This window comes from Nocardioides acrostichi (assembly GCF_015319165.1).
In the GTDB taxonomy this organism is placed as follows: domain Bacteria; phylum Actinomycetota; class Actinomycetes; order Propionibacteriales; family Nocardioidaceae; genus Nocardioides; species Nocardioides acrostichi.
On sequence record NZ_JADIVZ010000014.1, the window covers coordinates 1 to 93,322 of the forward strand.

The window sequence follows — 93,322 nt, forward strand, 5'->3', positions numbered from 1 at the left end:
TATCTATCCGAGGAGTCCATGGCCCTGCTCGCCGACACCATGGATACTGAACACCGTGCCGCCATCAACAGCGGCGAGTAGGGCACCGAGGACCACCTCAAAGCCCACCACCCAACGGGGCTCTGTCTCGATGGGTGAACCTTGGAAGGACTTTCGTCAATCGAGGCAAAGCACTGGGCATCAAGATGCGGACCCAGGTATGCCCAATCAACGAACTCTCCGCGCTCGTCTATCGCGACACGATTGAGTTGTATCTCCCGAGTTTGGATCGCTGAACCCACGGCTTCGCGCTCACCGGCACGAACCGCGCAAGCGGCCAGTGCCTACAGGCCGCGGCCCAACTCGTCGCCGATCGACCTCGCCTGCTCCTCGGGCGACACACCCGGCCCCCCGTTGCGGGTGGCAGGTCGGTTGGCCGCCTCGACTTGTCGGACTTGAGCCTGGCGGGCTTCGATCAGAGCCACGGCTCGTCCTATCGGAAGGGATTCGACATTGGCGAGGTTGGCGCGAACGGCGTCAACGTGCGATCGCCAGCGTTGTGCGCGGCCAGCGGCGCTGCGGGTGCCTGCGGTCGTACGGCGGGAGGCGGCATCCCGCCTGCCGTACACCTGAAGTCGGAGGCCCTCGGACTCTCGCTGGTGCCGCCTTCGGACCTGTCGCAGTTCCTCACCGGCAGCCTTGACCTCCTGGAGAGCCTTTGAGGCGTGCGGCTGGGAGTCAGCTCGTTCGTCTGCGACCCGCTGGGCCCAAGCGCCGAGCCCGTCGCGGGTGTTGGCGTCCCACTTGCTGGGGGACGGCAGGCTGCCCCAGCGGGCGAGGGCTCTGTCCTAGGCTTCGTGGGCCTCGGTGCTCACCGCCTCGAGCCTCCGATTGGCGGCGCGCCTGCCCAGCCGGCCGACTGAGTTCGACTCGTCCCACGCGTCGGCTTGGCGTTCGTAAGCGTCGATGTAGGCCTGACCGTCGGCGACTGCGTGAGGGAGCAGGGATTCCATGGCTTCGCATTGGACGGAGGTCAGGTGAGCCTCGGCCACGGTGAGCGCGTCTCGGGTCGCGGCCTCCTCGCGGGCGTGAGTCTCCGCCTGCGCGGACAACAAGCCGGCGGCACGCTCCCACCTTGCCGCCTCCCGTTCCGCCTGGGCGATGACTGCGACGAGGCGAGCCCGTTCGTCATTGACAAACTTGACCGGCCCCTCGGCTGCGAGTCCGGCAACAGCAGCTTGGGCGTCGGCGGTCGCCATCCGGAGACCGCGGTCGGCCCGGTCGAGCTGGAGAGCACCGATGAACTTTTCGCGCGCCTCGTCGAGGTCGTCCTCGGCGACGATGTGCAGCACGTTCGAGTCGCGGCCGCGGGTCATGCCGACGTACACGCCGGCTGCGTCCAATGCCTCGGACAGCTGGGTGTGCGCGGTCGTGGTCGTGACGCCCTGGACTCCGTAGGCGGTGGCCGCGTAACCGAGGTGAACGTGCTCGCCCACGTACGAGCTGGGCAGGGCGACGGACCGTCGATGCTTCAGCGGGCCGGCGTTCTCGATGGCCCAGACGGTGCCGTCGTTGCCGACGCCTTGGACGGTCCAGGCCTGCCGGTTCGCGACCTCCAGCGCGTTGTCGTTCTTCCGTGTGGTGATCACGTCGCCTCGGCCGATGGGTAGTCCGTCGCTGCCGGCCACGGTCGTGGTGTCGTCGACCTCGGCGCGCGCGACGCGCTGCGCGCGGATCAGCTGGTTGAGGGCTCTGGCCTCGTCGTTGGTGGCCACGGTCACGGCAACCGAACGCTTGCCCTCGATCGCACCGGCGGCCGAGGCCGCGATGTCCTCGCGCCTGTCCTCGACCCTGCGGTGCAGTCGGACGAGCCCAAGGGCGTGCAGTCGGTCGAAGAGCCGTTCCGGCTCCTGGCCGGCCCGGAGGCGGAGGGTGAGGTCGGCGTACGCCGGGTCCGCGAACCTGTAGACCGAGTCCATGTCGTAGACCGTGCCGCCGCTGCCGGTGGTCAGGGCCGCGGCCATGTCGAGAACCCCGCCCCGCCCCACGGCCGGAAGCTGTGCACGGTCCCCGACCAGAGCCACCGTGGCCTCGGCCTCCGCCGTGACGGTGAGCAACGCGATGGCGCTGTCCTGGTCGAGCATGCCGGCCTCGTCCACCGAGACGCTCGCCGCGCGCCAGTCGCGCCCACGACGGCACCCCGCCGTACGTGCCACCGGTGTCGGGATCGGGCTCTCCCACATTGAGCCGGGACCACACGCCGTCACCCTTCCAGCGCCAGCCGTGGGCGTGGAGCAGCCTGGCCACGGATTCCGCTGGGACGCCGAGCTCGCTGGCGGCCACGTCGGCGGCCTTCTTCGTCGGCGTCAGGATCCTCGTCGCCCTGCCCTCAGCGGCGGCAGCTTCGATGGACACGGCGAGCATGGTCGTCTTCCCCGCCCCAGCGGCTCCCTCCACTAGCACGAGCGGGTTGGTGGAGGCGACCGCTGCTGCTGCACGAGCCTGCGCGTCGTCCAAGCCCTTCCGAGAAGCCCACCTCGTCACATCAGGGTGGGCACTCTCCCGGCCGGTGGTCAGACGCTCGGCAAGCAGGTCGCGCAACCGGGTCTCGGCCGCGACCACGTCGAGGCTCGTCAGATGTGCGACGTGCTCGGGTCGTGCCGCACCGGGCGGCAGCACCGACAGGCAGTCCCCGACGGCAAGGTCGGTGGCGAGCTCGACCAGGTCGCGCAGCTCGGCGGGCGTGCCGCGTACGCCGTGCTCGGTGACGATCCGGGTCGCATGCTCGGCAACGCTGTGCCGGGTCCAGGTGGACGCATGCGAGGCGCACCTGTCCAGCGCGCGTGAGGCGATGGTGAGCACTTGGAGGTCGTCCGGGGACGGTGGGTTGGCGCGACGACCAGGTCTGCCCGCCTGCTGGATCAGCACAGCGTCGTACCCGGCCTCCGCCAGCTCCTGACGCCAACCGTCCTCGTGGGCCAGAGCGGCGGGCCGCTTCTGCGGCCGGTCCTTCGCCCAGGCAGCGGCGACCATCCGCGAGCTGACGGTCGGGCCGGGCTCCTGGCCGGGATGCGCCTCGGCCCACCTGGCCTCCAGGTCGGCGAGGTTCTTCTCCACCTGGCCGGCGCGCTTCGACATCAGCAGGTTGAACGGCTCCAGTTCCACCACCTCGCCCGACACCGGATCGAGGGTGAGGCCGTGGCGGTCGAGCACCTGGGCGAGCCCCGGGTGTGCGGCGATGACAGCGGTGCCGAGTGCCCGGATCGCCCCCTGCTGCTTGAACAGGGCCGCAGTGTCCAGGCCCCGCCACCTTCCCGCGGCCCAGACGCGGGCGCCGATCTGGAAGTGGACATGCCGGTAGGGGTCGCCGGCTCGGCTGGTCTTGTGGACAACGGCCACCGTCTGCAGCCGCTCGACCGACACCACCTCGTGCCGCCCGCGGGGGCCGACCCGGGTGACCGAATGCAGCGACAGGAAACGTCGGATCTCCGCGACCGCATCGGCCTGCGCGGCGTCCAGCGCGTCCGAGACCTCCGGATGCAGCGCGGCCGCGATCGACAGCGACTTCGGGGCGTTGACCACCATCTCGGCGAACCGAGGGGAGCCCTTCTTCTTCGACCCCTCTTCAGCGGGTACCCGTGGCATACCCATCGAGCTTCCGTGTACCGGGTCGGTCCAGTCGACCCAGTGGGCGTAGGTGTCGGCGTCGAGCTCGGAGGTGCTGAGCACCTCGCCCCTGCCATTGGTCTCGGTGAACGAGGCGAGCGAGGTGCCGCCTTCCAGGTAGTAGTCGTCAGCCCGCGAGCAATCCGACTCCAGGTATCGGCACGCCGCCGACCCAGTGGCTCGGAAGAGGATCACCCCACCCTGCAAGCCCGCTCCTTGACATGTTTACAATAAAGCGCATGACGTATCTACCACGGGAGCATACGTCCATTCGAAGGGAAGCCTGGTGATCGGGTCGGGCTTAGTCACCAACTGGGTCTACGACGATGCCCGCGGATAGGGCCCCGCTGGATGGCAGCGGCGTGCGAGCGCTGGATGGGCCATCCGGGGCTACCCCGCGAATGCCTTCCAACGAGCGGCAAAGTCTCTCGATTCGAAATGGGATCGGTCTGAGCTGGCCGCTGCGTGGGTGGCGGGCGGCCCGTCCCTGTTCGGTTCTTGTTCCTGTTCCGGGGATGCAATCGCCAGTGTGATGAGCCCAAGCACGACGTTCGTGACGATGATGCCGACGCTCAGAGGCGTCGCGCCGAAGAAGCGCCTGGTGCTCAACCTGTAGGACGTGGGATCCGCCCACTTGTATAGCGCGAAAGCGAGTCCCACGAACGCCAACACGGATCCCATGACCGTGAACGTGACGGCGGTCTCTGAGAGTCGACCTCGGTTGAGGAGGGCGGCGCTGAGGAGCGTGAAGAACGCTGGCATGAAGACGGCAACATCGAGCCGGTACGCGAACTCGTCTCGACTGATCTTCGTGTCGATCTTGTGGTCGTCAACTGGCGCTGCAACGTCGGCACCGATCATCGCGCTGACCTGTATCACAATGCCGAGGATGAAAGGGGTCAGCATGTGCACGTGAAGCGGAAGACGTAGTCCTGTTCCGTCTTGAGGATGCACCCGGTCTCCCCCTCGAGCGCGGTTTCCACATTGACGGCGATGTCTACGTGATGCCCGTTGCCCTCAGGGCAGGTCGCCGGGTGCGACATCGACGTCTTCGCCGGCTCCCACTGCGGGCTCTCCCGACCCGACCGGAGCCCACCGACCTTGATGGTCGGCGTCCACTTTCGCGGCGTCGAATGCTCACCATCGGGATACCTGACCTCGCCGTCCGGCAAACGGGAGTCGATCCGAAAGAAGAGGGTCCGATGCGAAGCGTTCTTCGCTTGGACCGTGTGTGTGGTGTCGTGGTGCTTGGCGATGTGGTGGTCGCGTTGTGAACTGTGGATGCCCGTGCGAACATCGATCCTGTTGAGCTCGACGCCTGGAGGGAAGCCAGCAGGCCCCCCCACCAGGTCGATGACCTCGTACTCCACGGATCCTCCCTGAACTTGCGCCGGGAGGTTAGTCTTAGCGCTTCGCGCGTTCCCTAGCGGGACCCGGACCGACCAAGGATTGGATCAAATCCCAGCCACCCTTGGCAAGTGCGCTTCTCACATTTTCGCTTCCGGTGCCCCGCATCAGTTCCAACAGGATCTTGGTGTTGACATCGCGCGCGCTGTAACTGAGCTCGATGTGGGGCACCTTGTGCGTGGCCATCTTCTTCTGAGCCCGACGCCACGTAACAATGCAGTCGTCGAATCCGATGCTGAGCATCCGAAACTTGCCAGGATCCTTCTTGACCTGGTCGATGACGCGCGGACTGGCCTCGTCGACGCCAACACCGCTCGTGGACACGAGGAACCCATGACAGTCGACGGTGGGGTGGCCGAGGAACTTCTCGACAATCGACACCGCTGCATCAGCTGTGAGGTCGGAGGACCAAAGAACAACTGCCCCGTCGTCGTCGACCTCGATGTGGAAGTACTCCTCGTTGGCGAACTCGTAATAGCCGCCGTCCATCCCGAACTCGGGACGCAGCTTCTGGCTGTTCACGAGGCCACCACCGACGGTTCGTGCGCCGGGCGGCAGCGAATCTCCCGCGATGGCGGCTCGCTGTTCACCCTTTGTCGCAGGGCGAACGACTCCTGCCTGCTCTCGAGGCAGGTACCAGTCAGTGCCAGGCACCTTCCGGCCATGTGCCGGCCGCGCTCGTGTTGGTGAGAACGAGTACTCCACCGGCAGGTAGGTGATGGCGAGTAGGTGACTGATCGAGTAGGCGGCGCTGATGGAAGCGGGATGAGTGCCACGGATGAGCGCCTGATCGCCGATGCGCGATAGACCGAAACTGCGTGCCGTATGGATGTGGTCCTCTTGCTTGCCGCTGAGCCCTCGAGTGAGTGTGAGGAGGACATCACCAAATGAGGAGTGGACACCCAGCCTGTCAGGCAAAGGCGTGGTGAATCGGAGCTGATCACGCCCCGGTCCGATCGCGAGCGGGACGGGCGCCATTGCGGCACTCTAGCAAGGGGTGCTGACGGGCGGGCCAGGGTGGGACGGATTGGTGTCGCCTGCACCAGAACTCCCTTCGTTGGCTCGGCGCGTCGTTGCCGAGGTTCCACCGTTGTCGGCAGATCGGACGGCCCGCAGGCCGGTTCCGATGCATTGATCGTGAACATCGGGGATCGTCCATCATGCGTCGCGAACCTGAAAGGGCGCCACAGGGAAAAATGTCTGACTGAGCGCGGAGCGACTAGACATCTGGCTTGGATGAGTGGCACGGGAATCTGACTCACCGCCCTAGCTGACGCGACTTCTGTCCTGATCGTGTCTGTAGTGAATCACGCGGATGTCATTCGGGGTGGTAGGCGCGACACTTGTCCCATCGCAGGGTCGAAAGCATGGCTAGATGTCCGTTGTCAGGGCGTGATTCGACCCGGGAGGAGGTGAGCCGGTGCCAGCGGAAGGCAGGCCTCGAACCGGAACGGGCTCGTCAAGCCCAGACTCGGCTGACGCACCCCTCAGCCAGGCCGCCGCGGCGAAGTATCTTGGGTGCGCGGTAAAGACGGTCGCCCGCCGGCTCAAGCAAGGCGAGCTCGCCCCTTACGAGGGCGTGGGCAACACGCGACGCGTATCAGCAACTGCCGTCCGACTCAGCGTTCTCGCTGAGCTCAATCAGCGTGACCTCGCTGAACTGCTTCCTGAAGTGTTTCGCCCGGAGGTGGGAGAAGACGCGTCCGAGGACCTCGGCGGAGGTGGTCCTGACTTGGATCCGGCCCCTGCAGAGGGTGATGACCTCGATTCGACGGGCGCCGGACGAATGTCGGATGCGCGCACTGTCAGGGCCCTCGAAGGCGAGATTCGCCAACTTAAGAGCGCTCTCGGCGCGCTGCAGCAGGCCCACTTGAGTTTGACCGAGCAGCTGTCCGTTCACCTCGAATGACGACCAAGGCACGTTGAAGTGCCCCTCCGAGCCAAGAGCGCTGTGCGGCGATCTGCCAAGTAGTCGGGGGCTGTCCTCCTCACCCGACTGAGGGCCCGACGAGAACACCAACAGTTTGCGTCGCCGGTACTAGGAGCACTTCGGCGTCGACCCGCCCGACGTGGTCGAGGATCTCCATCGCCGGTGCCCGTTCCCGGCTGGCGCTCATGTGCTACTTCATGTGCTACCGCCTGCGTAGACCGACGTATCCCAAAGATGTCGTTTGTTGTTTCGCCGCGCAGTTCACGCTCAGTCTGAGCGGGAACGGGGGTCTCGGGGGTTCCCGGCGTCGAGTCAACCTCGGCAGTTCAACTCCCCCCTCGCGCACGACAGCCCCAGGTCTTCGACCTGGGGCTTTGTGTTTGGGTCTGGCTTCGTGCCTGGCTCATGTGCCGGTATTAGTGCTGATCGCGGCCCTTCTGCAGCCTCGTTGGGGGCGGATCACTCCGTATGTCGTCGCTCAAGACGTGGGCGTCTGTCCGGACCATGATGAAGCGTCGCCTGACGCGGCGCCGTCTCGTTCCCTACGCGCACATCGAACGCACGTGCGCTCCCGACCTCGTGGGGCATGAGCGAGCAATTCCGCTTGCGCAACACTGCCCGTAGGTACGTTGGTCGCGTGGCTCGAAGTGACAGGTTCGATCTGTTGCGCGCGGCGTACTCGGTCGCCTGGGACACGCGGACTCACGGGGGAGACAAGTCCTTCGACATCCTCAGTTCCGAGCTTCGCAAGCGAGGACTTGGGGACACCTTCGTGTCCGATGGTCCGGGGCGAGACACGATGGTCCGTATCTGGGAGCGTGGCGTGCCGCCGGCGAAACTCAAGTCGGCCCTCCTGCTCGAGGTCTCGCGGGTCGGCTTTCAGGCCGTCAGGGCCATTGGGAGTGCCTACAGGTCAATCGCCCGGCTCTTCGCCGGCACCACGTGGGAACGCGTCGACATGTCGCACCTGGACATGCCGACTGGACACAAGAAGCTGAGCGAAGACCGGAAACCGTTCGATCTCGTGCTGCGCCACTTCCACAAGCCGTGAATCGCCTGTAAGGCTTCGTGACGGTCGGCCTGGGGCTGACTGGCAGGGTCAGCACCGACGGCTTGCTAGTCGTCGTTGACGGGCAGTTGTCGGAGATGTCTTCTGCGGCCACAAGCGAACGCAAGGTCGGGCGCTGCTCAGGCGTAGGGACTGGCTGGCGGCCTGGACCCTGATGGTGAGGTCCGAGGGTTCCCTGCTGCCCCGCCTGGTGCGGGATCTGGACGTGACCTAGGCCGGGGCGATGGCGCGTTCGAGCCGCCACGTCGGCGGGCTTCGCGGTACAAGTGCGCCACCCTGGGCTTCGATGCGGGTGTGCCCCAGTGCGAGTGGCGGCTGGGAGGCAGGAAAGGTCAGCTCTCGGCAGTGCCCCGCGGGGTCTGGGGCGTCGAGCCGACCTCGCCAGTTCAACTCCCCCTCGTACACAAGAGCCCCGGGCCTTCTGGCCTGGGGCCTTGTGTGTGGAGGCCGCGCGCATCGCGCCCGCGCGCCGTGGCGCAGCACCGGAGTACAGCCCCTTTCAGGGGCCGCAAGGGAGCCTGCGCACCGACACGGTGGCGGCCCGGCGGGCGACGCCGACAGCGCGCCGGGTCGTGCCTCGTCGGGACTGACCCGTAGTGTCGGGGCGGATCCGAGGACCGGAACCCTCCCGGTCGGTCGCCGCACGGAGCGCGACCGCACCCGACCCAGGACAACGCACGAAGGAGAAACATGAACAAGCGCGAGCTCGTCGAGGCCATCGCGAAGGGCGCCGACATCGACCTCACCACCGCCGACAAGGCGCTGTCGGCCCTGACCGACGCGATCACCGGCGCCCTCAAGAGCGGCGACAAGGTGGCCCTCGCCGGCTTCGGCACCTTCGAGACCCGCCACCGCGAGGCGCGCACCGGCCGCAACCCGCAGACCGGCGAGTCCATGGAGATCGCCGCCAGCACGTCGGCCGCCTTCAAGCCGGCCGCTGCGCTCAAGCGCGAGCTGGGCTGACCCACTCCACACCACGGCCCGCCGGCCGGCGCATCACGCGCCGACCGGCGGGCCGTCGGCGTTCGTGGCCGCTGGTCGCCGGTCTCGCCACGGTGGCAAGATGCCCGGGTGAGCGCGCAGAGCACTGACTTCATGCCGGACGTGATCGTCGTCGGCGCCGGCTTGGCCGGACTCGTCGCCACCTACGAGCTGTCGCAAGCGGGCCGGCGGGTGCTCGTGGTGGAGCAGGAGAACCGGGCCAACCTCGGTGGCCAGGCGTTCTGGTCGCTGGGCGGGCTGTTCTTCGTCGACTCACCCGAGCAGCGCCGCATGGGCATCAAGGACTCCCGCGAGCTGGCCCTCCAGGACTGGCTGGGCTCGGCCGGATTCGACCGACTCGACGACGAGGACGTCTGGGGACGGCGCTGGGCCGAGGCCTACGTCGACTTCGCGGCGTCCGAGAAGCGCGACTACCTGCGCGCCCTGGGACTCAAGGTGCTGCCCATCGTCGGATGGGCCGAGCGGGGTGGTGGCTCGGCCAGCGGGCACGGCAACTCCGTGCCGCGCTTCCACCTCACCTGGGGCACCGGCCCCGAGGTCGTGCGGGTCTTCGCCGAGCCGGTGCTCGAGGCCGAGCAGCGGGGGCTGGTGCGGTTCGCGTTCCGGCACCAGGTCGACGAGCTCGTGAGGGACGGCGACGCCGTGGTCGGCGTCCGCGGCACCGTGCTGGCCGCATCGAGCGAGGAGCGCGGGGTGAAGTCCAGCCGGGATCCGGTGGGCGAGTTCGAGCACCGGGGCGCCGCGGTCGTCGTCACCTCGGGCGGCATCGGACACAACCACGACCTGGTGCGCGCGAACTGGCCCACCGAGCGGATGGGCCCGGCGCCGGAGCACCTCATCAGCGGCGTGCCCGCGCACGTCGACGGCCGGATGCTCGCCATCACCGAGGACGCGGGCGGGCGGATCGTCAACCGCGACCGGTTGTGGGCCTACACCGAGGGCATCCACAACTGGGATCCGATCTGGCCCGACCATGCGATCCGGATCATCCCCGGGCCCTCGTCGCTGTGGTTCGACGCCACCGGGCGGCGTCTGCCCGCCCCGAACTTCCCGGGTTTCGACACGCTCGGCACGATGAAGGAGATCCTGGCCGGCGGCCACGACTACTCGTGGTTCGTGCTCACGCAGTCGATCATCGAGAAGGAGTTCGCCCTCTCCGGCTCCGAGCAGAACCCCGACATCACCGGCAAGGACGTCGGGTTCCTGCTGAAGTCGCGCCTGTCCAAGGGCGCGCCCGGGCCGGTGGAGAAGTTCAAGGAGCACGGTGAGGACTTCGTGGTCGCCGACACCCTGGCCGAACTGGTCGAGGGCATGAACAAGCTCTCCCGGGGGCCGGTGATCGACGCGGCCGACCTGGAGCGCCAGATCGTCGAGCGCGATCGCGAGCTCGACAACGGGTTCTCCAAGGACCTGCAACTGATGGCGGTCGCCAACGCCCGCCGCTCCCGCACCGACAAGCTCGTGCGGGTGGCCAAGCCGCACCGCATCCTCGACCCCGAGCACGGCCCGCTCATCGCCGTCCGGCTCAACATCCTCACTCGCAAGACCCTCGGCGGCCTCGAGACCAACCTCGACAGTCAGGTGATGGGCGCCGACGGCGAGCCGGTGCCGGGGCTGTACGCCGCCGGCGAGGTCGCCGGCTTCGGCGGCGGGGGTGTGCACGGCTACAACGCCCTCGAGGGCAGCTTCCTCGGCGGCTGCATCTTCTCCGGGCGGGCTGCAGGCAGGGCGCTGGCTCGGTCGCGCTGAGGGTCGGTCGGCCCGACGTCGGCGGCTACGAGCGCGGCTCCACCCTTTCGCGAAGGTTAGGCTTGCCTTATCATCGCTGCATGATCGTCTGTCACTGCGAGGTCGTCACCTCGAGCCAGGTCGCCACGACACTGGCCGCCGGTGCTCGGACGGTCGCCCAGGTCTGCCGCGCTACCGGTGCCGGCAAGAACTGCGGGTCGTGTGTCTTTTCGGTGCGTCGCCTGGTCATCGACCACAATGAGGCTGAAGCCCACGAGTGCACCCGCACCTTGCCCCAGGAGATCGCCAATGCAGCCAGTTGACCCGCGGATCGTCGAGTTGTTCAACGATGCGTTGACCTTTGAGCTCACCGTCACCAACACCTACTTCCTGCACGCACGCATGCTCGACAACTGGGGTCTCTCGCGCCTCGGCAAGGTCTTCTACGACCTCTCCATCGACGAGATGAAGGATGCCGACGGGCTGATCAACCGGATCCTCATGTTCGACGGGCACCCCAACGTGCAGAAGCTGAACGCGATCGCCATCGGTGAGACGCCGCAGGAGATGCTCGAGCTCGCGCTGGCCAGCGAGTTGGCGGCCGTGGCCCAGTTCAACGCCGCGGCGAAGGAGTGTCACGACCTCGGCGACCACGCCAGCGCCGACGTGTTCGAGGACATGGCGCGCGACGAGGAGACCCACGCCGACTGGTTCGAGAGCCAGCTCGACGCCATCCGCCACGTGGGCGTCGAGCGCTACCTCGCCCAACAGATCGCCGCCGGGGAAGCGCCCGCCTGACCCGGGCCGCCCGTCCGGGGGGCCGGGGCGCGCTGGCTACGCTCGCCGCATGCGCCCCCTCGGCCTCCTCGCGCCCGTCGGACAGTTCTCCCAACGGGCCCTCGACGTCGCCCTCGACCGGTCCGTCGTGCTCGGTTACACCTCCATCGGGCCCCGGGTGCGCCGCACCCTGTGGCCGGCCGACCCGACGCCGGGCTGCCTGCAGGGCAAGCGAGTGGTCGTCACCGGAGCGACGTCCGGCATCGGTGAGGCCATCGCCCGCCAACTGCTCGAGCTGGGCGCGACGGTGCACCTGCTCGGGCGCAACGCCCAGAAGGTGGCCGACTACGCGCGCGACCTGCGCGAGCAGGTGGCCAACAGCGAGGTCGTCGAGGAGGTCTGCGACGTCTCCGATCTCGACGCCGTGCGGGCCTGGGCCGGCGACCTCTCCGGGCGCATCGAGGTGCTGCACGGTCTCGTGCACAACGCCGGCACCATGACCACCCGGCGCGAGGAGAGCGCCCAGGGCCACGAGCTGGGGCTAGCGGCGCACGTGCTCGGGCCGCATCTGATGACCCGGATCCTGCGCGACCGGCTGCTGGCCGCCCCCGGCACGGTGGTGTGGATGAGCAGCGGAGGCATGTACGGCGCCCGGCTGCACGCCGACGACGCCGACGACATCGAGTACCGGCGGGGCCAGTACGACGGGGTGCAGGCCTACGCACGCACCAAGCGCATGCAGGTCGTGATGGCGCAGGTGTGGGCCGACGCGCTGCTGGGCACCGGTGTGCAGAGTGTGTCGATGCACCCGGGCTGGGTGCGCACTCCCGGTGTCTCCGAGCACCTGCCGACCTTCGACAAGGTGGTCGGGCCCTTGCTGCGCGAGCCCGACGACGGCGCCGACACGGCCGTGTGGCTGGTGGCCAAGCGCCCGCCCTCGCACCCGCCCTACTTCTGGCACGACCGGGCTCAGCGGCCCACCACCTTCGGGTGGCAGCGTGCCGAAGACGTCACCGGGCGCGACCGGCTGCGCGACTACGTGGCCGCCGCCACCGACGCCCCGTGACCACAGCCGACGACGATCTCGTCACCCAGCACTCCCGGCGCCGGTTGCCGGTGCTCGCACTGGTGCTCCTCGCCGCGCTGGTCAACCTGCCGCTCGTCACGACCGTCCGCGAGGACCGGCGCCTCGACGACGACGCCACGAGCGTGTCGGCACCCGCACGCATCGTCGGCGAGCCGGCCGCGCGTCACGTCGTGGTCAGTCTCCCGGACGCGGTCGACGGGCCCGGACCCGAACAGGCGGTCACGCTGACCGCCGACGCTGCGCGCGCCGTCCAGCGCACGGGCGAGGTACGGGTGAGCTACCTCGCCGACGACCCGTCGGTCTACCGGGTCGAGGGCACCAGCAGCCCGCTGCTGGTCATCGGACTGGTGGGTGACGGCGTGCTCGTGCTGCTGGTCGCGCTCTTCTGGGTCGCCGTGCGGCGTCGGCGCCCGGTGGACGCCTGAGTACCTGCACGGTGATCGAGACCACCGAGGGGTGCTGCCCTGAAAGGACACGATGGGTCCGCGACCGCGGATCCTGGCCCGAGGACGGGTGAGGCCGGGGTTCCCGATCGCCTGGCAGCATGGCCCCATGACGACCCTCCAGGACTTCTCCGCCACCAGCATCGACGGGCAGGAGATCGACCTCGCCGACTACCGCGGTCAGGTCGTGCTCGTGGTCAACACCGCCTCCCAGTGCGGCTTCACCCCGCAGTTCGAGGGCCTCCAGGCACTCCACGACAGCTACGGCGACCGCGGCTTCACGGTGCTCGGCTTCCCGTGTGACCAGTTCGGTCACCAAGATCCCGGCAGCGACGCGGAGATCTCCGGCTTCTGCCAGAAGAACTACGGAGTCTCCTTCCCGATGTTCTCCAAGATCGAGGTCAACGGCGACGGCGCTCACCCCCTCTACCAGTGGCTGCGCAAGGAGAAGGGCGGGGTGCTCGGCAACAACATCAAGTGGAACTTCACCAAGTTCCTCATCGGCAAGGACGGCACCGTGCTCGGCCGCTACGGCTCGACCACCAAGCCCGAGAAGATCCGCTCCGACATCGAGAAGGCGCTGGCCTAGGTGACTCGCTTCTCCGCCAAGACCGACGCCACCGCCATCATCACGGCCTCCCGCGAGGAGGTCTGGGCGCTGCTGGAGGATCCCGACGCCATCGCGTCGATGACACCCTTCGTCAAGGGGATCACCAGCGAGGGTGAGCACTGGACCTGGCAGCTCGGCGGTCTCGAGGTGCTCGGCAAGTCCGTCTCGCCGTCGTTCACCGAGAAGATGACCTTCACCGAGCCCGAGCGCATCGAGTTCACCCACGACCCGCCGCCGGGCCAGACCGAGCGGTCCTCGGTCGAGGGGTGGTACCACCTCGAGGAGCACGAGCGCGGGTGCACGCTCTCCACGAGCCTCGAGATCACCCTCGACCTGCCGCTTCCGAAACTGTCCTCGAAGGCCGTCACGGCGACGATGCGTGGCGTCGTCGACAAGATGGGCGACCGGTTCTCCGCCAACCTCCTCGACCGGTTGGGGGCCGAGGAGGTCGACGGCTGAGCCGCTCCGCTACGCGGTCAGGCGCCGGCGGGCTCGGCGTCCAGCGGTCCCGTCGGGCCTGACGCCGCCGGGCGCTGGAGCTTCTCGCCCTCGACGTCGACGCTGGGCAACAGCCGGTCGAGCCAGCGCGGCATCCACCAGGCCTTCTCACCGAGCAGGTGCAGCACGGCCGGGATGAGCGCCATGCGCACGATGAAGGCGTCGAACACGATCGCGATCGCCAGCGCGAAGCCGATCGACTTGGTGATCGGGTCGCTTTGGAGCATGAACGCGGCGAACACCGCGATCATGATCGTCGCGGCCGCGGTGACCACCCGGGCGCTGTTGCGGAACCCGTCGACCACGGCGTCGTCGGTGCTCATGCCGTGCACGTGTGCCTCGCGCATGCGGGTCACGAGGAACACCTGGTAGTCCATGGCGAGCCCGAACACGACCCCGACCAGGAAGATCGGCATGAAGCTGACGATGGGCGCGGGGTCGAAGAGGCCGAAGGCTCCCTCCTGGAACACCGCCACCGTGGCGCCGAGCGTGGCCAGCACCGAGAGCAGGAAGCCCACGGTGGCGGTCAGCGGCACCAGGATCGAGCGGAAGACGATCATGAGCAGCACGAAGGCGAGACCGATCACGATCGCCAGGTAGACCGGCAACGCCGAGGCGAGCCGGTCCGAGACGTCGGTCTGGATGGCCGTGAGGCCGGTGACGCCGCTGACGGTGCCGGTCTCGTCGTCGATCTCCGGCTCGTTGGCGCGAAGCCGGCTCAGCAGATCCTCTGCCTCGGGAGACGACGGTCCGAAGGTCGGGGTGACGAGCACCTGTGCCCCGGTCGGGGCGACCTCGGGCTGCTTCGGGTTCGCATTGGTGAGCACCACCTGGGCGTTCTCGACGCCGTCGAAGCGCCCGGCCCAGGTGGCGACGCGCTGGAAGGAGGCCAGCCGCTTCTGGGCCGGCACGTCGCGTCCGTCGACGATCACGAGCAGCGGGCCCTCGCGGCCGGGTCCGAACGCCTCGGTCATCAGGTCACTGGCGATGCGCTGGGTGCTGCCGACGGGCTTCGTGGAGTCGCTCGGGAAGGCGAGCTCGAGGTTGCGCAACGGCAACGCGATCGCGCCGAGTCCGACGACGACGAGCACCGCGATGGCCACGGAGCGCTTCTCGACGACCCGGGCCCACCGCACGCCGTTGTTGAGCACCGCGCCGGTCTCGTCGTGCTTCGGGCCACGACGGCGCACCCGGCCGGCGAAGGCCTTCGACTTCAGCAGGCCGAGCACGGCGGGCAGCAACGTGAGCGCGACGAGGACGGCGACCAGCACGGTCGCGGCCGCGGCCAGGCCCATGGCGGTCAGGAACGGGATGCCCACGACGGAGAGCGCCGCCAGGGCGATGAGCACGGTGAGCCCGGCGAAGACGACGGCCGATCCGGCCGTGCCCACGGCGATGCCGATGGCGGCGGCGCGGTCGTCGGTGCCGTGCAGCTCGGTTCGGTAGCGGGCCAGGATGAACAGCGTGTAGTCGACGCCGACGGCCAGGCCCAGCATCGAGGCGAGGATCGGGGCCGACTGGTCGATGTCGATGACGGCGGTCATGGCCGTGACACCGCCGAGGCCCACCATGACCCCGAAGACCGCGTTGAACAGCGGCATGCCGGCGCTGACCAGTGAGCCGAAGGTGAGCACGAGCACGAGCAGCGCGACACCGAGACCGATGGTCTCGGAGAGGTAGCCCAGCTCTGCCGACGTGGCGCCTTGACCGTTCGCGGCGACGGTGAGGCCGGAACTCTGGGACACCTCGTCCATCAGCGCCTGGAGGTCGTCGAGGGTCGACTGCTTGACGTCGGCGGGCGTCGTGACGTCCCAGGAGAAGGTGATCACGCCGGTGCGCTGGTCCTGGCTCAGGGGGGACACGGCCTGGGCGTCGGCGCGGGCCGCCTTGACACTGCCTCCGGTCTGCTGCGCCTGGCCGACGAGCTGCTTGGTGTAGGCCGCCGCCGTCTCGATCGGCGTCTTGACGGCCTCCTGGGTCGAGGGGTCCGACGGGTACTGCGGCAATGCGGTGATGCCGGCGGCGAGCTGCTTGATCGCCTTGCGGTACTTCGCCTGGGTCAGCTTCTGGCCCTCCGGCGCCTGCACGACGACGTTCACGTTCGCCTGGTCGAAGGCGGACTCCGAGCCCGGGAACAGCTCGGTCTGGAGGTCGGCGGCCTTCTGTGAGGGGATCCCGGGGATCGAGACCTCGCTCGAGAGCGGCTTGGAGAAGCCGGCGGCGATGCCGCCGATCAGCACCAGTAGCACGACCCAGGCGAGCATGAAGTAGTACCAGCGCCGGTAGGCGGTGGTGCCGAGGCGGGCGAGCAGGGTGGCCATGGGGTTCTCCTGGGCGTTGGGGGGTTCGGAGGTCTGGGCTGGGGAGGTCTGGGCTGGGGAGGTGCTGGGCCGGGGTGTGGTGCCGGCCGGGGTGGGGCGGATCAGGGGTGGAGCAGGTGGACGGCGTCCTCGAGGTGGGTCTCGAACACGTCGGCGAGGGTGCGGGGGTCGTCGTCGGGCTGCTCGACCCAGGTCTCGACGGCGTTGTCGAACACCGCCACGAGCAGTCGCACGAAGAGGCGCCCGCGGCCCTCGTCGAGCTCCGGCTCGCGCTCGCGCACGAGGGCGACCAGCGTGCCGGCGGCAGCAAGGAACCGTTCGTGCACCTCGCCGAGAAGTCGGGGGGTGGCGAAGAGGATGGCGCGCTGGCTGCGCGCGAGCGAACGGTCGGGGTGGGCGCCGTCGACCAGCACCCGGGACAGGGCGGTGAGATCCTCGAGCAGTCGACCGTGCGGGCCGCCTCGCCGGAAGAGCTCGGTCGCCTCGACGAGATGGGGCTGACGCGGGTCGGGGTGCAGCAGATCGGGGGTCTCGCCCCCTCCGAGCACGGCGTCGACCTTGCTCGGGAAGTAGTTGAACAGCGTGCGGCGGGAGACGTCCGAAGCCTCGGCGAGTTCGTCGAGGGTGAATCCGTCGAAGCCGCGGTCGAGGCACAGCGCTTGGGCCGCCCGCACGATGCGCAGCCAGGTCTGCTCACGCTTGGTGAGCGGACCTCCGGGCGAGAACGGGCACGGCAGCACGCTGCGATTCTGCACTATTTCTACAAGAGTGCAAAACTGTGAGGTCGGTCACCGCGAGGGGACTTGGCAGTAACCCGGCCCCGGGTGGAGCGTGGGTGCATGTCCCGCGCTGCCGCCACCACGTCGTCCTACTCGATCACCATGCGCCTGCACACGGCGCCCGACCACGGGGTGGTGGGGGCGGTGGCGACGGCGATCGCCGAGGCAGGTGGCATCGTGACGGCCATCGACGTGGCGGAGTCCAGTCACGAGCGCCTCGTCGTCGACGTCACCTGCTCAGCGGTCGACGCCGACCACGCCGAGGAGCTCCAGACGGCCGCCGGGGCGGTGCCGGGCGTCACGGTGCACAAGACGAGTGACCGGGTGTTCCTGCTACACATCGGCGGCAAGATCGAGGTCTCCTCGAAGGTCGCGCTGCGCAACCGCGACGATCTCTCCATGGCCTACACCCCAGGCGTGGGCCGGGTCAGCAAGGCGCTGGCCGAGCACCCCGAGGACGTGCGCCGGCTGACGGTGAAGGGAAACTCCGTCGCGGTGGTGACCGACGGCTCGGCTGTGCTCGGTCTCGGCAACATCGGCCCGGGCGCCGCCCTGCCGGTGATGGAGGGCAAGGCGGCGCTGTTCAAGCGGTTCGCCGACATCGACGCCTGGCCGATCTGCCTCGACACCCAAGACGCCGACGAGATCGTGCGCGCGGTCGAGCTCATCGCCCCCGGCTTCGGCGGCATCAACCTCGAGGACATCGCCGCCCCGCGCTGTTTCGAGATCGAGCAGCGGCTGCGCGCGAGCCTCGACATCCCCGTCTTCCACGACGACCAGCACGGCACGGCGATCGTCGTGCTGGCCGCGCTCACCAACGCGCTACGCGTGGTCGGCAAGGAGCTCGACTCCAGCAGGGTGGTCGTGGCCGGAGCGGGGGCCGCCGGCACCGCGATCGTCACCCTGCTGCTGGCGGCCGGAGCCGCCGATGTTGTGGTCTGCGACAAGGACGGCGCCCTGAGCCGCGACGACGCCTCGCTGCCGCCGGCCCAGGCCCGGCTCGCCGAGGTGACCAACCCGCGCAACGTGACCGGTGACCTGCACGCGGCGCTGACCGGTGCCGACGTGTTCGTGGGCGTCTCCGCACCCAACATCCTCGACCCGGAGTGGATCGCCGACATGGCCGAGGGAGCGGTGGTCTTCGCCCTCGCCAACCCCGACCCCGAGGTCGATCCCGGCGAGGCCGCCAAGCACGCGGCGGTCGTCGCCTCCGGGCGTTCGGACTATCCCAACCAGATCAACAACGTGCTCGCCTTCCCCGGGGTCTTCCGTGGGTTGCTCGACGCGCGGGCCCGCGACGTCACCGTCGAGATGATGCTGCGCGCTGCGCACGCGCTGGCCCACGTCGTCGCCGACCACGAGCTCAACCCGAGCTTCATCATCCCCTCGGTGTTCCACCCCGACGTGCCGGGCGCCGTCGCCGCCGCGATCCGCGAGGGGTGAGGCCCGTCGTCACTCGCTCGGCTGCACCAGCAGCTCGGACGCCGGGCGTACCCGCACGCGACGCTTCAGTACGTCGGCGGCGTCTTGGGCCGTCGACGCCGTGACCTCGACGAGGTAGGGCTGGGAGCCCACGAGCAGGGCGGAGCGCCACCGGCCGTCGGCGATCCGCGCCGGCTGCCAGCGGAACCGGGGGCCGGCGCCCCGCGGTGTGGAGCGGCTGCGCTGGTCGGCACCGAGCTGGCGGTCCAGGGTGCGGCGCGTCTGCGACACGCTGGCCACCTGGCTGTAGGTGATCGACACCGCGCGGCCCTGCACGGTCTGTCGGCAGCTCCACATGGTCGCCCGGGTGAACGCGGGGTGGCTGGCCAACTCGTCGGTGCAGTCCTGCTTGGCCGGCTTGAACGTCGGGAACACCCAGGCGAGACCCTTGACCCCGGAGGGCAGCGCGCAGTCGACCGCGGCGTCGGCCCCGCTGCCGTCCCAGCAGGTGACCTCGCCCGACGACGCCGCGGGTGCCACCTGGTGCCAGAGCAGCCGGCTGCCGTAGCCCGCGGCGATCGCGAGTCCGAGCACGATCGGGACGACGACCGCGGCCGTGCGGGCCCGTGTCGGCCTGCGGTGCATGGCCTCCAGCATCGAGCCACGTGTCTGGGCGCGCTGACTCATGACGTCTTCCTCCCCTGACCGGCCTCCCGCCGGACGGCTCCCGCCACGATGATGACGCATCGACCCCCGCCACGTCAGCCGTCCGAGGAGGACAGGCGAGGCAGGAGTCAGGCCCGGCTGGCCTGCAGGGCCGCCCCGACCACGCCGGCCCTGTTGAGCAACCTGGCCGGTAGAACCTCGGTCTCGAGGTCGAGGAGCGGCACGAACTCGTCGGCGCGCTTGCTGATGCCGCCGCCGATGACGAAGAGGTCGGGGGAGAAGAGGCGCTCGAGGGTGCGGTAGTAGGTGCGCAGCCGCTTGGCCCACTGCTTCATGGAGAGATCCTCGCGCTCGCGGGCACTGTTGGCCGCCCACTGCTCGGCGTTGCGGCCGTCGATCTCGAGGTGACCGAGCTCGGCATTGGGCACGAGCACGCCGTCGTGCACCAGCGCCGAGCCGATGCCCGTACCGAGCGTGGTGACCAGCACCAGGCCGCTGCGTCCGCGGGCCGCGCCGTAGCGCACCTCGGCCAGCCCGGCGGCGTCCGCGTCGTTGACGACGTGCACGTCGCGCCCGGTGGCCCGCGTGAACAGGGCGTCGGCGTCGGTGCCGATCCACGCCTGGTCGATGTTGGCGGCCGAGTGCACGACGCCGTGGCGCACGATGCCGGGCACGGTCACCCCGACCGGGCCCGTGGACGCCGGGAACCGGCCGAGCAGATCGACGAACACCTCGGCGACCGCCTCGGGTGTCGCGGGGTGGGGGGTGGGGATGCGCACGCGCTCGGCTGCGAAGTCGCCTGCGTCGAGGTCGACGGGCGCGCCCTTGATGCCGGTGCCGCCGAAGTCGATGCCGAACGGGTGCTGGCTGATCGGGCTCACGGCGTCCATCTCAGTCCACTCGCCCCGCACGAACAAGTTGACAACGATGGCGCTCTTGTCAAGCAACTTGACATTCACTATGGTTCTGTCAACCGACGCCGCCGTCGAAGAGGAGTCGCACATGAGCGAGCAGATCGCCCACAGCACCGTGCCGCACGGGTCGACCGAGCACTGGCAGGACAAGAAGCGCTACCTCTGGCTGATCGGCCTGGTCGTGCCCTCGCTGGCGTTCATGGCCGTGGCCCTCTACGGCCTCACCGGCTGGAGCGTGTGGCTCTGGCTCGGTCCGATCGTGATCCTCGGCATCGTGCCGGCCATCGACCTGTTCGTCGGGCTCGACCGCACCAACCCGCCCGACGATGTGATCGAGGCCCTCGAGAACGACAGGTACTACCGCTGGATCACCTATCTGTTCCTGCCGATCCAGTACGTCGGCTTCATCGGCGCCTTCTGGATCATCGCGGGCGGTGGCGTGCCCGGCGTGCCCGAACTCTCGCTGCTCGGCAGGATCGGTCTCGCTGTCTCCGTCGGCTGCATCGGCGGCATCGGCATCAACACCGCCCACGAACTCGGCCACAAGCGCGAGGCCAACGAGCGCTGGCTGGCCAAGATCGCCCTCGCACCGGTGTGCTACGGCCACTTCTACATCGAGCACAACCGCGGCCACCACGTGCGCGTCGCGACGCCCGAGGATCCTGCCTCCAGCCGGTTCGGCGAGACCTTCTACGAGTTCTGGCCGCGCACGGTCGCCGGCTCGCTGAAGAGTGCGTGGAGCCTGGAGAAGAAGCGCTACTCCCGCAAGCGGACCCACCCCTTCCATCTCGGCAACGACGTGCTCAACGCCTGGCTGATGACGGTCGTGCTCTGGGGCGCCCTCGTGGCCTGGCTGGGCATCGGGATCCTGCCGTTCCTCGTGGTGCAGGCGATCGTCGGCTTCTCGCTGCTCGAGGTCGTCAACTACATGGAGCACTACGGGATGCTGCGGCAGAAGGTGGGCCGCGGAGACCGGATGCGCTACGAGCGGGTCGACCCCTCGCACTCCTGGAACTCCAACAACATCGCCACGAACGTGCTGCTCTACCACCTCCAGCGGCACAGCGACCACCACGCCAACCCGACTCGTCGCTACCAGACCCTGCGCGACTTCGAGGAGAGCCCGGTGCTGCCCACCGGCTACGCCGGCATGATCGTGCTCGCGCTCTTCCCGCCGCTCTGGCGCCGCGTGATGGACCCCCGCGTGCTCGCCCACGTGGACGGCGACCTCACTCGCGCCAACCTGCATCCGCGCAAGCGCGAGCGGATCCTCGCGGCCTACCCGCCGCCGTTTGCACCCCCGCCCGGACCTGCCGACGACGCCGGCACCGGAACCGGCCCGACCGACGACATCGCCGCCGCTCGGTGCCCCGGTTGCGGCTACACCTACGAGGTGGCCGCCGGCAACGAGCTCGAGGGCTTCGCGGCGGGCACGGCCTGGTCGCAGATCCCCGACGACTGGTGCTGCCCCGACTGCGGCGTGCGCGAGAAGGTCGACTTCGTCGCGCTGACTCCCGACGAGGCGGCCTGATGGCGCGCATCGTCGCCGACCACGACACCTGCGAGGGCCTCGGGATGTGTGAGGCCATGGCGCCGGACTACTTCGAGGTGAGCGACGACGACCTCGTCGAGGTGCTCGACGACTCGCCTCGAGACGCCGACCGCGGCGCCGTATTCGCGGCCGTCCAGGCCTGCCCCGTGCTGGCGCTCAAGCTCGTGGAGTGATCCGGCTCGGACCCGCCCTCTACGCTGGGGCGATGAGCTCGGGCCTCCTCCCCACCACACGGCAGCGGGTGGTGCAGGCGGCCGTCGAGCTGACCGGCGAGGTCGGCTGGGCCAAGGTCACGATGGCGCGCCTGGCCGACCGGGTCGGTGTCTCGCGGCAGACGGTCTACAACGAGGTGGGCGGCAAGCCCGGGCTGGCCGAGGCGATGATCCTCACCGAGCTCGACCGCTTCCTCGGCGTGGTCATGGCTGCCTTCGACGAGCACCCCGACGACCTGGTGGTCGCCATCCGCGACGCTGCGACCCGGGTGCTGCGCCTGGCCCAGGGCAACACCCTGCTGCGAGCGGTCGTGTCGGCCACCCACGGCGCCGACACCGAGCTGCTGCCGCTGCTCACGGTGCACTCGGAGTCGCTGCTGGCGGTCGCGCAGCAGGTGCTGGGCGACCGCATCCGCGCCTACCCGATCCGACTGCCCGACGAGCGCATCGATGCCGCCATCGACGCCGTCGTGCGCGTCGTGCTGAGTCACGTCATGCAGCCCTCCGCCGACCCCGCTGTCACCGGCGAGTCCATCGCCTGGATCGCCGGGCGGGTGCTGGGCGAGGGATAGTCGCAGGCGGCGCGTCGGGCGACCGTGGGGCGAGATCACCGGACGCACGCCGGGCATCGCCCCCGCTTCAGGCGGCTCGGGCGCGCGAGGCCTCGAGTGCGTCGTGAAAGGCGCGGGCCACGTACGGCGGCACCCGCAGGCCGCGATCGCGGGCCCACAGCAGCTGCATCTCGACCCGGGTCACCTGGGCCGCGAAGTCGGACTCCTCGTCGATGCCCAAGGTGGCCATGACGTCGCCGAAGTCGGCGCGCTGCTCGTCGTTGTTGACCCCGACGGGTGCATAGGAGAGCCGGCGCATGACCCGCACGAGGAACCGTTGCCAGCCGGCCAGCTCGCTCCACAGTTGACGGGCGGAGAGCTGGTAGAAGGCGTAGTGGCCCGGTTCCTGGCGCCGGATGGGGGCCACCACGGTCGAGGCGATCGCCTGCTCGCCGGTGTCGGCCAGCCCGTCGTGCAGCAGGTTGTAGGCCAACACCGCCGAACGCTCGGTCGACATCCCGGTCAGGTAGTACAGCATCCGACAGACGTCCTGGAAGGCGGGCAGGTGACTCAGCGCGCCGAGCACCCTCAGCTTCGGGCCGACCCGGTCGAGGTCGGTGGTGGCGGGCGGGCGGCCCAAGCGCTGCTGGAGGGTGTCGAGGATGAGGCCGTGCTGGGTCTCCTGCGGCTGCCACACGTCGCGGTAGAAGATCACGTCGACCTCGGGCGGGTCGGGGAGCATCGTGGTCAGCTCGAGCACGTTGCGGTCGACCTCGAGCTCGACGCGCGCCATGTAGTCGAGCACGTGTCCGAACCGGCGCTCGAGCCCGGCCGCGTCGACGACGCTGAAGTCGACGGTCTCCACAGAGATCGGGGGGTGCTCCTCACCCAGCCGCTGCACGTGGGCGAGAAGACGATCACCGGCGGTTCCTCTCAGCACCGTCTCAGCCTACGGTCAGCCGCCAGCACGGGTTCGCCCGAACGGCTGTGTGTGGTTGGCGTCACGTCCTACCATTCCTCCCGGAGGGACGCACATGGGCCGACCGCGCGCGCGGTGGACCGTCCGGCTGGTGGGAGCAGCGGCCGTGACGGCGCTGTGCGCTGCCCTGCTGGTGGGGTGCGGCAGCAAGAAGGCCGGTTCCGACGACGCCCCCGCCGCGGATCCGTCGCCGTCGAGTGCGGCGTCCACGGGTGCCGCCGGTCCGACGAGCAAGCCCGCGGCGACGGCCAGCGCCGACCTCGCCGACGCCGTCGACCCCGCCCACGCGGTGCCGGCGCCCGGTGCACTCAAACAGCGACTGCTGGGTGCCGACCTGCTCGTCTACAGCCCGATGCCGCTCTCCGAGGACGTCGTCGAGCAGGTGCGTGCGCTCCAGGGTGTCGAGGTCGCCGAGCAGATCTCCAAGGCGCAGGTGAACATCGAGGACCAAGCCCTCGACATCGTCGCGGTGAACCCGAAGACCTACCGCCGGTTCACACCCGTGCAGAGCGCGCAGACCACCGACGTGTGGAAGCGCGTCGCCGGTGGCGAGATGGCGATCCTGCCCGGGCTGAAGAAGAAGCTGCCGACGGACAAGTCCGGCTACCTCCAGCTCGGCAACAGCACCGATGCCGTCGACGTGCACGTGGGCGCCTACGCGCCGCAGATCAACAGTGTCGACGCCGTGGTGAACTACGCGTGGGCCAAGGATCTCGACATGGAGCCCGGCAACGCGCTGCTCATCTCCACCGGTCAGACCTCGCCGCAGTCGCTGCTCAAGCCGCTCCAGAAGATCGTCGGCAAGAAGACCGCCGTGCAGATCCTCGGGCCCGACCTGCCCATCGGCGCCTACCAGACCGCCGTCATCGTCGGATCGGTCTCCCAGGCCATCGGTGTCTTCCGCTACACACCGATCGGCGGCGGCCGGGTGGCGCCGGACCCGGCCTGGGTCGCGGCGCACATCACGACCGAGAACATGCCGATCATCGGCAACATGACCTGCAACAAGGCGATCTTCCCGCAGCTGCGGGCGGCTCTGGAGGAGATCCAGAAGACCGGCCTGGCCGCGGCGATCCACCCGGGCGAGTACGCCGGGTGCTACTACCCGCGCTTCATCGCCGGCACCACCAAGCTCTCGAACCACTCCTTCGGCCTCGCCTTCGACATCAACACCCCGGGCAACCAGCGCGGCACGGTCGGCGAGATCAACCGAGCCGTGGTGTCGATCTTCAAGAAGTGGGGTTTCGCCTGGGGTGGCGACTGGTCCTACACCGACCCGATGCACTTCGAGATGGCCCGGATCGTCAGCCCGAAGTAGCGCCGCCCCGCGCCGGACGGCGGCTCAGCGCGGTGCGTCGAGCCGACAGGCGGCGGTGCCCCCGGGTAGCCGGTGCCGGTGGCGCGCGACGACGCGATAGACCACACGAGCCAACGGACGCACGGGAGCCAGCCAGATCAGCCACCCCGGCAGCCGGTAGGCGATGCCGCACGTGCGGAGAGCCAACGAGATCGCCTCGGCCCCCGACGCCGTCGCGCGACCGGCGTCGTCGAGCCAGCGCACCGCCTCGCTCGCCTCGGCCTCGGTCAGGCCGGCGGCGGCCAGGTCGAGGGCCTGCCACGGCTGCACCGTGCACGCGCCGTGCCGCGCCAGCCACTGCGCACACACCGTGCAGAAACCGCAGTCGGCGTCGTAGACGATCGTGCCCACGGGTTCGAGAGTAGTCCGGTTCCGTATTCGGGTGTGTGGCCCGGGAAACCCGAACACGGAACCGGACTACCCCGCCGGGTGGGCGAGCCCGTGGGCCAGCGCGAGCTCGCTCGCCACGTGGGCCATGGTGATGCGAGCGCGCCCGGGATCCTTGGTGAGGAAGTAATGGTCGACGTTGGGCGTCACGTCGTGCCACACGGCGATGCCGGCCTCACGCAGCCGCGCGGCGTACCGGTCGCCGTCCGGGCGGAGCGTGTCGAGCTCGGCGGTCATCACCAGGGCACGCGGCAGGTCGGCCAACGACTCCGCCAGCAGCGGCGAGGCGTAGGGAGAGCTGCGTGTGGCGGGGTCGGGGAAGTAGGCGCGGCGCACCAGCTCGCGCAGACCGGGCGAGATCATGCCGCGTCCGCGAGGAACCTCCGAGGCCCAGGTGTCCGAGAGGTCGAGGGCCGGGATGCCGAGCACCTGGAGCACCGGCGCCGGATGTCCGCCGTCGCGCAGCATCAGGCACACCGCGGCCGCCATGCCGCCGCCCGAGGAGAATCCCCCGACCGACACCGGGCCAGAATCCATCGCCCGGGTCGTGACGTCGAGGGCCTCCTCCTGGGCCCGCGGGAACACGGCGTACGGCGCCGCGTGGAAGTCGACGTTGAGCACGCGCACGCCCGCGGTGGCGGCCAGGAAGCGGCACCACCAGTCGTCCATGTGGGGGTAGCGCATCAGCCACGCGCCGCCGTGCAGGTGCACGTGCGCCGGGGCGCTCGGGTCGCCGTACTCGAAGACGCGGACGTCGCCGTGCCTGGTCGGCACGCTGCGCCGCGGCGGACGCGGCAGGTCGCGACCGGCGAAGCGGAGGTCCGCGCCGTAGCGCACGGTGAACCGCGCCGTGTGATGCATCAGCGTCGCGGAGATGCGGTCAGACCACCTCATCTACCCGACCTCATCTACCCGACCTCATGTGCTGTCCTTCGGTGCGCGCGGGCGATCGGATGGCCGGCCGCCCGGCGGCCACAGGACACGCCACACCACGCCCGGCGGCTACCGCCGCACTAGGGTCGGGCGCATGCGTGCTGTGCAGGTCGTGGAGACCACCGGACCCGAGAACCTCGTCGTCACCGACGTGCCCGACCCCCAGGCCCAGCCGGGGCAGGTGCTGATCGAGGTGCACAGCGTGGGCACCTCGTTTCCCGACCTGCTGCTCAGCCGCGGTCAGTACCAGCTCAGGCCCGAGCCGCCGTTCACCCTGGGCGTCGACGTCGCGGGCGTCGTCGTCTCGGCTCCCGACGACCGGCCCGACCTCGCGCCCGGCACCCGGGTGATGGCCGCCGGTGCGTACGGCGGTGCGTGCGAGCTCGCCCTCTTCGACCCCGATGGCGTGGCGGTGCTGCCCGACTCCTTGAGCTTCGACGAGGGGGCCGCGCTGCCGATGAACTACCTGACCGCCCAGTTCGCCCTCGCCGAGCGCGCGCAGCTGAAGGCGGGCGAAACGGTGCTCGTCCACGGTGCCGCGGGTGGGGTCGGCACTGCCACCATCCAGGTCGCGAAGGGATACGGCGCGAGCTCGATCGCGGTCTGCTCCACCGAGGAGAAGCGCCGGGTCGCCCTCGCCGCGGGCGCCGAGCACGCCGTCGGTGTCGAGGGGTTCAAGGACGCCGTCGCCGAGATCACCGGCGGCCGCGGCGTCGACGTCGTGATGGACGTGGTGGGCGGTGAGGTGTTCACCGACTCCCTGCGCTCGCTGGCGCCGCAGGGCCGGCTGCTCGTGGTCGGCTTCGCCGCCGGCCAGGGCATCCCCGAGGTCAAGGTCAACCGGCTGCTGCTCAACAACATCGACGTGCGCGGCGTCGGGTGGGGCGCCTACGCCATGACCCACGCCGGCTACCAGCAGCAGCAATGGGCCGCGCTCGCGCCCATGCTGGAGTCGGGGGTGATCAAGCCGCCGATCGGGGCGACCTACCCGATCGAGCAGTTCGGGCAGGCGCTGCTCGACATGGACGCCCGCAAGACGCTGGGCAAGGCGGTCGTGCACATCCGAGAGCCCGAGCCGATCTCGTAGAGTCGCCGGTGTGAGCGCGCAGCCCCTGCCGGAGGAGGAGAAGGTCCGGCGAGCCGGGCACGTGGTGCTCGACGCCGTCACAGCCTCCACCGTCACTCCCGCAGGCGACCACGACCCCGTCGACCTGGCGTTCAGCCACCTGCTCGAGATCGACGCGATCAGCCTCTCGGTCTCCGAGAGCGCCGAGGTCGACGACGACGGGGAGACCGCCGGAGAGCTCGAGCTCGACATCAGCCCGTTGATGGGCGGGGTGATGCTCGTGGTGCGGCGGCTCGTGGCCGAGCTGGCCGCCCGCGACGGCGTCGACGAGGCGCAGGTGGTCATGTCGATCCGGTCGGCGCTCGACCACGCCGCCGGCTGATTCGGCGTTTCGGGCTAGGGTCGGCCGTCGTGAGCATCCTCGACGACGCACGCCCCGGCATGGACCTCGACGTCCGGCCCCAGGACGACCTCTTCGGCCACGTGAACGGCCGATGGCTGGCCGAGACCGAGATCCCGGCCGACCGCTCCAGCTGGGGTCCGTTCGTGAGCCTGGCCGACGCGGCCGAGGAGCAGGTGCGCGTCATCATCGAGGAGTTGGCCTCCCAGGGTGCTGACGCGGCCGAGACCGACGACCCCGACGGCCCGGCCAACGCCCGCAAGATCGGCGACCTCTTCGCCTCGTTCATGGACGCCGAGTCGATCGAGGCCGCGGGGCTGCGGCCGGCCCAGCCGCTCATCGCCGCCGCGGAGAAGTTGCGCGACGTGCGCGACCTGGCGGCGTTCCTGGGCGAGTTCGAGCGGGTGGGTGGCTACGGGCTGTTCGGCTCCTACATCGACACCGACGACAAGAACTCCGACCGCTACCTCGTCAACCTGGTGCAGGGTGGGCTCGGGCTGCCCGACGAGTCCTACTACCGCGAGGAGAAGCACGCCGAGACGCGCGAGCAGTACGTCGGCTACCTGACCCGCATGCTGGAGCTGGCCGGGCACGACGACGCCGCCGGGGCGGCCGCGACGGTGCTCGCGGTCGACACCGCGATGGCGGCCGGCCACTGGGAGCGCGCGGAGACGCGCGACGTGCAGAGGACCTACAACCTGCACACCCTCGCCGAGCTCACCGAGCTGTGCCCGGCGTTCGACTGGGCCGCCTACGTCACGAACCTCAGCGGCAGCAAGCGCACCGAGAGCGAGCTGCTCGGCGAGGTCAACGTGCGCCAGCCCTCCTACCTGGCCCACCTCTCGCAGGTGCTCACCGAGGTGCCGATCGAGCAGTGGCGGGTGTGGGTGCTCACCCGGGTGCTGCGCTCGGCGGCGCCCTACCTGCCCGAGCGGTTCGTCGAGACCAACTTCGACTTCTACGGGCGCACCCTCTCGGGCACCCCGGAGCTGCGGGCCCGGTGGAAGCGCGGCGTGTCGCTCGTCGAGGGCGCCCTGGGCGAGGCGGTGGGCAAGGAGTACGTCGCGCGCCACTTCCCGCCGTCCAGCAAGGAGATGATGGTCGACCTGGTCGCGAACCTGCTCGAGGCCTACCGCCAGTCCATCGAGACCCTCGACTGGATGACGGAGGAGACCAAGCAGCGGGCCTACGAGAAGCTCGCGACCTTCCGGCCGAAGATCGGCTACCCCGACCGCTTCCGTGACTACTCCGCCCTCGAGGTGCGAGCCGACGACCTCATGGGCAACGTCGCGGGCGCCGCCGCTTTCGAGACCGACCGACAGCTCGCCAAGATCGGCTCGCCGGTCGACCGTGACGAGTGGTTCATGCTGCCGCAGACGGTCAACGCCTACTACAACCCCGGCACCAACGAGATCTGCTTCCCGGCCGGCATCCTGCAAAAGCCGTTCTTCTCACCCGACGCCCACCCGGCCGAGAACTACGGCGGCATCGGCGCCGTCATCGGGCACGAGGTCGGTCACGGCTTCGACGACCAGGGCGCACAGTTCGACGGCCAGGGCAACCTCAACGACTGGTGGACGCCGGCCGACAAGGCCGCCTTCGAGGAGAAGTCGAAGGCGCTCGTCGCCCAGTACGACGGCTTCGAGCCGCGCAACCTGCCCGGTCAGCACGTCAACGGCCAGCTCACCGTCGGCGAGAACATCGGCGACCTCGGCGGGCTCACCATCGGTCACAAGGCCTACGTCATCGCCTGCGGCGGCGCAGCCGAGGTCGAGGACCGGCGTCGGCTGTTCCTCAACTGGGGCTACGTGTGGCGCACCAAGCGGCGCTCCCAGCAGGAGGAGCAGTACCTCACGATCGACCCGCACTCCCCGCCGGAGTTCCGGGCCAACATCGTGCGCAACCTCGACGAGTTCCACGAGGTGTTCGGCACCGCTCCCGGCGACGGGCTGTGGCTGGAGCCCGGGGAGCGCGTGCGCATCTGGTGAGGGCTCGGCGGGAGGGTCAACCGACGGTGGCGCAGAGGGCGTAGAAGGTGCCGACGAAGGTGCTGGACGTCGAGCGCAGCGCGACCTCCCACGCGGTTCCGTCGGCACTTGGGCGATTCCGGAAGACGGCGACCTCCGTACTCGAGGTCGGCAGGTCGTAACCGCCCGAGATCGCGACCTCACCGTCACCGCAGGGTACGGAGGCGAACGTCGAGCCGTAGTAGTCGCTCGAGGCGGTGACACCGGACTGGATGCTCACCTGGTGTACATCGCTCACAGTGGCGGCGTCGAGCGTGCGCTTGATCGGTCCGGCCAGGTCGGCCTTCTTCACGCTGCCGTCCTTGATGTCCTTGCCCGTGAGGGAGCCGTCCTTCACGTCCTTGCCCGTGATCAACCTGGCCGCCGTGGCGCCCCCGGCGGCGGAGAGCAGGACCACGGCGGCGAGAGCGCCGATGAGCAGGAGCAGGCGCGTGGGACGAGACGCGGAGTTCATGGATCCTCCCGACGGGGCGACCATCGCCCTTGTGGGGAACGGTAGGCCGGGGAGGCAGCACCCGGCACGACCCGTTCGAGTCATGCTCGCGACGCCGCCCGGACTAGACGGCGAGGCGCTGGCGAGGGGTCGCGCGTAGTCCTCCCGGAGGATCTGGGGGTTTACACAGCCGTCGTCGTGCCTCACCCTGAGACGTAGTCGGGGGGCTGCACGATTGTGGGGGGAGCCATGATCGAACCGTTTGCCGTGGCGCGGCACAGGTTCGTCACTCGGTCGCGCGCGCTCGCGTCCGTCACCGTGGGCGCGGCGCTGGCCGCCAGTCTGGTCACCAGTCTGGCCGCGATGGCGCCCGCCGACGCGGCGGCGCCGTCGAGCAACTCGACCTCGATGCGGGTGCGCCCCGAACAGGGCTACGGCCCCGGTGGTGCGCCGTTCGTCGGCGAGTCCTTCACGCTCTCCTCCGACCAGATGCCGACCGGCAGCGCGCCGCGCGCCGGGTGGTCGTGTTCGGTCGACCTCGGCGATGGTCGCCAGGTCACCGGCGAGTGGGACGCCGCCGCCTCCGCCGACGCCGCGCCCTGCACCGTGCAGGCCAGCTACGACCAGCCCGGCAGCTACGACGTCACCATGACCGTCGAGGATCCCGACGGCGCCACGCACAGCGACACCGAGAGCCTCCAGGTCGCCACCCGGCCGAGCATCCGGCACGACTGGGCGATCCAGGGCGAGCGGGTCACCCAGGAGCTGCCACCCACCACCGGACACGTCGAGCTCACGTTCGCCGGTGGCGTCGACGACCCCGGGTGCAAGCTCGAGGAGGCCGATCCCTCCGTCGATGGCAGCACCCCCGCCGTCACCTGCTTCACCCCCGGCACGCACGTCATCTGGGCCAACGACTCGACGGGTGCCGCCTCCGGGGAGCTCGTGCTGCCGGTTGCGAACGCCGCGCCCTCGCTCGACCACTCCGCGACCTACCGGCAGATCGCCGGCCGTCGGGGCGTGCGGTCGAAGGAGGTCGAGGTCGTGCACACCGGCGACGTCGTGCGCTACCAGGTCGCGCACATGGACCCAGGCGTCTCCGCCGAGGTGACCCAGGGTGACCAGGTCACCTGCGACTTCGCCGACACCGCGCCCGGCGACGGCACCGACCCCAGTAGCGGTCAGGGCGTCGAGCTCGGCACCGACGTCACCAGCACGAGCCCGTGGTGCAGCCTCGAGCACGTGTTCACCACCCCGGGCCGGCACACGCTCATCACCTCCGCCCACGACGCCTCCGGTGCCCTCGACAAGCGCTGGGACACCCTCGACGTGCAGTTCCGCCGGGCCGAGGGACTGCTGACCGGGCACACCGAGCAGGTGGGCCGATTCGCCTCACGGATGCGCTTCACCCGCGGCGGACTCGGTGGTCGCCTGGTCTGGCAGCGCCCCGACGGGTCCGTGGTGCGCGCGGGTGCGCCGTCCAGCTTCGCCGTGTGGGGCAAGCGCACTCTCACGTGGCGCTACGAGGTCTTCGACGTCGCCGATGGCACGGACGCCGCCAGCGTGCCGCAGGCGGTCGAGGTGCGGCTCGACCTGCGCAAACGGGGCTGGAAGCGAGCCATGGTGCGGGTCGTCGACGCCGCGGGCACGCACACGATCGGTGCGAAGCGGCTGCAACGCATGCGCGCCACCATCGGCTGACCAGCGGAGCACCGCCGCCGACCGGTACCGGCTCGAGAGCCGCGTCGTCAGCGACTACCTCGCCCGATTCACTCCGGGCTCACTCCGGGCTCAGTTCGGGCTCACCGTTCGCAGTGCCGGGTCGTCTCGACCCCACGACACAGGTCGCTCCCGGCGCCGGCGTGCGCCCAGTCGTCGCCAGCGCCCCCGAAGATCCGGTCATCACCGGCGCCGCCGCGGATCGTGTCGTCGCCGGCACCCGCGCTGATGCGGTCGTTGCCGCGCCCACCCTCGAGGTACTGGTTGCCGGCGCCGGTCTTGATCACGTCGTCGCCGTCGTTGCCCTTGATGCTGCCGAAGTCGGCGCCACCCCAGTAGAGGATGGTGTCGTTGCACTGACCACCTTGGAGGTCGACGTCGGTCTCGTCGCCGTCGTAGCGGATCCGGTCGTCGCCCGGGCCGCCGTAGGCGAGCGGGGCTCCGCAGATGAGGTCGTCACCGCCGAGACCGCGCACTTCGAGGGCGCCGTTCGCGACGATGACGTCGTCGCCCGAGGTGCCGGTGACCCCGTCGCCGCTGCCCACGATCGTGGCCTTCTCGCCGAAGCACGTGGGTGTGCTCGCCGCGTCGGCGGCGCCGCCCCCGAGGCTGACCGCCCAGGTCAGGGCGGTACCGGCGACGAGCATGGCGCTCACTGCGAGCGGGCGTCGAGACGTGTGCTGCATGGTGTTCTCCCGGTGAAGAGGGTTGATCCGTCGCTGGGAGGACGCGCCGTGCGGCGAAAGTGTTGCAGCGCCGCTGCCTCGACCAGTGGACGACGTGCGCGCGCTGTCGGCGTCCGCTGGTAGAGGTAGTGCCATGAGCGCACCCGCAGGCACGGCCACCCGTGAGGCAGCCGAGGCACATCTGCGCGCCCTGGTCGGCCGCGACGACGCCCGGTTGCGTGACGACCAGTGGCGGGCCATCGAGGCCTTGGCCGTCGATCGGCGTCGGGCGCTGGTCGTGCAGCGCACCGGCTGGGGCAAGTCCGCGGTGTACTTCGTGGCCACCCTGCTGCTGCGCGAGGCCGGTGCGGGCCCGACCGTCATCGTCAGCCCGCTGTTGGCCCTCATGCGCAACCAGATCGCTGCGGCCGAGCGGGCGGGCATCCGCGCGGCCACCATCAACTCGACCAACATCGGCGACTGGGAGCCGATCCAGGAGCAGATCGCGGCCGGCCAGATCGATGTGCTGCTCGTGAGCCCCGAGCGGCTGAACAACCCCGGTTTCCGCGATGAGGTGCTGCCCCGACTCGCCGCCACCTGCGGCCTGCTCGTCGTCGACGAGGCGCACTGCATCTCCGACTGGGGCCACGACTTCCGCCCCGACTACCGGCGCATCCGCACCCTGCTCGACGACCTGCCCGACGGCATCCCGGTGCTGGCCACCACCGCCACCGCGAACGCGCGGGTGACCACCGACGTCGAGACCCAACTGGGCTCGGTCGGGCGCGATGAGGTGCTGGTGCTGCGGGGCTCGCTCGACCGGGAGTCGCTGCGGCTGGGCGTCGTCCGACTCAGCACGCCCGAGCAGCGGCTGGCCTGGCTGGCCGACCACCTCGCCGAGCAGCCCGGCTCCGGCATCGTCTACTGCCTCACGGTTGCCGCCACGCAGGAGGTCGCCGACTACCTGCGCTCGCGCGGCCACGACGTGCAGGCCTACTCGGGCCAGACCGAGACCGGCGAGCGCCAGGCGCTCGAGCAGGATCTCGCGGCCGGGCGGCTCAAGGCGCTGGTGGCCACCAGCGCGCTCGGCATGGGCTTCGACGCCAGCCTGGGGTTCGTCGTCAACCTGGGCGCGCCGAGCTCGCCGGTGGCCTACTACCAGCAGGTGGGTCGTGCCGGCCGCGGTCTCGACGCCCGCAGCGAGCAGGCGACCGTGGTGCTGCTGCCGGCCACGGAGGACAAGGACATCTGGGCCTACTTCGCCTCCCTGGCCTTCCCACGTGAGGAGGTCGTGCGCGAGACCCTGGCGGTGCTCGCCGAAGAGGGAGCACCGATGAGCACCGCCGCGCTCGAGACGCGGGTCGAGCTCAACCGTTCGCGCCTCGAGGTGATGCTCAAGGTGCTCGACGTCGACGGCGCGGTGCGCCGGGTGCGCGGCGGCTGGGAGTCGACCGGGGCGGAGTGGGTCTACGACGCCGACCGCTACGCCCGCGTGCGCGAGGCTCGGGAGCGTGAGCAGGCCGCGATGGTCTCCTATCTCGGCACCGACGAGTGCCGCATGTGGTTCCTGCGCGACCAGCTCGACGACCCGGAGGCCGTCCGCTGCGGTCGTTGCGACAACTGCGGCGGTCTCGACCTGCCCACCTCGGTGGCCGCCGACTCCGTCGACGGGGCCCGTGAGCGGCTCTCGCGGCCGGGGGTTGCGCTGTCGCCCCGCAAGATGTGGCCCACCGGTCTCGACCGCGTGCCGAACGCCGAGTCGCTGGGCATCGCGGGCCTCAAGGGCAAGGTGCGCGAGCAGGCGGCCGAGGGTCGGGTCGTCGCCCGGCTCACCGATCTGGGCTATGGCGGAGCCCTGCGCGAGCTGTTCCGCGAGGGGCCCGACGGGCCGGTCGACTCAGCCGTGCCCGGCCCTCTCGTCCAGGCCGTGATGGCCGTCGTGAAGGACTGGCGCCCGGGTGTCGACGACGGTCAGCGCATCGACGCGATCGTGGTCGCCGAGTCGGTCTCGCGCCCGACCCTCACCACCGACCTGGCCGACGGGCTCTCGCGGTGGCTCCAGATCCCGGTGGCCGGCCACTGGGCGGTCGTCGATCCCGACGTGCCGCCCGGGCGGGGGGCCGTGAACTCCGCCCAGCGGGTCGCGGCCGTCGCGCGCCGCTGTGCACTGCGCGCCGACCCCGGTGCGCTCGAGGGTCGCTCGGTGCTGCTCGTCGACGACCTGGTCGTCACCGGCTGGAGCCTCGCGCTCGCCGCCCGGGCCGTGCTCGCGGCGGGCGCCGTCGCCGTCCACCCACTGGCGCTGGCAACCTCTGGCTGACCCGGCGCGTCCTACCGGTCAGTGCCCGCCCCCGAGGAGACCCATGCGCCGCACCCCCGCTCTGCTCGTCGCCCTCGCCGTCCCGCTCGTCGGGTCGGCGTGCGGGGGTGACCCCACCGCAGTCGGTGGCTCGACGGCCGCCTCGCCCCAGGCGCTGGCGGCCGCCTTCATCGAGCACTACGGCCACGACCCAGTGGCGGTGGCGCCGCTCACGCCGACCGATTGGCAGATGAACGGGGCCGAGCTGGGCGTGGAGATGGCCTTCCGCGCCGAAGACGGCGACAACACCCACGTGCGTGTCACGTCCGGCCGGGGCACAGCGCCCCGCGATGAGGGCGAGGATCCGTGCCACTACCTCGAGTGCGACGACGTGAGCACCGACGACACCCGCGCCACCCTGATCTGGGAGCCGGGTGACCCCGAGGAGGATCCCGGGGTGATCGTCGCTCGCGGGCAGCGGTCGGACCAGTACCTCGTGGTGTACGCCAACGGTCCGCTGGTCACGCAGAAGCACGACACACGCGAGCTCACCGAGCTCGGCGAGGCGGTCGCCGCGACGGCGACCGACACGGGCGCCGGTCTCACCACCACCCGGGCCTACGCCGAGGCCGGCAACGCGATCCCCGACGGCGTCTGGCTCGACTGGTACGGCCAGGGCAACGGCTCGCCCAAGCCCGAGGACTACGTGGAGTGGCGCTGAGCGCGCTGCGCGTCCGGGTGGCCGGCCTCATCGTGCTCCTGGCCGGGGTGACCGGCTGCGGGGCGGGGGAGGCCCAGGTGTCGACCGGGACAGGTGTCGCTGCCGGCTCGCCGCGGGCGCTGGCCGCGGCGTTCATCGCGCACTACGGCGAGGATCCCGCCACGGTCGAGCCGATGCCTCCCGACGCCGTCGACCTGAACGAGAGCGCGATGGGGGTGGTCCTCGAGTTCCGCGAGCGGGGCGGGCCTCGCACCTATGTGCGGGTCATCGTCTCCCGGCACCCGTTCGACGTCGCCGAACGCGCGTGCTCCGATGACCAGTGCGACGACGTGGGTTCCGGCGGCGCCCAGGCCATGCTGATCTGGAGCGTGGGCACGCCCGAGGAGGATCCCGGGGTCGTCACCGCCGAGGCGCACCGCGGTGAGGTCTACGTGCTGATCCGTAGCGACGGGCCGTTCGTCCCCGCCGGGCACGACACTCCTGAGGTCGAGCGCCTGGCCGATGCCGTGGTGGCGACCGCCAACGACCCGGCGGTCGGTTTCACCACGAGCCGCACCTACGCCGAGGCGGGCCGGGCGCTGCCCGACGACGTCTGGCGAGCGACTCGCTGACGAGCGGCCCGGCTCAGGCCAGCTGGGCCTGGATCGCGGTGACCAGCCGGGCGTCGTCTGGTTCGACGCCGGGGCTGAAGCGCGCCATGACCGTGCCGTCGGCCGCCACGAGGAACTTCTCGAAGTTCCACTGCACGTCGCCGGCCTCACCGTTCTCGTCGGGGGTCTCGGTGAGCTCGGCGTAGAGCGGGTGCCGGCCCTCACCGTTGACCTCGATCTTCTCGCTCATCGGGAACGTGACGCCGTACGTGGCCGAGCAGAACTCGGCGATCTCCGACGACGACCCGGGCTCTTGGCCGCCGAACTGGTTGCAGGGCAGGCCGACGACGGTGAACCCGTCGCCACCGTAGGTCTCCTGGAGCTTCTCGAGACCGGTGTACTGCGGGGTGAGTCCGCACTTGCTGGCCACGTTCACCAGGAGGGCCGGCTGGCCGCCGGTGAGGTCGCCGAGCGTGCCGGCGGAGCCGTCGAGGCGGGCGAGGGGCAGGTCCAGGATGCTCATGCGTGCATGCTGCCACGCGCTCGCTGCTCGTCGTTGTGGCGGGCGCTGGCGGGGGCGGAGCGGCGCAGCGCAGGCGTGAGGAGCGCGGAGACGAAGAGGGACGCCGCCGCGAGCAGCGCCATCGTGAGATGTGCGTCGAGCACCTCGGCGATCGCGCCGCCGAGCGCCGCCCCAGTGGCCTGACCGATCATCAGGCCGCTGCCGGCCAGACCGAACACCTGGCCGCGGTTGGCCGGGTCCGTGGTGTGCACCAGCCGCTCCTGGAGCGGCAGCGAGGCGCAGTAGCCGACCGAGGCGACGAACCCGAGCACCAGCGCGACCGGCAACCCGGGGTCGAGAGCGAAGCCGAGATAGGGCAGTGCGAGCAGCAGCCGCAGCGGTGTGACGACACGATCGCGGTGGGTGGGCGGCACCAGGCGGCCCATCACGACGTCACCGGTCAGCATGCCGGCGGCCGTGACGGCGAAGAGCAGCCCGGCGGCGTCCACACCGCTCTCGGTGCTGAACGGCAGGAACAGGGCCTCGCACCCGACGATCAGTCCGTTCGGGATCCACAGCGCCAGGTAGACGGGCCGGGTGACCGGCGAGCCGAGCAGGTGGCGGTTGACGGCGCGGGTGCGCTGCACGAGTCGGCCGGAGGGCTGCGTGCCGGGGCGCTCGCTGATGCCGAATCGCAGCAGCAGCACGACGGCGAGCGCACCGCCGGCCGCGAGGAGGAAGACCGCGCTCACGGGGAGGTGGGCGATGAGAACCCCGCCCGCGGCGTACCCGACGACCTGCATCACGCCGACCGCGAGGTTGAGCGTCGCGCGCCCGAGCACGAAGCCGTCGTCGGGCAGGATCTGGTGCATCAACCGCATCGTCGAGCCGCTGGTGGCCGAGCCGGCGAGGTAGGGCAGGGCGAGGATGACCAGGCGCGACCACCACGGCAGGTGCGGGATCGCCTGGAGCAGGCAGGCGACGCCGTACGCGGCCGGCATCACGAGACTGGCGCGGCGCACGCCGAGCGAGTCCGACGCCCCGAGCACGGTCGCGGAGCCGAGCATGGTGATGAGCGGCCCGCCGAACAGCACGAGTGCGGTGAGCAGCGGACTCGCGGTGGCCGCGTAGGTGATGCTGGCCAGGGCCAGCGACTGGAGCGAGACCACTCCCATCGTCACGCAGCGCACGATGAAGAGCACCCGGAACTCGGGATAGGAGAAGACCTCGCGGTAGGTGCGCACCCGACCATGCTGTGTCAGCCTGGGGCGAGGTGGCCAACGTTTCGGGAGAGGGCGAAACATGGGTGATTGGCTGGTGTCGGCCGACCTGCTCGCGCATAGCCGTTTCACGCTCTCGCCCTTGGCCGAGACCACCGCCGCACTCACGGTGCTGACGGGGCCGCGCGGTCCGTGGCAGCAGGCGTTCCATGCCACCCATGCCGCGGCTTATGAGGCGATGCTCGCCGAGCATCCCGTGCGCCGCGAGCTCGGCGAGCGGGCGTGGCGTCCGCGACGAGGCACGGCGCCCGGGTGGATGGCCGACTTCCTCTCGATCGCGCCGGAGCGTGCCGGCGCCACGTTCGACGACGAGATCGACCTGCTCGGCCGGGAGTGGAGCGACGAGCGCATCCGGGCGGCGCTGGTCGAGGTCCGGCCCGGCCCGCTGGCAACCTTGCTGATGCGCGACGGATTGCGGGAAGAGCTCGAGGCGCTGCTGCGGTGGGTGTGGACGGCGACGCTCGAGGCCGACTGGCCGCGTCGCTCCCGCGTGCTCGAGGCCGACATCTTGAGTCGCACCACGCTGCTGGGCTCGCAGGGCTGGGCGGCCGTGGTGGCCAGCCTGGGCCAGCGGCGCGCCTGGCTCGGCGAGGGACGGCTGCGGATCAACGGCTACGACCTGCCCGACCGCGACCTCTCACGGGCGCGACAGCTGTGGTTCGTTCCGGTGCACTCGAACGGCTCATGGGTCGCCTGGCAGGAGCCGGAGCGCTACGCCATCGTTTACCCGGTCACCGGTGCACTGGCCCCGCCCGACGGCGCCCGCGGGGGCGAGTCCGCGCTGGCTCGGCTGCTCGGCGCGAACCGTGCCCGGGTGCTCGGCGCCCTCGATGACCCGCGCACCACGAGCCAGTTGGCCGCCACGACGGGGCTGCCGCTGGGCACGGTGGGTGGCCACCTGCGGGTGCTGTTGGAGTCCGGCCTGCTGCTGCGGCGCCGGGCCGGCCGCGAGGTGCTCTACTGGCGCACCGAGACCGGCGACGCACTGGTCGCCTCGGGTGGTGCATCGGGTGGTGCATCGGGTGGTGCATCGGGTGGACGCTCCGATGTGGCTGACGGTGGGCCGGATGTCGGGGGCCGCGGCTAGGTTCGACACGTGAGCTTCGTCCCCGTCACCGGCACCGCCCGGTTCGTGTCGGGCACACCGCCGCGCGAGAGCTGCGTCGAGTTCCGCGACGACCGCCGCACCGTGTCGTTGCCCATCCGGGGAGCGCTGCCGATCCTCACCAAGGCGCACCGGCGCGACGACCTGCACCCCAGCGTGGCCCTGCTCTCGGGTGCCGCCCTGCTCGGTATGCGCTTGGTGGCTGCCGGGTCCATCGAGCCGGCCGATGTCGGTCCCGGTCAGCCGCCGGCCTGGCGGGCGGGCCCGTTGGCCAGCGACGACCACGACCGCATCCGCATGTTGGCCGCCGCCCAGGCGCACGACGAGCTCGACGCCGCCGACGCCGAGAGCGTCGTCCGGGGGCTGCTCGATGCGGTAGCCGACGCGATGCCGCGGGGTGCGCCGACAAGCCGCACCCGGGCCACCGCAGTGGGCGTGCGTCCGGCCGCGCCCACCCCCGAGCAACAGGCGCAACGGTCGGACTTCCGACGCCGCCTCGAGGCGAAGATCGACCGGCACCGCCATGCGGGCAATCTGCCGCACCTGGTCACCGTCTCGCTGCGGGTCGAGGCCGACGAGGAGGAGTTGGTGGCGGGCGCCGTGCGGCTGGTGCCGCAGGCGCACGACGAGCAGAACCCCCTGCACCTGGCCGACGTCGGCGCGCTGTGGCTCGACGAGCCGGCCGAGCACGGGTTCGGCGACCGTGCCCGCACTCACGCGACCATCGCGCTGCGCACCGCCGCGGAGGCCTGGCCCGTGCTCGACCGGCTGCTGGCCCAACGCGTGCCCGACGAGATCACGCTCGACGGCGACGAGATCGCCGACCTGCTCGAGCACGGCGTCGAGGCGCTGAAGGCCCGCGGGGTCGACGTGCTCTGGCCGCGGAGCCTCGGCCGCGACCTCACCAGCCGGGCCGTGCTCGACCGCGGTCGCAGTCAAGGCAGGCGCGAGGATCTGCTCCAGACGGGGCTGTTCGGGCCCGACGCGATGTTCTCGTTCTCCTGGCAGGTCGCGTTGCACGGTGACCCGCTCACCGACGACGAGATGGAGCAGCTCGCCAAGGCCGCTGCCCCGATCGTCAAACTGCGCGGCACCTGGACGGTCGTCGACCCGGGCACCGCTCGTCGTGCCCGGCGCCGGATGGTGCGGCAGGTCTCGGCGGGCGAGGCCCTGGCCGCCGCGCTCACCGGGGTGGCGGCGGCCAAGCCGGGGGAGGAGCCGCTGGCCGAGGTGATCGTGGGCGCCAGCCTGCTCAAGATCCGCGAGCAGCTGAGCGGCCTCACGAGCGCCGAGCCGGTGCCCTCGCCGTCCGGGCTGGAGGCGACGCTGCGCGGCTACCAGCGTGAGGGGCTGACGTGGCTGGCAGGGCTCACCGAGCTGGGCCTGGGAGGCTGCCTGGCCGATGACATGGGCCTGGGCAAGACGCTCACCCTCATCAGCCTGCACCTGCACCGGGCCGAGCGCGCTCGGGCCGGCGGTGCCACCACGGCGCCGACGCTGGTGGTGTGCCCGACGAGCCTGCTCGGCAACTGGGAGAACGAGATCCGCCGGTTCGCGCCGGGCGTGCCGGTGCGCCGCTTCCACGGCAGCGAGCGCTCGCTCGCGGGGCTCGACCCGTCGCAGCCCGCCCTCGTCGGCGATGAGGCGGACGGCGACCCGGGCTTCGTGCTCACCACCTACGGCACGATGCGCGTCGACACCACCGGCAAGGCGCCCGAGCGCGCCCTGGCCGCCGTCCCGTGGGGGCTGGTCGTGGCCGACGAGGCGCAGCACGTGAAGAACGCCCGCTCCTCGACCGCGCGCGGGCTGCGCACGCTCGGCGCGCAGGCGCGGGTGGCTCTCACCGGCACCCCGGTCGAGAACGAGCTGGCCGAGCTGTGGGCGATCCTCGACTGGCTGGTGCCCGGCCTGCTGGGCAGCCGGCAGGCGTTCCGCAAGGTGTGGGCCGCGCCGATCGAGTCCGGTGCCGAGCCGGCCAAGGCGGCGCAGTTCGCCGACCTGATCAGCCCGTTCCTGCTGCGCCGCCGCAAGTCCGACCCCGGCATCGCGCCCGAGCTGCCGCCCAAGACCGAGACCGACCACCCGCTCGCGCTCACCCGCGAGCAGACCGTGCTCTACGAGGCGTTCGTGCGCGACACCATGGAGCGCATCGAGCGCGCCGACGAGCACGCCCGTCGCGGCCTCGTGCTCGCGCTGCTCACGGGCTGCAAGCAGATCTGCAACCACCCCGCGCACTTCCTCAAGCAGGGCACCACCCGCATCGCCGGCCGCTCGGAGAAGATCGACCTGCTCGACGAGCTGCTCGGCACCGTGCTCGCCGAAGACGGCGCGGCCCTGGTCTTCACGCAGTACGTCGCCATGGCGCGGCTGCTCGAGACGCACTGGACCGCCTCGGGCGTGCCGCACCAGTTCCTGCACGGCGGCACCCCGGTGCGCGAGCGCGAGGCGATGGTGCGGCGCTTCCAGAGCGAGGGCGACGACCGGGTGCCGGTGTTCCTGCTCTCGCTCAAGGCCGGCGGCACCGGCCTCAACCTCACGCGCGCCGAGCACGTGATCCACGTCGATCGGTGGTGGAACCCGGCGGTCGAGGACCAAGCCACCGACCGCGCCTACCGCATCGGCCAGACCCTACCGGTGCAGGTGCACCGCATGACCACTCGCGGCACCATCGAGGAGCGGGTCGCCCAGCTGCTCGAGCGCAAGCGCTCGCTCGCCGAGGCCGTGCTCGGTCGCGGTGAGGCCGCCCTCACCGAGCTCTCGAACGACGAGCTGCGCGACCTGGTCACCTTGCGGTGAGGCGGCACTGATGGCCGGACGCCGAGCGAGCTGGTGGTCACGCGCCTGGACCCGGGCCATCGAGGAGTGCGTCTACGAGCAGCGCGACCTCACCCACGGACGCCGCATCGCACGGCAGGGCCTGGTCGGCGGCATCCGCGTCGTCCCGGGCCGCGCCATGGCAGCGGTCGAGGATCCGCGCGGCCCGTTCGCCGTGACGATCGAGGTGCCCGCGCTCGACGCCGTCGCCCAGGAGGCGCTCGTCGAGGTGCTCGCGGCCCAGGCGGGTCGGCTGGTCGCCCTGCTCGCCGGCGACCTGCCGCACGACCTGGTCGAGGCCATCGAGGAGGTCGGCGTCGAGCTGCTGCCCTACGGCGGCGAGCTGACGGCGTCCTGCTCCTGCGAGCCGTGGGTCGACCCGTGCCGGCACGCCGTCGCCGTGCTCACCCGGCTCGGCACGATGCTCGACGCCGACCCGCTGGTGCTGTTGGCCCTGCGTGGCCTGCGCCGCGAGGATCTGCTCGCAAGGGTGCACGCGGCCGCCGGCCCCGACGAGCCGACCGACGCCGGTGCCACTCTCGAGGAGGTCGACGACGTCGACCTGGCCTACGACGCCGTCGTGCGCGCCGTCCGGCTGCTCCACTTGCTCGAGGCCGGCGAGCGCGACGAGACGGATCCAGACCTCACGCACCTGCTCTGATGCCGAGGTGCGGGCCCCTGGCCTCGCCTCATGAGGCGCCGTTACCGGGACGCTCTGCGGACAAGGCTTGCGGGGCGGGGACGGGAGCTGGCGCTCGGTGAGCTGCAGCATCGCCGCAGGTGGTTCGGCTTGCGGGACAAGAAACCACGTGCGCCTGCGCCCCTTTCATGCCCGATGAGCGGGCGTCTCTTTATGGCCAACGCCTGCCACTGGAGAGTCACCGGGCATCATCTTGACTCGTGTCAGCCCTCATGATGCCCGGAGCCCCCGTTGCCAACGCCGTGCTCGCCGACGTCTGTGCCCGCGCCACGGTTCTGGTCGCTGCTGGCCACGTTCCCGGCCTGGCCACTCTGCTCGTCGGTGACGACCCAGCCAGCGCTGGATACATCCGGATGAAACAAGAGAAGGCCGCCGAGCTGGGCTTCACTTCTCCGCATGTGCACTTGCCGAGCAGTGCCACGCAGGCCGACGTGCTCCCGGTGATCTCGGACTTCAATGCCGACGCGGCGGTGGACGCCATGCTGTTCCAGCACCCTGCGCCCGGCACATCGACTACGACGCGGCGCTCGCGACGGTCGACCCCGACAAGGACGTCGACGGTATGCAGCCGGTCAATGTCGGGCGTCTCGCTCTCGGGCTGCCTGGGCCGGTCGCATGCACTCCCGCCGGTATCGAGGCGCTGCTGGCCTACTACGAGATCCAGGTCGCCGGCCAAGACGTCTGCATCAATGGGCGGGGTGCCACCATTGGTCGTCCGCTGGCCCTGTTGCTCTCCCAGAAGCGGGACACGGCGAATGCCGCCGTCACCGTGGTTCACACTGGGGTTCCAGGTTGGGCTGAGCACACTCGCCGCGCCAGCATCGTCATCGCTGCCGCGGGCGTTCCAGGGATGATTCGCCCCGAACACCTGACCCCCGGTGTCACCGTCGTTGGCGCGGGCGTGCGCTACGAAGGGCGACGTCTGCTGCCCGATGTTGACGAGTCCTGCGAGGCCATCGCCGGTGCCATCACGCCCCGACTCGGCGGAGTCGGCCCGACCACGATCGCCATGCTGTTCCGAAACGCGGTCGAGGCAGCCGAGCGCCACGCGAGAATCTGAGCCCCTCGAAACGCCCGGATCTGCCTGCGGGCTCAGGCGATGTGCGGATGGAATCGTCGATCGGCGGTGAGCCGGCTGAGTCGGTGCTTGTGGGACAGTGACGTTGATGAGTGATGCCGCCCGGGGCCCGATAGGACGCCGGTTCATCTTCACTGGCATGGCATGGCAGGGTCGGGGAAGACCACCTTCGCCCTTGCGCTCGCTGCCAAGACCGGCTTGCCGGTCATTCATCTGGACCTTCACTTCTGGAAGCCCGGATGGGTTGCACCGTTGGAGACGGAGTGGCGCGAGAAGCAACGCCGCGTGTTCGCCGCCGATGCCTGGATCGCCGACGGCAATTACGACGAGACGCTCGCTGTCCGTCTCGAACGCGCGGACACGGTGGTGGTTCTCGACTTGCCCTGGTGGCTGTGCGCGGGACGCACGCTTGTTCGCGGCTTTCGCATGCCGGGCGAGCTGCCCGCAGGGTGCGACTATTCTTCCTGGCGGCGGTTGCGCGACGAGTGGCGATTGGCCGCCCCTCGTCTGCCTTAATCACCAGTTAGAACCGGCCCGCGAACGCGAGATTATCTCGCAGCACGGGGAGCATGTTGCCCTTCACGTGCTCAGGTCCAAACGGGCGGTCAGGGAGCTCCTCGGCTGACACTTGACGTCTGATCAAGACGCACTTCTATGCCGCGATCCTCTCGTAGCCGATGACGGTGAAGTTCGCCATGGGGATAATCGCGGGAGACGACTGGCGTTGGGTGGGTGACCACCAGGGAGTTGCGTCGGAGCGCATCGACCGCCTGGGTGCCTCCTCAAACGAGGAGCGTGGCATGCGGTACGGAATGAATCCCCACCAGGCGGCCCGGGTGGTCGGCGACGCGAGGCACGTTCGCGTCCTGAACGGCGAACCGTCTTTGATCAACTGGCTGGATTTGCTGAACGCCTGGATGCTGGTCCGTGATGTGCGTTGCGCGGTGGGCCAGCCGGCGGCGGCGTCTTTCAAGCACGTCTCGCCAGCTGGGGTCGCCGTCGCCGGGCCGATCGACCCGTGCGCCGCCGAGCTGTGGCGTGTTGATCGAGGTGCGAGCGGCTCACTGCTGTCGGCCTACGTCCGGGCACGCGATGTCGACCCCAAGTCGTCCTTCGGGGATGCGATCGCGTTGTCCGAGCCATGCGACGTCGCGACCGCGCAGTTCATCGGTCAGGTCATCGCCGACGCGGTCATCGCCCCAGGGTTCGAACCAGAGGCGCTCGCCATCCTGAACCGGAAGAAGACGGGCAGGTTCCTGGTCGTTGAGGTGGACCCGAGCTACGACCCGCCGCAGCATGAGGCGCGCGAACTGTTCGGAGTGCGCCTGGAGCAGGAACGCGATGACGCGACGCTCGGCGCCGACCTCGACGAGACACCGTTTCGGAACGACGCGCTGCTCGGGCTCGCCACGCTGCGCTACACCCAGTCCAACTCTGTGTGCGTGGGGAAGGACGGCATGGTGCTCGGGATCGGCGCCGGCCAGCAAAACCGGGTGGACTGCACCCGCCTTGCGGGCACAAAGGCACAGACGTGGTGGCTTCGACGCCACCAGATCATCCAGGCGCTGCACGCGCCAGACCTGCCCAGACAGGACCTGCTCAACTGGCAGATCCGATTCGCCGAGCAGACCCTCACCCGCAACCAGACCCAGCAACTTGCCCGACTGTTCGGTGCCGAGGTCCTGGCCGACTACCGCGACCCGGGCTGGCGGCTGGAGTGGGCCGCACGCTGGTCTGGCCTGGTGATGTGCTCGGACGGGTTCATACCCTTCCGCGACAACGTCGACCTGGCCGCCCAGCTAGGGGTGACAACGCTCGTCGAGCCTGGCGGGTCAGTCCGGACCTCGGAGGTTGCCGCCGCCGCGGCAGAGCACGGCATCGTTCACGCAACCACCGGACTGCGCCTGTTCCACCACTGACATCTCACGAGCGACGGCCTACGAACGTGTTCTCTTCCGGCCGGTCCGCGGGTATTGCGTTGCCGATAAGGGATCGTCGGAGGCGATAAGGGGGACGAACCAGTACGCCATGTGGATCCCGGTGCGCCAGTAGGGATCCAGGCCGTCGGGGAGGAAGGCTCGGCGGATGCGGGAGCTCTGCCCGTCGGCTCCCACCAGTAGATCGAAGCCCTCGCTGGTGCCGTCGGAGAACCGTGCGGTCATCTGGCTGTCGTCCTGGTCGAAGCCAGCCACGCTCACGCCGAAGCGGTACTCGACGTGGTCACGGGTCGCATCGTTGAGGATCCGCACGAGGTCGCCGCGCATGATCTCGTACTCCGAGGTGAGCGTCTGGCGTCCCTTGCCCGAGGTGTTGGCCATGATGGTCGCACGCGGCTTGCCGTTGGCGTTCACAAACGCGACGCCGGGCTCGTCGACCAGGTTGTTCTTGAACTCCCCGAGCAACCCCATGGCGTCGGCGGCGTCGATGCCCTGCCCTCTCAGGTCGACCTGGGCGCCGTAGGCGCGCAGTTCGGGGAACCGTTCGGCAACCACCACACGATGGCCACCGCGCGCCAGCCAGAACGCGAGCGCCTGTCCAGCAACTCCAGCGCCGGCGATGAGGACGTTCAGCGGACGCGACTTGGGCCCGATACTCATCGCAATCCACTGCGACAGCACCGCTGCCCCAGCCTTCGGACGACTGGCGAGAGTGGTTCCTGGAGAACACGCGCAGCTTGCGACGGACGCTGCTCCTCCGCGCGACGGTGCGCGCCTGCACGCCGGCATCCTCCCCGGCGGTGACGACCTAGGCAGGATCGCCCACAAGATGGCGTTCCTGGCGGCCTCAGGCGTTCTGGAAGCAGACGCCCAGATGGCGATGCTCGCCGCCAGCCGCTACACCGTTGGGTGTGTCCTCGAAGAGCAGGCCGACGGGCCCGTCGACGTCGACGCACGGCAACTGATCATTCCGCACATCGACCACGACGCAGCCTTCGAGGCCGGCCTGACGCTGATCCTCCACGGCCTCGTGGCACGCCTGCAGGCACAGGCCGACAGCAACCGCTAGAAGCAGCAAGGCGCCGCAAGGGTCTGCCCCCGGTCTGGTTGACACTCCGGCGTGTCAACCAGACGCGGGGCAGACCCCTCCAGGTTGTCACCAACTGCGGATGCGACGAGCGCGGATTGCGGTCGGCAGCGTAGCGGCGCGGCGGGCCTCCAAGACGCCGCCTGCTGGACCAACGAGCTGACCTGCCGCCGAGCGGGTCGCCGCGCACTGCGATTCCCCAGTGCCAGGGACGGGTCAGCGTGATCTCCGCCAGCGGTGGCAGGGCGCAAGCGTGGTGCGGCTGGTCTCACCGGTTCCTCGCACGTGTCACGCCACCCGTTCGCGCGGGGTGAGCCGGTCGAGCACCACGTGCAGGGCCGCTCCCACGGTGTCGGCCAGCGCCATCTCGTCGAGCACCTCCTCGGCCGGGTCGGGTGCGCTACAGCCCGGATCGACCTCCGGTGCGGGCTCGGGGGTGCGGCGGCGCAGCTGGTCGAGGCAGAGTCGCGTGGTGACCGTCGTGAGCCAGCCCGGCGGGTTCTCGACGGCGCTCGCGTCGGTGCCGTGCAGTCGCAGCCACGCCTGCTGCACGACGTCCTCCGCCTCGGCGGGGTCGCCGAGCACGCGTGCGGCGAGACGGGTCAGTCGCGGCCGTTCGGCCTCGAACGCGAGCGTGGGGTCGGGCATGCGCCGCTCCTGGATCGATGGTGGCTCTCACGAGGGTGACGCATGCCGGAGCCCGGGTGTGACAGCGACGGCGACGTGCGCGCCGTCGCCTCCGAGCCCTCGCCCACGCCGAGGGCGGGGCCGGCCAGCCGTCGCGCCCGTAGCGTGGAGACATGACCATCGCGCTGGGCACCCGCTTCGCCGACGCGTTCCCCGAGCTGGCGGTGCCGTGGCAGGGCGAGGAGGCACCCGCCCCGAGCCTGCTGCTGCTCAACGAGCCGCTCGCCGCCGACCTGGGCCTCGAGGTCGGTTGGCTGCGCAGCGACGAGGGCCTCGCGTTCCTGCAGGGCCGCCACGTGCCGGACGCCGCCCGCCCGGTCGCACAGGGGTACGCCGGCCACCAGTTCGGCGGCTACTCGCCCCGACTCGGCGACGGTCGCGCGCTGCTGCTCGGCGAGCTGACCCTGGCCGACGGGGGTCTGCGCGACCTGCACCTCAAGGGCTCGGGGCGCACGCCGTGGTCGCGCGGCGGTGACGGCCTGGCGGTGGTGGGTCCGATGCTGCGCGAGTACGTCGTGTCGGAGGCGATGCACGCCCTCGGCGTGCCCACGACCCGCTCGCTCGCGGTCACGGCCACCGGGCGCGACGTCCGGCGTGAGGTGGTGCTGCCGGGCGCCGTGCTGGCGCGGGTGGCGAGCAGCCACCTGCGGGTCGGCACCTTCCAGTACGCCGCCGCGATGGTGGCCGCCGGGCAGGCCGACCTCGACCTGCTGCAGCGGCTGGTCGACCACGCGATCGCCCGGCATCACCCCGACGCCGGCGAGGCGGCCAACCCGGCGCTGGCGCTGCTGGAGGCGGTGTCGAACGTGCAGGCCGAGCTGGTCGCGCAGTGGATGGGCCTCGGGTTCGTGCACGGCGTGCTCAACACCGACAACGTGCTGCTCTCGGGCGAGACCGTCGACTACGGGCCCTGCGCCTTCCTCGACGCCTTCGACGCGAGCGCGGTGTTCAGCTCGATCGACGAGCAGGGGCGGTACGCGTTCGGCAACCAGCCGAGCATCACGCAGTGGAACCTCTCGCGGTTCGCCGAGACGCTGCTGCCGCTCATCGCGCGAGACAGCGGGGGTGACCAGGACCAGGCGGTGGCCCTCGCCGTCGAGGTGCTCGAACGGTTCCCGGCGCGGTACGGCGACGCCTACGCCGCGCGGATGGCGGCCAAGCTCGGACTGCCGGTGACGGCTGGTCGCCCGGGGGAGGGCGTCGTCCCGATCGTCGAGCAGCTGCTGGCGCTGCTCCAGGCCGAGCACCCCGACCTCACCGGGTTCTTCCGCGACCTCTCCTCCGCCGCGCGGGGGAACCTCGACCCCGCCCGCGACCGGTTCGTCGAGCGCACGGCGTTCGACGCGTGGGCCGAGCAGTGGCTGCGCCGGGAGCCCGACGTCGACGCGATGGACGCCGTCAACCCGGTCTACATCCCGCGCAACCACCTGGTCGAGCAGGCGCTCGACGCGGCGACGTCCGGCGACCTCACGCCTGTCGAGACGCTGCTCGAGGCCGTCACCGACCCCTTCACCGAACGCCCCGGCCTGGAGGCCTACACCCAACCCGCCCCCGACTCCTTCGGCCGCTACGTCACCTACTGCGGCACGTGAACGCGGCCGGGGTGTGGGGACTACCGCCCCCGCTCAGCCACCCAACGCCGCCAGGGCCATGCCGGTGAGCAGGGTGCGCATGTCGTCGTCGGGCAGCAGGCCGGAGTGGGGGGTGGAGTTGATGAGTCCGAACGCGGCGTGGGCGGCGGCCCGGGCCCGATCTCGGGTCATCGAGGGGCCGCGACGGCACAGCTGCTCGGCCCAGATCTCCACGTAGGCCAGCTGCAGGGTGCGCACCTCCTCGCGGGCGGCGTCGGGCAGGGAGGACCAGTCGCGGTCCTGGACGACGATGAGCGCGCGGTGCTCGAGGGCGAACCCGACGTGGTGGTCGACGAGGGCGGCGAGCACGTCGTCCGGATCGGTGTGCGCGGCCGCGGCGGCCCGGCCGCCGTCGAGCAGCCACCGGCTGATCGAGACCAGCATCTCGGCGAGCACGGCGTCCTTGCCCGCGAAGTGCTTGTACAGCGCCGGGCCGGACATGCCGCAGGCCGCGCCGAGGTCGGCCACCGACACCCCGTGGAAGCCGCGCTGGGCGAACAGCTCCGCCGCGGTGTCGAGGATCTGCTGGCGCCGGCTCACGGCGACAGGTTAGCGGCCGTTAACCGTGGACGGCTCGGTTAACGATCGCTAACCTTGGCGTCGTGAGTCACCTGATCGAGCTCGTCGACGAGCTCCGCGAGCGCCTCGCCACCGCCCGGCTCGGCGGCAGCGAGCGGGCCCGCGAGAAGCACACCGCCCGCGGCAAGCTCCTGGCCCGTGACCGGGTCGACCGGCTGCTGGACCCCGGCAGCCCCTTCCTCGAGCTGAGCCCGCTGGCCGCGCACGGCATGTACGGCGAGCCGGGGGAGACGCCGGTGCCGAGCGCCGGAGTCGTCACCGGCATCGGCCGCGTGCACGGCCGCGAGGTGCTGGTCGTGGCCAACGACGCCACCGTCAAGGGCGGCACCTACTACCCGATGACGGTCAAGAAGCACCTGCGCGCGCAGACCGTCGCCGCCGAGAACCGCCTGCCGTGCGTCTACCTCGTCGACTCCGGCGGGGCGTTCCTGCCCATGCAGGACGACGTGTTCCCCGACCGCGAGCACTTCGGCCGGATCTTCTTCAACCAGGCGAACATGAGCGCCGCCGGCATCCCACAGATCGCCAGCGTCATGGGCTCGTGCACCGCCGGCGGCGCCTACGTGCCGGCGATGAGCGATGAGACCGTGATCGTGAAGGAGCAGGGCACGATCTTCCTCGGCGGGCCGCCGCTGGTGAAGGCCGCCACCGGTGAGGTCGTGACCGCCGAGGAGCTCGGCGGGGGCGACGTGCACGCCCGCCGCTCAGGCGTCGTCGACCACCTCGCCGCCGACGACGCGCACGCGCTGGCCATCGTGCGCGGCATCGTCGACACCCTGCCGCGCAGCGCCGCCGGACCCGCCCCGTGGGAGGTCCGTGAGCCCGAGGAGCCGCTGGAGTCGCCCGACTCCCTCTACGACGTGGTGCCCGCCGACGTGCGGACGCCGTACGACGTGCGCGAGGTGATCCGCCGCGTCGTCGACGGCAGCCGGTTCACCGAGTTCAAGCAGCTCTACGGCGAGACCCTGGTCTGCGCGTTCGCCCACGTCTACGGCCACCCGGTCGGCATCGTGGCCAACAACGGCATCCTCTTCAGCGAGTCCGCGCTCAAGGGCGCGCACTTCGTCGAGCTGTGCAACCAGCGCGGCATCCCGCTGGTGTTCCTGCAGAACATCTCCGGCTTCATGGTCGGCCGTGAGTACGAGAACGGCGGCATCGCCAAGGACGGCGCCAAGCTCGTCACCGCGGTCGCCACCAGCGTCGTGCCGAAGCTGACGGTCGTGATCGGCGGTTCGTACGGCGCCGGCAACTACGGCATGTGCGGGCGGGCTTATGACCCACGATTCATGTGGACCTGGCCGAACAGCCGGATCTCGGTGATGGGCGGTGAGCAGGCCGCCAGCGTGCTCGCCACGGTCGCGGGCCGCCCCGACGACGACGCGTTCAAGGCGCCGATCCGCGCGCAGTACGAGCAGCAGGGGTCGCCGTACTACGCCACCGCCCGGCTCTGGGACGACGGCATCATCGACCCCGCCGACACCCGGCGCGTGCTCGGCATGGCCCTCGCCACCTGCGCCAACGCGCCCGTACCCCGCCCCCAACCGGCCCTCTTCCGGATGTGATGAAGCGAGCAGCCGGGCGCGAGGCACGAGCGGTCGGCGTCCGCGAGACCAGGTTGAGCAAGCCCCGCGGTCGAGGGACGAGACCGCGACGGGTGCGTCGAAACACAAGGAGAATGACGGAGACCCCATGACAGGCATCGAGAAACTGCTCATCGCCAACCGCGGCGAGATCGCGCTGCGGGTCATGCGCACCGCCGACGAGCTCGGCATCGCCACCGTCGCGCTCTACACCGACCTCGACCGACGCGCCCCGCACGTGCGCGCGGCTGGCGAGGCGATCGAGGTGCCCGGCTACCTCGACATCGAGGCGGTCGTGGCGGCTTCGGTGACGACCGGCGCCGACGCCGTGCACCCCGGCTACGGCTTCCTCTCCGAGCGCGCGCCGTTCGCCCGTGCGCTGGAACTGGCCGGAATCCGACTGGTCGGCCCGAGCGCCGACGTCATGGACCTCATGGGTCGAAAGGACGCCGCTCGCGAGGTCGCCGAGCGCGCGGGCGTGCCCGTCGTGCCGGCCTACGACCTGGGCGCCGACCCGGCCACGTTCACCTACCCGGTGCTCGTCAAGGCCGCCGCGGGCGGCGGCGGCAAGGGTATGCGCGTGGTGCGGGAGGCCGCGGACTTCGACGAGGCCCTGGCCGCCGCCCGCCGGGAGGCCGCCAGCTCGTTCGGCGACGACGCGATGATCGTCGAGCGCTACGTCGAGCGCGGCCGCCACGTCGAGGTGCAGGTGATGGGCGACGACCACGGCGATGCCGTGCACCTGCACGAGCGCGACTGCTCGGCGCAGCGGCGCCACCAGAAGGTGCTCGAGGAGGCGCCGGCCCCCGGGCTCGACGACGTCACCCGCACCCGCATGCACACCGCCGCCGTCGACCTCGCGCGACAGGTCGGCTACTCCGGCGCCGGCACCGTGGAGTTCCTGCTCGACCCCGCCGAGCATGGCGGCACGGGCGACTTCTACTTCCTCGAGATGAACACCCGGCTCCAGGTCGAGCACCCCGTCACCGAGGCGGTGCACCGGCTGCGGGGCGAGCCGGTCGACCTCGTCGCGATGCAGCTCGACGTCGCCGCGGGCGGTCACGTGCCCGCGCAGTCCGAGCTGACCCTCACCGGTCACGCGATCGAGGCCCGGGTGTACGCCGAGGACGCCTTCGGCGGGTTCCTGCCGCAGGCGGGCACCGCGACCGTCGTGCACTGGCCGGAGGCGCTGGCGGGCGTCCGCGTCGACCACGCGCTGGAGTCGGGGCAGGTGGTCTCCACCTCGTTCGACCCGATGCTCGGCAAGGTGATCGCCGCCGGTGCCGACCGAGAGGCGGCCCGCGAGTTGCTGGTGCGCGCACTGGCGGACACCGCGGTCTTCGGGCTGGTCACGAACACCGGCTTCCTGCACTCGCTGGCCTCGCACGACGCCTTCCGCGACGTGGGAGCCCCCGGAGGCCTCGACACCGCGTGGCTCGACCGGAACGAGCTGGACGCCCCCGACGAGGCTCCCGCCCTGGCCGCCGCCGCGGTCTCCCTGCGGGCAGAGCTGGCCTCCTCGCCCCACGGTGCCTGGCAGCCCGACGCGTTCCGGATGGGCGGACCGGTCGGGCCGCTGGTCGAGGACGGCCGGGTGCTGCCCGCTGCCGGCTGGTCGACGGTGCCGGAGACGCTGCCCGACGGCCTGAGCCGGGTGTCGACCTTCCCGCACGAGATGCCCTCCTTCGTGCGCCGCAGCACGGCGGGCACCGAGGTCGTGCACGCGGGGCAGTGGTTCGACCTGCGGCCCGGCTCGCAGTCCCATGTCGACGAGGCGGACGGCGACCTCGTCGCCCCCATGCCAGGCACCGTGCTCGACGTCCGGGTGGCCGAGGGCGAGGCCGTCACCGAGGGGCAGGCGCTCGGCGTGCTGGAGGCGATGAAGATGGAGCTCGCGCTCAAGGCGCCCTACGACGGCACCGTCACCACGGTGGCCGCCGAGGTGGGGCGCCAGGTGCCCCTGGGGCACGTGTTGTTCCACGTGGAACCAGCCCACGCCGAGGCAGACGGGGGCGGGCAGTGACCGGGGCGATGACCCGGCCCGCCGTCGTGCGGGCCGCGGGGCTGCCCGAGCGGGTGACGATCTACGAGGTCGGCGCCCGCGACGGGCTCCAGAACGAGCAGGAGGTCGTGCCGCTGCAGGTGAAGGAGCAGTTCGTGCGCCGGCTGCTCGCCGCCGGGCTGCCGATCGTGGAGGCCACCAGCTTCGTGCACCCGCGCTGGGTGCCCCAGCTCGCCGACGCTGCCGACCTCATGGCGAACCTGGGTGAGACCGGCCGCGACCTGCCGGTGCTCGTGCCCAACGAGCGCGGCCTCGACCGCGCGCTCGAGCTGGACCTGCGGCACGTGGCGGTCTTCGGCTCGGCCACGGAGACGTTCGCGCAGCGCAACCTCAACCGCTCCTACGACGAGCAGTTCGCCATGTTCGAGCCGGTCGTGCGCCGGGCCACGGACGCCGGCCTCACGGTGCGCGCGTACGTGTCGATGTGCTTCGGCGACCCCTGGGAGGGCGCGGTGCCGATCGACCAGGTGGTCGAGGCCGGACGACGCCTGCTCGACCTCGGCGCCGGAGAGCTCAGCCTCGGCGACACCATCGGCGTCGGCACCGCCGGCCACGTGACCGCGCTGGTCGAGGCGTTCGGCGCCGCCGGCATCGGGCCGGAGAGGCTGGCCCTGCACTTCCACGACACCTACGGCCAGGCGCTCTCCAACGTGCAGGCGGGCCTGCTGGCCGGCGTCACGACGTTCGACGCGAGCGCGGGTGGCCTGGGTGGCTGCCCGTACGCGCAGAGCGCCACCGGCAACCTCGCGACCGAGGATCTGGTCTGGCTGCTCACCGGGCTCGGCATCGAGCACGGGGTCGACCTCGACGCCCTCGTGACGACCAGCGCCTGGATGGCCGAGCACCTGGGGCGGTCCAGTCCGTCCGCCGTGGTGCGGGCGATGTCCTCAGCCGACTGATCCGGCCCGGGCGGGGCCGGCGACGGCGGCCGACACCGCCGTGCGCAGCAGGTCGCGTCGTGCGGCGTGCGTGGCGGCGTCCTCGCTCGCCGTCGCCGTGTACACCGTGCTCGTCGGCGACCAGGTGCACGACATGGCGATGACCAGCGCCATGACGTCGAAGGGCAGTGCCGGCCGCACCTTGCCGGCCTGCTGAGCCTCGGCGATGCCGCGCAGCTTCGCCGAGTCGAGTCGGTCGTCCTCGTCGACCAGCAGTCCGTGGGGACGCCGCTCCAGCCGGTGCCAGGTGGCCAGGCGCACCCGCTCGGGGTGGTCGAGGTAGTCGTCGTACAGACGCACCGCCCAGTCGGCGAGATCGTCGGGGTCGATCGGGGCGTCGGCCATGATCTGGTGCATCGAGGCGAAGAAGACGGCGTCGAAGAGCGCCTCCTTGCTGCCGAAGTAGGCGTAGATCTGACCCTTGTTGGTGTGCGCCACCTCGGCGATCCGGTCGACCCGGGCCCCAGCGAGACCGTAGGCGGCGAACTCGCTCGTCGCTGCGTCGAGGATGCGCTGACGGGTGGCCTCTCCCTTCGCGGTCACGGGCGGGGTCGGCATGGCGGGCAGCGTACCCAAGCGAGAGGACGAGCAGAAAAAACTAGCTGGTAGGTTTTTTTCATGATCTCGACGACAGCCCTCATGGCCCAGCAGCCCGGCGATGCCCTGGCGCCCACCAGGATCGAGCGCCGCGACCTGCGCCCCGACGATGTCGCCGTGCGGGTGACCCACTGCGGCGTGTGCTTCACCGACCTGCACGCCCTCGACGCCACCGATCCTGGCGCCTTCCCCGTGGTGCCGGGGCACGAGTTCACCGGTGAGGTGCTCGAGGTCGGCAGCGAGGTGACCCGTGTCGCCGTCGGTGACCGGGTGGCGGTCGGCAACATCGTCGACTCCTGCGGTCAGTGCCCTCGATGCCTGGACGACGAGCAGGCGTGGTGCACGCAGTTCCCGACCCTGACCTACGGCGGAGTCGACCGCCACGACGGCCAGCGCACCCTCGGTGGCTACAGCGGCGCCTACGTGGTGCGCGACGAGTTCGTGTACCGCCTCCCGGATGGCCTCGACCCGGCTGCGGCGGCTCCCCTGATGTGCGCCGGCGTCACGATGTGGGGTCCGCTCCGCTCCGAGCAGGTGGGCCCGGGTTCGCGGGTCGGGGTCGTGGGCATAGGTGGCCTCGGGCACCTCGGAGTCCGGTTGGCGCGCGCCATGGGCGCCGAGGTCACGGCCATCACCTCCTCGATCGCCAAGGCCGACGATGCACTGCGCCTGGGTGCCAGCAGGGTCGTGGTGTCCCAGGACGACGACGCGATGCGGGCGGCCGCGGGCAGCCTCGACGTGGTGCTCGACACCATCGGCTTCGAGCACGACCTGGAGCCCTACGTCGGTCTGCTCGCCGATCGCGGGGTGCTGTACCCGGTCGGCTTCCTCGGCACCTTGAGCATCGCCTCCATGGCACTGCTCATCGGCCACAAGCGCCTCAGCTCCGCCGGTGGCGGCGGCCGGGGCAGCACGGTGCGCATGCTCGAGTTCTGCGCCGAGCACGGCATCACCGCCGACGTCGAGGTGCTTTCCGCCTCTCGCGCCCATGAAGCCATCGAGCGGCTGCGTGCCGGCGATGTCCGCTACCGCTTCGTGCTCGCGATGCAGGAGGCCTAGCCGACGAGGCGGCGGGTGGTGGGGCCTGGACCAGCGCGGGAGGTGGTGAGGCACAATCCCCCTCGTGAGCTCCCAGCGCCGGGTCTACGTGCACATCGGTGCACCCAAGACCGGCACGACGTACGTGCAGGACAAACTGGCTCGCAACCTGCGCTCGCTGGCGAGCCACGGCGTCACGTTCCCCAGCCGCAACCCGTCGGTGAGCCCTCCGCTGTTCCACTTCCGGGCGGCGCTCGACCTGCTCGGTCAGGACTGGGGCGGCGAGCCCGGCCACGCCTCGGGCAGTTGGGACGCCCTCGTGCGCCGCGTGCGCCGCGCCAGCGGCACCACCATCGTGAGTCACGAGATCCTGGCGCCGGCCCCGGCGGCCGCCGTCGAGAAGGCCAAGCGCGATCTGGACGCCGGCGATGACCTGCATGTCGTGTACGGCGTCCGCGACCTCGCACGCCAGCTGCCCGCGGCGTGGCAGGAGAGCATCAAGCAGGGCCGCAAGTGGACCTACGGTCGGTTCTTGAAGAAGGTCCGCAACCGGCGGCCGTGGTTCTACCGCTCCTTCGACGTGCCCTCGGTGCTCGGCACCTGGGCGGCGGGCCTGCCGCCGGAGAACGTGCACGTCATCACCGTGCCCGCGCCCGGCACGGCCAGCCGCGACGAGCTGTGGTTGCGGTTCTGCCGAGTCACCGGCATCGACCCCGCCTGGGCGCCGGAGGAGGCCACCCGCACGAACCCGTCGCTGGGCGTGGCCGAGGCGGCGATGATCCGCCGGCTCAACGTGCGGCTGGGCCGCGTGGCCCGGCGCGAGGCCGCCTACGACGGACTCGTGCGTGGGCTGCTGGCCGAGCAGGAGCTCGCGGGCCGCGACAGCGACAAGCTGCTGCTGCCGCCACGCATGAACGCCTGGGTGGCCGAGGAGTCGCAGCGCTGGGTCGACTGGATCGAACAGGCCGGCATCGACGTCGTCGGCGACCTCGCCGACCTCACGCCCGCGCCGGTCAGTCGGGGCGACTACGTCAACCCCGACAAGATCTCACCCAAGAAGCAGCTGGCCGCCGCCGTCGACGCGCTCACCGCGATGACGCAGGAGGCCGCCCGCCGTGAGGATCCCGACCAGCAGCTGCACCGCCGCGTGATGCGGCGGCTCTTCGACCAGTGAGGCTCGCGGCGTGACCGACCACGGGGTGCACGGTTCTGCGGACCACGCTGGCGGCGAGGCCCGCGCCTGGGCCTGGGTGGCGCATCTCCGTGACGGTGGTACGACCCCATGGGCACAGTGGGCCGGCACCGGCGAGCGCACCGGGCGGGTGTTGCCCGGCGCGCAGCAGCTCGAGCTGTTGCGGCGCCTCAACCTCATCGGCTCACCCGACGCAGCACTGGCGGAGCGGGTGCTGCGGGCCAGCGCTCCCGGGCGGGGCCGCCCCGACCTCGAGCTCGTCGGTGCGACGCCGTCCGCCTCACCGGCCGCCGCCTTCGGGCCGGCGCCGGTCGACCCCGCCGACCTGCCGGCCGACGAGCTCGTGCGGGTCAGTGCGTTGCTCGTCGCCCGCGCCGTCGTGGCCGCCGACCCGGCGGACCGGCCCGACGACCTCGCCCACATCGCGGCCGACGCGCGGGCACGGTGGCAAGCGCGCACCGTGCGGTGGCGACCCTGGCGCACCCGCTATCGGCTCGCCGGCGACCCGTGGCTGGCCGAGCACTGGCGCCACGACCTGCGGCGCCGCGGTCGCCCCCCGGGCGGCGGCGAGGGTGCCGAGACCTTCGTGCTGGCCTCCGACCTGCCCACGATGCTCGCCGACCTCTGGACCGATCGCGCGTTCAGCACCCGAGCGCCGGTGCCCGGCTGGTCCGCGTTCCTCGCGGGCCTCGCCGAGCACGACCGGCTGCCCCGCGGCATCGACACACCGCGCGCGGTGCGGCACTGGCTCGAGAAGGTGGGCGGTCACCGGGTCCGGCTCGTGGTCGACCACGACGCGCTGCCCGGCCTCGTGGGGGTGCGCCGGCTGCCACCTCCCGAACGCCCCGGGGCCGACGCCGTCGAGCTCGCGCGGCGCGTGTCGTCGTCCCTCGGCCTGCTCGTGACCCCCGACCGCGGACGACGCCTGCTGCGGCAGGTTCTGCTGCCCACTCTCGTCGCGGCGCCCGGACCGGCCTTGGCGATCCCGCCCGAGCAGCACCGGTGGGTCGCGCGCCGGTCGCGCCGGCTGGTGCGCGACCTCCCGCAGGAACTGCGCCGCAGTCACTACGCTGTCGTGGGCGACCCGGCGTCGCTCGGGGTGCGGGCTCGCGATCTCGCCCGTGCGGAGCCCGGGTTGCCCGACGTCGAGCGGGTGCTCGGCCTGGCCTGCCGGGTGCTGCTGGCGGGCCCGACGACCAGACGAGGCGGTGACTCTGCGTGAGCGAGCGCGTGCTGCTGCACGTCGGGACGCCCAAGACCGGCACCTCGCAGCTCCAGGAGGTGCTCTTCCGCAACCGGGAGGCGCTGGCCGAGCACGGCATCAGCTACCCGGCCGAGCGGTTCGACGCGCACTTCCTCGCTGCCCTCGACCTCATGGCACTGCCGTGGGGCGGGCTCGAGACGGAGGCGATCGGCTGTTGGGACGCGCTGGCGCAGCAGGTGCGTGAACACCGGGGCACGGCGATCATCAGCCACGAGATCCTGGCGACCGCCTCGCGTAGCCAGGTCGGCCGCGCCCTGGAATCCCTCGGCCACGGCTCGGGCGCCGAGGTGCACGTGGTGGTCTCCGCACGCGACCTGGTGCGGCAGATCCCGGCCGAGTGGCAGGAGAACGTCAAGCACCGCAGCACGATCAGCTTCGAGCGATTCCTCGCACAGCTGCGCGACCCGGCCCGAGAGGCCCGTATCGCCAGCTGGTTCTGGGGCGTTCAGGAGCTGCCCGACGTGCTCGACCGCTGGGCCCACGAGCTGCCGCCCGAGCACGTGCACGTCGTCACCGTGCCGCCCCCCGGTGGCGACGCGGGCGAGCTGTGGCGCCGCTTCGAGCACACCTTCGGCCTCACCGGTCTCGAACTCGACCTCGATGTCGCCAAGGCCAACCCCTCGCTCGGCGTGCCCGAGACCGCGTTGCTGCGCCGGCTCAACCAGCAGGTGAACCCGGTGCTCGCGCCGCCGGACTACCGCCCGTTGGTGCGTGAGCTGTTGGCCCACCAGACGCTCTCGGCCCGCTCCCGCTCACCGCGACTCGCGCTGCCACCCGACGTGCACCCCTGGGCCGTCGAGCTCTCGGCCTCGTGGATCGCCGAGCTGCGCCGGCGGGGCTACGACGTCGTCGGCGACCTCGACGACCTACTCGGCCCGCCGGCCCCCGAGCACTGGGCCGACCCCGACGCCCCGCGCGAGTCGCAGGTGTCCGGTGCGGCGCTCGACGCGCTCTGCGCGGTACTGCTCGACAACGCCCGGCTTCGCGGTGAGGAGACGCGGTTGGCCGCCGAGCTGCACGAGGCTCGCGAGCGGATCGCGCACCACGAACGGCGCCCGCTGCGCGAGAGCATCCTCACGTTCGTCCGCCGCAGCGCGGCAGGTCGCGGCCTGCATCGGGTCTACCGGGTGCTGCGCGGCAGAAGCACCCGGTCGGCGTAGCGGCCGACCTTCCACGTGGCGAAGCCGTCGGCGCCCATGCCGACCACACCACCCACGACGGGCACCCGGCGTCCGACCGTGACGGCGAGCCGCTTGCCCGCCATCCGGGAGATGATCTCGGCTCCCACCTCGCTGCTGATACGGCGGTCGAGGTCGGGCCCGGCGCCGCGGCTGTCGGGCGGGGCGCCGGCGAGCTCGACCGGACCACCCGGCAGCACGCGGCGCTTCACGAGGTCGCGCACGGCGTCGTCACCGAGCAGGCACACCAGCACGGCGTTGCGCACTCGCGGGTCGTCGAGGTCGTAGCCGCGCAGGTGGGCGATGGCCGCGATCATCCGGCACTGCACGAGCGCGAGCCCGGTGATGTTGGCGGGGATCGTGACCGCCGAGGTCACCAGACCGCCCAGGTTGGTGACGAAGCCCTGGGCGCCGGCGTAGCGCACGTGCTGCTCGATGATGTCGTGGACGGCGCCTGCGATGGCCTCCTCGGAGCCGGCGGGCTGCTCCTGGGCGGCCAGGGCGGTCGCGGCCGCCTGCGCTGCCGACGGCAAGGGGCCAGCGCCGCGGATCGCGCGGTCCAGCGCCTGCCGCACGAACGACGACGTCGCGCCCGGTGCGAGCTCGGTGAGACGCGGGGCGAGACGTCGCCCGACGTTGCCTGCGATCCCCCGGGCGGACGTGCGACGCGCTGCCATTCCTGCATGGTAGAGACCCGCCCTCACCCCTGCGTGGCCCCCGAGCGGGCGTACCGTCGTCACAATGCCCGTCGAGCCCGCTCCCTCCGCGTGGTCGTTCGGAGACCCACGCCGGTTCGACCTGCGCGACGACCTCGTCGGCGTGGGGGCCGACCTGGAGCCGGGCACCCTGCTGGCCGCCTACCGCAACGGGCTGTTCCCGATGCCGTCGGGCAACCGCGGTGACCCGATGTACTGGTTCTGTCCGGTCTCTCGTGGCGTGCTGCCGCTCGAGGGGCTGCGGGTGTCGCGGTCGTTGCGCCGTTCAGTGCGCAACTTCGAGATCCGGGTCGACACCGCGTTCGACGAGGTGATCGCCGGCTGCGCCGACCGGCGCCGTCCGCAGGGGTGGATCGACGGGGAGATCGTCACGGCCTACCGGCGCCTGCACGAACTGGGGTGGGCGCACTCGGTCGAGGCCTGGCGAGACGACCAGTTGGCCGGCGGTCTGTACGGCGTGGCCATCGGCGGGCTGTTCGCCGGGGAGTCGATGTTCCACCGGGTCACCGACGCCTCGAAGGTCGCGCTCGTGGGGCTCGTCGACCTCCTGTGCGACGAGCGCGCCGGTCAGCGGCTGGTCGACGTGCAGTGGAGCACGGCGCATCTGGCCAGCCTGGGCGTCGTGGAGATCCCGCGTGAGCGCTACCTCGACCGACTCGCGCGGGCGCTGGCGGTGCCTGCGCCGGAGGCGTTCAGTGCCTCGGATCGCCTCGGAACCTGAGAAGAGGATTAAGAAGGAACCGCCCTGGGCATGGTGGCGCAGCCAACCGCCGCGCACCCGCGCCGTCCGCCAGGAGCCCCCATGCGTCTGACCCCCCGTTCCAGCCTCTCCCTCGCCACGCTGGCCCTCGTAGCCGGCACCCTCACGGCGTGCGGCGGTTCCTCCGACCCCGAGGCCGCGCCCGACGACGCGAGCACCGACGACTTCTGCGCGGTGTACAAGGACATCTCGACCGACGGCGACCAGAACGACCTCGACGCCGCCAAGAAGGCTGCCGACCGGCTCGCCGAGGTCGGCACCCCGGAGGACATGCCCGACGACGCACGCAAGGCCTTCGAGGACATGATCTCGCTGGTGCAGGGCGCCGACAGCGAGAAGGATCTCGAGGAGGCGTTCGCCGACGGCTCGACCGACGCCGGCTCGGGCCTGGGCGCCCTCGGCAACTACCTCTTCACGACCTGCGCCGACGAGTTGGGCCTGCCCTCGGACCTGCCGACGACCATTCCCAGCGACCTGCCCAGCGACCTGGCGAGCGGCCTGCCCTCGGACATGCCGACCGACCCCGAGGCCATGCAGTCCTACCTCGACGAGCAGGAGAAGGAGCTCGATGACATGCTGGCCAGCATGTCGGCCGACGCCAGCTGACCCCGGGCCTCTCAGGCTCTGCTTGGACTGGCGTGGCACCGTCGGGGTCGTCCTCCCCGCCATGGTGGAGGTTGTACCCATGTGTCGAAAGGATCACGAGCCGTTGAAGTTCGCCGCCCTGCCCCTCGTCCTGGCCCTGGCCGTCGGAGCCGCCGGCTGCGGAGGCGACGACTCCGCCGACCCGGACTCCTCGTCGTCCAGCAGCGGGACGCCCAGCAGCGATGCCTCGGCGGGCAGTGCCCCCTCGGCCGGTGCCGACGCCGACACGGAGTTCTGCCAGGCCCTGGCCTCGATGACCTCGGTGCAGGACGGCGCCGACGTGGTCAAGCTGCACGACGCGCTCGAGAGCGCGGGCCTGCCTGACGACGCCGGTGCTGACGCTCAGGCGGGTCTGAAGGTCTACCTGAAGGTGCTCAGCGGCGTCGACGCGAAGGCCAGCCGCAAGGAGCTCCAGTCGCTCCAGACCCCGGATCTCTCCAAGACCGAGCAGAGCCAGGTCGCCGCGCTGGTGCAGTACTCCTCCACCGCCTGCGGCACCGGGGCCACGTCGGGTCAGTGACCTCGGCGACCCGCTCGGTCGCCTGGTCGGTGCGGGTCAGTGCAGGTGCACGAAAGGCGGCTGGCCGGTGTCGCTGACCATGGGCCGGCCAGCGTCGTCCCAGGCGAGCATGCCGCCCTCGAGGTTGACGACGTCGTGACCCTGCTGGCCGAGCCACTGGGTGGCCTGGGCGGAGCGCCCGCCGACCTTGCACACCACCAGCACCCGGCCGGGGGGCACCTCTTGCGCCCGCAGGGGCAGGACGCCCAGCGGGATGTGGAGGGCACCCTCGATGTGCCCGGCGGCCCACTCCACCGGCTCGCGGACGTCGAGCACGGTGAGGTCGTCGGGCAGGGGGCTGGGCACGTCGGCCACGGTGGTGGACTGCATGGGTCTCCTGGTTCTCACGCACTCACTTGAGGAGCTTGGACATGCGCCGGTCGGCGAGCGGCTTGCCGCCGGTCTGGCAGGTGGGGCAGTACTGCAGGCTGGAGTCGGCGAAGGACACCTCGCGCACCGTGTCGCCGCACACCGGGCAGGACCTGCCGGCGCGCCCGTGCACCGCGAGGTTCGACTTCTTCTCGCCCTTGAGCTCGCTGGCGGCGAGTCCGCGAGAGCGATCGACCGCCTCGCCGAGGGTGATGCGCAGGGCGTCGTAGAGCACCGCCAGCTCGTCGTCGGTGAGGCTGTTGGCGGCCTTGTACGGCGACATCCGCGCCGCGTGCAGGATCTCGTCGGAGTAGGCGTTGCCGATGCCGGCGATGGTGCCCTGGTGTCTCAGCACGCCCTTGATCTGCTTGCGCCCCTCGCGTTCGAGGATCTCGGCGAGCCGCTGCGCGGTGAAGTCGTCGGTGAGTGGGTCGGGGCCCAGACTGGCGATACCCGGGACGTCGAGCGGGTCGCGCACCACGTAGGCGGCCAGACTCTTGCGAGTGCCGGCCTCGGTGACGTCGAGCCCCGTGCCGTCGTCCAGCACGATGCGCAACGCCAGCGTCGACTTCGGGCTCGGCTTGGGCGGCAGGCTCGGCAGCTCCTCGCGCCACCGCACCCATCCCGCGCGGGCCAGGTGCAGCACCAGGTGCGTGCCCGAGGCGTCGATGTCGAGGAACTTGCCGTGGCGCCCGACGCCGTCGACCATCGTGCCCTCGAGTGCGCTGATCGGCGGGTCGTAGGTCTTGAGCGCACTGAACTGCGGCACGTGCACCGTCACGATGGCGCGCCCGTCGAGCCGGCCCGTCAGATCCTGGGCCAGCGCCTCCACCTCGGGCAGCTCCGGCACGCGGCCATCCTAGGCGGCGGGAGATTTATCGGCTCCCCGATGAAGGTGCGGGTCCCCCGACGAGGCTTTATCGGGGAACCGGACGGTCCATCGGTCCCCCGATAAAACTCCCGCTACGACCCGCTAACCAAATCTCACGAAATCACTAGACACCCCGATACGTTGCGATCGTGGATCCGGTACGCAACCCCTACGCCCCCGGCGCGGGGCAGCGCCCGCCCGAGTTGGCGGGTCGAGACGACGAGCTGGCGGCGTTCGACGTGGTGCTCGAGCGGGTGGCACGTGGCCGCCCCGAGCGCAGCCTGGTGCTCACGGGGTTGCGCGGCGTCGGCAAGACGGTGCTGCTCAACGCGTTGCGCAGCGCGGCGGTGCGCAAGGGCTGGGGCACCGGCAAGCTCGAGGCGCGCCCCGACCAGAGTCTGCGACGCCCGCTCTCGAGCGCGCTGCACCAGGCGGTGCGCGAGCTGAGCCACCCCGAGGAGTCGATGCGCGACCAGGTGCTCGGCGTGCTCCGCGCCTTCGCCGAGCGTGACGCCGCGCCGGGCGCGAAGCTGCGCGAGCGGTGGAGCCCCGGCATCGACGTGGCCGCGGCGCGGGGGAGAGCCGACTCCGGCGACATCGAGATCGACCTGGTCGAGTTGCTCAGCGACGTCGGCGGTCTGGGGCAGGACGTCGGCAAGGGCATCGCGGTGTTCATCGACGAGATGCAAGATCTCGGCCCCGGCGACGTCTCCGCGCTGTGCGCGGCCTGTCACGAGATCAGCCAGTCCGGGTTGCCGGTCATCGTCGTCGGCGCGGGGCTGCCGCACCTGCCGGCGGTGCTCAGCGCCAGCAAGTCCTACTCCGAGCGGCTGTTCCGCTACGCCCGTATCGACCGACTCACTCGCGAGGCCCACGACCGCGCTCTCACCGCCCCCGCCGACGACGAGGACGCCGCGTTCGAGGTCGACGGCCTCGCCGCGATGTACGCCGCCACCGGCGGCTACCCCTACTTCATCCAGGCCTACGGCAAGGCGGTCTGGGACAACGCCCCGCGCTCGCCCATCACCGCCGCCGACGTCGACGTCGCCGCGCCCGAGGCCGAGCGCGAGCTGGCGGTCGGCTTCTTCGGCTCCCGGTACGAGCGCGCGACACCTGCCGAGCGCGACTACCTGCGTGCCATGGCCGATGCCGCCGCGCAGCTGCAAGACGAGCCGGACGCCGTCGGCTCGGTCGCCACCGCCGACGTCGCCGCGGTGCTCGGCAAGAAGCCGCAGTCGCTCAGCCCCGCCCGCGACGCGCTGTTGAAGAAAGGCCTGATCTACTCCGGCGAGCGGGGCCGGATCGCCTTCACCGTTCCCCACTTCGGCCGGTACCTGCGCGACCAGAGCTGAGCGCTGCTACCGCTCCCCGAGGCCCCACGCCCGCGCGGTGAGCCAGCGACGATCTCGATCCACGAAACGGTTGCCGACTCACCGCCCATCACCCGAACGGGTGGGCACAATGGACCCATGCGACCGCACGTCCTGGCGCACCGAGGGGCGAGCCACGAGCACGCCGAGCACACCCTCGGGGCCTATCTGGCCGCGCTCGAGGAGGGCGCCGACGGGTTCGAGTGCGACGTGCGGCTCACCGCCGACGGGCACCTGGTGTGCGTGCACGACCGCACGTTGAGGAGGGTGGCGAGCAACCGGGGCATCGTGTCGACCATGGACCTCGCCGAGCTGGCCGATCTCGACGTGGCGGCGTGGAAGCACCCGTGGGCCGATCTCGACGACGAGCGCCCGGAGCGGGTCGAGGAGCACGGCAAGGTGCTCACGCTGCGCACGCTCTTCGAGGTGGCGGCCGACTTCGAGCGCACGATCGAGATCGCGGTCGAGACCAAGCACCCCACCCGCTTCGGCGGCCTGGTCGAGAAGCGCCTGGGCGAGTTGCTCGCCGAGTTCGGCTGGCACCGCACCGGGAGCCCGGTGCGGGTCATGTCGTTCTCGAACACCGCGTTGCACCGGGTCGAGCGCGTGGCGCCGGGCGTGCGCGTGGTGCAGCTGATGCGCGAGGCCGCCTACTGGCCGATGCTGCGGCGCACCATCGGCCGCGACTGGATCATGGGCCCGGGCATCGAGGTGCTGCGTGAGCACCCGCGCCTCGCGGGCCGGATCGGCCAGGCCGGCCATGAGATCCATGTCTGGACGGTCAACACCGAGGACGACGTCCGGCTGTGCCAGGCCGCCGGCGTGACCACCCTCATCAGCGACCGCCCCGGCTACGTGCGCGGCCTGCTCGACGACGACGGCGGGGCCGCCCGGTAGGTTCGCCCGCATGGCGAAGAAGTCCCGGACCAAGGCCCGCAACGCCGCGCGGTCGACCCCTGCCGAGCCCGGTGCGGTCGGCCCGCGTCAGCCCTGCCCGTGTGGCTCGGGCAAGCGCTACAAGGCCTGCCACGGTGCCCCCGGCGGCGCGGTGGCCGCCTTCGTGGCGCGCCCCTTCGAGGGCCTGCCCGGCGAGTGCGACCTCGTCGCGCTGCGCGAGCTGGTGCCCGCGGGCACCGCACCGCTCACGCTGAAGCAGGACGCCGACCGCGAGGTGCTGCTGTGCACCTTGCTGCCGATGGCGGCTCCGGCGATGGTGCGCGAGTCGGGCGCGATCTGGCTCGGTCTCCAGGTGCAACACGGCTTCGGGGATCCATCGCGAGATCTGGGTGCGGTGCTCGAGAAGGCGGTGGCGGCCGCCGAGGCGGGGGAGAGCGGCATCATCGGACTCACCAGCGACCCCGGCGAGGGCCCTCGCCTCCAGGATCTGGTCGCCGACGCCCCGCTGCCCGTCACGGTGCACGAGGGCTTCGACTACTGGGTCGCCGACGTCGACGACACCGAGGGTCTGGCCGGCGCGCTCGACCAGGCCAACGAGGCGGCGGCGCCGACCGCTCGCCTCACCGAGGTCGAGGCCGCCTACTGGACCCACGTGGGCAGCAAGGAGCACCTGCGCTGGGTCATGCCCGAGCCCGAGGACGCCCTGCTCACGGCCCTCGCCCGGCTGCACGTAGCGGGCAAGGACGTGCTGGTGCCGGGCTCCCGCTTCGTGGGGATGTTCCGTGCGCACGGCCTGCTCACGCCGGTCTGGGATCTCCCGGTCGGCACCGGGGCCGAGGCTCTCGAGGCTCCGGCGGCGCAGTTCGGGGCCGACCTCGCGGCAGCCCTGGCCGACGAGTCCGACCTCAGCTCCGAGGAGCGGTCGGCTCGCAGTGGGCTCGCCAACCGTCAGGTCACCCTGCGGCAGTAGCCGACGGCTCGCCGAGCCCACCCGTCACGCGCATCAGGTGCCGCTCGGCGGCACGAGCGGTCGGACCCAGGCCCACAGCCGCCAGCACCACGATGCCGGCCACGACCAGCCAGCCGACCGCCCCGTGGCGCACGGCCAGGAAGGTGTAGACCGCGGGTGCCCACACGGTGCCGAGGGTGTAGCCGAGGCCGGCCACGCCCTGGTACTCCCCGCGTCGTTCGGGGTCGGAGAGCTCGGCCTGGAGACCCCACTGGCCGGCCGATTGGAACAGCTCGGCCCCGGTGACGGTGACGTGACCGAACCACACCAGCGCGATCGTCACCCAGCCGACGGTGTCGTGGGTGACGAGCACGACCAGGCAGGAGAGCACGAAGCAGGCGGCTCCCCGGTACTCCGCCCGCATCGAGCTGGCGACGTCGCTGACGCCACGGGCGGCCGCCACCTGCAGGCCCACCGCCAGCACGGTGTTGGTGCCGAACAACCAGGCCAGCAGCACCGGGGGAGCGTCGGTCTCCTGCACCAGCCACAGCGGGATCACCACGTTGAGCAGCACCTGGTGGGTGCCCAGCACGCCGTCGAGCGCGGTCGCCAGCACGAACGGGCGGTTGCGCAGCGCGGCGCGCGGATCACGTGGACGCCGTCCGCGCGACGTCGCTGCCTCCAGCGGTGTTGCCGGCGCCGCTCGCTCCTCGGCGGGAAGGCGCGGCAGTCTCGTCACGAGCACCGTGTTGAGCAGCAACAGCACGGCCGTGACCACCGGCACGCTGCGCATGACCCCGTCGCTGGGTGCGGCGAGCGCGAGACCCCCGGCGGCGGCACCGAGCGTGTACCCGACGTTGCGGGCGGCACGCATGTAGGCCAGCGAACGCACTCGCGTCTCTCGCGGGAAGACCGCGAAGCGGTAGGCGTTGCGACCCGCTCGCATCCAGGTCTGGGCGAGCTCGAGGGCGATGGTGACCGCGACGTAGCCGGCGAACCCACCGACCAACAGCCACGAGCCGAACAGCAGCGCCTCGAGCAGGCTGCCCAGCACCCAGGTACGCCGGGTGCCGACACGGTCGGCGAGCTTGCCCAACGGCACCGAGAAGGCGAAGGTCACGACGCCTGCGATGGTGAGACCGAGCCCGACCTGGGTCGCGCTGAGCCCCACGATGCGAGTGAAGTAGAACGCCGACCCCGTGAGGAACGCGCCCTCGCCGAATGCCGACAGCACCGACTGGTAGGCCATCGCCCGCACGAGCGGGTCGTCGGTGAGTAGCCGGTCGCGCAGTCGGCGCAGGAGATCCACGCAGCGGAGTCTCGCAGTCAGACCTCAGCCGGATCCAACCGATTCTCCACGGGCAAAGCGCCGCCGCCGGGACGCACCGGTTGCGTTGCCGCCGCTCGGCGGGCCCCCGTCATCTTGATGAACGGGCATTCCCCGCCGGTTGGCCGATGATCCCCCGGGGCGTATCGTCTGTCGTGCTCGGCCGTTGCTGTTTCCCCCGTCAGGAGCGGCCGGGCCGTTCGACGCCCACGATGCGACGCCTCAGCGCGGCTCGCGCAGCGACCACGGCCGCAGGCGGGAGTAGCCCTTCACCGGGGTGCGGTGCAGTCGGCGCCACCGGTAGGCCGGGGTCTCGGTTTCCCGGTCGTGTCCGGTCTCCTCGTCGGAGGCCTCACCCGCCAACGCCTCGTGCATACCGTCGTCGACGAGCACGGTCCCGGGCCGCGCCACCGAGGTGAGCCGAGCCGCGATGTTGACCGTCGGGCCGAACACATCGCCGAGCCGCGCCACGACCTCGCCGTAGGCCACCCCTGCACGGACCCGCGGGAACTCGTCGTCGTCGTCCTCACCGCGGGCCACCAGAGCCAGCGCGATGCGAGCAGCCGCCGCCGGGGCGTCGACGACGAAGAGCACCTCGTCGCCGATGTTCTTGATCACCCGGCCGCCGTGCTCGACGATGAGCGCCGTCGAGGCGTCCTCGAAGGTCTCCAACCAGGCGACGAGCTCGGCGTCGTCGAGCTCCTTGGAGCGCGACGTGAAGCCGACGATGTCGCAGAAGCACACCGCCTGGTGCACTTCGGCGGGAGGGCCGCCCGACCCGAGATCGCCCGACGTGAACAGTCGGTTGGCAGCACTCGCGAGGTGACGGCGCCACACGTAGCTTTGGAGGCTGTCGATGCGCGGCAGGATCTCGGCGGCCAACGTGACCAGCCGCTCGGCCGCCTCGCCCTCGCCGGCGCCGTCGGGAGCCGACGTCGCGAGGTCGGCCAGCAGCGTGGTCTGCCACTCGGCGAGCCGCGCGAACGACCGGCCCCAGGTGCGCACCAGTGCCGCGCGCGAACTGTCGTCGAGCACACCGAGGCGGGCGAGGTCGGAGGCCTGGCGCAGCGCCTCGACGTCGGCGTCGGTGAAGGCCTCGTCGTCGTCGGAGGTCTGGGGGAAGCCCAGCAGGCGCCAGAGCTCGAAACCCTCCTCCTGGGGAACCCCGGCGAGGTCGTTGACCTCGAGGCGGGTCAGGTGCGGGCGTTCGCCGAGCAGAAACTCCTCGACCATCGGCAGCACCTCGCCGAGGCCGGACGACGCGGCGGGGTCGGCCGCCGGGTCGGCGTCACTTCGAGGAGTCACCGAACCGGTCGCGCGCGACCTTCTCCAGCGCCTCGCCGAAGCCGGGAAGCTCGACCGCGAGCTTGTTCAGGGCATCGGGCGTGAAGTGGATGAGCTCCAGCGGCGTGAGCGCCACGATGCTCGCGGTGCGCAGCGAGTGGTTGAGGATCGCCGCCTCGCCCATGATGTCGCCCTCGCCGAGCTGGGCGACCTCCTTGCCGTGCTGCCGCACCGAGACGGTGCCGGAGAGGATCACGTAGGCCTTGTCGGCGCCGGTGCGCTCCGAGATCGGTGCCCAGCCCTCGGGCAGGGTGACGCGGGTGCCCGCCGAGCTGATCTTGGCGATCTCCCGGGGCGAGAAGGAGTCGAAGAACGAGGTGGCCATGTGCTGCCTTTCGAGTGCGCGCTGGTGCTCCCGGCGACACCGTACCGCCCGGACGACGTCTGGCGGGGTGGTCAGGCCGATCCAGCGGCGTCGAGCGGATCGCGGGCGACGGGGCAGCTCATGCAGCGCGGGCCGCCGCGTCCGGAGCCGAGCTCGGAGCCGGCGATGCGCACGACCTCGATGCCGGCCTGCTCGAGACGGTCGTTGGTCTGGTCGTTGCGCTCGTAGGCGACCGCCACCCGCGGGGCCAGTGCGAGGGTGTTGTTGCCGTCGTCCCACTGCTCGCGTTCGGCCGTGACGGGGTCGAGGCCGGTGTCGATCTGGTGCAGCCGGTCGATGCCCATGGCCCGGGCCGCGGCCTCGAGGAACGGTTCGGCGCCGGTGACCGAGAGTGTGAGCCCGGTGTCGTCGCTGGCGGCCTCGTCGAGGGTCACCGTGTGCGCCACGAGGGTGTCGGCGACGTTCGGGTACATCACGACCTTGTCGACGTCGACCAGGGTGCAGATGGTGTCGAGGTGCATCGTCGCCCGCTCCTGCGTGATCGGGACGGCGAGCACGGTGTGCGCGAGGTCGGCGTGGAACACCTGCCGGGCGAAACGCTCGACGCCGGCGGGCGTCGTGCGCTCGCCCACACCCACGGCGACGACGCCGGGCGCGAGCAACAGCACGTCGCCCCCCTCGACGTGCTCGGAGTGCCAGCCGTGGATCGTGCGGGTGCCCTGGAAGCGCGGGTGCTCGGCGTAGATGAGCTGGGTCAGCTGGGTCTCACGCGCCCGAGCGGGCATCGCGAGCGACGTGACGGCCGCGCGGTCTCGCACCCACACACTGGAGTCACGGGTGAACAGCAGGTTCGGCAACGGGTCGACCAGGAAGTCGTGCGGATCGAGTAGCGAGGTGACCAGCCCGAATCCGCCGCGCACCTCGTCGTTGCGGATGCCTGCGGTGAGGTACGTCGTCAGCTCGGCGGGCGAGGCCTCACGCAGGAACCGGGCCAGGTAGTCGCGCAGCGTGTCGCCGAGGTGCAGCCCGGCCAGGGCCCGGGTGATGGCCTGGTTGCGGGCGCCCTCGGACTCCAGGGTCTGGGCCAGCAGCTCGGTCAGATAAAGCACCTCGACGTCGCGCGCCCGCAGCGCCTCGGCGAACGCGTCGTGCTCCTCCTGCGCCCGGGCCACCCACGGGATGCCGTCGAAGAGCAGCCGGTCGTTGTTGCGAGGCGTGAGTCGCTGCAACTCCGGGCCGGGACGGTGCAGCATCACGGTACGCAGCCGGCCCACCTCGGAGTCGGCACCGTGCGGAGCAGGAGATCCGGCGTGGTGGGGGCTCTGCGAGGCGTCGCTCATGGCTCCACCCTAGGGCGCGAGCTCACCCGCGCAGCGTCGATCACGTGCCGGATCGGCCACCCGGTGGCGCTCGCCACCGCAGCACAGTCGTCGTGCTCGGGCTGCGCGGTGACGACCCGTCCGCCGGCCCGCGAGACCTTCACCCGCACGGGGTGCCCGGCCACCTCGACCGTGACCTCCTCGCGCGGCAGCGCTCGCTTGGTCACCGCGTGCTCGCGCACCCCGATGCTCGAGGTCTCGCGCCAGATCACGGCGCGCACGGCCTCGACGTGCTCGGGCCGGGTCAGCACGCCCAGGGTGTGGGCCGGCCGTCCCTTCTTCATGACGATGGGGGTGAGCCAGGCGTCGGCGGCGCCGGCGCCGAGCAGGGCCTCGAGCACGTGCGGCCACACCCGGGGGTCGAGATCGTCGACATTGGTCTCGAGCACCAGCTCGGTGGCGGTCGTCTCGGCGTCGAGCGTGCCCGCGACGAGCAGCCGCACGACGTTGGCGTGCGTGCCCGGGTCAAGCGCCCCCGCGCCGGTGCCGATGTCCGAGACGGCCATCGCGGGCTGGGGTCCGACATCGTCGGCGAGGTTCGCGAGCAGCGCGGCCCCGGTGGGCGTGCACAGCTCACCCTCGCCCGGCCCGGCGGAGGTGGCGACGCCGCGCAACAGCCGCGTGACGGCCGGCACGGGCACCGGCAGCGATCCGTGCGCCGACGCGATGCGTCCGCTGCCGACCGCGATCGGGCTGACGGTCAGCCGCCCCTCGTCGCCGAGCAGGTGTGCGAGGCCGGCGCTGCACCCCACGACATCAGCGAGGGAGTCCAGCGCCCCGACCTCGTGGAAGGCCACGTCGTCGACGGCGGTGCCGTGCACGTGGGCCTCGGCCTCGGCGAGGGCGGCGAACACGGTCCGCGCGCGCTCTCGCACGGCCGGTTCGAGTGGCGCGCCCTCCAACAGGGCGCGCACCTCGACCCAGGTGCGGTGGGCGATCGAGTCGGCGACCTCGACGTGCACCCGGGTGGCGGCGAGCCCGGCACGCGTGACGGCCTCGACACGCAGGCCGACCGGTTCGGGGCTCACCGCGTCGACCGCCGACTGGAGCACGGCCAGCGGCACCCCGGCCCCGACCAGGGCGCCGAGCAGCATGTCGCCGGAGGCACCGGCCGACGCGTCGACCCAGACGTCGCTCACGCGTGGTCTCCCTGCGAGCGGCCGGCGGCACGCGCTACCCGCGCGGCGTGCACGCCGGCGCCGTACCCGTTGTCGATGTTGACCACCACGACCCCCGGAGCGCAGGAGTTGAGCATGCCGAGCAGCGCCGAGAGGCCGCCGAAGGACGCGCCGTAGCCGATGCTGGTGGGCACTGCGACGACCGGCACGCCGACCAGGCCGCCGACGACCGAGGGCAGGGCGCCCTCCATGCCGGCCACGACCACGAGGCAGTCGGCGCGGGCCAGCCGGTCGCGCACGGCGAGCACACGGTGCAGCCCGGCCACGCCGACGTCCTCGACCTGCTGGACACCCGCCCCGTGAACGGTGGCGACGAGCGCGACCTCGGCAGCCACGGGGCCATCGGAGGTTCCGGCGCTGACGACGACCACGTCGCCGACGGGTGTGGGCAAGGCGCCGAGCGTCACCGCGCGTGCCGCCTCGTGGGCGACGGCCTCGGGTAGCTCGCGGCGCACCAGGTCGAGTGCCGCCTCGTCGAGCCGGGTCGCCAGCACGGCGTGGTCGGGGTGCGCCTCGTGCAGCGTGCGGAGAATCCGAACGATCTGCTCGGGCGTCTTGCCCTGACCGAAGACGACCTCGGGATCGCCCGTGCGTGCCGCCCGATCGAGGTCCACTCGTGCGAAGCCCACGTCGGCCGACAGCCGGGCCGCGTGGGGCGCGTCGGGATCAGGCACAGGGTGGAACCTACGTCAGCGCCGGGGCGGGTCGCAGGGTGTGGGCTGGGTCACCGCGGCAGGCACGGGGTTTGGGCGCTACTGCAGCGGGTATGAGCACCCCCGTACGGGTGTTCACTCGTGCGGCTGCGGCGGCCGAAACGGACCGCTCGCCCCGCCTTCTGGAGTGCACCGTGACAACACCGGGGGGTCAGTTGATCGATGATGTATTGGGATCTTGAGCAGGAACTCGAGCGCTGTTCGGCGGGGTCGGTCACCTACCGACGAGACGCCAAGCGGCTGGAGTTCACGGCCACTGACGACACGCGCTATGACGTCGTCGTCAACGAGTTGACGTTACGCAACGCGTTGCAAGCAGTACTGCTGTCGTCCTGGCACGAGGCCGAGTCCAGCGACGGCCCGCGGGTGGAGTCCCACGAGCGCGCCATCGCCGAACTCGCCGAGCGCTTCGAGCACCTGCACCAGGTGGGCGAGGATCCGATGGCCGTTCTGCGCCGCAAGCGCGACGCGTCCGGCGGGTCGCTGGCCTGCTGAGGCGGAACTTTTCATAGGGTCCGTTCGTGACCCTGCTGGCGGCCCTCGCGCTCGTCGTGGCGCTTGTTGCGCTCGGCGTCGCGGTCTATCTCCTGCGCGGCTCCCGGGCCGACCGTCGTGGCACCGACGAACCGTTGCCCGAGGACGTGCTCGGTCTGCGGCAGGAGGTCGCCGCCCTGCGGGCGGAGGCGCGTGACGCGCTGCGGCACGTGGCTCTGGTGCGCTACGACGCGTTCGGCGACATGGGAGGTCACCTCTCCTGGTCGCTGGCGCTCCTCGACGACGGCGGACACGGTGTCGTCCTCACCTCGATCCACGGCCGCTCCGAGGCTCGCACGTACGCCAAGTCGGTCACCGCCTGGGCCAGCGAGCAGCAGCTCTCGCCCGAGGAGTCCGAGGCGATCGAGGGCGCCCGCCCCCACCGCTGACCCGTCACGAGTTTTCGCGTGACCCGTCACGAGTTTTCGCGTGACCCGTCACGAGTTTTCACGTGACCCGTCACGAGTTTTCACGTCACCCGTCACGAGTTTTCAGCGAACGCTGTGAGGCGCGGGGTCAGCGGGTGACCAGGCGCCGGAGCAGGACGACGAGACGGGCGATCTCGTCGCTGTCGAGGGGAGCCAGGGCCTCGGCGCCCAGGTCGGCGGCGAGCCCCAGGGCGTGGTCGAGCAGCGGCCCCGCGCTCTCGGAGAGATGCAGCATCTGGGTGCGACGATCGGCCGCGAGCCGTTCGCGGGTCAGGAGGCCGCGTTCGCCCAGCTCGTCGGCGATGAGCACGATGCTGGGGGGCGACATGCCGATGGCGCGAGCCAGCTCGCTCTGCGGCACGGGTCCGAGCTCGCGCACCGCGGCCAGCGTGGCGAAGTGCTGCGGCTCGATGCCGTGTGAGCGCAGCGCGGTGGAGAAGAGCCGGTGGGCGCGGAACTTGAGGCGGCTGACCAAGAAGCCCACGCTGTCGCGTAGCGGGGCGGGGGTATCGGGAGCCAGGTCGCTCGCGGCCGCCCGCCGGAGCAGGCCACGCAGCTCGTCGGTCTCCTGAGCGCTCAGGCCTCGGGTGAGGGCGGCGTCGAGTCGCTGCACGTGCGGTTGCCAGGCCTGCCGGGCCCTACGCCCCGCCTCGGTGAGGGTCAGGGCGTAGGAGCGGCGGTCGGCGGGGTTGCGTTCGCGGCGGACCAGTCCGCATTCGTCGAGCACCCGGGCCGTGGCGGTCATCGAGGTGCGGCTGACGACCACCAGGTCGGCCAGCTCGCGCTGCGAGCGTGGCGCGCCGTCGTCCAGGGCCAGCAGTACGGCGTGGGCGTGCAGGTCGATGTCGGGGGGCAACACCTCGGCCATGACGGCGAGCGAGCGGGCATGGGCCCGCCACAGCAGGTGCCCCGGCAGTCGGCCGAGGACGGGTAGCAAGACGGCGCGCTGGTCGTCGCCGCTCGTGCTCACGTCGTCCCCTCCTCGAACCGTTCAGGACTTGACGATCTCCCGTCCTTGAGTACCGTACCGGATGGAATAGTTCAGTCCGTGACTATTCGGACGGGTTCCGTCCGAGAGGAGCCACCGTGAGCCACGCGGCCCCGCACCACGCCCCCCACTCCGCCAGCCACTCCGCCGAGCACGCTTCCCGGCGCGACCCGAAGTGGTGGACGCTCGCCGCGGTCTGCACCGGCGTGTTCATGCTGCTGCTCGACATCACGATCGTGAACGTCGCGCTGCCTGACATCCAGACCAAGCTCGACGCCTCGCTGTCGGATCTGCAGTGGGTGATCGACGCCTACGCCCTGAGTCTGGCCGCGCTGCTGCTGACCGCCGGCTCCCTGGCGGACCTCTTCGGACGACGCAAGCTGTTCGCGATCGGCATCGTGCTCTTCACCCTCGGCTCGATCGCCTGCGGCGCCGCACAGGACATCACGTTCCTCTCGATCTCGCGTGCCTTCCAGGGCATCGGCGGCGCCGCCATGTTCGCCACGGCGCTCGCCCTCCTGGCCAGCGCGTTCACCGGCCGCGACCGCGGCATCGCGTTCGGCGCGTTCGGCGCCACCACCGGTGTGGCCGTGGCCATCGGCCCCGTGCTCGGCGGCGTGCTCACCAGCGGACTGTCCTGGCGCTGGATCTTCTTCGTGAACATCCCGATCTGCCTCGTGGCCCTGGCCATCACGTTGACCCGCGTGCAGGAGTCGCACGACCCGCGCGCCGGGCGGCCGGACTGGTTCGGGTTCATCAGCTTCAGTGCCGCGCTCGGGGCCTTGGTCTTCGGACTCATCGAGGCCGGCGAGCCACAGCGCGGCTGGGGAGACGACCGCGTCGTCTACAGTCTGGCCGCCGCCGTCGTGCTGCTCGTCGTCTTCGTGCTGTGGCAATTCAAGGCACGCGACCCGATGTTCGACCTCGGGCTGCTGCGCAAGCCCACGTTCGTGGGGGGCCTCTTCGCCGCGTTCGGCGTCAGCGCATCGATCTTCTCGCTGCTCACCTACCTCGTGATCTACGTGCAGAACGTGCTCGGCTACTCCGCCGTGGGCACCGGCGTCCGACTGCTGTTCCTCTCCGGTGCCTCGTTCTTCGCCGCTGCCGCGGCAGGGCGGCTCACCGAGAAGGTGCCCACCAGATGGCTCATCGGCCCGGGCTTCCTCGTGCTGGGCGTCGGGATGGTGCTGCTCTACGGCATCCAGGACGACTCCTCGTGGACCCACCTCATCCCCGGTCTCACGGTCGCTGGCGTCGGCATCGGCATGATCAACCCGCCGCTGGCCTCGACGGCCGTCGGCGTGGTCACCCCCGACCGCTCCGGCATGGCCTCCGGCGTGAACTCGACCTTCCGTCAGGTCGGCATCGCCACCGGCATCGCCACCCTCGGTTCGCTGTTCGCCAATCAGGTCACGAGCCAGGTCACCGACAAGCTGACCGGCCAGGTTCCCGCGCAGGCGCTCGACCCGCTGACCCAGATGCTCGCCGGCGGCCAGGTCGAGGTGGCCTCCGAGGTGGCCGGTCGGCAGGCGGCCCAGGCGGGGGGAGCGGACGCCGGCAGCCAGGCCATGGCGCTCATCAGCGACCTCGGCACGAGCGCGGTCGTCGATGCCCTCAACCACATCATCGTCATCGCCGCCGTGCTCGCCTTCGCGACCGGCGTGCTGTGCCTGGTGCTCATCCGGCAGAAGGACTTCGTGCCCCACGGCCCCACCCCGCCGGCCGGCTGACTCCTCCACCGCCCACCTCTAGGCTGCGGCGGGTGAGTACGGGGCGACCCTGGCGGCGTCGCCCGCCGGACATGCGGCTCGGCCGGGTGCTGCTCGGCAACGCCGTGAGAACCCTGCTGCTGGGGGCGGTCGTCTACCCCTACGTGAGCGGCGATCTCGGGAGCCTCGGCACGAGCGAGAAGGTCGCGTTGGCGTGCGTGGTGGGCGTCCTGCTCTACCTCATGTGGGCGGCGTCGCTGTACGTCGTGTGGAAGAGCCGCGCTCAGGTGGGAGCCGAGGATCCGAGCGGCCCGGGCGGTGGCGGCGGGACGTGAGCGGGGGCGACGGCGCTCAGCGGGGCACGCGCACGAGCAGCCGCCCGTGCACGCACGTCATGCGCAGCTCGCGTCCGAGGCCGATGGAGTCGCCGTCGAGCTGGCGCGGCACGTCGTGGGAGGTGCGCACGACGACCGTGCGGCCGGTCATCCGGTTCACCAGCTCGTCGCTCTGGGGGCGCCGGGCCAACACCCGGAACGCCAGGGGGATCCAGGAGAGGAACCGCCGCGGGAAGAGCATGACGACGTCGAGCTGACCGTCGTCGATCGCGGCGTCGGGCAGCAGTGGCATGCCGGCCTGGAGGTAGCCCACGTTGCCCACGACGACCGTGCGGGCGCGGTGGGGGGTGAACGGGCCGTCGTCGACCGACACCTCGACCTTCATCGCGGGGTACATCAAAGCCTTGAGCGCCGAGAGCACGTAGGCCAGCCAGCCGACCCGCTTCTTGATGTCCTCGTTGACGCCCTCCATGATCGCGGCGTCGAAGCCCAGACCGGCCATCACCATGAAGTGGGTGTTTGCGGGCACGCCGTCACCGCTCACCTCGACCATGTCGATTGCCTGGTCCTGGCCCGACAGCGCGACGTCGATCGCGGCGCGCAGGTAGAGCGGGACGTCGAGGTTGCGGGCGAGCAGGTTGCCGGTGCCGGCCGGCACGATGCCCACGGGGATGCCGGTGCCGGCCAGCTCGGCGCACACCTCGCGCACCGTGCCGTCTCCGCCACACACGAGCACCAGGTCGGCCCCCTCGACCGACGCTGCGGCGGCCATGCCGGTGCCGGGATCCTCGACGGTCGTGAGGTGCCAGGTCGGGTCGCTCCACCCCGCTTCCCGGGCCATCGTCGTGACGGTCTGCTGGAACGTCTCGACGCTCTCGACCTTGATCGGGTTCAGCACGACCGCCAGGGAGCGCGTGGTCGGCAGGGCCTCCGGTAGGGGCTGGGACTTGATGGCATGACTCTTCGGCAGGGGCGAGTAGACCGCGACCCCGACCAGCACCATGCCGGCACCGAGCAGCACACCGGCCACGACGTCGGAGGCGTAGTGGCGGCCGAGCAGGATCCGGTCGAGACAGATGAGCAGGACGGCGAGCGAGATGGCCGCGTAGGCGAGCCGACGCAGCTCGGCGCGGCGTACGAGCATGATCACCAGCACCACGAGCATGCCGCCGAAGGCGGCTGACGACGAGGCGTGCCCGCTGGGGAACGAAGCGGAGTGCAGGAAGCCGTCGGGATCCTGCCACGGCGGCCGCTCGCGGCCGACGAAGACCTTGAGCGCCGTGGTCACCAGGGACGTCGCGAGTGGCACCGCGATCGTGAGCGTGGCCGCGCGCCGGTGACGACGGGCGAGCAGCAGTATGGCGGTGAGCACCACGAGCGCGGTCATCCCGACGGTGCCGAAGGTGAGCTCGATCCAGCGAAGGGTGTCGTAGGACCACGGATGACGCGCGACCCAGGCATCCGAGGGCCCGTCGTCCGATCTGACATCGAGCGAGGTGAGGGCACCCCACCCCTGCACGACCGCCACGCCGAGCCCGGCCAGCGCCGTCCAACAGGCGAGGCCCCAGGCGAGCAGGACGGAGCGTGGGCGGTCGAGCACGACAGTAGGTTTCCACACCCGCACCACCCGCCCGGGAACTCGGGTGAGCGCTGTGGGCGGTGGCCACTAGCCTGAACCCATGATCGACCCCAGGATCCTGCGTGACGACCCCGACCGCGTGCGTGCCTCGCTCACCAAGCGCGGCCTCTCCGCCGACGTCGTCGACAGTTCCCTGGCCGCCGACGCCGCCCGGCGCGCCGCGATCACCGAGTTCGAGTCCAAGCGCGCCGAGCAGAAGGCGATGGGCAAGCAGGTCGCGCAGGCGCAGGGTGAGGAGAAGCAGGCCCTGCTCGCCCGCACCAGGACGCTCGCCGCCGAGGTCAAGGAGGCCGACGCCGCGCAGGCCGTCGCCGCGCGAGCCTGGGACGACGCCCTCAAGGCCATGCCGAACCTCACCGCACCCGAGACCCCGGCCGGCGGCGAGGAGGACTTCACCGTCATCGAGCACGTCGGCACCCCGCGCGACTTCGCCGCCGAGGGGTTCGCCCCGCGCGATCACGTCGAGCTGGGGCAGCTGCTCGGCGCGATCGACCTCGAGCGCGGCGCGAAGGTGTCGGGCTCGCGCTTCTACTTCTTCACCGGGGCCGGAGCCCGGCTGCACCGCGCGCTGGTGAACATGGCGATGGACATGGCCCACGCCAACGGGTTCACCGAGGTCGTGCCGCCCTCGCTGGTCAAGCCGCGCGCCATGGAGGGCACGGGCTTCCTCGGCCAGGCCGCCGACGACGTCTACCGCATCGAGGGCCAAGACCTCTACCTCGTCGGCACCTCGGAGGTGCCGATGGCGGCCTTCCACTCCGATGAGATCCTCGACGCCGACACCTTCCCGCTGCGCTACGCCGCGTTCAGTCCGTGCTTCCGCAAGGAGGCCGGCAGCCACGGCAAGGACACCCGCGGCATCTTCCGGGTGCACTGGTTCGACAAGGTCGAGATGTTCGTCTACACCACGCTCGAGGAGTCCTACGCCGAGCACGAGCGGCTCCTGGCCTGGGAGCGGGAGTTCCTCGACGCCCTCGAGATCGCCTACCGGGTGATCGACGTCGCCGCAGGCGACCTCGGGCTCTCGGCCTACCGCAAGTTCGACTGCGAGGCCTGGATCCCGAGCCAGGAGCGCTACCGCGAGCTCACCTCGACCTCGAACTGCACCGACTTCCAGGCACGACGTCTCGACATCCGCATGCGGGGTGAGGACGGCAACACACCCGTGGCCACCCTCAACGGGACGCTGTGCTCGACCAACCGGCCGATCATCGCGCTGCTCGAGACCCATCAGCAGGCCGACGGCTCGGTGCGGGTGCCCGAGAGGCTGCGGCCCTACCTCGGCGGCGACGAGGTGCTGAAGCCGGTGAACGCGTGAGCCAGGGGGTGAGACCCGGGGCGCAGCCGCCACAGGGCTGGACGCCGAAGCTCGTCGCGCTCGACATCGACGGCACCCTGGTGCGCTGGGTCGACGACGTCACCCCGCGCGAGGAGATCACCGCGCCCGTGCTCGACGCCGTGCGTCGCGCGCACGCGGCCGGGGCGCACGTCGTCCTGGCCAGCGGGCGGAGCCCGCACGGCATGACGCCCATCGCCGACCTGCTGGACCTGCGCGACGCCGGCGGCGAGCCGACCCGGCTGTGGATCGTGGCCGCCAACGGTGCGGTGCTGGTGCGATACCCGCCCACCGAGGTGGTGCACGAGGAGACCTTCGATGCCAGCGTCGCAGTGCGGGCGGTGCTCCGGGAGCATCCGGAGGCCGCCGTCGCGGTCGAGGATCGCGGCCGGGGCTACCGGCTCACCGCTGAGTTCCCGCCCGGCGAGCTGAGTGGCGAGATGACCATCACGAGCATCGAGGATCTCGTGGCCGAGCCGGTCAGCCGTGTCATCGTGCGCGACCCCGGCGCCACGGCCGACGACTTCGTCTCCCTCACCGACCGGCTGGGGCTGCACGGCACCGACTACGTGGTCGGTTGGACGGCCTGGCTCGACCTCACGCCCGTGGGCGTCTCGAAGGCCTCGGGCCTGGCGCACGTGGCCGCGGCCCTGGGTGTCGACGCCGAGGACGCGCTCGCCATCGGCGACGGCCGCAACGACCTGGAGATGTTCGCCTGGGCCGGTCGCTCGGTCTGCATGGGCCAGGCCATCGACGAGGTGCGGGCGGCGGCCGACGTGGTCACCGGCAGCGTCGACGACGACGGCGCCGCCGCCGAGCTCGGGCGGTACTTCTGACCGCGCCCGACTCCGCTCCCGCCTCGCTGCCCGCCTCGATCGCCACGTCGCGGCTCACGCTGGCGCTGTGGAGTGCCGACGAGGTGGCCGACATGAGAGCCGGACGGCGCCGTCCGCAGTGGCACCCCGACTTCCCGCGGCGCGACGATGTCGACGCCTCGACCCTCTGGCACGACGCCGACCCGTGGGGGCCGCGCAGCATCGTGCGCGGCAGCACGGCTCTCGGCTCGATCGGGTTCTTCGGACCGCCCCTGCCCGGGGCCGACGGCCAGCCCGAGGTGCAGGTCGGCTACGGCCTGGTGCGCGAGGCGTGGGGCTACGGATTCGCCACGGAGGCGCTGATGGCGATGGCCGACGCCGCGGGGGCGGCCGGCGCCGGGGTGCGGGCGAGCGTGCTGCCCGACAACCGGGCCAGCCTGCGGGTGCTGGCGAAGGCCGGCTTCACCTCGCTGCGCGGCAGTGACGACGAGGGGTGCCTGGTCATGGCGCGTCCGTCGCCGCGTCCAGTGACGGGTCCAGTGACGGGTCCAGTGACGGGTCAAGTGACAGAGTCAGGAACACGCTGAGCGGATCCTCCCGGTAGCCGGCGAACGGCAAGCAGTCGACGAACCCGTGGGATCGATAGAGCCGGCGCGCCGGCTCGAAGAACGGCTCCACGCCCGTCTCGAGCGACACGCGAGCCAGCCCTTGGTCGCGGGCGGCGTCGAGCACGGCAGCCAGCAGGGCTCGACCCACGCCGCGGCCACGGGCCTCGGCGCGGGTCCGCATCGACTTCAGCTCGCCGTGGTCGGCATCGAGCCGGCTGAGGGCCACGCAGCCCAGCGCCACCCCGTGCTCGCGCGCCACCCAGAAACCGATCTCCGGCGCCAGGAGCGCAGTGACGTCGAGTGCGTGCACGCTCTCGGCCGGCGTGACGGCGTACATGTCGGCGAGGTGCTCGGTGAGCAGCACCGTGATGTCGGGAGCGTCCGGGCGTTCGCGTGTGATGAGCACCGTCACGGCCACAGTGTCTCAGGCGCCGTGCTGCCGGGCCGTGCTGCCGGCTGTTCGGTCAGGCTGTTCTGTCAGGCTGTGCGGCGATGGACGTCTTGCACGCAGCGCCCCGTCTCGTGGCCACCGACCTCGACGGCACCCTCGTGCGTAGCGACGGGTCGATCTCGCCCTACACCCGGGAGGTGCTCGACGCCCTCGACGAGCGCGACGTGCCCGTGGTGTTCGTGACCGGACGCCCGCTGCGCTGGACGCGCGAGGTGTTCGAGCACGTCGGCAGTCACGGTCTGGCGATCGTCTCGAACGGCGCCCTGGTGTGGGACGTCGCCCACGACCGCCCCGTGCTCGAGCGCGGCATCGCCCCCGACGTCGTGGCCGAGACGGCCGCCGCGCTGGGCGCCGGCCTCCCCGGGCTGTCTTTCGCCCTCGAGATCGTCGCGGGCTGGGCGACCGACCGTGTCTATCCGGCGCACACCGCCGACGCGCGCCGCGGCTGGGAACCGCTCGTCACGGCGTCCGTCGACGAGATGGTGGCTCCGGGTGGCATCGCTGCCGGGGGCGCGCTCAAGCTGCTGGGCCGGCTCGACGGCGCGGACCCCGACGCCCTCGTGGCGACGGCGCGCGATCTGGTCGGCGACCGGGTCACGGTGACGCACTCGAGCTTCCCGCTGCTGGAGATCAGTGCCCCCGACGTCACGAAGGCCACCACCTTGGCGATGCTGTGCTCCGAGCGCGGCATCGGCGCCCACGAGGTGATCGCGTTCGGTGACATGCCCAACGACCTGCCGATGCTGGCCTGGGCGGGCGCGTCGTACGCCATGGCCGACGCCCACCCGGAGGTGCGGGCGCAGGCCAGCTACGGCGCGCCGGGCCACGACGACGACGGCGTGGCTCGCGTCCTGGCTAGGCTCTTCGACCTGTGATCTGGTCTCATGGCTGCGTGACCCACCCAGCCCGCCCGCGCCGCCTCGCCGCCGGTCTGGCCCTCGCGGGCACCGCGAGCGCCGGCCTGCTCGGTGCGGGCGCCCTCGACCCGGTCGCCGCGGTACCGCGCGACGCACAGTGCCAGGTGCCGGGTTTCGCCACCCAGATGCGCAACGCGACCGCGGTGTTCACCGGCAAGGTGACCGCGGTGCACGTGGCCGACGCGTCGGGCTCCGACATCGGCCAGGAGCTCACCCACGAGGTCGAGGTCGACCTGGTCTACAAGGCCGCGCGAGTCACCATCGAGGCCGACGAGCAGGTTCTCACCACGCGCTCGGTGCGCGACACCTGCAACCTGGGGCGGCTCAACGTCGGCAAGAGCTACCTGTTCGTGGTCAAGGAGTCCGAGGGAGACTCGCCGCAACTGATCGCCACCGGCAACGGCGGCACCAAGCTCGAGACCGACGCCCGTGACGAGCGGGCTCGACGCCTGCTCGGCACACCGGTGTCGCCGGAGCCCACCAGCGAGACCAAGGCCGCCTTCGAGGCCCTCCCGGTCGACCCGCCGAGCACGCTGAGCCGTGCTGCCGCCCCGGGCGTCGCGCTCGTGCTCGTCGGTCTCTTGGGACTGGTGGTCACCCGTCGGCTGGGGCGTCGGGGCTGAGCCTCGCTGGCGCTCGCCGCTCGACCACCAGTGGGGTCAGAGGTACATGCCGCCGTGTTGGCCGCCCTGCTGTGGCCCGGGCCGGACGTCGGCATCCGGGCCGGCCTCGGGGTGCGGCATCCCCGCAGGCAGACCGCGACGCATCTGCTCGAACTGTGCGCGGGCGGCCATCTGCTGGGCGTAGATCGCGGTCTGGATGCCGTGGAAGAGCCCTTCGAGCCAGCCGACGAGCTGGGCCTGGGCGATGCGCAGCTCGCCCTCCGAGGGCGTGCCCTCGTCGGTGAACGGCAGCGAGAGCCGCTCCAGTTCCTCGACCAGCTCGGGGGCGAGTCCGGCCTCGAGCTCCGTGATCGAGGCCTGGTGGATCTCCTTGAGGCGCTGGCGGCTGGCCTCGTCGAGCGGCGCGGCCTTCACCTCCTCGAGCAGCTGACGGATCATGCTGCCGATCCGCATCACCTTCGCCGGCTGCTCCACCAACTCGGTGATGCTGCGCTCGGCGTCGTCCCGGTCGGCGTCGTCACCGTCGCCGCCCCGGCTCGCAGCGGCCATCGCCATCGCGGCGGCCGCCGGCATGGTGCCGAGCGGGGTGCCGTCGGGGCCGACGATCACCACCTGCGAGTCGTCGGCCGGGGGCTGGGGGGTCTGCTGCTCGGACATGACGCCCACCCTAGGGCGCGACTCCTGAGCCTGGATCCACCGCATCTCGCCTGCTGCGCGCCACCATCCGGGCGCGCTGGCTGCGTTGCCGCCGCTCGACGGCCCGCCGGCCCGCCTTCGCGACGGGCGCGTTGCCATCGCAACCGCCTGGTGAGGCTCGCGACGCCGACCTTTCGGTCGATCCAGGCTGAGGGGTCAGGGGGTGAGCAGGATCTTGCCGGTGTGCGAGCCGGCTTCCATCAGCTCGTGCGCGGCACGTACGTCGTCGAGCGGCATGACCGTCTCGACGATGGGGCGGATCCGGCCCCGGCCGACGAGCGGCCAGACGTCCTCGACCACGCCGCGGCAGATCTCGCTCTTGCCCGCCACCGGGCGTGAGCGCAGTGCGGTGGCCGTGACCGAGCGCCGCTTCTGGAGCAGCGAGGCGATGTCGAGCTCGGCCTTGGCGCCGCCCTGCATGCCGATGACGACCAGCCGACCGCCGTCGGCGAGGACCGAGATGTTGCGGGCGAGGTACTTGGCACCCATGTTGTCGAGCACGACGTCGACGCCGCGGCCCTCGGTGAGCGCCTTCACCTCCTCGACGAAGTCCTGCTCGTGGTAGTCGATGGCGGCGTCGGCGCCGAGCTCGCGGCAGAACTCGAGCTTGGCCGGGGTGCCGCCGGTCGTGAGCACGCGGATGCCGCGCGCGGTCGCGAACTGGATGGCGAAGCTGCCGATGCCGCCGGCGCCGCCGTGCACGAGCAACGAGTCACCCTCGCTCATGCCGGCGACCATGATGAGGTTCGACCACACGGTGGCCGCCACTTCGGGGAGTGCGGCGGCGGTGACCAGATCGACGCCGTCGGGCACCGGCATCACCTGCCCGATCGGGACGGCGACCGACTCGGCGTAGCCCCCGCCGGCCAGCAGGCAGGTCACCTGGTCGCCGACGGACCACCCCTCGGCGCCGTCGCCGAGCTCCTCGATGGTGCCGGAGCACTCCATGCCGATGGTCTCCGAGGCGCCGGGCGGGGGCGGGTAGAAGCCCTGGCGTTGGAGCAGGTCGGCCCGGTTCAACCCGGCTGCCGCGACCCGCACCAGCACCTCACCGGCACCGGGCTCGGGCGTGGGCACCTCGCCCACGCTCAGGATCTCGGGTCCGCCGGCTCCGTCGGCGATGACTGCGCGCACGGGCTACTCCTCCTCGCTCTCGTGATCGATCGTGTCGTCGTCGAGATCCTCGAGCTCGGGCAGGTCGTCACCGGAGAGGTTCTCGCCGCGCGTGTCGGCGGGCTGGTCCCAGCTCTCCGCGAGCGCCTTCGCTCGGTCGGCCAGCTCCTCGACGACCTCGGGGGCGCCGCCCGCCTCGCCCGCGGCGTACCCGAGCAGGAACGCCGTGAGCGGGGCCGCGGGGCGCGCCACCTGGTGGGCGGCCAGCTTGGCGAGGTCGAGGACGAGCCCCTCGTCGACCTCGGCGTCGATGTCGAGCACGTCGCAGAGCTCGTCGATCCAGTCGTGCAGGTTCACATCGGCCAGCGTGCCAGGTCGCCGGACCTGCCGCCATGACCGGGCCGGGGATTCACCCGCGGGTCAGGTCGGCCCAGGTGTCGATGTCGCGGTGCTCGTCGTCCTGGCTCGGCACGTCGGCCAGGTCGAGCCGCGTCAGCAACTCGTGCACGGCCATGCCGTGCTGCTCCTCGTGGTCGGGGCGCACGGCGTCCAACCGATCGGTGCGGACGACGAACGCCAGCGGGTGCCGGCCCCGGCCGTCGACCAACCGGGCGCCGTCGTGGCCCTCGACCGCAACCCGCAGCCGGCGCCAGGTCGCGGGGGTCAGGTGAGGCATGTCGACCGCGACGACCGCCACCAGCGTGGTGTGGCGCAGCAGCGCGTCGCGCCCGGTGAGCAGTCCGGCGACGGGGCCGCCGTGGCGCGGATCCTCACGGGTGAACGTGACCGGGCGCTCGAGCGGGGTGGGGTCGCCCACCACCACGACCTCGCGGGCATCGAGCAGCGCGTCGAGGGCGTGCTCGACCAGTCGTCGTCCGCGGTACTCGACCAAGGCCTTGTCGGCGCCGTCGAGCCGGGCTGCGGTGCCGCCGGCCAGCACCACGGCACTGAAGTCGGTGCCCGTGCCGCTCTCGCTCGCCTGGCTCCCACTCACCCCTCCAGTCTGGCAGCCGGTCGAGCGCCCGGCGACGGGACTGGCACAGTGGAGGGATGAGTGTGCTGCGGATCGCACTGGTGCAGGCGGCGTCCGGTCTCGACCCGGTCGAGAACCGGGGTCGGCTGGCGTCGCTGGTGCCCGCCGACGCCGACCTGGTGGTGCTCCCGGAGGCGTTCGCCCGCGACTTCGGCGAGGCGGGGTCGGACGTGAGCGCGTTCGCGGAGCCGGTGGACGGCCCGTTCGGCACCGAGGTCAGCGACGTGGCGTCGGCTCGTGGCTGCGCCGTGGTCGCCGGCATGTTCGAGGCGGGTCCAGACGCCGAGCGACCGTTCAACACGGTGCTGGTGCGCGGCCGGGTCGCCGCGGAGTACCGCAAGATCCACCTCTACGACTCGTTCGGCTACCGCGAGTCCGACCGGCTCACGGCCGGGTCGCTCACCCCCGTCACGGTCCGGCTCGACGGCGCGTGGGGAGCGTTCACGATCGGGCTGATGACCTGCTACGACCTGCGCTTCCCCGAGCACGCTCGGGCGCTGGTCGACGCGGGCGCCGATCTCATCGTCGTGCCTGCCGCGTGGGTCGCGGGCGAGCGCAAGGTCGACCACTGGCGCACGCTGCTGCGCGCCCGGGCGATCGAGAACACCGTGTTCGTGGCCGCCGCCGGTCAGCCCGCGCCCCGCTACACGGGTCACTCGATGGTGGTCGACCCGCTGGGCGACGTGCTCGCCGAGGCGGGGGACGACGCGACCGTCGTGCGTGCCGAGATCGACCCCGAGGTCGTGGCCCGGGCGCGGCGCACCAATCCGTCGCTGGCCAACCGCCGGCTGTAGCCTCCTGGCCGTGTCCCGAGCCGCTCCCCGCCGCCGCGCCGAGACGCGGCGACGCTCGCGGTCCTCGACGCGGGCCACCGAGCCGGCGGCGAGCCGCCAGCCCACCGTCGAGCCCAGCGAGCAGCCCAGCGAGCAGCCCAGCGAGCAGCCGACGGGCGAGCCCGTCGCGCCGGTGTCGAGGACCACATCGTGGCGCGGGCGGGTCGGCGCGCGAGTCGACTCGGTGTCGGCGTCGCGGATGCCGCTGGCCGCCTGGTTCGTGCTCGTGGTCGCCGCCGCCGCGGCGTTGGGCTGCGCGGTGGTACCGCTGGGTCCGAGTTGGCTGGGGTTGGCCGGGTCGGTCGCCGTCGTCGCGGGGTATTCCTGGGCGCTGGCCGCTCGCACGGGCGGACGCCCCGTCGTCTTCGGCGCCGTGGCGCTCGCGCTCGGGATGGCTGCCGCGCTGCTCGACGACGACCGCGCGCGCACCGGCGCCGCAGCGGCGACCTGCGTGATCGCGGCGGTGCTGGCGGTCATGGTCACGGTTCCGGCGCGGCAGTTCCGGCACGCGGTGCGCGAGGTGCTCGTGGCGGGTGTCGTCGCGTCGGTGGGTGCGCTGGCCGTCGTCGGTTTCGCGCCCACCATCGACGTGACCCGGTTCGAGTTCGCCACCCTCGGCCTGGCGCTCGTCTCGGCGTTCGTGCTCGTCTACCGCCTCGGTGCGGGGCTCCACGGGCTCGGACGCCGTGGCGCGGTCGCCGTGGTCTCGGGGGCCGTGCTGATGGTGGTGATCCTGGCCTACGCCGAGCTGTTGCGCCGCTACGGCCCGGCCGGCGCCGTCGACTCGCTCCTCGAGGGGGTGCGGTGGACCCGTGAGCACCTCGGTGCCTCTCCGCGACCCATCATCGCGGTCCTCGGCGTGCCCGCCCTGGCCTGGGGCTGCCACATGCGCGCCCGTCGGCGGCAGGGCTGGTGGGTGTGCGCCTTCGGTGTGGCCGGTACCGCGCCGCTGGCGGACTCGCTCGTCACCCCCGGCGTCGCCGTCGGCGAGGCCGTGCTCGCCGATCTCTACGCCCTGCTCGTGGGCCTGGTCATCGGCTACGTGGTGATCCGGCTCGACCTCGCCCTCACCGGCCCCCGCGGGAGCCGCGCCCGCCGGGCCGAGGCGGAGGGCGCCGTCCGCCCGGAGCCGGCGCGGTCGCAGGCGCTGCTGTGACTCGCGACGCGCGAGTCGGGAGTACCCCTCGGTAACGACTAGCGTCGAGCGCGTGGCACGTGAACAGACAGCCGAGATCGTGGCCGAGATGGTCGCCAACGTGATGTCCGTGGCCGTCGAGGCCGGCGACGTGGTGGCGACCGGTGACACCGTGGTGCTGCTGGAGTCGATGAAGATGGAGATCCCGGTGATCGCCGAGGTGGCGGGGACCGTGACCGCTGTGCGTGTCAGCGCCGGTGACGTCGTCCAGGAGGGCGACCTGCTGATCACGCTGCGCAGGTAGCGGAGCCCCGCCCGCCCTTCAAAGGGGCGAAAGTGTGGCAGAGGGGGCGGGATTCGAACCCGCGGTAGGTCTCCCTACGACCGCTTTCAAGGCGGTTCCGATCGGCCACTCCGGCACCCCTCCTCGGCATCGTGCAGCCGACCCGACCGTGATCGGGCCCGTCGCGGACGCCGTCCCCGATCGTAGGACAGCCCCGATCGGGTGCCATGATCGCCGGCGTGAACGACCCGCAGCTGCCCCCGACCACCCTCTACCGCCTCGACCCGCGGGCCGCGGCGGGCGTGATGGGTCCGGCGCTGGTGCTGCTGGCCGTGGTCGTTCTCGCCGTCACGCTCGCGGTGGCCGCCACGGGTGGTCCGCCGGACCTCATCATCGTCGTGGTCGCGCTCGGCCTGATCGGCATCTTCACCCTCGGGTGGTGGCTGCGCGCACGGGCCTGGGTGCTGCGCGTCGACGACGACGGATACACCGTGCGCCTGATCCGCAAGGCCGGGGTCAAGCACGCCGCGTGGTCCGAGGTCCAGGAACTCGCCACCGCGAGCCCGCGCGAGATCCCGGTGGTCGTGCTGCACCTGGTCGACGGGGGCACGACCACGATCCCGGTGCAGATCCTGGCCACCGACCGGGAGCAGTTCGTGCGCGATCTGGGTGCGCGCCTGAACGCCAGCCAGCGTCGTCCGCGGTGATCCCGCATCTGACTTCCGCCGCGCCCGCGGGAGGCGATTCGGCCCTCCGGAGCAGGTCTTGTAGCCTGAGCGCGGCTGAGGAGGCGTCGCCTAGTCCGGTCTATGGCGCCCGCCTGCTAAGCGGGTTGAGGAGTGATCCTTCTCTCGCGGGTTCAAATCCCGCCGCCTCCGCCACTGCTTCGGCCCCCGGTCGCTCCTCGTGTGGAGCCCGGGGGCTGCGGCTTCTCCACAGCTTTCGAGGCCTTCGCGGCGGCGGTTGCGGAGGTGTCTAGACCCCTTGTGACCTGGGGTGACACCGGTCATCTCGTCGATTGCACATTCCTGCATTGCAGATTTATGAGCCGTGACGGGTGCTGCGTCTCGCGCGTTGGGACGGCATAGTCACACCTACGGGTTCTGGCGTAGAACCCGTGAACGATCAGAGGGGCAACCATGAAGCACTTTCGCAGAGCAGCGCTCGTCGCGGCGTCCGTCGTGATGAGCATCGGTCTGGTCGGCATCTCTGCGCCGGCTCAGGCTGACACCAGTTGGGGCACCAACGACACCAGCTGGGGTTGCGGAAGCTGCTAAGGGCGCGGTCGCCGCGGGGCCACCGCTTTCTCACCATTCCGCAGTACTCGGTTCTACGAGGGGGACGCCACGGAGCGTCCCTTTCGTCATTTCGAGACGACGAGCGCGGTCCTACGACCCGACGGGGTCGTCGTTGCCGGTGATGCCCAGCCGGCCCATCGTGTAGCCGAGCTGGAAGCGGGTCTCGGCCTCGTACTCCTCCTTGAGATCGGCCACGTAGCCGGCGTACGTGCGAGGGCTGACGCCCAGACGCTTCGCCGAGACCGGGTCGGCGTGACCCTCGATGAGCATCCGTACGGTCATGGCGCGCTGCTCGGCGGCGATGCTCTTGAGCATCGACGTCTCTCGGTTCGCGAAGGGGCGGCCGCGGTCCCAGGAGCGCTCGAACACGTCCATCAGGTAGGTGACGACGGACGCTTCGCGCACGGCGACCGCGACGCTGAGATCCTCGGCGCCCGGGATCACTGCGACCCGTTGGTCGACGATGATCATCCGGTTGAAGAACTCATCCAGCGTGCGCACCTCGGCGCCGCGGTCGGTCACTGTCCTCACGTAGTCGTGCGTGGCCGACGAGCGGCGCGCGGAGTGCTGGTAGAGCGTGCGGATCTTGATGCCGCGCTCGAGCGCCTGGATGTCGCGTTCGGCCGCGATCGCGAGACTCTGGGCGTTGCGGCCGGCCTGCGGCTGGGCGGTGAGGATCTCGGTCTCGCTCTCGGCCACCAGCCCGTCGAGGAAGCGATCGATGGCCGACCCGCGCAGGTGGGTGAAGGGGCCGCTCTCGTCGCTGCGCGGTGAGCGCCGCCAAGCGTGGGTGAGGTCGGCGAAGGCTCGCGTCCACTCCCCGGACTCCTGGAGCAGTCGGCTGCCCTCGTTGCTCATCGGTGCCACGACGCGTGCCGCGGCCGACGCGGGATCCTGCGCCACCCAGCGGTTCGAGTCGTCGTCGAGCGAGAGCAGGCCGAGCTCGACCAGGACGTCGAACGCAGAGCGCAGCGGACCGCCGTCGGCGATGCGGGGGTCGTCGGCGGCGAGGCCGCCCCCCAGCACTTCGGTGTAGAGCGCTGCGCCCGCATCGGCGAACAGGGCACGCTGCTCAGGGCCGAGTGTCACGCGTGCTCCCCCTTCGAGGCCGTCGGTGCCCGAGTCCGGGGCATCGTCCCACACGGCGGTGACCCGCGCGGGTGCTGTCGGGAGAGGAGACGCACGAGGAACGGATTTCGTTGACACTCCACCGACCCGTTACAGTGACACCCGGTCTTCACGACCGAGCGCCTGTAGCTCAACGGATAGAGCATCTGACTACGGATCAGAAGGTTTGGGGTTCGAATCCCTACAGGCGCGCAGATCGGATACAGCGCATGACCTAACAAGGCGTGGGTCAGCGCGGAGACTGTCCGTCGCGACTGGCTCGCCGGGTTCCTGACCCGCAAGAGCGCGCCCAAGGGCGCCGAGGCGCTGATCTGCGAGGCGGTGCTCACCGGCAACTACACGCTGAGCAAGGCGATGGACCACCGCCACCCGATGCTCTTCAAGTTGCTCGGCATCGACGTGCCGAGCGGCTACTACGGCGCGGGGTACGAGGAGTGCCAGAAGATCGCGACCAAGGCCACCACGCCCAAGGGCGCGACCATGACCGTGCTCGCCGCCGTGCTCGCGGCCTGGGAGGACTCCACCGGCAAGCAGACCTGGCGCAACCCCACCGGCTGGGATGCCCGCGTGCTCGGTGCGCTCGCCGAGTGGGGCTACGAGTCCAGCGACGTCGAGCGGCTGCTCCTGGGCGACGAGGCCGGGTCCAGCGCCGACCGGGACGCCGACAGCGACGCGGCCTGACGCTCCGCTCCCCCGACGTCGGTGGCGGGCCGTGGCGATCAGCCCGGCCCGCCACTGGCACGTCACCACCCGAGTCACCGGCCCACTCGCCATTGAGGTCACCAGAGCGTCAGTTGCTCACCGAGGAGCTGGCGGAGCCGGTCGAGGTCGGCCGCGACGAGCTCGGTGCTCAGCCTGGCCATGTCGCGTAGCTCGCGCGCCCGTCGCCGGGGGCCGCGTGGGTCGGCCAGTGGACTGTCCGGCAGGTTGCGCCGGATCGACCACTCGCGCCGGTTCTGCGCCGCGCTCGAGACCACGACGTGTTCCGGTGCGATGCGCTGGCACAGCGGGTTGTCACAGCGGTGCCCCAGCAGCGTCGCGTCGTCGAGCGCCTCGACGCCGTGCATCACCGCGAAGGCGAACCGGTGCGCGATGATCACGCGGCCCTGAGCGAACCAGAACCGCCCGTGCCCGCCACCGTCGGTGCGCTCGCGGGTGGACGGGCCCGACACCGCTCCGGTCCACCACAGGCACTCGCTGCCGGGCACCGTGGTGATCTTGGCGCGATACCGCGCCAGCACCACCGGGTCGCCCAGCGCGGACCGCAGCGCCGCGAGGCCCGCCTCATCCAGCCGTCGTGCCCCGGAGGGTCTCGACGCCGAGTTCCTCGACCGCCTCAGAGAGGTCGGGGAGCTCGACGCTGCTAGCGATCCCACCGCTATTGGTTTGCCGCCCGTTCCCAAGTAGGCGACGACACGCAGGCAGACCGACTCTTGCTGAGGCGCCCTTTAGCGGACTGAAGGAGGGGCAGACCCACCAGGTATGAGTGCGGGTCTGATGCACGAACTGGTGACAAGACGGCCCTCAGGCGACACCAACAAGTGCGCGGCCTGCTGGCCGGAGAGGTGATACACAGGTAAGCCTGCAGTGGTTTCCACAACTGGGGTGAAGACCGCGTGGCTTCCGCTATCTCCAAGCGGATGTTCGGACACGACAAGGTGTCCACGACGGGATCACCACTCAGTGTGTCAGACGTAGAGCTGCACGCGCTCGTGCCCTACGGCTCATCTGATTGTCAAGAGCAACTTCTACCGGGCTAGAAGCCTTGCTCACCCTTTCGTAGGTAAAGCTGGGCGTCTTCAGGATTTCTTCACACGAGTCCGTCGTTCTGTGGTGTGGTGCGTTTGGTCTCGGGGAGGGATCACCCTCGCACTGTTCGTGTGTCGCTCGGCGGTCACGACTGTGCGCTTAAGCGACACCTGCCCTGCGGCCGTCAGCGAGCGGCTCGATGAGCGACGGGAACCGAAGGTGAAGCACATGACGCACCAGCCGAAGATGCGGAACAAGCAGATCGCCACCGTGCGGCGTGGGTCTCGGGTTCTGGTCGGGGTTGTCTCGCTGGCCATGGCGGCGACCATGTGTTCTCTCGATACCGCATCGGCGGTCTCGGGGCCGGTCCCGGCCGCAGCCCCGAAGGCGCCAGCGGCGGGCGCGTTGTCGAGCGGCGTGCTGTCGTCGGTGGCGTCGACCGATGAGCAGCCGGCGATCGATCCGGTGCTGGTGTCTGAACGGTCCTCCCGGTTCGCCACGACAGTGTTGCAGGCTGATGGTTCGTATCAGACGACGGTGTCGTTGACGCCGGTGAACTACCTCGATGGGTCGGGGGAGTGGGCTCCGATCGACACCACGATGGTCGAGCCGGGTTCGGCTTCGATGCAGGACAAGTGGGCGGCGAAGAACGCCGCGGCGGACTTCACCGCTTTGGTGCCCAACGACGCCGGGGAGCGTCCGGTGCGAGTCTCAGCGGACGGTTCCTGGGTCACCTTGCAGCTGCAGGGTCTCGACGGTGCCCCGCAGGTGGCGGACTCGACCGCGACCTACACCGGCGGCCAGGTGGGTGCCGCGGGTGAGGTCAGCTAC

Annotated in this window: 95 protein-coding genes, 3 tRNA genes, 3 pseudogenes and 1 riboswitch; of the genes and pseudogenes, 61 read left to right on the forward strand and 40 right to left on the reverse strand. The window is 71.2% G+C overall.

Annotated elements, in window-relative coordinates:
- Positions 1-827: 827 nt before the first annotated feature.
- Together ISG29_RS21400 and ISG29_RS21900 are read right to left on the reverse strand one after the other, a co-directional pair.
- Complete coding sequence (locus ISG29_RS21400; RefSeq protein WP_268927787.1) at positions 828-2,222, reverse strand: AAA family ATPase; 1,395 nt, start codon at positions 2,220-2,222, stop codon at positions 828-830.
- 40 nt (positions 2,223-2,262) lie between these two features.
- Positions 2,263-2,601: pseudogene (locus tag ISG29_RS21900) on the reverse strand (AAA family ATPase); the annotation flags it as partial.
- Here ISG29_RS21900 and ISG29_RS21405 point away from each other — a divergent pair.
- Complete coding sequence (locus tag ISG29_RS21405) at positions 2,530-2,826, forward strand: hypothetical protein (protein ID WP_194504925.1); 297 nt, start codon at positions 2,530-2,532, stop codon at positions 2,824-2,826. The pseudogene ISG29_RS21900 and the gene ISG29_RS21405 sit on opposite strands and share 72 nt — an antisense overlap.
- A 102-nt stretch (positions 2,827-2,928) precedes the next feature.
- Here ISG29_RS21405 and mobF read toward each other — a convergent pair.
- The 4 genes and pseudogenes from mobF to ISG29_RS18435 form a co-directional block, all read right to left on the reverse strand.
- A pseudogene (gene mobF, locus ISG29_RS21905) lies at positions 2,929-3,840 on the reverse strand (MobF family relaxase); the annotation flags it as partial.
- A 195-nt stretch (positions 3,841-4,035) separates the two neighbouring features.
- Complete coding sequence (locus tag ISG29_RS18425; RefSeq protein ID WP_194504926.1) at positions 4,036-4,551, reverse strand: hypothetical protein; 516 nt, start codon at positions 4,549-4,551, stop codon at positions 4,036-4,038.
- Positions 4,545-5,015 (reverse strand): hypothetical protein, encoded by a 471-nt coding sequence (locus ISG29_RS18430; protein WP_194504927.1) that lies wholly within the window; start codon positions 5,013-5,015, stop codon positions 4,545-4,547. The genes ISG29_RS18425 and ISG29_RS18430 overlap by 7 nt, the downstream gene beginning before the upstream one ends.
- Positions 5,016-5,049: 34 nt before the next feature.
- Positions 5,050-6,030 carry a hypothetical protein gene (locus tag ISG29_RS18435; RefSeq protein ID WP_194504928.1) on the reverse strand — a complete coding sequence of 327 codons (981 nt, stop codon included), beginning with the start codon at positions 6,028-6,030 and terminating at the stop codon, positions 5,050-5,052.
- Positions 6,031-7,619: 1,589 nt separating this feature from the next.
- On the opposite strand from ISG29_RS18435, the gene ISG29_RS18440 reads away from it, so the two are divergent.
- The 9 genes from ISG29_RS18440 (at position 7,620) to ISG29_RS18480 (ending at position 14,157) form a co-directional block, all read left to right on the forward strand.
- Positions 7,620-8,033, forward strand: coding sequence for a hypothetical protein (locus ISG29_RS18440; RefSeq protein ID WP_194504929.1), 414 nt, complete (start codon positions 7,620-7,622; stop codon positions 8,031-8,033).
- A gap of 708 nt (positions 8,034-8,741) precedes the next feature.
- The gene (locus ISG29_RS18445; protein WP_194504930.1) at positions 8,742-9,014 is read left to right on the forward strand and encodes an HU family DNA-binding protein; all 273 of its coding nucleotides are present in this window, start codon (positions 8,742-8,744) and stop codon (positions 9,012-9,014) included.
- 108 nt (positions 9,015-9,122) lie between these two features.
- Entirely contained in the window at positions 9,123-10,802 is a 1,680-nt protein-coding gene (locus tag ISG29_RS18450) for an FAD-binding dehydrogenase (RefSeq protein ID WP_328829797.1), read from the forward strand.
- An 80-nt stretch (positions 10,803-10,882) separates the two neighbouring features.
- The gene (locus ISG29_RS18455; RefSeq protein WP_194504931.1) at positions 10,883-11,104 is read left to right on the forward strand and encodes a (2Fe-2S)-binding protein; all 222 of its coding nucleotides are present in this window, start codon (positions 10,883-10,885) and stop codon (positions 11,102-11,104) included.
- A complete protein-coding gene (gene bfr, locus ISG29_RS18460) occupies positions 11,091-11,579 on the forward strand; it encodes a bacterioferritin (protein ID WP_194504932.1) in 489 nt (162 codons plus the stop codon). Before ISG29_RS18455 ends, bfr begins: the two co-directional genes overlap by 14 nt.
- Before the next feature lie 49 nt (positions 11,580-11,628).
- On the forward strand, positions 11,629-12,624 hold the full coding sequence (locus ISG29_RS18465) for an SDR family NAD(P)-dependent oxidoreductase (protein ID WP_194504933.1): 996 nt from the start codon (positions 11,629-11,631) through the stop codon (positions 12,622-12,624).
- Complete coding sequence (locus tag ISG29_RS18470) at positions 12,621-13,070, forward strand: hypothetical protein (protein WP_194504934.1); 450 nt, start codon at positions 12,621-12,623, stop codon at positions 13,068-13,070. Before ISG29_RS18465 ends, ISG29_RS18470 begins: the two co-directional genes overlap by 4 nt.
- Before the next feature lie 127 nt (positions 13,071-13,197).
- Positions 13,198-13,677, forward strand: a complete 480-nt coding sequence (locus ISG29_RS18475) for a glutathione peroxidase (protein WP_194504935.1) — start codon at positions 13,198-13,200, stop codon at positions 13,675-13,677.
- Positions 13,678-14,157, forward strand: coding sequence for an SRPBCC family protein (locus ISG29_RS18480; RefSeq protein ID WP_194504936.1), 480 nt, complete (start codon positions 13,678-13,680; stop codon positions 14,155-14,157).
- 17 nt (positions 14,158-14,174) lie between these two features.
- Here ISG29_RS18480 and ISG29_RS18485 read toward each other — a convergent pair whose 3' ends face one another.
- Both ISG29_RS18485 and ISG29_RS18490 read right to left on the reverse strand, forming a co-directional pair.
- Positions 14,175-16,517 (reverse strand): MMPL family transporter, encoded by a 2,343-nt coding sequence (locus tag ISG29_RS18485; protein WP_194504937.1) that lies wholly within the window; start codon positions 16,515-16,517, stop codon positions 14,175-14,177.
- 101 nt (positions 16,518-16,618) lie between these two features.
- Positions 16,619-17,272, reverse strand: a complete 654-nt coding sequence (locus ISG29_RS18490; protein WP_194504938.1) for a TetR/AcrR family transcriptional regulator — start codon at positions 17,270-17,272, stop codon at positions 16,619-16,621.
- 84 nt (positions 17,273-17,356) lie between these two features.
- Here ISG29_RS18490 and ISG29_RS18495 point away from each other — a divergent pair, with 84 nt between their 5' ends.
- Positions 17,357-18,739 (forward strand): NAD-dependent malic enzyme, encoded by a 1,383-nt coding sequence (locus ISG29_RS18495; RefSeq protein ID WP_194504939.1) that lies wholly within the window; start codon positions 17,357-17,359, stop codon positions 18,737-18,739.
- Positions 18,740-18,748: 9 nt separating this feature from the next.
- Here the strand turns inward: ISG29_RS18495 and ISG29_RS18500 are convergent, their stop codons facing one another.
- Together ISG29_RS18500 and ppgK are read right to left on the reverse strand one after the other, a co-directional pair.
- Complete coding sequence (locus ISG29_RS18500) at positions 18,749-19,405, reverse strand: hypothetical protein (protein ID WP_194504940.1); 657 nt, start codon at positions 19,403-19,405, stop codon at positions 18,749-18,751.
- A 107-nt stretch (positions 19,406-19,512) separates the two neighbouring features.
- A complete protein-coding gene (gene ppgK / locus ISG29_RS18505) occupies positions 19,513-20,274 on the reverse strand; it encodes a polyphosphate--glucose phosphotransferase (protein ID WP_194504941.1) in 762 nt (253 codons plus the stop codon).
- A 112-nt stretch (positions 20,275-20,386) separates the two neighbouring features.
- Here ppgK and ISG29_RS21150 point away from each other — a divergent pair, with 112 nt between their 5' ends.
- The 3 genes from ISG29_RS21150 to ISG29_RS18520 are packed head-to-tail and all read left to right on the forward strand — an operon-like array spanning position 20,387 to position 22,634.
- Entirely contained in the window at positions 20,387-21,829 is a 1,443-nt protein-coding gene (locus tag ISG29_RS21150; RefSeq protein ID WP_194504942.1) for a fatty acid desaturase, read from the forward strand.
- On the forward strand, positions 21,829-22,023 hold the full coding sequence (locus tag ISG29_RS18515) for a ferredoxin (protein WP_194504943.1): 195 nt from the start codon (positions 21,829-21,831) through the stop codon (positions 22,021-22,023). The genes ISG29_RS21150 and ISG29_RS18515 overlap by 1 nt, the downstream gene beginning before the upstream one ends.
- A 32-nt stretch (positions 22,024-22,055) precedes the next feature.
- Positions 22,056-22,634 carry a TetR/AcrR family transcriptional regulator gene (locus ISG29_RS18520; protein ID WP_194504944.1) on the forward strand — a complete coding sequence of 193 codons (579 nt, stop codon included), beginning with the start codon at positions 22,056-22,058 and terminating at the stop codon, positions 22,632-22,634.
- Between the two features lie 67 nt (positions 22,635-22,701).
- Here ISG29_RS18520 and ISG29_RS18525 read toward each other — a convergent pair whose 3' ends face one another.
- Positions 22,702-23,553 (reverse strand): GTP-binding protein LepA, encoded by an 852-nt coding sequence (locus tag ISG29_RS18525; RefSeq protein ID WP_328829807.1) that lies wholly within the window; start codon positions 23,551-23,553, stop codon positions 22,702-22,704.
- Positions 23,554-23,647: 94 nt separating this feature from the next.
- Between ISG29_RS18525 and ISG29_RS18530 the strand changes: the two genes are divergently transcribed.
- Positions 23,648-24,910: a M15 family metallopeptidase gene (locus ISG29_RS18530; RefSeq protein WP_194504945.1), complete on the forward strand. Its 1,263-nt coding sequence runs from the start codon at positions 23,648-23,650 to the stop codon at positions 24,908-24,910.
- Positions 24,911-24,934: 24 nt separating this feature from the next.
- Here the strand turns inward: ISG29_RS18530 and ISG29_RS18535 are convergent, their stop codons facing one another.
- Positions 24,935-25,300: a thiol-disulfide oxidoreductase DCC family protein gene (locus ISG29_RS18535; protein WP_194504946.1), complete on the reverse strand. Its 366-nt coding sequence runs from the start codon at positions 25,298-25,300 to the stop codon at positions 24,935-24,937.
- Between the two features lie 66 nt (positions 25,301-25,366).
- Entirely contained in the window at positions 25,367-26,230 is an 864-nt protein-coding gene (locus ISG29_RS18540; RefSeq protein ID WP_194504947.1) for an alpha/beta hydrolase fold domain-containing protein, read from the reverse strand.
- A gap of 133 nt (positions 26,231-26,363) precedes the next feature.
- Between ISG29_RS18540 and ISG29_RS18545 the strand changes: the two genes are divergently transcribed.
- Genes ISG29_RS18545 through ISG29_RS18555 form a run of 3 tightly spaced genes read left to right on the forward strand, consistent with a single transcriptional unit; the run spans position 26,364 to position 29,723 of the window.
- Complete coding sequence (locus ISG29_RS18545) at positions 26,364-27,356, forward strand: NADPH:quinone oxidoreductase family protein (RefSeq protein WP_194504948.1); 993 nt, start codon at positions 26,364-26,366, stop codon at positions 27,354-27,356.
- 10 nt (positions 27,357-27,366) lie between these two features.
- Positions 27,367-27,717 carry a hypothetical protein gene (locus ISG29_RS18550; RefSeq protein WP_194504949.1) on the forward strand — a complete coding sequence of 117 codons (351 nt, stop codon included), beginning with the start codon at positions 27,367-27,369 and terminating at the stop codon, positions 27,715-27,717.
- Between the two features lie 29 nt (positions 27,718-27,746).
- Complete coding sequence (locus ISG29_RS18555) at positions 27,747-29,723, forward strand: M13 family metallopeptidase (protein WP_328829811.1); 1,977 nt, start codon at positions 27,747-27,749, stop codon at positions 29,721-29,723.
- Positions 29,724-29,739: 16 nt separating this feature from the next.
- Here the strand turns inward: ISG29_RS18555 and ISG29_RS18560 are convergent, their stop codons facing one another.
- Complete coding sequence (locus ISG29_RS18560; RefSeq protein ID WP_194504950.1) at positions 29,740-30,216, reverse strand: hypothetical protein; 477 nt, start codon at positions 30,214-30,216, stop codon at positions 29,740-29,742.
- A 228-nt stretch (positions 30,217-30,444) separates the two neighbouring features.
- Between ISG29_RS18560 and ISG29_RS18565 the strand changes: the two genes are divergently transcribed.
- Positions 30,445-31,896, forward strand: a complete 1,452-nt coding sequence (locus tag ISG29_RS18565; protein ID WP_194504951.1) for a PKD domain-containing protein — start codon at positions 30,445-30,447, stop codon at positions 31,894-31,896.
- Between the two features lie 101 nt (positions 31,897-31,997).
- On the opposite strand, the gene ISG29_RS18570 is transcribed toward ISG29_RS18565, so the two are convergent.
- Positions 31,998-32,600, reverse strand: a complete 603-nt coding sequence (locus tag ISG29_RS18570; protein ID WP_194504952.1) for a calcium-binding protein — start codon at positions 32,598-32,600, stop codon at positions 31,998-32,000.
- A gap of 133 nt (positions 32,601-32,733) precedes the next feature.
- Here ISG29_RS18570 and ISG29_RS18575 point away from each other — a divergent pair, with 133 nt between their 5' ends.
- From ISG29_RS18575 to ISG29_RS18585, 3 genes are read left to right on the forward strand one after another with little or no spacing between them, the layout of a single operon-like run.
- On the forward strand, positions 32,734-34,899 hold the full coding sequence (locus ISG29_RS18575; protein ID WP_194504953.1) for a RecQ family ATP-dependent DNA helicase: 2,166 nt from the start codon (positions 32,734-32,736) through the stop codon (positions 34,897-34,899).
- Positions 34,900-34,942: 43 nt separating this feature from the next.
- Positions 34,943-35,599, forward strand: coding sequence for a hypothetical protein (locus ISG29_RS18580; protein WP_194504954.1), 657 nt, complete (start codon positions 34,943-34,945; stop codon positions 35,597-35,599).
- The gene (locus ISG29_RS18585) at positions 35,590-36,210 is read left to right on the forward strand and encodes a hypothetical protein (protein WP_194504955.1); all 621 of its coding nucleotides are present in this window, start codon (positions 35,590-35,592) and stop codon (positions 36,208-36,210) included. The genes ISG29_RS18580 and ISG29_RS18585 overlap by 10 nt, the downstream gene beginning before the upstream one ends.
- A gap of 13 nt (positions 36,211-36,223) precedes the next feature.
- Here ISG29_RS18585 and ISG29_RS18590 read toward each other — a convergent pair whose 3' ends face one another.
- Positions 36,224-36,712 (reverse strand): glutathione peroxidase, encoded by a 489-nt coding sequence (locus ISG29_RS18590; RefSeq protein ID WP_194504956.1) that lies wholly within the window; start codon positions 36,710-36,712, stop codon positions 36,224-36,226.
- Positions 36,709-37,935 carry an MFS transporter gene (locus tag ISG29_RS21770; protein ID WP_194504957.1) on the reverse strand — a complete coding sequence of 409 codons (1,227 nt, stop codon included), beginning with the start codon at positions 37,933-37,935 and terminating at the stop codon, positions 36,709-36,711. The genes ISG29_RS18590 and ISG29_RS21770 overlap by 4 nt, the downstream gene beginning before the upstream one ends.
- Before the next feature lie 58 nt (positions 37,936-37,993).
- On the opposite strand from ISG29_RS21770, the gene ISG29_RS18600 reads away from it, so the two are divergent.
- From ISG29_RS18600 to ISG29_RS18625, 7 genes and pseudogenes are all read left to right on the forward strand, one after another.
- Positions 37,994-39,058 (forward strand): ArsR/SmtB family transcription factor, encoded by a 1,065-nt coding sequence (locus tag ISG29_RS18600; RefSeq protein WP_194504958.1) that lies wholly within the window; start codon positions 37,994-37,996, stop codon positions 39,056-39,058.
- A 9-nt stretch (positions 39,059-39,067) separates the two neighbouring features.
- The gene (locus tag ISG29_RS18605; RefSeq protein WP_194504959.1) at positions 39,068-41,872 is read left to right on the forward strand and encodes a DEAD/DEAH box helicase; all 2,805 of its coding nucleotides are present in this window, start codon (positions 39,068-39,070) and stop codon (positions 41,870-41,872) included.
- 10 nt (positions 41,873-41,882) lie between these two features.
- Positions 41,883-42,551 carry an SWIM zinc finger family protein gene (locus ISG29_RS18610; RefSeq protein ID WP_194504960.1) on the forward strand — a complete coding sequence of 223 codons (669 nt, stop codon included), beginning with the start codon at positions 41,883-41,885 and terminating at the stop codon, positions 42,549-42,551.
- 254 nt (positions 42,552-42,805) lie between these two features.
- Positions 42,806-43,087, forward strand: a pseudogene (locus tag ISG29_RS21910) (tetrahydrofolate dehydrogenase/cyclohydrolase catalytic domain-containing protein); the annotation flags it as partial.
- 65 nt (positions 43,088-43,152) lie between these two features.
- Positions 43,153-43,650: a hypothetical protein gene (locus tag ISG29_RS20550; RefSeq protein ID WP_207793338.1), complete on the forward strand. Its 498-nt coding sequence runs from the start codon at positions 43,153-43,155 to the stop codon at positions 43,648-43,650.
- Between the two features lie 162 nt (positions 43,651-43,812).
- Positions 43,813-44,184 carry a P-loop NTPase family protein gene (locus ISG29_RS18620; RefSeq protein ID WP_194504961.1) on the forward strand — a complete coding sequence of 124 codons (372 nt, stop codon included), beginning with the start codon at positions 43,813-43,815 and terminating at the stop codon, positions 44,182-44,184.
- A 188-nt stretch (positions 44,185-44,372) separates the two neighbouring features.
- A riboswitch (ZMP/ZTP riboswitch) is annotated at positions 44,373-44,451 on the forward strand.
- Entirely contained in the window at positions 44,439-45,587 is a 1,149-nt protein-coding gene (locus ISG29_RS18625) for a 5-aminoimidazole-4-carboxamide ribonucleotide transformylase (protein WP_456237969.1), read from the forward strand. (Overlaps the previous riboswitch by 13 nt.)
- A gap of 18 nt (positions 45,588-45,605) precedes the next feature.
- Here ISG29_RS18625 and ISG29_RS18630 read toward each other — a convergent pair whose 3' ends face one another.
- Positions 45,606-46,265: an FAD-dependent monooxygenase gene (locus tag ISG29_RS18630; protein WP_194504962.1), complete on the reverse strand. Its 660-nt coding sequence runs from the start codon at positions 46,263-46,265 to the stop codon at positions 45,606-45,608.
- 169 nt (positions 46,266-46,434) lie between these two features.
- Between ISG29_RS18630 and ISG29_RS21915 the strand changes: the two genes are divergently transcribed.
- Complete coding sequence (locus ISG29_RS21915) at positions 46,435-46,674, forward strand: hypothetical protein (RefSeq protein ID WP_407940243.1); 240 nt, start codon at positions 46,435-46,437, stop codon at positions 46,672-46,674.
- Between the two features lie 306 nt (positions 46,675-46,980).
- Here the strand turns inward: ISG29_RS21915 and ISG29_RS18640 are convergent, their stop codons facing one another.
- Entirely contained in the window at positions 46,981-47,340 is a 360-nt protein-coding gene (locus tag ISG29_RS18640; protein WP_194504963.1) for a sigma factor, read from the reverse strand.
- 152 nt (positions 47,341-47,492) lie between these two features.
- On the opposite strand from ISG29_RS18640, the gene ISG29_RS18645 reads away from it, so the two are divergent.
- A complete protein-coding gene (locus tag ISG29_RS18645; protein WP_194504964.1) occupies positions 47,493-48,971 on the forward strand; it encodes a protein adenylyltransferase SelO in 1,479 nt (492 codons plus the stop codon).
- Between the two features lie 33 nt (positions 48,972-49,004).
- Here ISG29_RS18645 and ISG29_RS18650 read toward each other — a convergent pair whose 3' ends face one another.
- Positions 49,005-49,550 (reverse strand): TetR/AcrR family transcriptional regulator, encoded by a 546-nt coding sequence (locus ISG29_RS18650; protein WP_194504965.1) that lies wholly within the window; start codon positions 49,548-49,550, stop codon positions 49,005-49,007.
- Positions 49,551-49,612: 62 nt separating this feature from the next.
- Here ISG29_RS18650 and ISG29_RS18655 point away from each other — a divergent pair, with 62 nt between their 5' ends.
- The 3 genes from ISG29_RS18655 to ISG29_RS18665 all read left to right on the forward strand — a co-directional run bounded on the left by ISG29_RS18655 (position 49,613) and on the right by ISG29_RS18665 (position 54,130).
- Positions 49,613-51,151, forward strand: coding sequence for an acyl-CoA carboxylase subunit beta (locus ISG29_RS18655; RefSeq protein WP_407940244.1), 1,539 nt, complete (start codon positions 49,613-49,615; stop codon positions 51,149-51,151).
- Between the two features lie 127 nt (positions 51,152-51,278).
- A complete protein-coding gene (locus ISG29_RS18660; protein WP_194504966.1) occupies positions 51,279-53,192 on the forward strand; it encodes an acetyl/propionyl/methylcrotonyl-CoA carboxylase subunit alpha in 1,914 nt (637 codons plus the stop codon).
- Positions 53,193-53,200: 8 nt separating this feature from the next.
- Positions 53,201-54,130 carry a hydroxymethylglutaryl-CoA lyase gene (locus ISG29_RS18665; protein ID WP_194504967.1) on the forward strand — a complete coding sequence of 310 codons (930 nt, stop codon included), beginning with the start codon at positions 53,201-53,203 and terminating at the stop codon, positions 54,128-54,130.
- Here ISG29_RS18665 and ISG29_RS18670 read toward each other — a convergent pair.
- Positions 54,119-54,727, reverse strand: a complete 609-nt coding sequence (locus tag ISG29_RS18670) for a TetR/AcrR family transcriptional regulator (RefSeq protein ID WP_194504968.1) — start codon at positions 54,725-54,727, stop codon at positions 54,119-54,121. The two genes, ISG29_RS18665 and ISG29_RS18670, sit on opposite strands and share 12 nt — an antisense overlap.
- A 60-nt stretch (positions 54,728-54,787) precedes the next feature.
- Between ISG29_RS18670 and ISG29_RS18675 the strand changes: the two genes are divergently transcribed.
- From ISG29_RS18675 to ISG29_RS18690, 4 genes are all read left to right on the forward strand, one after another.
- Positions 54,788-55,825: an NAD(P)-dependent alcohol dehydrogenase gene (locus ISG29_RS18675; protein ID WP_194504969.1), complete on the forward strand. Its 1,038-nt coding sequence runs from the start codon at positions 54,788-54,790 to the stop codon at positions 55,823-55,825.
- 64 nt (positions 55,826-55,889) lie between these two features.
- Positions 55,890-56,978 (forward strand): hypothetical protein, encoded by a 1,089-nt coding sequence (locus tag ISG29_RS18680; protein ID WP_194504970.1) that lies wholly within the window; start codon positions 55,890-55,892, stop codon positions 56,976-56,978.
- A 10-nt stretch (positions 56,979-56,988) separates the two neighbouring features.
- Complete coding sequence (locus ISG29_RS18685; RefSeq protein WP_194504971.1) at positions 56,989-58,218, forward strand: hypothetical protein; 1,230 nt, start codon at positions 56,989-56,991, stop codon at positions 58,216-58,218.
- Positions 58,215-59,420, forward strand: coding sequence for a serine/threonine-protein kinase (locus ISG29_RS18690; protein ID WP_194504972.1), 1,206 nt, complete (start codon positions 58,215-58,217; stop codon positions 59,418-59,420). The genes ISG29_RS18685 and ISG29_RS18690 overlap by 4 nt, the downstream gene beginning before the upstream one ends.
- Here ISG29_RS18690 and ISG29_RS18695 read toward each other — a convergent pair.
- On the reverse strand, positions 59,381-60,115 hold the full coding sequence (locus tag ISG29_RS18695; RefSeq protein ID WP_194504973.1) for an EcsC family protein: 735 nt from the start codon (positions 60,113-60,115) through the stop codon (positions 59,381-59,383). The genes ISG29_RS18690 and ISG29_RS18695 overlap by 40 nt on opposite strands.
- Positions 60,116-60,179: 64 nt before the next feature.
- On the opposite strand from ISG29_RS18695, the gene aat reads away from it, so the two are divergent.
- The 3 genes from aat (at position 60,180) to ISG29_RS18710 (ending at position 62,079) form a co-directional block, all read left to right on the forward strand.
- Entirely contained in the window at positions 60,180-60,875 is a 696-nt protein-coding gene (aat, locus tag ISG29_RS18700; RefSeq protein WP_194504974.1) for a leucyl/phenylalanyl-tRNA--protein transferase, read from the forward strand.
- A gap of 81 nt (positions 60,876-60,956) precedes the next feature.
- The gene (locus ISG29_RS18705) at positions 60,957-61,520 is read left to right on the forward strand and encodes a hypothetical protein (protein ID WP_194504975.1); all 564 of its coding nucleotides are present in this window, start codon (positions 60,957-60,959) and stop codon (positions 61,518-61,520) included.
- Positions 61,521-61,599: 79 nt separating this feature from the next.
- A complete protein-coding gene (locus ISG29_RS18710; RefSeq protein WP_194504976.1) occupies positions 61,600-62,079 on the forward strand; it encodes a hypothetical protein in 480 nt (159 codons plus the stop codon).
- A 36-nt stretch (positions 62,080-62,115) separates the two neighbouring features.
- Here ISG29_RS18710 and ISG29_RS18715 read toward each other — a convergent pair whose 3' ends face one another.
- Positions 62,116-62,448, reverse strand: a complete 333-nt coding sequence (locus ISG29_RS18715) for a rhodanese-like domain-containing protein (RefSeq protein WP_194504977.1) — start codon at positions 62,446-62,448, stop codon at positions 62,116-62,118.
- Positions 62,449-62,470: 22 nt separating this feature from the next.
- Positions 62,471-63,337 carry an Fpg/Nei family DNA glycosylase gene (locus ISG29_RS18720; RefSeq protein ID WP_194504978.1) on the reverse strand — a complete coding sequence of 289 codons (867 nt, stop codon included), beginning with the start codon at positions 63,335-63,337 and terminating at the stop codon, positions 62,471-62,473.
- A gap of 170 nt (positions 63,338-63,507) precedes the next feature.
- On the opposite strand from ISG29_RS18720, the gene ISG29_RS18725 reads away from it, so the two are divergent.
- The 3 genes from ISG29_RS18725 (at position 63,508) to ISG29_RS18735 (ending at position 66,595) form a co-directional block, all read left to right on the forward strand.
- Entirely contained in the window at positions 63,508-64,710 is a 1,203-nt protein-coding gene (locus tag ISG29_RS18725) for an AAA family ATPase (RefSeq protein WP_194504979.1), read from the forward strand.
- 117 nt (positions 64,711-64,827) lie between these two features.
- The gene (locus ISG29_RS18730; RefSeq protein ID WP_194504980.1) at positions 64,828-65,625 is read left to right on the forward strand and encodes a glycerophosphodiester phosphodiesterase family protein; all 798 of its coding nucleotides are present in this window, start codon (positions 64,828-64,830) and stop codon (positions 65,623-65,625) included.
- A 10-nt stretch (positions 65,626-65,635) separates the two neighbouring features.
- A complete protein-coding gene (locus ISG29_RS18735; RefSeq protein ID WP_194504981.1) occupies positions 65,636-66,595 on the forward strand; it encodes a DUF5926 family protein in 960 nt (319 codons plus the stop codon).
- On the opposite strand, the gene ISG29_RS18740 is transcribed toward ISG29_RS18735, so the two are convergent.
- From ISG29_RS18740 to larB, 6 genes are all read right to left on the reverse strand, one after another.
- Positions 66,579-67,883, reverse strand: a complete 1,305-nt coding sequence (locus ISG29_RS18740; protein ID WP_328829826.1) for an MFS transporter — start codon at positions 67,881-67,883, stop codon at positions 66,579-66,581. The genes ISG29_RS18735 and ISG29_RS18740 overlap by 17 nt on opposite strands.
- Before the next feature lie 240 nt (positions 67,884-68,123).
- Positions 68,124-69,206 (reverse strand): adenylate/guanylate cyclase domain-containing protein, encoded by a 1,083-nt coding sequence (locus tag ISG29_RS18745; RefSeq protein ID WP_328829828.1) that lies wholly within the window; start codon positions 69,204-69,206, stop codon positions 68,124-68,126.
- Positions 69,190-69,570, reverse strand: a complete 381-nt coding sequence (locus ISG29_RS18750; protein WP_194504982.1) for a Crp/Fnr family transcriptional regulator — start codon at positions 69,568-69,570, stop codon at positions 69,190-69,192. The genes ISG29_RS18745 and ISG29_RS18750 overlap by 17 nt, the downstream gene beginning before the upstream one ends.
- A gap of 71 nt (positions 69,571-69,641) precedes the next feature.
- Positions 69,642-70,910, reverse strand: coding sequence for an arginine deiminase (locus ISG29_RS18755; RefSeq protein WP_194504983.1), 1,269 nt, complete (start codon positions 70,908-70,910; stop codon positions 69,642-69,644).
- A complete protein-coding gene (gene larC / locus ISG29_RS18760) occupies positions 70,907-72,088 on the reverse strand; it encodes a nickel pincer cofactor biosynthesis protein LarC (protein WP_194504984.1) in 1,182 nt (393 codons plus the stop codon). The genes ISG29_RS18755 and larC overlap by 4 nt, the downstream gene beginning before the upstream one ends.
- On the reverse strand, positions 72,085-72,801 hold the full coding sequence (gene larB, locus ISG29_RS18765) for a nickel pincer cofactor biosynthesis protein LarB (RefSeq protein WP_194504985.1): 717 nt from the start codon (positions 72,799-72,801) through the stop codon (positions 72,085-72,087). Before larB ends, larC begins: the two co-directional genes overlap by 4 nt.
- A gap of 201 nt (positions 72,802-73,002) precedes the next feature.
- On the opposite strand from larB, the gene ISG29_RS18770 reads away from it, so the two are divergent.
- Together ISG29_RS18770 and ISG29_RS18775 are read left to right on the forward strand one after the other, a co-directional pair.
- Positions 73,003-73,335 carry a hypothetical protein gene (locus ISG29_RS18770; protein WP_194504986.1) on the forward strand — a complete coding sequence of 111 codons (333 nt, stop codon included), beginning with the start codon at positions 73,003-73,005 and terminating at the stop codon, positions 73,333-73,335.
- 26 nt (positions 73,336-73,361) lie between these two features.
- Positions 73,362-73,763 (forward strand): DUF4446 family protein, encoded by a 402-nt coding sequence (locus ISG29_RS18775; protein WP_328829835.1) that lies wholly within the window; start codon positions 73,362-73,364, stop codon positions 73,761-73,763.
- 127 nt (positions 73,764-73,890) lie between these two features.
- Here the strand turns inward: ISG29_RS18775 and ISG29_RS18780 are convergent, their stop codons facing one another.
- A complete protein-coding gene (locus ISG29_RS18780) occupies positions 73,891-74,772 on the reverse strand; it encodes a MarR family winged helix-turn-helix transcriptional regulator (protein WP_194504987.1) in 882 nt (293 codons plus the stop codon).
- Positions 74,773-74,888: 116 nt separating this feature from the next.
- Here ISG29_RS18780 and ISG29_RS18785 point away from each other — a divergent pair, with 116 nt between their 5' ends.
- Together ISG29_RS18785 and ISG29_RS18790 are read left to right on the forward strand one after the other, a co-directional pair.
- Positions 74,889-76,520, forward strand: coding sequence for an MFS transporter (locus tag ISG29_RS18785; RefSeq protein WP_328829838.1), 1,632 nt, complete (start codon positions 74,889-74,891; stop codon positions 76,518-76,520).
- 32 nt (positions 76,521-76,552) lie between these two features.
- Positions 76,553-76,834, forward strand: coding sequence for a hypothetical protein (locus ISG29_RS18790; RefSeq protein ID WP_194504988.1), 282 nt, complete (start codon positions 76,553-76,555; stop codon positions 76,832-76,834).
- 16 nt (positions 76,835-76,850) lie between these two features.
- Here the strand turns inward: ISG29_RS18790 and ISG29_RS18795 are convergent, their stop codons facing one another.
- Entirely contained in the window at positions 76,851-78,434 is a 1,584-nt protein-coding gene (locus ISG29_RS18795) for a diacylglycerol kinase family protein (protein ID WP_328829840.1), read from the reverse strand.
- Positions 78,435-78,513: 79 nt separating this feature from the next.
- Here ISG29_RS18795 and serS point away from each other — a divergent pair, with 79 nt between their 5' ends.
- The 3 genes from serS to ISG29_RS18810 are packed head-to-tail and all read left to right on the forward strand — an operon-like array spanning position 78,514 to position 81,211.
- Positions 78,514-79,791 carry a serine--tRNA ligase gene (gene serS, locus ISG29_RS18800; protein ID WP_194504989.1) on the forward strand — a complete coding sequence of 426 codons (1,278 nt, stop codon included), beginning with the start codon at positions 78,514-78,516 and terminating at the stop codon, positions 79,789-79,791.
- A complete protein-coding gene (locus ISG29_RS18805; protein WP_328829843.1) occupies positions 79,788-80,645 on the forward strand; it encodes an HAD family hydrolase in 858 nt (285 codons plus the stop codon). The genes serS and ISG29_RS18805 overlap by 4 nt, the downstream gene beginning before the upstream one ends.
- A gap of 59 nt (positions 80,646-80,704) precedes the next feature.
- Positions 80,705-81,211, forward strand: a complete 507-nt coding sequence (locus ISG29_RS18810) for a GNAT family N-acetyltransferase (protein WP_268927792.1) — start codon at positions 80,705-80,707, stop codon at positions 81,209-81,211.
- Here the strand turns inward: ISG29_RS18810 and ISG29_RS18815 are convergent.
- Positions 81,126-81,644, reverse strand: coding sequence for a GNAT family N-acetyltransferase (locus ISG29_RS18815; protein WP_328829845.1), 519 nt, complete (start codon positions 81,642-81,644; stop codon positions 81,126-81,128). The genes ISG29_RS18810 and ISG29_RS18815 overlap by 86 nt on opposite strands.
- An 80-nt stretch (positions 81,645-81,724) precedes the next feature.
- Between ISG29_RS18815 and ISG29_RS18820 the strand changes: the two genes are divergently transcribed.
- On the forward strand, positions 81,725-82,558 hold the full coding sequence (locus ISG29_RS18820) for an HAD family hydrolase (protein ID WP_194504991.1): 834 nt from the start codon (positions 81,725-81,727) through the stop codon (positions 82,556-82,558).
- A 17-nt stretch (positions 82,559-82,575) separates the two neighbouring features.
- Positions 82,576-83,223, forward strand: coding sequence for a hypothetical protein (locus ISG29_RS18825; RefSeq protein ID WP_194504992.1), 648 nt, complete (start codon positions 82,576-82,578; stop codon positions 83,221-83,223).
- Positions 83,224-83,259: 36 nt separating this feature from the next.
- Here ISG29_RS18825 and ISG29_RS18830 read toward each other — a convergent pair whose 3' ends face one another.
- The 4 genes from ISG29_RS18830 to mobA form a co-directional block, all read right to left on the reverse strand.
- Positions 83,260-83,880 carry a bacterial proteasome activator family protein gene (locus ISG29_RS18830; RefSeq protein ID WP_328829848.1) on the reverse strand — a complete coding sequence of 207 codons (621 nt, stop codon included), beginning with the start codon at positions 83,878-83,880 and terminating at the stop codon, positions 83,260-83,262.
- Positions 83,881-84,075: 195 nt separating this feature from the next.
- A complete protein-coding gene (locus tag ISG29_RS18835; RefSeq protein WP_194504993.1) occupies positions 84,076-85,053 on the reverse strand; it encodes an NAD(P)H-quinone oxidoreductase in 978 nt (325 codons plus the stop codon).
- Between the two features lie 3 nt (positions 85,054-85,056).
- Complete coding sequence (locus ISG29_RS18840; protein WP_194504994.1) at positions 85,057-85,389, reverse strand: DUF6457 domain-containing protein; 333 nt, start codon at positions 85,387-85,389, stop codon at positions 85,057-85,059.
- A gap of 52 nt (positions 85,390-85,441) precedes the next feature.
- Positions 85,442-86,026: a molybdenum cofactor guanylyltransferase gene (mobA, locus tag ISG29_RS18845; protein ID WP_194504995.1), complete on the reverse strand. Its 585-nt coding sequence runs from the start codon at positions 86,024-86,026 to the stop codon at positions 85,442-85,444.
- Positions 86,027-86,082: 56 nt separating this feature from the next.
- Between mobA and ISG29_RS18850 the strand changes: the two genes are divergently transcribed.
- The 3 genes from ISG29_RS18850 to ISG29_RS18860 are packed head-to-tail and all read left to right on the forward strand — an operon-like array spanning position 86,083 to position 88,337.
- Entirely contained in the window at positions 86,083-86,859 is a 777-nt protein-coding gene (locus ISG29_RS18850) for a carbon-nitrogen hydrolase family protein (protein WP_194504996.1), read from the forward strand.
- A gap of 10 nt (positions 86,860-86,869) precedes the next feature.
- Positions 86,870-88,054, forward strand: coding sequence for a PT domain-containing protein (locus ISG29_RS18855; protein WP_194504997.1), 1,185 nt, complete (start codon positions 86,870-86,872; stop codon positions 88,052-88,054).
- 52 nt (positions 88,055-88,106) lie between these two features.
- On the forward strand, positions 88,107-88,337 hold the full coding sequence (locus tag ISG29_RS18860; RefSeq protein ID WP_194504998.1) for a biotin/lipoyl-binding carrier protein: 231 nt from the start codon (positions 88,107-88,109) through the stop codon (positions 88,335-88,337).
- A 35-nt stretch (positions 88,338-88,372) separates the two neighbouring features.
- Here the strand turns inward: ISG29_RS18860 and ISG29_RS18865 are convergent.
- Positions 88,373-88,460 (reverse strand) — tRNA-Ser (locus tag ISG29_RS18865).
- Positions 88,461-88,555: 95 nt separating this feature from the next.
- Here ISG29_RS18865 and ISG29_RS18870 point away from each other — a divergent pair.
- Entirely contained in the window at positions 88,556-89,023 is a 468-nt protein-coding gene (locus tag ISG29_RS18870) for a hypothetical protein (protein ID WP_194504999.1), read from the forward strand.
- A gap of 79 nt (positions 89,024-89,102) precedes the next feature.
- A tRNA-Ser gene (locus tag ISG29_RS18875) sits at positions 89,103-89,197 on the forward strand.
- A 507-nt stretch (positions 89,198-89,704) separates the two neighbouring features.
- Here the strand turns inward: ISG29_RS18875 and ISG29_RS18880 are convergent.
- Complete coding sequence (locus tag ISG29_RS18880) at positions 89,705-90,703, reverse strand: LuxR family transcriptional regulator (protein ID WP_194505000.1); 999 nt, start codon at positions 90,701-90,703, stop codon at positions 89,705-89,707.
- A 158-nt stretch (positions 90,704-90,861) separates the two neighbouring features.
- Here ISG29_RS18880 and ISG29_RS18885 point away from each other — a divergent pair.
- Together ISG29_RS18885 and ISG29_RS18890 are read left to right on the forward strand one after the other, a co-directional pair.
- A tRNA-Arg gene (locus tag ISG29_RS18885) sits at positions 90,862-90,934 on the forward strand.
- 129 nt (positions 90,935-91,063) lie between these two features.
- Positions 91,064-91,423: a hypothetical protein gene (locus ISG29_RS18890; protein ID WP_235960378.1), complete on the forward strand. Its 360-nt coding sequence runs from the start codon at positions 91,064-91,066 to the stop codon at positions 91,421-91,423.
- Positions 91,424-91,521: 98 nt separating this feature from the next.
- On the opposite strand, the gene ISG29_RS18895 is transcribed toward ISG29_RS18890, so the two are convergent.
- Entirely contained in the window at positions 91,522-91,986 is a 465-nt protein-coding gene (locus ISG29_RS18895; protein WP_328829853.1) for a hypothetical protein, read from the reverse strand.
- Positions 91,987-92,620: 634 nt separating this feature from the next.
- Here ISG29_RS18895 and ISG29_RS18900 point away from each other — a divergent pair.
- Positions 92,621-93,322: hypothetical protein (locus ISG29_RS18900; protein WP_194505001.1), on the forward strand; the 702-nt coding region annotated here is incomplete at its 3' end.

Excerpts from the sequence above, each read along its gene's own strand:
- ISG29_RS18455 (WP_194504931.1), top strand. The coding sequence starts at position 10,883 with ATGATCGTCTGTCACTGCGAGGTCGTCACCTCGAGCCAGGTCGCCACG.
- ISG29_RS18500 (WP_194504940.1), bottom strand. The coding sequence starts at position 19,405 with ATGAGTCAGCGCGCCCAGACACGTGGCTCGATGCTGGAGGCCATGCAC.
- ISG29_RS18730 (WP_194504980.1), top strand. The coding sequence starts at position 64,828 with ATGCGACCGCACGTCCTGGCGCACCGAGGGGCGAGCCACGAGCACGCC.
- ISG29_RS18515 (WP_194504943.1), top strand. The coding sequence starts at position 21,829 with ATGGCGCGCATCGTCGCCGACCACGACACCTGCGAGGGCCTCGGGATG.
- ISG29_RS18465 (WP_194504933.1), top strand. The coding sequence starts at position 11,629 with ATGCGCCCCCTCGGCCTCCTCGCGCCCGTCGGACAGTTCTCCCAACGG.
- ISG29_RS18735 (WP_194504981.1), top strand. The coding sequence starts at position 65,636 with ATGGCGAAGAAGTCCCGGACCAAGGCCCGCAACGCCGCGCGGTCGACC.
- ppgK (WP_194504941.1), bottom strand. The coding sequence starts at position 20,274 with ATGGACGCCGTGAGCCCGATCAGCCAGCACCCGTTCGGCATCGACTTC.
- ISG29_RS18665 (WP_194504967.1), top strand. The coding sequence starts at position 53,201 with ATGACCCGGCCCGCCGTCGTGCGGGCCGCGGGGCTGCCCGAGCGGGTG.
- ISG29_RS18660 (WP_194504966.1), top strand. The coding sequence starts at position 51,279 with ATGACAGGCATCGAGAAACTGCTCATCGCCAACCGCGGCGAGATCGCG.
- ISG29_RS21150 (WP_194504942.1), top strand. The coding sequence starts at position 20,387 with ATGAGCGAGCAGATCGCCCACAGCACCGTGCCGCACGGGTCGACCGAG.
- ISG29_RS18565 (WP_194504951.1), top strand. The coding sequence starts at position 30,445 with ATGATCGAACCGTTTGCCGTGGCGCGGCACAGGTTCGTCACTCGGTCG.
- ISG29_RS18540 (WP_194504947.1), bottom strand. The coding sequence starts at position 26,230 with ATGAGGTGGTCTGACCGCATCTCCGCGACGCTGATGCATCACACGGCG.
- ISG29_RS18600 (WP_194504958.1), top strand. The coding sequence starts at position 37,994 with ATGGGTGATTGGCTGGTGTCGGCCGACCTGCTCGCGCATAGCCGTTTC.
- ISG29_RS18830 (WP_328829848.1), bottom strand. The coding sequence starts at position 83,880 with ATGTCCGAGCAGCAGACCCCCCAGCCCCCGGCCGACGACTCGCAGGTG.
- ISG29_RS18580 (WP_194504954.1), top strand. The coding sequence starts at position 34,943 with ATGCGCCGCACCCCCGCTCTGCTCGTCGCCCTCGCCGTCCCGCTCGTC.
- ISG29_RS18545 (WP_194504948.1), top strand. The coding sequence starts at position 26,364 with ATGCGTGCTGTGCAGGTCGTGGAGACCACCGGACCCGAGAACCTCGTC.
- ISG29_RS18620 (WP_194504961.1), top strand. The coding sequence starts at position 43,813 with ATGGCAGGGTCGGGGAAGACCACCTTCGCCCTTGCGCTCGCTGCCAAG.
- ISG29_RS18695 (WP_194504973.1), bottom strand. The coding sequence starts at position 60,115 with ATGGCAGCGCGTCGCACGTCCGCCCGGGGGATCGCAGGCAACGTCGGG.
- ISG29_RS18570 (WP_194504952.1), bottom strand. The coding sequence starts at position 32,600 with ATGCAGCACACGTCTCGACGCCCGCTCGCAGTGAGCGCCATGCTCGTC.
- ISG29_RS18575 (WP_194504953.1), top strand. The coding sequence starts at position 32,734 with ATGAGCGCACCCGCAGGCACGGCCACCCGTGAGGCAGCCGAGGCACAT.
- ISG29_RS18435 (WP_194504928.1), bottom strand. The coding sequence starts at position 6,030 with ATGGCGCCCGTCCCGCTCGCGATCGGACCGGGGCGTGATCAGCTCCGA.
- ISG29_RS18750 (WP_194504982.1), bottom strand. The coding sequence starts at position 69,570 with ATGGCCACCTCGTTCTTCGACTCCTTCTCGCCCCGGGAGATCGCCAAG.
- aat (WP_194504974.1), top strand. The coding sequence starts at position 60,180 with ATGCCCGTCGAGCCCGCTCCCTCCGCGTGGTCGTTCGGAGACCCACGC.
- ISG29_RS18630 (WP_194504962.1), bottom strand. The coding sequence starts at position 46,265 with ATGAGTATCGGGCCCAAGTCGCGTCCGCTGAACGTCCTCATCGCCGGC.
- ISG29_RS20550 (WP_207793338.1), top strand. The coding sequence starts at position 43,153 with ATGCAGCCGGTCAATGTCGGGCGTCTCGCTCTCGGGCTGCCTGGGCCG.
- ISG29_RS18675 (WP_194504969.1), top strand. The coding sequence starts at position 54,788 with ATGATCTCGACGACAGCCCTCATGGCCCAGCAGCCCGGCGATGCCCTG.
- ISG29_RS21400 (WP_268927787.1), bottom strand. The coding sequence starts at position 2,222 with ATGTGGGAGAGCCCGATCCCGACACCGGTGGCACGTACGGCGGGGTGC.
- ISG29_RS18520 (WP_194504944.1), top strand. The coding sequence starts at position 22,056 with ATGAGCTCGGGCCTCCTCCCCACCACACGGCAGCGGGTGGTGCAGGCG.
- ISG29_RS18755 (WP_194504983.1), bottom strand. The coding sequence starts at position 70,910 with ATGAGCGACGCCTCGCAGAGCCCCCACCACGCCGGATCTCCTGCTCCG.
- ISG29_RS18670 (WP_194504968.1), bottom strand. The coding sequence starts at position 54,727 with ATGCCGACCCCGCCCGTGACCGCGAAGGGAGAGGCCACCCGTCAGCGC.
- ISG29_RS18485 (WP_194504937.1), bottom strand. The coding sequence starts at position 16,517 with ATGGCCACCCTGCTCGCCCGCCTCGGCACCACCGCCTACCGGCGCTGG.
- ISG29_RS18770 (WP_194504986.1), top strand. The coding sequence starts at position 73,003 with ATGATGTATTGGGATCTTGAGCAGGAACTCGAGCGCTGTTCGGCGGGG.
- serS (WP_194504989.1), top strand. The coding sequence starts at position 78,514 with ATGATCGACCCCAGGATCCTGCGTGACGACCCCGACCGCGTGCGTGCC.
- ISG29_RS18530 (WP_194504945.1), top strand. The coding sequence starts at position 23,648 with ATGGGCCGACCGCGCGCGCGGTGGACCGTCCGGCTGGTGGGAGCAGCG.
- ISG29_RS18645 (WP_194504964.1), top strand. The coding sequence starts at position 47,493 with ATGACCATCGCGCTGGGCACCCGCTTCGCCGACGCGTTCCCCGAGCTG.
- ISG29_RS18710 (WP_194504976.1), top strand. The coding sequence starts at position 61,600 with ATGTGTCGAAAGGATCACGAGCCGTTGAAGTTCGCCGCCCTGCCCCTC.
- ISG29_RS18475 (WP_194504935.1), top strand. The coding sequence starts at position 13,198 with ATGACGACCCTCCAGGACTTCTCCGCCACCAGCATCGACGGGCAGGAG.
- ISG29_RS18820 (WP_194504991.1), top strand. The coding sequence starts at position 81,725 with ATGGACGTCTTGCACGCAGCGCCCCGTCTCGTGGCCACCGACCTCGAC.
- ISG29_RS18640 (WP_194504963.1), bottom strand. The coding sequence starts at position 47,340 with ATGCCCGACCCCACGCTCGCGTTCGAGGCCGAACGGCCGCGACTGACC.
- ISG29_RS21915 (WP_407940243.1), top strand. The coding sequence starts at position 46,435 with ATGGCGTTCCTGGCGGCCTCAGGCGTTCTGGAAGCAGACGCCCAGATG.
- ISG29_RS18705 (WP_194504975.1), top strand. The coding sequence starts at position 60,957 with ATGCGTCTGACCCCCCGTTCCAGCCTCTCCCTCGCCACGCTGGCCCTC.
- ISG29_RS18445 (WP_194504930.1), top strand. The coding sequence starts at position 8,742 with ATGAACAAGCGCGAGCTCGTCGAGGCCATCGCGAAGGGCGCCGACATC.
- ISG29_RS18495 (WP_194504939.1), top strand. The coding sequence starts at position 17,357 with ATGTCCCGCGCTGCCGCCACCACGTCGTCCTACTCGATCACCATGCGC.
- ISG29_RS18850 (WP_194504996.1), top strand. The coding sequence starts at position 86,083 with ATGAGTGTGCTGCGGATCGCACTGGTGCAGGCGGCGTCCGGTCTCGAC.
- ISG29_RS18560 (WP_194504950.1), bottom strand. The coding sequence starts at position 30,216 with ATGAACTCCGCGTCTCGTCCCACGCGCCTGCTCCTGCTCATCGGCGCT.
- ISG29_RS18610 (WP_194504960.1), top strand. The coding sequence starts at position 41,883 with ATGGCCGGACGCCGAGCGAGCTGGTGGTCACGCGCCTGGACCCGGGCC.
- bfr (WP_194504932.1), top strand. The coding sequence starts at position 11,091 with ATGCAGCCAGTTGACCCGCGGATCGTCGAGTTGTTCAACGATGCGTTG.
- ISG29_RS18590 (WP_194504956.1), bottom strand. The coding sequence starts at position 36,712 with ATGAGCATCCTGGACCTGCCCCTCGCCCGCCTCGACGGCTCCGCCGGC.
- ISG29_RS18715 (WP_194504977.1), bottom strand. The coding sequence starts at position 62,448 with ATGCAGTCCACCACCGTGGCCGACGTGCCCAGCCCCCTGCCCGACGAC.
- ISG29_RS18425 (WP_194504926.1), bottom strand. The coding sequence starts at position 4,551 with ATGCTGACCCCTTTCATCCTCGGCATTGTGATACAGGTCAGCGCGATG.